The 115,343-nt window shown below is 42.5% G+C and carries 125 protein-coding genes, 5 tRNA genes and 2 pseudogenes (2 of these 132 running past the window's edge); 26 read left to right on the top strand and 106 right to left on the bottom strand.

Annotation, left to right across the window (positions count from 1 at the left end; translation table 11 throughout):
* Positions 1-296, bottom strand: partial view of a division plane positioning ATPase MipZ gene (locus KW060_RS03360; protein ID WP_249034958.1) — the beginning only. 553 nt of this gene lie to the left of the window's left edge; 296 of the gene's 849 nt are visible here — the first part of the coding sequence; it begins with the start codon at positions 294-296; the stop codon falls past the left edge of the window.
* Positions 297-397: 101 nt separating this feature from the next.
* On the opposite strand from KW060_RS03360, the gene KW060_RS03355 reads away from it, so the two are divergent.
* Positions 398-1,360: a glucosaminidase domain-containing protein gene (locus KW060_RS03355; protein WP_249034957.1), complete on the top strand. Its 963-nt coding sequence runs from the start codon at positions 398-400 to the stop codon at positions 1,358-1,360.
* On the opposite strand, the gene KW060_RS03350 is transcribed toward KW060_RS03355, so the two are convergent.
* Positions 1,338-1,757 carry a DUF1489 family protein gene (locus KW060_RS03350; RefSeq protein WP_249034956.1) on the bottom strand — a complete coding sequence of 140 codons (420 nt, stop codon included), beginning with the start codon at positions 1,755-1,757 and terminating at the stop codon, positions 1,338-1,340. The two genes, KW060_RS03355 and KW060_RS03350, sit on opposite strands and share 23 nt — an antisense overlap.
* A gap of 2 nt (positions 1,758-1,759) precedes the next feature.
* Positions 1,760-3,154 (bottom strand): magnesium transporter, encoded by a 1,395-nt coding sequence (mgtE, locus tag KW060_RS03345; RefSeq protein WP_249034955.1) that lies wholly within the window; start codon positions 3,152-3,154, stop codon positions 1,760-1,762.
* Positions 3,155-3,336: 182 nt separating this feature from the next.
* Between mgtE and KW060_RS03340 the strand changes: the two genes are divergently transcribed.
* Positions 3,337-4,419: a pyridoxal-phosphate-dependent aminotransferase family protein gene (locus KW060_RS03340; protein ID WP_276515123.1), complete on the top strand. Its 1,083-nt coding sequence runs from the start codon at positions 3,337-3,339 to the stop codon at positions 4,417-4,419.
* Here KW060_RS03340 and KW060_RS03335 read toward each other — a convergent pair whose 3' ends face one another.
* The 4 genes from KW060_RS03335 to KW060_RS03320 form a co-directional block, all read right to left on the bottom strand.
* Positions 4,420-4,971 (bottom strand): YajG family lipoprotein, encoded by a 552-nt coding sequence (locus tag KW060_RS03335; RefSeq protein WP_249034953.1) that lies wholly within the window; start codon positions 4,969-4,971, stop codon positions 4,420-4,422. It lies immediately after the preceding gene.
* On the bottom strand, positions 4,971-5,264 hold the full coding sequence (locus KW060_RS03330; RefSeq protein WP_249034952.1) for a DUF1330 domain-containing protein: 294 nt from the start codon (positions 5,262-5,264) through the stop codon (positions 4,971-4,973). Before KW060_RS03330 ends, KW060_RS03335 begins: the two co-directional genes overlap by 1 nt.
* A 16-nt stretch (positions 5,265-5,280) precedes the next feature.
* Positions 5,281-6,183 (bottom strand): M55 family metallopeptidase, encoded by a 903-nt coding sequence (locus KW060_RS03325; RefSeq protein WP_249034951.1) that lies wholly within the window; start codon positions 6,181-6,183, stop codon positions 5,281-5,283.
* Positions 6,184-6,266: 83 nt separating this feature from the next.
* Positions 6,267-7,529, bottom strand: coding sequence for a dipeptidase (locus tag KW060_RS03320; RefSeq protein ID WP_249034950.1), 1,263 nt, complete (start codon positions 7,527-7,529; stop codon positions 6,267-6,269).
* Positions 7,530-7,735: 206 nt separating this feature from the next.
* Here KW060_RS03320 and KW060_RS03315 point away from each other — a divergent pair, with 206 nt between their 5' ends.
* Positions 7,736-9,187: a S10 family peptidase gene (locus KW060_RS03315; protein ID WP_249034949.1), complete on the top strand. Its 1,452-nt coding sequence runs from the start codon at positions 7,736-7,738 to the stop codon at positions 9,185-9,187.
* A 29-nt stretch (positions 9,188-9,216) separates the two neighbouring features.
* Here KW060_RS03315 and KW060_RS03310 read toward each other — a convergent pair.
* Positions 9,217-9,304: transfer RNA gene (locus KW060_RS03310), tRNA-Leu, on the bottom strand.
* Positions 9,305-9,379: 75 nt separating this feature from the next.
* Entirely contained in the window at positions 9,380-9,640 is a 261-nt protein-coding gene (locus KW060_RS03305; RefSeq protein WP_249034948.1) for a FliM/FliN family flagellar motor switch protein, read from the bottom strand.
* A gap of 99 nt (positions 9,641-9,739) precedes the next feature.
* On the opposite strand from KW060_RS03305, the gene lipB reads away from it, so the two are divergent.
* Entirely contained in the window at positions 9,740-10,378 is a 639-nt protein-coding gene (gene lipB, locus KW060_RS03300) for a lipoyl(octanoyl) transferase LipB (protein ID WP_249034947.1), read from the top strand.
* Between the two features lie 72 nt (positions 10,379-10,450).
* A complete protein-coding gene (locus tag KW060_RS03295; protein WP_249034946.1) occupies positions 10,451-11,056 on the top strand; it encodes a class I SAM-dependent methyltransferase in 606 nt (201 codons plus the stop codon).
* Here the strand turns inward: KW060_RS03295 and KW060_RS03290 are convergent.
* The 7 genes from KW060_RS03290 to crcB form a co-directional block, all read right to left on the bottom strand.
* Positions 11,053-11,367 (bottom strand): acylphosphatase, encoded by a 315-nt coding sequence (locus KW060_RS03290; protein WP_249034945.1) that lies wholly within the window; start codon positions 11,365-11,367, stop codon positions 11,053-11,055. The two genes, KW060_RS03295 and KW060_RS03290, sit on opposite strands and share 4 nt — an antisense overlap.
* Before the next feature lie 5 nt (positions 11,368-11,372).
* Positions 11,373-13,358 (bottom strand): acetyl-CoA carboxylase biotin carboxylase subunit, encoded by a 1,986-nt coding sequence (locus tag KW060_RS03285; protein ID WP_420833170.1) that lies wholly within the window; start codon positions 13,356-13,358, stop codon positions 11,373-11,375.
* A gap of 12 nt (positions 13,359-13,370) precedes the next feature.
* Positions 13,371-14,903 carry an acyl-CoA carboxylase subunit beta gene (locus tag KW060_RS03280; protein WP_249034943.1) on the bottom strand — a complete coding sequence of 511 codons (1,533 nt, stop codon included), beginning with the start codon at positions 14,901-14,903 and terminating at the stop codon, positions 13,371-13,373.
* A 93-nt stretch (positions 14,904-14,996) separates the two neighbouring features.
* On the bottom strand, positions 14,997-15,689 hold the full coding sequence (locus KW060_RS03275; protein WP_249034942.1) for an ATP12 family chaperone protein: 693 nt from the start codon (positions 15,687-15,689) through the stop codon (positions 14,997-14,999).
* Positions 15,689-16,348 carry an HAD-IA family hydrolase gene (locus tag KW060_RS03270; RefSeq protein WP_249034941.1) on the bottom strand — a complete coding sequence of 220 codons (660 nt, stop codon included), beginning with the start codon at positions 16,346-16,348 and terminating at the stop codon, positions 15,689-15,691. The genes KW060_RS03275 and KW060_RS03270 overlap by 1 nt, the downstream gene beginning before the upstream one ends.
* Positions 16,341-17,330: an RluA family pseudouridine synthase gene (locus KW060_RS03265; RefSeq protein WP_249034940.1), complete on the bottom strand. Its 990-nt coding sequence runs from the start codon at positions 17,328-17,330 to the stop codon at positions 16,341-16,343. The genes KW060_RS03270 and KW060_RS03265 overlap by 8 nt, the downstream gene beginning before the upstream one ends.
* A 9-nt stretch (positions 17,331-17,339) precedes the next feature.
* Positions 17,340-17,717 carry a fluoride efflux transporter CrcB gene (gene crcB / locus KW060_RS03260; RefSeq protein WP_249034939.1) on the bottom strand — a complete coding sequence of 126 codons (378 nt, stop codon included), beginning with the start codon at positions 17,715-17,717 and terminating at the stop codon, positions 17,340-17,342.
* 102 nt (positions 17,718-17,819) lie between these two features.
* Here crcB and KW060_RS03255 point away from each other — a divergent pair, with 102 nt between their 5' ends.
* Entirely contained in the window at positions 17,820-19,007 is a 1,188-nt protein-coding gene (locus KW060_RS03255; RefSeq protein WP_249034938.1) for an SAM-dependent methyltransferase, read from the top strand.
* 1 nt (position 19,008) lies between these two features.
* Here KW060_RS03255 and KW060_RS03250 read toward each other — a convergent pair whose 3' ends face one another.
* The 46 genes from KW060_RS03250 to KW060_RS03025 all read right to left on the bottom strand — a co-directional run bounded on the left by KW060_RS03250 (position 19,009) and on the right by KW060_RS03025 (position 55,250).
* Positions 19,009-20,310 (bottom strand): replication-associated recombination protein A, encoded by a 1,302-nt coding sequence (locus KW060_RS03250; protein WP_249034937.1) that lies wholly within the window; start codon positions 20,308-20,310, stop codon positions 19,009-19,011.
* Positions 20,311-20,313: 3 nt separating this feature from the next.
* Positions 20,314-21,771, bottom strand: coding sequence for a Do family serine endopeptidase (locus KW060_RS03245; protein ID WP_249034936.1), 1,458 nt, complete (start codon positions 21,769-21,771; stop codon positions 20,314-20,316).
* Positions 21,772-21,898: 127 nt separating this feature from the next.
* Positions 21,899-22,966, bottom strand: a complete 1,068-nt coding sequence (gene fbaA, locus KW060_RS03240; RefSeq protein WP_249034935.1) for a class II fructose-bisphosphate aldolase — start codon at positions 22,964-22,966, stop codon at positions 21,899-21,901.
* A 151-nt stretch (positions 22,967-23,117) separates the two neighbouring features.
* Positions 23,118-23,546, bottom strand: a complete 429-nt coding sequence (gene rplQ, locus KW060_RS03235; RefSeq protein WP_249034934.1) for a 50S ribosomal protein L17 — start codon at positions 23,544-23,546, stop codon at positions 23,118-23,120.
* Positions 23,547-23,597: 51 nt separating this feature from the next.
* Positions 23,598-24,620 carry a DNA-directed RNA polymerase subunit alpha gene (locus tag KW060_RS03230; RefSeq protein ID WP_420833148.1) on the bottom strand — a complete coding sequence of 341 codons (1,023 nt, stop codon included), beginning with the start codon at positions 24,618-24,620 and terminating at the stop codon, positions 23,598-23,600.
* Between the two features lie 78 nt (positions 24,621-24,698).
* A complete protein-coding gene (rpsK, locus tag KW060_RS03225) occupies positions 24,699-25,085 on the bottom strand; it encodes a 30S ribosomal protein S11 (protein ID WP_249034933.1) in 387 nt (128 codons plus the stop codon).
* Between the two features lie 12 nt (positions 25,086-25,097).
* Positions 25,098-25,466 carry a 30S ribosomal protein S13 gene (rpsM, locus tag KW060_RS03220; RefSeq protein ID WP_249034932.1) on the bottom strand — a complete coding sequence of 123 codons (369 nt, stop codon included), beginning with the start codon at positions 25,464-25,466 and terminating at the stop codon, positions 25,098-25,100.
* Positions 25,467-25,625: 159 nt separating this feature from the next.
* Complete coding sequence (locus KW060_RS03215; RefSeq protein ID WP_249034931.1) at positions 25,626-26,279, bottom strand: adenylate kinase; 654 nt, start codon at positions 26,277-26,279, stop codon at positions 25,626-25,628.
* On the bottom strand, positions 26,276-27,613 hold the full coding sequence (gene secY, locus KW060_RS03210; protein ID WP_249034930.1) for a preprotein translocase subunit SecY: 1,338 nt from the start codon (positions 27,611-27,613) through the stop codon (positions 26,276-26,278). The genes KW060_RS03215 and secY overlap by 4 nt, the downstream gene beginning before the upstream one ends.
* Before the next feature lie 44 nt (positions 27,614-27,657).
* Complete coding sequence (gene rplO / locus KW060_RS03205) at positions 27,658-28,137, bottom strand: 50S ribosomal protein L15 (RefSeq protein ID WP_249034929.1); 480 nt, start codon at positions 28,135-28,137, stop codon at positions 27,658-27,660.
* An 8-nt stretch (positions 28,138-28,145) separates the two neighbouring features.
* Positions 28,146-28,331, bottom strand: a complete 186-nt coding sequence (gene rpmD, locus KW060_RS03200; RefSeq protein WP_249034928.1) for a 50S ribosomal protein L30 — start codon at positions 28,329-28,331, stop codon at positions 28,146-28,148.
* A gap of 6 nt (positions 28,332-28,337) precedes the next feature.
* A complete protein-coding gene (rpsE, locus tag KW060_RS03195; RefSeq protein WP_249034927.1) occupies positions 28,338-28,889 on the bottom strand; it encodes a 30S ribosomal protein S5 in 552 nt (183 codons plus the stop codon).
* Positions 28,890-28,899: 10 nt separating this feature from the next.
* Positions 28,900-29,259: a 50S ribosomal protein L18 gene (gene rplR, locus KW060_RS03190; RefSeq protein ID WP_249034926.1), complete on the bottom strand. Its 360-nt coding sequence runs from the start codon at positions 29,257-29,259 to the stop codon at positions 28,900-28,902.
* A gap of 10 nt (positions 29,260-29,269) precedes the next feature.
* Positions 29,270-29,803 (bottom strand): 50S ribosomal protein L6, encoded by a 534-nt coding sequence (gene rplF / locus KW060_RS03185; protein WP_249034925.1) that lies wholly within the window; start codon positions 29,801-29,803, stop codon positions 29,270-29,272.
* An 11-nt stretch (positions 29,804-29,814) separates the two neighbouring features.
* A complete protein-coding gene (gene rpsH / locus KW060_RS03180; RefSeq protein WP_249034924.1) occupies positions 29,815-30,213 on the bottom strand; it encodes a 30S ribosomal protein S8 in 399 nt (132 codons plus the stop codon).
* A 12-nt stretch (positions 30,214-30,225) separates the two neighbouring features.
* Positions 30,226-30,531, bottom strand: coding sequence for a 30S ribosomal protein S14 (gene rpsN / locus KW060_RS03175; RefSeq protein WP_249034923.1), 306 nt, complete (start codon positions 30,529-30,531; stop codon positions 30,226-30,228).
* Positions 30,531-31,094: a 50S ribosomal protein L5 gene (gene rplE, locus KW060_RS03170; RefSeq protein WP_249034922.1), complete on the bottom strand. Its 564-nt coding sequence runs from the start codon at positions 31,092-31,094 to the stop codon at positions 30,531-30,533. The genes rpsN and rplE overlap by 1 nt, the downstream gene beginning before the upstream one ends.
* Positions 31,094-31,414: a 50S ribosomal protein L24 gene (rplX, locus tag KW060_RS03165; RefSeq protein WP_249034921.1), complete on the bottom strand. Its 321-nt coding sequence runs from the start codon at positions 31,412-31,414 to the stop codon at positions 31,094-31,096. The genes rplE and rplX overlap by 1 nt, the downstream gene beginning before the upstream one ends.
* Complete coding sequence (gene rplN, locus KW060_RS03160) at positions 31,414-31,782, bottom strand: 50S ribosomal protein L14 (RefSeq protein ID WP_249034920.1); 369 nt, start codon at positions 31,780-31,782, stop codon at positions 31,414-31,416. The genes rplX and rplN overlap by 1 nt, the downstream gene beginning before the upstream one ends.
* 43 nt (positions 31,783-31,825) lie before the next feature.
* Positions 31,826-32,062: a 30S ribosomal protein S17 gene (gene rpsQ / locus KW060_RS03155; RefSeq protein WP_249034919.1), complete on the bottom strand. Its 237-nt coding sequence runs from the start codon at positions 32,060-32,062 to the stop codon at positions 31,826-31,828.
* A 13-nt stretch (positions 32,063-32,075) separates the two neighbouring features.
* On the bottom strand, positions 32,076-32,282 hold the full coding sequence (rpmC, locus tag KW060_RS03150; RefSeq protein WP_249034918.1) for a 50S ribosomal protein L29: 207 nt from the start codon (positions 32,280-32,282) through the stop codon (positions 32,076-32,078).
* Positions 32,283-32,293: 11 nt separating this feature from the next.
* Entirely contained in the window at positions 32,294-32,710 is a 417-nt protein-coding gene (gene rplP, locus KW060_RS03145; RefSeq protein ID WP_249034917.1) for a 50S ribosomal protein L16, read from the bottom strand.
* Positions 32,711-32,715: 5 nt separating this feature from the next.
* On the bottom strand, positions 32,716-33,444 hold the full coding sequence (gene rpsC, locus KW060_RS03140; RefSeq protein WP_249034916.1) for a 30S ribosomal protein S3: 729 nt from the start codon (positions 33,442-33,444) through the stop codon (positions 32,716-32,718).
* Complete coding sequence (gene rplV, locus KW060_RS03135) at positions 33,444-33,827, bottom strand: 50S ribosomal protein L22 (RefSeq protein ID WP_274757316.1); 384 nt, start codon at positions 33,825-33,827, stop codon at positions 33,444-33,446. The genes rpsC and rplV overlap by 1 nt, the downstream gene beginning before the upstream one ends.
* Complete coding sequence (gene rpsS / locus KW060_RS03130; RefSeq protein ID WP_249034915.1) at positions 33,827-34,105, bottom strand: 30S ribosomal protein S19; 279 nt, start codon at positions 34,103-34,105, stop codon at positions 33,827-33,829. The genes rplV and rpsS overlap by 1 nt, the downstream gene beginning before the upstream one ends.
* Before the next feature lie 12 nt (positions 34,106-34,117).
* Complete coding sequence (gene rplB / locus KW060_RS03125) at positions 34,118-34,951, bottom strand: 50S ribosomal protein L2 (RefSeq protein ID WP_249034914.1); 834 nt, start codon at positions 34,949-34,951, stop codon at positions 34,118-34,120.
* Positions 34,952-34,955: 4 nt separating this feature from the next.
* Positions 34,956-35,249, bottom strand: a complete 294-nt coding sequence (locus KW060_RS03120) for a 50S ribosomal protein L23 (protein WP_249034913.1) — start codon at positions 35,247-35,249, stop codon at positions 34,956-34,958.
* Positions 35,246-35,866 carry a 50S ribosomal protein L4 gene (gene rplD / locus KW060_RS03115; protein WP_249034912.1) on the bottom strand — a complete coding sequence of 207 codons (621 nt, stop codon included), beginning with the start codon at positions 35,864-35,866 and terminating at the stop codon, positions 35,246-35,248. The genes KW060_RS03120 and rplD overlap by 4 nt, the downstream gene beginning before the upstream one ends.
* Positions 35,867-35,870: 4 nt before the next feature.
* Positions 35,871-36,623, bottom strand: a complete 753-nt coding sequence (gene rplC / locus KW060_RS03110; protein WP_274757315.1) for a 50S ribosomal protein L3 — start codon at positions 36,621-36,623, stop codon at positions 35,871-35,873.
* Positions 36,624-36,628: 5 nt separating this feature from the next.
* Positions 36,629-36,946 (bottom strand): 30S ribosomal protein S10, encoded by a 318-nt coding sequence (gene rpsJ, locus KW060_RS03105; protein ID WP_420833147.1) that lies wholly within the window; start codon positions 36,944-36,946, stop codon positions 36,629-36,631.
* Positions 36,947-36,990: 44 nt separating this feature from the next.
* A complete protein-coding gene (tuf, locus tag KW060_RS03100) occupies positions 36,991-38,181 on the bottom strand; it encodes an elongation factor Tu (RefSeq protein ID WP_249037192.1) in 1,191 nt (396 codons plus the stop codon).
* Between the two features lie 85 nt (positions 38,182-38,266).
* The gene (fusA, locus tag KW060_RS03095; protein WP_249037150.1) at positions 38,267-40,342 is read right to left on the bottom strand and encodes an elongation factor G; all 2,076 of its coding nucleotides are present in this window, start codon (positions 40,340-40,342) and stop codon (positions 38,267-38,269) included.
* A gap of 21 nt (positions 40,343-40,363) precedes the next feature.
* Positions 40,364-40,834: a 30S ribosomal protein S7 gene (gene rpsG, locus KW060_RS03090; RefSeq protein ID WP_249037149.1), complete on the bottom strand. Its 471-nt coding sequence runs from the start codon at positions 40,832-40,834 to the stop codon at positions 40,364-40,366.
* A gap of 26 nt (positions 40,835-40,860) precedes the next feature.
* Positions 40,861-41,232, bottom strand: coding sequence for a 30S ribosomal protein S12 (gene rpsL / locus KW060_RS03085; RefSeq protein WP_249037148.1), 372 nt, complete (start codon positions 41,230-41,232; stop codon positions 40,861-40,863).
* A 341-nt stretch (positions 41,233-41,573) separates the two neighbouring features.
* Positions 41,574-45,794, bottom strand: coding sequence for a DNA-directed RNA polymerase subunit beta' (gene rpoC, locus KW060_RS03080; protein ID WP_249037147.1), 4,221 nt, complete (start codon positions 45,792-45,794; stop codon positions 41,574-41,576).
* Positions 45,795-45,822: 28 nt separating this feature from the next.
* Positions 45,823-49,923 (bottom strand): DNA-directed RNA polymerase subunit beta, encoded by a 4,101-nt coding sequence (gene rpoB / locus KW060_RS03075; RefSeq protein ID WP_249037146.1) that lies wholly within the window; start codon positions 49,921-49,923, stop codon positions 45,823-45,825.
* A 301-nt stretch (positions 49,924-50,224) separates the two neighbouring features.
* Positions 50,225-50,602, bottom strand: coding sequence for a 50S ribosomal protein L7/L12 (rplL, locus tag KW060_RS03070; RefSeq protein WP_249037145.1), 378 nt, complete (start codon positions 50,600-50,602; stop codon positions 50,225-50,227).
* 51 nt (positions 50,603-50,653) lie between these two features.
* On the bottom strand, positions 50,654-51,163 hold the full coding sequence (gene rplJ / locus KW060_RS03065) for a 50S ribosomal protein L10 (protein WP_249037144.1): 510 nt from the start codon (positions 51,161-51,163) through the stop codon (positions 50,654-50,656).
* Positions 51,164-51,456: 293 nt separating this feature from the next.
* A complete protein-coding gene (gene rplA, locus KW060_RS03060) occupies positions 51,457-52,155 on the bottom strand; it encodes a 50S ribosomal protein L1 (protein WP_249037143.1) in 699 nt (232 codons plus the stop codon).
* A gap of 4 nt (positions 52,156-52,159) precedes the next feature.
* On the bottom strand, positions 52,160-52,588 hold the full coding sequence (rplK, locus tag KW060_RS03055) for a 50S ribosomal protein L11 (protein ID WP_249037142.1): 429 nt from the start codon (positions 52,586-52,588) through the stop codon (positions 52,160-52,162).
* A gap of 201 nt (positions 52,589-52,789) precedes the next feature.
* Positions 52,790-53,326 (bottom strand): transcription termination/antitermination protein NusG, encoded by a 537-nt coding sequence (nusG, locus tag KW060_RS03050; RefSeq protein ID WP_249037141.1) that lies wholly within the window; start codon positions 53,324-53,326, stop codon positions 52,790-52,792.
* A gap of 3 nt (positions 53,327-53,329) precedes the next feature.
* Complete coding sequence (gene secE / locus KW060_RS03045) at positions 53,330-53,527, bottom strand: preprotein translocase subunit SecE (protein ID WP_249037140.1); 198 nt, start codon at positions 53,525-53,527, stop codon at positions 53,330-53,332.
* Between the two features lie 79 nt (positions 53,528-53,606).
* Positions 53,607-53,682, bottom strand: a tRNA-Trp gene (locus KW060_RS03040).
* A gap of 51 nt (positions 53,683-53,733) precedes the next feature.
* Complete coding sequence (gene tuf / locus KW060_RS03035) at positions 53,734-54,924, bottom strand: elongation factor Tu (protein WP_249037192.1); 1,191 nt, start codon at positions 54,922-54,924, stop codon at positions 53,734-53,736.
* A 97-nt stretch (positions 54,925-55,021) separates the two neighbouring features.
* Positions 55,022-55,095: transfer RNA gene (locus KW060_RS03030), tRNA-Gly, on the bottom strand.
* A 70-nt stretch (positions 55,096-55,165) separates the two neighbouring features.
* A tRNA-Tyr gene (locus tag KW060_RS03025) sits at positions 55,166-55,250 on the bottom strand.
* 187 nt (positions 55,251-55,437) lie between these two features.
* Between KW060_RS03025 and rlmB the strand changes: the two genes are divergently transcribed.
* Together rlmB and KW060_RS03015 are read left to right on the top strand one after the other, a co-directional pair.
* Entirely contained in the window at positions 55,438-56,304 is an 867-nt protein-coding gene (gene rlmB, locus KW060_RS03020) for a 23S rRNA (guanosine(2251)-2'-O)-methyltransferase RlmB (protein ID WP_249036853.1), read from the top strand.
* 106 nt (positions 56,305-56,410) lie between these two features.
* Positions 56,411-56,486, top strand: a tRNA-Thr gene (locus tag KW060_RS03015).
* A gap of 79 nt (positions 56,487-56,565) precedes the next feature.
* Here the strand turns inward: KW060_RS03015 and KW060_RS03010 are convergent.
* The 5 genes from KW060_RS03010 to rfbB are packed head-to-tail and all read right to left on the bottom strand — an operon-like array spanning position 56,566 to position 60,871.
* Entirely contained in the window at positions 56,566-57,480 is a 915-nt protein-coding gene (locus KW060_RS03010) for a DUF5672 family protein (protein WP_249036854.1), read from the bottom strand.
* 1 nt (position 57,481) lies between these two features.
* Complete coding sequence (rfbD, locus tag KW060_RS03005) at positions 57,482-58,390, bottom strand: dTDP-4-dehydrorhamnose reductase (protein WP_249036855.1); 909 nt, start codon at positions 58,388-58,390, stop codon at positions 57,482-57,484.
* Positions 58,387-58,923 carry a dTDP-4-dehydrorhamnose 3,5-epimerase gene (gene rfbC / locus KW060_RS03000; protein ID WP_249036856.1) on the bottom strand — a complete coding sequence of 179 codons (537 nt, stop codon included), beginning with the start codon at positions 58,921-58,923 and terminating at the stop codon, positions 58,387-58,389. The genes rfbD and rfbC overlap by 4 nt, the downstream gene beginning before the upstream one ends.
* A gap of 1 nt (position 58,924) precedes the next feature.
* Positions 58,925-59,806 (bottom strand): glucose-1-phosphate thymidylyltransferase RfbA, encoded by an 882-nt coding sequence (gene rfbA, locus KW060_RS02995; RefSeq protein WP_249036857.1) that lies wholly within the window; start codon positions 59,804-59,806, stop codon positions 58,925-58,927.
* A 9-nt stretch (positions 59,807-59,815) separates the two neighbouring features.
* Positions 59,816-60,871 (bottom strand): dTDP-glucose 4,6-dehydratase, encoded by a 1,056-nt coding sequence (rfbB, locus tag KW060_RS02990; RefSeq protein WP_249036858.1) that lies wholly within the window; start codon positions 60,869-60,871, stop codon positions 59,816-59,818.
* A 169-nt stretch (positions 60,872-61,040) separates the two neighbouring features.
* Between rfbB and KW060_RS02985 the strand changes: the two genes are divergently transcribed.
* Positions 61,041-62,573 carry a sodium:solute symporter gene (locus KW060_RS02985; RefSeq protein ID WP_249036859.1) on the top strand — a complete coding sequence of 511 codons (1,533 nt, stop codon included), beginning with the start codon at positions 61,041-61,043 and terminating at the stop codon, positions 62,571-62,573.
* Here the strand turns inward: KW060_RS02985 and KW060_RS02980 are convergent.
* Complete coding sequence (locus KW060_RS02980) at positions 62,560-64,566, bottom strand: spermidine synthase (protein ID WP_249036860.1); 2,007 nt, start codon at positions 64,564-64,566, stop codon at positions 62,560-62,562. The two genes, KW060_RS02985 and KW060_RS02980, sit on opposite strands and share 14 nt — an antisense overlap.
* A gap of 157 nt (positions 64,567-64,723) precedes the next feature.
* Between KW060_RS02980 and KW060_RS02975 the strand changes: the two genes are divergently transcribed.
* Entirely contained in the window at positions 64,724-66,436 is a 1,713-nt protein-coding gene (locus tag KW060_RS02975; protein WP_249036861.1) for an N-acyl-D-amino-acid deacylase family protein, read from the top strand.
* 94 nt (positions 66,437-66,530) lie between these two features.
* A complete protein-coding gene (locus KW060_RS02970) occupies positions 66,531-66,926 on the top strand; it encodes a hypothetical protein (protein ID WP_249036862.1) in 396 nt (131 codons plus the stop codon).
* A 1-nt stretch (position 66,927) separates the two neighbouring features.
* Here KW060_RS02970 and arsC read toward each other — a convergent pair whose 3' ends face one another.
* Positions 66,928-67,275 (bottom strand): arsenate reductase (glutaredoxin), encoded by a 348-nt coding sequence (arsC, locus tag KW060_RS02965; protein WP_249036863.1) that lies wholly within the window; start codon positions 67,273-67,275, stop codon positions 66,928-66,930.
* Positions 67,276-67,444: 169 nt separating this feature from the next.
* Here arsC and KW060_RS02960 point away from each other — a divergent pair, with 169 nt between their 5' ends.
* Positions 67,445-67,630, top strand: coding sequence for a (2Fe-2S)-binding protein (locus KW060_RS02960; protein ID WP_249036864.1), 186 nt, complete (start codon positions 67,445-67,447; stop codon positions 67,628-67,630).
* 121 nt (positions 67,631-67,751) lie between these two features.
* Complete coding sequence (bfr, locus tag KW060_RS02955) at positions 67,752-68,231, top strand: bacterioferritin (RefSeq protein WP_249036865.1); 480 nt, start codon at positions 67,752-67,754, stop codon at positions 68,229-68,231.
* A gap of 13 nt (positions 68,232-68,244) precedes the next feature.
* Here bfr and KW060_RS02950 read toward each other — a convergent pair whose 3' ends face one another.
* From KW060_RS02950 to tsaB, 12 genes are all read right to left on the bottom strand, one after another.
* Positions 68,245-69,300: a quinone-dependent dihydroorotate dehydrogenase gene (locus KW060_RS02950; RefSeq protein ID WP_249036866.1), complete on the bottom strand. Its 1,056-nt coding sequence runs from the start codon at positions 69,298-69,300 to the stop codon at positions 68,245-68,247.
* An 18-nt stretch (positions 69,301-69,318) separates the two neighbouring features.
* Complete coding sequence (locus tag KW060_RS02945) at positions 69,319-69,639, bottom strand: DUF952 domain-containing protein (protein ID WP_249036867.1); 321 nt, start codon at positions 69,637-69,639, stop codon at positions 69,319-69,321.
* 75 nt (positions 69,640-69,714) lie between these two features.
* Entirely contained in the window at positions 69,715-70,143 is a 429-nt protein-coding gene (locus KW060_RS02940; RefSeq protein WP_249036868.1) for a helix-turn-helix domain-containing protein, read from the bottom strand.
* 116 nt (positions 70,144-70,259) lie between these two features.
* On the bottom strand, positions 70,260-71,858 hold the full coding sequence (lnt, locus tag KW060_RS02935) for an apolipoprotein N-acyltransferase (RefSeq protein ID WP_249036869.1): 1,599 nt from the start codon (positions 71,856-71,858) through the stop codon (positions 70,260-70,262).
* The gene (locus KW060_RS02930; protein ID WP_249036870.1) at positions 71,859-72,545 is read right to left on the bottom strand and encodes a transporter associated domain-containing protein; all 687 of its coding nucleotides are present in this window, start codon (positions 72,543-72,545) and stop codon (positions 71,859-71,861) included.
* A 47-nt stretch (positions 72,546-72,592) separates the two neighbouring features.
* On the bottom strand, positions 72,593-73,126 hold the full coding sequence (gene ybeY, locus KW060_RS02925; RefSeq protein WP_249036871.1) for an rRNA maturation RNase YbeY: 534 nt from the start codon (positions 73,124-73,126) through the stop codon (positions 72,593-72,595).
* Positions 73,126-74,127 (bottom strand): PhoH family protein, encoded by a 1,002-nt coding sequence (locus tag KW060_RS02920; RefSeq protein ID WP_249036872.1) that lies wholly within the window; start codon positions 74,125-74,127, stop codon positions 73,126-73,128. Before KW060_RS02920 ends, ybeY begins: the two co-directional genes overlap by 1 nt.
* A gap of 23 nt (positions 74,128-74,150) precedes the next feature.
* Positions 74,151-75,509, bottom strand: coding sequence for a tRNA (N6-isopentenyl adenosine(37)-C2)-methylthiotransferase MiaB (miaB, locus tag KW060_RS02915; protein WP_249036873.1), 1,359 nt, complete (start codon positions 75,507-75,509; stop codon positions 74,151-74,153).
* Positions 75,510-75,518: 9 nt separating this feature from the next.
* Positions 75,519-76,265, bottom strand: coding sequence for a lysophospholipid acyltransferase family protein (locus KW060_RS02910; protein ID WP_249036874.1), 747 nt, complete (start codon positions 76,263-76,265; stop codon positions 75,519-75,521).
* Between the two features lie 151 nt (positions 76,266-76,416).
* A complete protein-coding gene (locus KW060_RS02905) occupies positions 76,417-76,827 on the bottom strand; it encodes a Fur family transcriptional regulator (protein WP_249036875.1) in 411 nt (136 codons plus the stop codon).
* A gap of 8 nt (positions 76,828-76,835) precedes the next feature.
* A complete protein-coding gene (rimI, locus tag KW060_RS02900) occupies positions 76,836-77,315 on the bottom strand; it encodes a ribosomal protein S18-alanine N-acetyltransferase (protein WP_249036876.1) in 480 nt (159 codons plus the stop codon).
* On the bottom strand, positions 77,312-78,001 hold the full coding sequence (gene tsaB, locus KW060_RS02895; RefSeq protein ID WP_249036877.1) for a tRNA (adenosine(37)-N6)-threonylcarbamoyltransferase complex dimerization subunit type 1 TsaB: 690 nt from the start codon (positions 77,999-78,001) through the stop codon (positions 77,312-77,314). Before tsaB ends, rimI begins: the two co-directional genes overlap by 4 nt.
* Before the next feature lie 103 nt (positions 78,002-78,104).
* Between tsaB and KW060_RS02890 the strand changes: the two genes are divergently transcribed.
* Complete coding sequence (locus tag KW060_RS02890; protein ID WP_249036878.1) at positions 78,105-79,130, top strand: polysaccharide deacetylase family protein; 1,026 nt, start codon at positions 78,105-78,107, stop codon at positions 79,128-79,130.
* A gap of 6 nt (positions 79,131-79,136) precedes the next feature.
* Here the strand turns inward: KW060_RS02890 and KW060_RS15840 are convergent, their stop codons facing one another.
* The 9 genes from KW060_RS15840 to KW060_RS02840 all read right to left on the bottom strand — a co-directional run bounded on the left by KW060_RS15840 (position 79,137) and on the right by KW060_RS02840 (position 91,095).
* Entirely contained in the window at positions 79,137-79,685 is a 549-nt protein-coding gene (locus tag KW060_RS15840) for a NifU family protein (protein WP_338050549.1), read from the bottom strand.
* A 79-nt stretch (positions 79,686-79,764) separates the two neighbouring features.
* The gene (locus KW060_RS02875; RefSeq protein ID WP_249036879.1) at positions 79,765-80,238 is read right to left on the bottom strand and encodes a universal stress protein; all 474 of its coding nucleotides are present in this window, start codon (positions 80,236-80,238) and stop codon (positions 79,765-79,767) included.
* 93 nt (positions 80,239-80,331) lie between these two features.
* Positions 80,332-81,288, bottom strand: a complete 957-nt coding sequence (locus KW060_RS02870; protein ID WP_249036880.1) for a DUF2333 family protein — start codon at positions 81,286-81,288, stop codon at positions 80,332-80,334.
* A gap of 73 nt (positions 81,289-81,361) precedes the next feature.
* Positions 81,362-82,033, bottom strand: coding sequence for a DUF4136 domain-containing protein (locus tag KW060_RS02865; RefSeq protein WP_249036881.1), 672 nt, complete (start codon positions 82,031-82,033; stop codon positions 81,362-81,364).
* A 77-nt stretch (positions 82,034-82,110) separates the two neighbouring features.
* Entirely contained in the window at positions 82,111-83,121 is a 1,011-nt protein-coding gene (trpS, locus tag KW060_RS02860) for a tryptophan--tRNA ligase (RefSeq protein ID WP_249036882.1), read from the bottom strand.
* An 85-nt stretch (positions 83,122-83,206) separates the two neighbouring features.
* Complete coding sequence (murJ, locus tag KW060_RS02855; RefSeq protein WP_249036883.1) at positions 83,207-84,751, bottom strand: murein biosynthesis integral membrane protein MurJ; 1,545 nt, start codon at positions 84,749-84,751, stop codon at positions 83,207-83,209.
* Positions 84,752-84,753: 2 nt separating this feature from the next.
* Positions 84,754-87,477 (bottom strand): [protein-PII] uridylyltransferase, encoded by a 2,724-nt coding sequence (locus KW060_RS02850; RefSeq protein ID WP_249036884.1) that lies wholly within the window; start codon positions 87,475-87,477, stop codon positions 84,754-84,756.
* Between the two features lie 3 nt (positions 87,478-87,480).
* A complete protein-coding gene (gene mutS, locus KW060_RS02845; protein ID WP_249036885.1) occupies positions 87,481-90,204 on the bottom strand; it encodes a DNA mismatch repair protein MutS in 2,724 nt (907 codons plus the stop codon).
* A gap of 60 nt (positions 90,205-90,264) precedes the next feature.
* Entirely contained in the window at positions 90,265-91,095 is an 831-nt protein-coding gene (locus KW060_RS02840; protein ID WP_249036886.1) for a GNAT family N-acetyltransferase, read from the bottom strand.
* A 135-nt stretch (positions 91,096-91,230) separates the two neighbouring features.
* On the opposite strand from KW060_RS02840, the gene KW060_RS02835 reads away from it, so the two are divergent.
* Entirely contained in the window at positions 91,231-91,611 is a 381-nt protein-coding gene (locus KW060_RS02835; RefSeq protein WP_249036887.1) for a hypothetical protein, read from the top strand.
* Positions 91,612-91,622: 11 nt separating this feature from the next.
* Here KW060_RS02835 and KW060_RS02830 read toward each other — a convergent pair whose 3' ends face one another.
* From KW060_RS02830 to rpmB, 4 genes are all read right to left on the bottom strand, one after another.
* Positions 91,623-91,940: a hypothetical protein gene (locus KW060_RS02830; protein ID WP_249036888.1), complete on the bottom strand. Its 318-nt coding sequence runs from the start codon at positions 91,938-91,940 to the stop codon at positions 91,623-91,625.
* A gap of 88 nt (positions 91,941-92,028) precedes the next feature.
* Entirely contained in the window at positions 92,029-93,402 is a 1,374-nt protein-coding gene (locus tag KW060_RS02825; RefSeq protein ID WP_249036889.1) for an AmpG family muropeptide MFS transporter, read from the bottom strand.
* A gap of 71 nt (positions 93,403-93,473) precedes the next feature.
* Positions 93,474-94,022, bottom strand: a complete 549-nt coding sequence (locus tag KW060_RS02820) for a TetR family transcriptional regulator (RefSeq protein ID WP_249036890.1) — start codon at positions 94,020-94,022, stop codon at positions 93,474-93,476.
* 198 nt (positions 94,023-94,220) lie between these two features.
* Entirely contained in the window at positions 94,221-94,508 is a 288-nt protein-coding gene (gene rpmB, locus KW060_RS02815) for a 50S ribosomal protein L28 (protein ID WP_249036891.1), read from the bottom strand.
* Positions 94,509-94,836: 328 nt separating this feature from the next.
* On the opposite strand from rpmB, the pseudogene panB reads away from it, so the two are divergent.
* Positions 94,837-95,619 (top strand): annotated as a pseudogene (gene panB / locus KW060_RS02810) (3-methyl-2-oxobutanoate hydroxymethyltransferase).
* Positions 95,620-95,628: 9 nt separating this feature from the next.
* Positions 95,629-96,408: a pantoate--beta-alanine ligase gene (gene panC / locus KW060_RS02805; RefSeq protein ID WP_249036893.1), complete on the top strand. Its 780-nt coding sequence runs from the start codon at positions 95,629-95,631 to the stop codon at positions 96,406-96,408.
* Here panC and KW060_RS02800 read toward each other — a convergent pair.
* From KW060_RS02800 to KW060_RS02790, 3 genes are all read right to left on the bottom strand, one after another.
* On the bottom strand, positions 96,405-96,863 hold the full coding sequence (locus KW060_RS02800) for a PAS domain-containing protein (protein WP_249036894.1): 459 nt from the start codon (positions 96,861-96,863) through the stop codon (positions 96,405-96,407). The two genes, panC and KW060_RS02800, sit on opposite strands and share 4 nt — an antisense overlap.
* Before the next feature lie 122 nt (positions 96,864-96,985).
* Positions 96,986-97,960 carry a methylmalonyl Co-A mutase-associated GTPase MeaB gene (gene meaB / locus KW060_RS02795; protein ID WP_249036895.1) on the bottom strand — a complete coding sequence of 325 codons (975 nt, stop codon included), beginning with the start codon at positions 97,958-97,960 and terminating at the stop codon, positions 96,986-96,988.
* Positions 97,961-98,566, bottom strand: coding sequence for a TetR/AcrR family transcriptional regulator (locus KW060_RS02790; RefSeq protein ID WP_249036896.1), 606 nt, complete (start codon positions 98,564-98,566; stop codon positions 97,961-97,963).
* 123 nt (positions 98,567-98,689) lie between these two features.
* Between KW060_RS02790 and KW060_RS02785 the strand changes: the two genes are divergently transcribed.
* Together KW060_RS02785 and KW060_RS02780 are read left to right on the top strand one after the other, a co-directional pair.
* Complete coding sequence (locus tag KW060_RS02785; RefSeq protein WP_249036897.1) at positions 98,690-99,874, top strand: acetyl-CoA C-acyltransferase; 1,185 nt, start codon at positions 98,690-98,692, stop codon at positions 99,872-99,874.
* 298 nt (positions 99,875-100,172) lie between these two features.
* Positions 100,173-101,672, top strand: a complete 1,500-nt coding sequence (locus KW060_RS02780) for a hypothetical protein (RefSeq protein ID WP_249036898.1) — start codon at positions 100,173-100,175, stop codon at positions 101,670-101,672.
* On the opposite strand, the gene KW060_RS02775 is transcribed toward KW060_RS02780, so the two are convergent.
* Positions 101,649-102,077 (bottom strand): hypothetical protein, encoded by a 429-nt coding sequence (locus KW060_RS02775; RefSeq protein WP_249036899.1) that lies wholly within the window; start codon positions 102,075-102,077, stop codon positions 101,649-101,651. The two genes, KW060_RS02780 and KW060_RS02775, sit on opposite strands and share 24 nt — an antisense overlap.
* Positions 102,078-102,196: 119 nt before the next feature.
* On the opposite strand from KW060_RS02775, the gene KW060_RS02770 reads away from it, so the two are divergent.
* The 4 genes from KW060_RS02770 to KW060_RS02755 all read left to right on the top strand — a co-directional run bounded on the left by KW060_RS02770 (position 102,197) and on the right by KW060_RS02755 (position 106,159).
* Positions 102,197-103,096: a CDP-alcohol phosphatidyltransferase family protein gene (locus KW060_RS02770; RefSeq protein WP_249036900.1), complete on the top strand. Its 900-nt coding sequence runs from the start codon at positions 102,197-102,199 to the stop codon at positions 103,094-103,096.
* A 30-nt stretch (positions 103,097-103,126) separates the two neighbouring features.
* Complete coding sequence (locus tag KW060_RS02765; protein ID WP_249036901.1) at positions 103,127-104,227, top strand: hypothetical protein; 1,101 nt, start codon at positions 103,127-103,129, stop codon at positions 104,225-104,227.
* A 17-nt stretch (positions 104,228-104,244) separates the two neighbouring features.
* On the top strand, positions 104,245-105,777 hold the full coding sequence (locus KW060_RS02760; protein WP_249036902.1) for an oligosaccharide flippase family protein: 1,533 nt from the start codon (positions 104,245-104,247) through the stop codon (positions 105,775-105,777).
* Between the two features lie 67 nt (positions 105,778-105,844).
* Positions 105,845-106,159 (top strand): chorismate mutase, encoded by a 315-nt coding sequence (locus KW060_RS02755; protein WP_249036903.1) that lies wholly within the window; start codon positions 105,845-105,847, stop codon positions 106,157-106,159.
* A gap of 3 nt (positions 106,160-106,162) precedes the next feature.
* On the opposite strand, the gene KW060_RS02750 is transcribed toward KW060_RS02755, so the two are convergent.
* Both KW060_RS02750 and KW060_RS02745 read right to left on the bottom strand, forming a co-directional pair.
* Positions 106,163-106,879 (bottom strand): phosphocholine cytidylyltransferase family protein, encoded by a 717-nt coding sequence (locus tag KW060_RS02750; protein ID WP_249036904.1) that lies wholly within the window; start codon positions 106,877-106,879, stop codon positions 106,163-106,165.
* Positions 106,879-108,006, bottom strand: coding sequence for an inositol-3-phosphate synthase (locus KW060_RS02745; RefSeq protein WP_249036905.1), 1,128 nt, complete (start codon positions 108,004-108,006; stop codon positions 106,879-106,881). The genes KW060_RS02750 and KW060_RS02745 overlap by 1 nt, the downstream gene beginning before the upstream one ends.
* Before the next feature lie 323 nt (positions 108,007-108,329).
* On the opposite strand from KW060_RS02745, the pseudogene KW060_RS02740 reads away from it, so the two are divergent.
* Together KW060_RS02740 and KW060_RS02735 are read left to right on the top strand one after the other, a co-directional pair.
* Positions 108,330-108,755 (top strand): annotated as a pseudogene (locus tag KW060_RS02740) (FKBP-type peptidyl-prolyl cis-trans isomerase); the annotation flags it as partial.
* Complete coding sequence (locus KW060_RS02735; RefSeq protein WP_249036907.1) at positions 108,755-109,123, top strand: DUF423 domain-containing protein; 369 nt, start codon at positions 108,755-108,757, stop codon at positions 109,121-109,123. The pseudogene KW060_RS02740 and the gene KW060_RS02735, both read left to right, overlap by 1 nt.
* A gap of 133 nt (positions 109,124-109,256) precedes the next feature.
* On the opposite strand, the gene KW060_RS02730 is transcribed toward KW060_RS02735, so the two are convergent.
* The 5 genes from KW060_RS02730 to KW060_RS02710 form a co-directional block, all read right to left on the bottom strand.
* Positions 109,257-109,739 (bottom strand): RT0821/Lpp0805 family surface protein, encoded by a 483-nt coding sequence (locus tag KW060_RS02730; protein ID WP_249036908.1) that lies wholly within the window; start codon positions 109,737-109,739, stop codon positions 109,257-109,259.
* Between the two features lie 102 nt (positions 109,740-109,841).
* On the bottom strand, positions 109,842-111,230 hold the full coding sequence (locus KW060_RS02725) for an ATP-binding protein (protein ID WP_249036909.1): 1,389 nt from the start codon (positions 111,228-111,230) through the stop codon (positions 109,842-109,844).
* Complete coding sequence (locus tag KW060_RS02720; RefSeq protein WP_249036910.1) at positions 111,217-111,876, bottom strand: response regulator transcription factor; 660 nt, start codon at positions 111,874-111,876, stop codon at positions 111,217-111,219. The genes KW060_RS02725 and KW060_RS02720 overlap by 14 nt, the downstream gene beginning before the upstream one ends.
* Before the next feature lie 8 nt (positions 111,877-111,884).
* On the bottom strand, positions 111,885-112,289 hold the full coding sequence (locus KW060_RS02715) for a PepSY domain-containing protein (RefSeq protein WP_249036911.1): 405 nt from the start codon (positions 112,287-112,289) through the stop codon (positions 111,885-111,887).
* Between the two features lie 103 nt (positions 112,290-112,392).
* Positions 112,393-113,421: an NAD(P)/FAD-dependent oxidoreductase gene (locus KW060_RS02710; protein WP_249036912.1), complete on the bottom strand. Its 1,029-nt coding sequence runs from the start codon at positions 113,419-113,421 to the stop codon at positions 112,393-112,395.
* A gap of 140 nt (positions 113,422-113,561) precedes the next feature.
* Here KW060_RS02710 and KW060_RS02705 point away from each other — a divergent pair, with 140 nt between their 5' ends.
* Entirely contained in the window at positions 113,562-114,713 is a 1,152-nt protein-coding gene (locus KW060_RS02705; protein WP_249036913.1) for a mechanosensitive ion channel family protein, read from the top strand.
* Here the strand turns inward: KW060_RS02705 and KW060_RS02700 are convergent.
* Positions 114,710-115,343: the 3' portion of an amidohydrolase family protein gene (locus tag KW060_RS02700; protein ID WP_249036914.1), read on the bottom strand. It continues 617 nt past the right edge of the window; the window shows 634 of its 1,251 coding nt (coding positions 618-1,251); its start codon lies beyond the right edge, outside the window — the gene reads right to left on this strand; it ends in the stop codon at positions 114,710-114,712. The two genes, KW060_RS02705 and KW060_RS02700, sit on opposite strands and share 4 nt — an antisense overlap.

Here is a 115,343-nt window from a genome sequence, read left to right as displayed (position 1 = left end):
TCCGAGAAGTTTTTTGTATCTTCATACATCATATTATCCACGTCACCATTTAATGAGCGTGACAAGACATAAACATCCGGAATAGCAAGATCTAGTTCATTTTTTTCTGAATATTTCAATCTGTTTTCAAGATATCTTGCAAGTGATTTCTGTCTCGAATCCAGATCAATCACAGAAATTTTAAATCCTTTTCTAAGCAGGCTCACAATAACATGCATCGCTGTTGTTGATTTGCCCGATCCCCCTTTTTCATTCCCCACTACTATAACATGTGCCTTGTTATTATCTTTAGGCATCACTTTCTCCAAACACCAGTTCCACAATAAATCTAGCAATTAGCTGCTCGTTATATTATTATCAATAATCATGTTCGTTAATCTATCCTGTTAGGATTTACATGGCTAGTAGCTTGGAAACAAAAAATTCATTTTTTGGCAAAAAAACTGTTTCTTTCATTTTATTGGCAACTTTATTCCTAATTTTGCCTTTGTCTGTATCCGTTTACCAAGTGATCGAAAGCAGAAAAGCAGTTTTAATTGAACCCCCTGTTGAAATCGTTGAAGAAACACCTAAGCCATCTGATATTCAATCAATATTGGCATCATATGGATATGATATTATCGCGGTAAGGCGCGGTCATATTGACGTTCCACCGATTTTTTTAAACAGCGTTCCTACAACACTTTCTGATCTGGATGTTACCGCCAGAAAGAATGTTTTTATATCCATCATTCTGCCGCTGATTTTGAAAGTAAACGATGATATTCAGGCGGACCGCGAGCTATTATCCGAGATCATGTTCACACGTGAATTTTCCGGTGAATTTAAAGATGCCGACCGCATTTGGCTTGAGCAAAAAATGAAACAATATCAAATCCAAGGGTTTGATATTCCAGAATTATATTCAAGAATGAACATCATTCCCCCTTCACTAGCCATCACGCAAGCGGCCATCGAAACGGGATGGGGAACATCTAGATTTGCGACAGAAGCAAACGCATTATATGGCCAATGGACATGGGATGACGAAGAAGGCATGGTCCCCTTAAGACGCGAAGCGGGCAAAACCCATACGATTAAAGTATTTGATGACCTTCTGGGCGCGGTTAAGGGATATGCCATGAATTTAAACACCCACCCTGCATACGAAGATTTCCGCATTGAACGCAGAAGATACGAAAAACCAGAAGATATTAAGGTAAGCGATTTACTTATTACTCTTATCTTTTATTCAGAATTGGGTTTTGAATATATCGACCGATTAAACAACGTGATCCGTGCAAACAGCCTGGAACAATTTGATCATGCATCACTCAGATACGCGGAATATCAAGAAATTAAATTAGACCTAGCTCCTTAAGGTCATTTCTAAGTTCAGTCGGCATATTTTGTTCGGGGCTATTTTCCGGCAGATCTTTTGGCGCTGATTGTTGATCCAGATACCGCCATCCTTGAAACGCCCTACGTGGCTGGCTTTCTGTAAGGTAAATTTTCTTATCCATTTTAATCATGCATTTTGTGCCGTTATCGGTTTTTACTTCTTCAAATCCGATAATGCGTTGTCTTGCCTGAATAAACCCTTTCATCACCCAGTAAAGCGAACCGCCATCCAATATTTCATCGGCGCGCTTCGGTTTAAAACGGGTCACATGGAAATTATAATCAAGCCCTTTGTTACGTGGGTCGTTTTTGCGTGCTTCGATCAAATGTTCCACACTTTCAATCCCCACACAAAGTTTGATGATATTTACGGCCATTGTTAAAGAAGCACCACCGCCGCAAGTCCAAGAAAGGCAAAAAAACCAATGACATCTGTCACTGTCGTCACAAAAATACTACTGGCGAGCGCAGGGTCCACATTCATTTTATCAAGCATGATCGGAATAAGAATTCCCGCAAGTCCTGCCATCAACATGTTCACAATCATCGCTGCGCCCATCACACCGCCAAGCGCAGCATTTTGAAACCAAAGCCAAGATAAACCACCAATAATAATGGCAATGATAACGCCATTTACAAGAGCAATGGAAAATTCCCTAAATACAATGCGTTTGGCGTTACTTGATGTCAAATCACGCGTGGCAATTGCCCTTACTGTCACGGTCATGGTCTGCGTACCTGCATTCCCGCCCATTGATGCAACAATCGGCATAAGTACCGCCAAAGCCACCATTTGCTCAATGGTCGCGTCAAACATTGCAATTACAAGCGATGCCAAAATTGCCGTCGCCAAATTAATAATCAGCCAAATCACACGGTTCTTTGATGCTTCAAGAACGCTCTCCGAAATATCCGTTTCCTTAATACCGGACATAAGCATCAAATCTTCTTCTGCTTCTTCGTCGATAACATCAACTACGTCATCCACAGTAATCATACCGATCAAACGGCCATTATCATCGACCACCGCCATGGAGGTCAGGTCATATTGACGGAAAAGATAGGCCACTTCTTCCTGATCCATATCAACAGGAACGACTTTTGGCTCTTCTTCCATTAATTCATGAATTAAAGTTTCACGGTCACTTCTGATGATTTTATTTAAGGCGACCGTTCCTATCGGGTGATGTAAATGATCCACGACAAAGATTTCATAAAATTCTTCCGGCAGTTCATCATCAGTTCTAAAATAATCAATTACTTTACCAACCGACCATTGCCCAGGAACAGATACCAAATTACGTTGTAGCAAGCGGCCCGCACTATCTTCCGGGTAAGAAAGACCTTCTTCTACGACTAGGCGGTCTTCATCCGGAAGCGCATCGATAATTTTCCGCTGATCTTCTTCGTCCAGATCCTCAAGAACGTGAACCGCGTCATCACTTTCCATTTGCGAAACGGCGCGGGCGATGTCCTCATCATCCATTTCCGTGATAACGTCATCAAGGGTACTATCATCAAGTTCAGAAAGAACTTCCGGTTCAAGGTCCGCCCCTACAAATCCAGTTAGAAGTTTACGATGGTGATCATTAATCTGTTCAAAAACGTCCGCGATATCAGCGTTATGGAGAGGCTCAAGAAGATAATCAATCTGGTCTTTATCCCCTTGCTCAAGGGCATAAATAATTTCATCCACCAGCTCAGGAGAAACCGGTAGCACATCATCCAGATGGCTTTCATTTTCAGAAAGATTATTTTCGACTTTCGCGTTCATTTTCTTCCCCTGAGTTCCGTACCCTTATCAACCGTATATCTTTTGAGGTCAAGAACTTAAATGAAATATACAGGAAACTCTTTTCATATTCATAATTATCAATTAAGTTTCGCATAAAAATTAAAACTAAAAATTGAAAGTGAAATAAAGTGCAATCATTTATTCCGCCAAAAAGAACCTTAATGGGCCCGGGCCCGTCTGACGTATCACCACGTGTACTCGAAGCCATGGGAAGACAAACTATCGGTCATCTTGACCCTGCATTTCAAACTTTAATGGATGAAATCAAAGAACTATTAAGATACGCATTCAAAACAGAAAATAAATTAACCTTCCCTGTATCCGCACCAGGTTCAGCCGGCATGGAAACATGTTTCGCCAACCTAATTGAAGAAGGCGACAAAGCAATCATTTGCGTCAATGGTGTTTTTGGCACACGAATGGTTGAAAATGTTGTTCGTTGCGGCGGTGAAGCCGTTGAGGTAAGCGATGAATGGGGCACACCCGTTTCACTAGAAAAGCTAGAAAGTGCATTACAAGCAAATCCGGATGCAAAAATCGTCGCCTTTGTTGCTGCGGAAACATCAACGGGTGTCGCCAGTGATGCCAAGGCAATTTGTAAACTGGCCCATGATCATGACTGTATCACCATTGTTGACGCCGTTACGTCACTGGGGGGTTCTGAACTTGATGTGGATGGTTGGGGCATCGATGCCATTTATTCCGGTTCACAAAAATGCTTAAGCTGCCCACCGGGTATTTCACCGGTTAGCTTTAATGACCGTGCCATCGAAAAAATTAAAAACCGCAAATCACCGGTTCAAAGTTGGTTCTTGGATCTTAACCTTGTGATGGGTTATTGGGACGGATCAGGTGGTCGCTCATATCACCATACAGCGCCAGTTAATGCGATGTATGCCCTTCATGAAAGTCTTTTAATTCTTAAGGAAGAAGGACTGGAAAACGCATGGAAACGTCATGCCGATATGTCCGCGAAACTGCGTAAAGGTTTTAATGATATGGGAATTGAATATCTTGTTGATGAAAATTGCGCATTACCGCAGCTAAACACCATCAAAATCCCGGAGCATATCACCGACGAAGCCGCGATTAGAACCAAATTACTAAATGATCATAATTTGGAAATCGGTGCTGGCCTTGGCGCACTTGCCGGAAAAGTATGGCGTGTCGGCCTTATGGGCCACAGTGCGTGCGAAGAAAATGTAAATAAATGCCTCGCAGCCTTTAAAGCGGTGATGAATTAATCACCGTGCTAATGCCGTAATCAATTCATTATCGCTTACGATACGCTGAACCGTTGCGTTTAGCGTATTGCTTAATTGTGAATTGTTGGTATCCGGATTTGAAGAAAACGGGATGGTGCGCTGTTCGGAATTGCTATATGTGCGGTTAAAGCCTCTTTCAACGGCTTCTACCTTCACACGGGTTTTGGTTTCAACATCCGTTGAAATGGTGCCGCCATCTGTTGTGTAGCTCATTTCTTCAAGGAATATATGCAAATGAATAGCACCCGGATCGTTGGAATCGGTTACACTAAAACCCATTTTCGAAAAACTATCCACTAAGGCAATGCCAATAGTTTGGGCCATATCCTGACTGGTTGAAATTTGCCCACCATCACCATATGTGCCAATCACACCGCTTGGGCGGTTATCTTCTACGGATATGGATAACGGTAATCCATGCCCCACATTTGATGGTGTTACTTTAGGATAAATGGCAATCACTGCATCCTGTGATACGGATGCGCATGCCGTTAATGCTGACACTATCAACAAAACTATAAATTTCTTCATTAAACCATTCCTCCCTCAACAATGACCGTATGGCCAGTACTGCATGACATTCTGATTGCCTTAATGGGCGCATATTCATCGCCATTATACATGGCTTTGGCTGTTTCCATATCTGGATATTCTATCACCACCAGCCTTGTTGGTGACCAATCGCCATCCATAATTTCAAATGGCCCGCCACGTACATGATACTTACCGCCATACTTTTCCACAAGTGGACGCGCGAGTTTCATATATTCAGCGTATTTTTCCTGATCATGAATTTCAACATCCAAAATTAAATATGCGCTCATTTTGATTTCCTACGGCTTAAGGCGCCAGATTAATATTATAACTGGTGATCACGGTCGAAATCGCCGACACTTCAGGCATGTTTGGCCCCACATAACGAATAGTATGACTGTCAATTCTTTCCATTTGCGGAAGCCAGTCTAACATTTCACTTACACGGTAATTTTTAAAACTGATATCCATCGTGATCGGCCCTTCGATCTTCATTGGTTCAAAATCATCAATGCGATTGATGGCCGCGATGGTTTTTTCTTTAATCAGTTTTTGTGCTGCCGTTGGATGCAGATTTTTTGCCGAATGGAAACTGTAATTCCATTTCACCACTGCCCCTTCAAGGCCATTTCCGATTGTTTCTTGCGCCTCTTTCACAGCGGCATCATCACCGGAAATCATAATAATCGGCACACCGTAATGCCCTGCGATCGCCGCATTGAAATAACTTTCGCCAGCGACCTTGCCATTTAACCAAAGCCCCGTCAGATCTGCACTGGATTTTGTATGGGCACGCACGCCGGACATATAATTGGTGCTTGAATGATAACCAATGAAAATCGCGCCATCAAAGCCGCCCTCTTCAATCCCCTGCATCATGCCGAGCTTTCTTGGCCATGAACGGATGACTTTTACATTTTCAGGGAATTTCTCAATTAACAAATTTTGACCATTGCCGTGACTATCACTGACCAACACCTCATCAGCACCTGCCTCAAACGCGCCCTCAACGGCGGCAAGCGCCTCTGCGGTGGCAAATTCACGAAAACGGTTATATTCGAACCCGCCCGGCCCTAATTGTTCCCCGGTAACAGCGCCAGCGATCCCCTCAAGATCAACAGAAATATATATTTTTAATTTATCATCATCCTGTGCCATTGCGGTTGATGCTGTTAACGCGCAAATAGCGGCGATTATTGTTTTTTTCATTTATTCCTCCCTAATAAAAATCCTCATACCAAATGAATGATATGAGGATTCTAAAGTTTTTAAAAATCATTTTTTTATTTGCATTAACGAAGCGTCTTGGCAACCTCGTCAACACGGCGCCAAAGATCAAGTGTATTGCCGCTCCAGATTTTTGCGATCTCTTCTTCGGTATAGCCACGCTTTACCATTTCCGCAGTTACATTCATGGTTTCAGCAGCGCTCATCCAACCTTTAACGCCGCCACCGCCATCAAAATCGGATACAAGACCAACATGATCAATACCGATCAGATTAACGGCATAATCAACATGATCAACATAATCACTCACCGTTGCTTCTGGGTATTTGACATCAATGGCTGCCATTCCGTCAATATATTGCTGCGCTGTTGCGTGTTTGGTGCTATCCCATTCTGTATCACCGGCCGCCGCGGCAACCGCTTGACGAAGGGCATCAACCTCTGGTCCTTTTTCAGGGTAATATTTAACAAAACTATTTAAGCCAACAAGCTGCACCACGCCACCAACGGCTGCCACAGCCTTTAGCTGTTCATCATTTAAGTTACGTCTATGTTTTGCAATTTCCCAAACGCCAGAATGCGATGCGATCACCGGTGCCTTGGAATATTCCGTTGCCTGCATCATACATTTGATAGATGTATGTGAAATATCCACCATCATACCAAGACGGTTCATTTCATCGATCACTTTATATCCAAATTCACTTACGCCACCGTGTTCTTCTTCTGCATCACCAAGACGTTCAAGCGGACCGGAACTATCGCAGATGTCATTATGTCCATTATGGGCAAGCGTCATATAACGGGCGCCAAGATTATAAAATTCTTCAATACGCTCTAGGTCTTTACCGATCACGAAACCATTTTCAATGCCGATTGTCGCGACTTTGCGGCCGCTCTCGGCGATTTCCATAAATTGATCCGGCGTATAGGCAAGACCAATACGGTCAGGATAAAATTCTGTCATGCGGTGAATAGCACTGAATTTACGGCGCGCTTTTTCTTCGGCCAGGGCATACCCTTCAGGTGTGCGTTCCATTTGACCGACATAAACGATGAAGAACCCACTATCCAGACCGCCGACTTCCATTTTACCCAGATCAACTTGCTGTGGTGTATCTGTGCCCGGATCATAAATCGGGTCGAATGTCATATCTTCATGAATGTCGATATGTGTATCAAGCGTAATTACACGTTCATGAATGGCCTCAACGCTCATGTCTTTATCAGCAGAAGCACTAGCATCACTTCCACCCTGCTCACCACATCCGGCGATTGCAAGTGCGGCCAATGAAACCATTCCGATTTTAAGCTTATTATTAATCATTTTCTCTCCCAACATTTTCGAACTTTTATTTAATTGTTACAATGTTCATGAAAGGATAATTTTCCCGTCAAAGCAACAACAAAATCACCGTTTTACTGATTAGAAGCCAGAAAAAATCATATAGTTCATATTATTGTTTGCCCTTACCCATTTAATCTGCTTAAACTACCAAAATTGTATATAATATATAATCTACAGGATGCGTCATGTTGCCAGCTTTAAGAACATTTTTTTACATTCAAATCTGTCTTTTCATTACCCTTGTGAACACAAATGCACAATCGATGGGTGCGGATAATAATTTTGTAGAAACAGATCATGTTATTGAAATTGGTGGCAACAAAATTCCGTATAAAGCCATCGCCGGCACCATGACAATTGATGATGAAAACGGCAACCCAGTCGCAAGCGTTTATTCAACCACCTATAAAAGAACCGATACGGATGATAACAGCACGCGCCCTATCACATTTGCATTTAATGGCGGCCCGGGTTCAGCATCCATTTGGCTTCATATGGGCGGCATTGGCCCAAAACGGGTTAAGTATGATGACGAAGGTTTCGCCCCGCAGCCACCCTATAGCGTGATTGAAAATGAATATTCAATTCTTGAAGATACGGATCTGGTGTTTATTGATCCAGTTTTTACCGGTTACAGCAGACCCGTGAATGATGGCGATGACGATCGTTTCCTTGGCGTCGTTAATGATGCAAAATATATTTCTGAATTTGTAAGAAAATACCTTGGAAAGCATAACCGATGGTCATCACCAAAATTCCTACTTGGTGAAAGTTATGGAACCGTGCGCGCGGGTGCGATGGCAAGAATTATGCAGCAAGATCAAGGGATATTCTTAAATGGCATTATCGTGGTATCCGGCGGTTCGATTGGCTTAAGACGTGTTGGAAGCATGGAATTTGCCCTGAATATCCCGCATTTCACCGCCACCGCATGGTATCATAATAAACTTCCTGCCGCCCTTCAAAACGGTACATTGGAAGAAGCCGTTAAAGCATCACAAGAGTTTGCAATGGGTGACTTTGCATCAGCGCTTATTAAAGGCAACAGCATTTCAGAAAGTGACAAAGAAGCTATCGCAGAAAGAACAGCCCATTTCACCGGTCTTAGTAAAGATTATATTCTTGGCGCAAATTTAAGACTCGACCGATATAAATTCAGGGCGGAACTACTTCGTGAAGAAGGAAAAATCATCGGCCGTTTAGATAGTCGCCATACAGGTATTAATAAAGACCAAACCGCCGAAAGACCTGAACTGGATCCAAGTGAAATGGCACTATTTGGTGCTTTCCCTGCGGCCTTTAATGATTACGTCAGAAATGATCTAAATTATGACAGTGATCTTGAATATGTGGTTTCTGCTGATGTTGGCTGGAACCGTTATGCGGTAGATACATGGGAAGATTACCGCACCGCCCTTACCCATAATGAACATTTGAAAGTGTTATTCACAGACGGTTATTACGATAAATTATATTATTGGGCAGAACATACCATCGGACAATTTGCCTTTCCTAGTTCCGTCGCTGATCGCATTAGCATTGAATATTATAAAGCTGGGCACATGATGTATGTGAAAAAAGAAGCACTGATTAAAATGAAAAATGATTTAGCCGAATTTATTAAATCAGCCAGCTGAAAATATTAAATCAATATCTTTTTAGAAAATGGTGCGGTCGAGAAGACTCGAACTTCCACGGGATCAACTCCCACAGCGACCTCAACGCTGCGCGTCTACCAATTCCGCCACGACCGCATTCGTGATTTGGTAAATAGATTGTGGTGAAGTATCAAAACTAAAAGATTTGCGCAATAAAAATCTGAAAAATGATTAGGTTTTTTTAACAAAACCCAATTCACGAAATCCTTTTACCCCTTCAAGCAGGGTAATACCGATATTTTCACCGGATACCATTATTTCGCCTTTGGCAATCAATTCACCATTTGCATAAATCTTTACGGGGCTATCCACATGTTCCTGTAATTCAATCACAGCACCACGTCCAAGTTTCAGCAACTGTTTAACCGGCATCAAATTTTGACCCAGTACAACAGTAAGCTCGATATCTACGTCTTCAACACCTTGTGGCATTATCACCCTTTATCTTGATTTTCAGCGTGTTATAAATATATACCACCAAACTGATGTATTATAGTTATTTTTTGGTTAATTTTGAAAAGATAAACATAAATGACAACAAAAAACGATATTGAATGGAAATTCAGCGAAGGCCTCACTTCATATGAAGAGGCACTGGAAACAATGGAAAATCGCGTTGCCGACATACATGCGGGCAATGCATCCGAACTTGTTTGGTTCGTGGAACATCCACCGCTTTATACGGCGGGCACATCCGCACAGGAAGCGGACTTGCTCGCCCCCAAAAGATTTCCCGTTCATTATGCGGGTCGTGGCGGTCAATATACCTATCATGGGCCGGGGCAACGTGTCGTTTATGTGATGCTTGATTTAAATAAACGTAGCCGCGATGTTAGAAAATATATCGCTGACCTGGAACGCTGGATTATTGAAACGCTCGCTGAATTTAACGTTCACGGTGAAATTCGCGAAGGGCGCGTCGGCGTATGGGTTGAACGAGAAGGTGGGCGCGAAGATAAAATCGCCGCCATCGGCGTTCGTGTTCGAAAATGGGTTACTTTCCACGGCATTTGTATCAATGTAGAGCCGGACTTAAGCCACTACACTGGCATCGTACCATGCGGTATTTCCGAACATGGTGTAACATCATTGGTTGATCTTGGTCTGCCGGTTACAATGGATGATCTGGATGCGTCACTACAGAAAAACTGGCAAAAAGTTTTTGGATAACAACCCTAGTATTCCTTAGTCGATAAAAAGCACTTAATTTTATAAAATACAAAATATTTAGGCCATTAATTAATGAATTTAAAAAACATCGATTTAAAACCTCCATACAAATTAAATGTAGGCTGCGGACGCAAGGCTATGTCGGATTGGGTCAATTTAGATTCTACTGACTTAGATGGTGTAGATATAATATGTGATTTGGAAAACCTGAAAGAAAACCCTATTGATTTACCTGATGGTTCAGTAAATGAATTTTTGCTTTCACATGTTATAGAACATATAAATAACAGCTTGGGTTTAATGGAGGAATTATGGAGATTAGCCACAGATGATGCTGTAGCACAAATTTATGTGCCTTATGGATCAAGTGATAATGCTTGGGAGGATCAAACGCACGTCAGACCATATTTTATGGGAAGTTTTTCGTATTTTTCTCAACCATATTACTGGCATGCTGATTATGGTTACGGAGGAGATTGGCAGCCCGTCAAAATACAACTTCGTGTTAACAAAAGACGGTGCCAAGGTTTAAGTATGGAAGAGATAAAAGAAAAAATCTCAATAGAAAGAAATATCGTAAGAGAAATGGTTTGTGAATTACGCGCGGTAAAACCCAAAAGAGAAGCCAAACGTGAGCTAATAAGACAACCCCAAGTTTTTATACAATTGGTTGATTAAAGCCCACGCCTTTCGTGAATATTCACGGTAGGCTTGCGTTCGAACCCCTTTTTAACGATGCCTCTTGCCGGTGAAATATCAATATTTTCCACTTTTGACATGCGCGGCCCAGTCCTGCATTCTTTGATCATTTTCTCAACAAGCTCTTCCTGACCAACAAGCATAGCTTCTACTGTTCCATCAGATCTGTTTCTGACCCACCCATCAAGACCCAGCCTGCTTGCCGTATCAACGGTCCAATCACGGAAGAACACACCTTGCACCCTTCCGTATATCACAAGCCTTGCTGCTTTTTGCCCCTCATCCAGCATATTAATTACTCAAATTCAATGATGATTTCGTCAACGGCCAAACTATCGCCAGCTGCGGCTGAAATCTTTTTAACCGTGCCTTGCTTTTCTGCGCGTAGAACATTTTCCATTTTCATAGCTTCCACGACACAAAGAACCTGACCCGGTTGAACATCATCCCCTTCGGCCACATCAATAGATACCACCAGACCCGGCATCGGGCATTGTAGGAACTTTGACATATCGGCTTCAACCTTTTCAGGCATGATAGTCGCCAGTTCCACTTCGCGGTTATTTCTCACATATACAATTTCGCTGGCACCATCGTATGTCAGCCTATAACCATCGGCGAGATATTCAATTTCCACATTTACCGGTTCATTGTTAATTGTACCCGTAAATATTGGATTACCCGGTGCCCATAATGTCACGACGTTATATACAAGGCCGCCCGTAATGATGTTGCACCCATCCTGCGTCATAAGGAAATTCGAGCTCTGAATTTCACCGTCAAGCTGTACTTGCCATGTTTCATTAAATGAACTGGCGTCCTCATTCATACGGCCGCTGATGGTTGATTGTCTGCCGACCTCGCATGAATGTACCGTGGTCGCAACACAGATAAAATGCGCCCATTTATCAAGGCTAATTTCACCACCATTAAAACCGTCTGGGTATTCTTCTTCGATATATTTTGTGGAAATATCACCGCTTTGAAAACGCGGTGCTTTAAGCACATCCGAAAGGAAGGAAATATTATGACCAACACCACCAATATAATATTGATCAAGCGCTATTCTTAATTTATCAACGGCTTCCGCACGATCTGCACCATATGAGATCACCTTGGAAATCATCGGGTCATAATAAATGCTGATCTCGCTTCCCTCATAAATACCGCTATCAATACGGATATTCTCGTCTTCTTCTGGCGGGATATAATCCGTAACACGGCCAACAGCCGGTAAGAACCCACGCAGTGGATCTTCCGCGTAAACGCGCGCTTCCATGGCCCAGCCGTTTACCATCACTTCTTCTTGTTTGATGTTCAGTGGTTCGCCCGCCGCACTTCTGATCATTTGTTCCACCAGATCAACATTTGTCACTAGTTCCGTAACCGGATGTTCCACCTGAAGGCGGGTATTCATTTCAAGGAAGTAAAAGTTTTGATCCTTATCAACGATAAATTCGACGGTTCCTGCCGAATTATAATCCACCGCATGGGAAAGGGCCACGGCCTGTGTTCCCATATTCACACGTGTTTCCATGGTTAGAAACGGACTTGGTGCTTCTTCGATAACTTTTTGATGGCGGCGCTGAATGGAACATTCACGTTCCGCCAGATAAATGACATTACCGTGATTATCACCAAGCACCTGAATTTCAATATGACGTGGGTTTTCAATGAATTTTTCTGCAAAAACACGGTCATCACCAAAGCTTGATTTCGCTTCATTCACCGCTGAATTAAAACCTTCGCGGGCTTCATCATCGTTATAAACAACGCGCATTCCTTTACCGCCACCGCCAGCGGATGCCTTAAGCATAACAGGATAACCGATCTCTTTTGCGATTTCGACCGCATGATCGGCATCCTTAATCACATCCATGAAACCCGGAATGGTATTAACACCGGAATCTTCCGCGAGTTTCTTTGATGAAATTTTATCACCCATCACACCAATGGCCTTTTGATTTGGCCCAATGAACGTAATTCCGGCTTTTTCAAGTTTTTCACAAAATTCCGCATTTTCGGAAAGGAACCCATAACCCGGATGGATGGCATCTGCACCTGTTTCTTTCGCCGCCGCAATGATCTTATCTATCACAAGATAACTTTCCGCCGCCGGTGCATTGCCGATATGCACTTTTTCCTGTGCCATACGCACATGTAGCGCATCTGCATCAACATCTGAATATACGGCAACTGTACCAATACCCAATTTATGGGCCGTTTTAATCACACGACAGGCAATCTCACCGCGGTTTGCAATCAATATCTTATTAAACATCATTTACTCCCCTTACAGCGGTATATTGTCGTGTTTTTTCCAAGGATTTTGAACATCCTTGTTTTTTAGCATTCTAAGGCCGCGGCTAATTCGTCTGCGTGTTGCATGGGGCATAATGACATCATCAATGTACCCTCGGCTTGCTGCCACAAACGGGTTAGCAAACTTATCAGAATATTCACCCGTTTTTTCAGCAAGCTTTTCTTCGTCTTTTGCTTCTTCACGGAAAATAATCTTAACCGCCCCTTCCGCGCCCATAACGGCAATTTCCGCCGTCGGCCATGCGAAGTTCAAATCACCTCGAAGATGCTTTGATGCCATCACATCATAGGCACCACCATATGCTTTACGGGTAATAACCGTAATTTTTGGTACTGTTGCCTCACCATATGCAAATAATAATTTGGCACCATGTTTAATAACGCCACCATATTCCTGCGCCGTTCCAGGTAGGAACCCCGGCACATCAACAAATGTAATGATCGGAATATTAAAACAATCACAAAACCTTACAAACCTTGCGGCCTTTCGCGATGCATCATTATCAAGACACCCTGCAAGTACCATTGGTTGGTTGGCAACAATTCCGACAGTTGAGCCTTCCATCCTGCCAAAACCGGTAATAATATTTTTGGCATAGGTAGGTTGAATTTCAAAGAAATCACCCTCATCAACCGTTTTTCGGATCAATTCATGCATACCATACGGTTTATTCGGATTATCAGGAATAAGTGTATCTAACGATAATTCTTCGCGGTTATGCTGGTCAAAAACTTGTCTTGAAGGTGGTTGTTCACGGTTGCTTAAAGGTAAGAAATCAATAAGACGCCTTGTTTGCTTGATCGCTTCCATATCATTTTCAAAAGCATTATCTGCAACACCAGATTTCACCGTGTGTGTTGTTGCACCGCCAAGCTCTTCTTGTGTGACTTTTTCATTGGTTACCGTTTCCACAACATCAGGGCCGGTTACGAACATATAAGAACTGTCCTTCACCATAAATATGAAATCGGTAATCGCCGGGGAATAAACGGCACCACCAGCGCATGGCCCCATAATGAGTGAAATTTGCGGTACGACGCCGGACGCCATGATATTACGCTGGAAAACCTCTGCATATCCGGCAAGGGCCGATACCCCTTCCTGAATACGCGCACCACCGGAATCGTTAATGCCGATTACGGGCGCGCCTGCCTTCATGGCCATTTCCATGATTTTACATATTTTTTCCGCGTGTGTTTCCGATAGAGAGCCACCAAACACAGTAAAATCCTGACTATAAATAAAAATCAGGCGACCGTTCACGGTCCCTGATCCTATTACAACGCCATCACCTGATATTTTCGTATTTTCCATACCGAAATCAACAGACCTGTGCTCTTTGAACATATCATATTCTTCGAAACTGCCCTCATCGACAAGAAGCTCAATACGTTCTCTTGCTGTTAATTTTCCCTTGGCATGTTGTGCTGCGATGCGCTTTTCACCGCCGCCCATACGGGCTGATTGGCGGCGTTCTTCAAGTTTATCTAGGATTTCCTGCATAATTGCTCCCTGGATTTATATTTGCTTACTCATGAGTAACATATTTTATCAGGCAGTATCAATATTAATCGAAAATTGTATAAAATTACAATATTATCGACAAAGTGATAGGAACCTTGCAGCGTTACCAAGTTCAGTTTTTAATTCTTTTCGGCGTTCTTCGGCCTCTTCATCGATGCCCCATTGTGATGCTTGGAAATTTTCGTCGACATGTCCTGCGTCCCATGCTTCATCAACAGTAAGATGCCCATCAAACAAATGAAGGCCAATTGTAACGGAACCCGTTACCGTGGTCATACCGTGGTAAGCCGTCAATTCAAAGCTTTCAATGCCGTCAATCAATGCTTTATAGGTATCAATTGCTTCATCATCCTGATTTTCAAAAATTATGCCCGATGCCAATTTAAAATTGATGCCGTATTTTTCTTTCATCCGTTCAAGAAGTGGATTCCAGATTTTATTTTGTTCCTCAACCAGTTCCGCAGGATGTTCAACACGGTAACAAAGTTGATCTGATCCCGCATATTTAACGAGTTCAGCAATAAGTTCATCGCGCCTTGCTTCAACACGGTCGATGGCAGTGTTCATCAGTTTGGTTATTGGCATAGAATGAGGGTCAACCTCCTCCCCCTGTTCGTTCCATTCTTCTGCGACAACCTCTGCCATTTTACGGGTTGGCATAAGGCATTTTTCTTTGGCGGGCGTTTTAATGCCTCTGCCATCAAGTTCTACGGTAAACATGCCGTCTTGTTCAGTGACGGTTGCTTGCTTATAAAAACGTTTCATTATTTCACCAATTCTACAAGTTCGGAAATATGATCAATGATATGATCCGCACCGGATGATTTTAATTCATGTTCGGGATGATATCCCCACGTCACCCCAACGGACTTTACACCCGCATTTTTCGCCATCACCATATCAAAGGTCGTATCACCGATCATAATCGCATTTTCACGGTCCACACCCGCATCCGATAATGCCACATTAATCATGGATGGATGCGGTTTACCCGGGCCATCATCCGCGGTGTTAAGCGTAATAAAATATTCGGTAAGGCCATGGTTCATTAAAGTATTCTTTAAGCCCCGTGTTGATTTACCTGTCGCAACGCCAAGCAATACGCCCATGTCATTTAAAGTTTCAATGGTTTCGCGAATTCCATCAAAAAGTGGCTCTTCATGATCATCCTGTGTTCTTAAATACTGAAAATGATCAATAAATTCTGTGCGCAATAATTGATGATCATTATCTGTATGTTGCGGGTAAACATGTGATATGGCCTCAAGTAATGAAAGCCCTACAATTCGTCTTACCTGTTCATCACCGGGATATGGAATTTTGCATCTGTCACTGGCATATTTCATGGCGGAAATGATCATATGCTGACCATCAACAAGCGTTCCATCACAGTCGAAAATGGCAAGCTTTAGCGGATCAGACATTGTCCATTTCCTCAAACGGGTTGCTTTCATCATCCGCATCAAACCCAAACATATCGAAACTCTCACTCATATGTTTCGGTAATGTTGCCTTTACAGATAATGTGCCACCATTTGGATGTTCAATTTCAAGATTTCGTGCATGTAGATGCAGTTTCTTGCTTACGGCACCTTCAACGAATGCGTCCTTGGCACCGTACTTACCATCTCCAACAATCGGGGTGTCAAGTACGGTTGCGTGAACACGAATTTGATGGGTGCGCCCCGTCACCGGACGAAACGCCATCCATGTCACTTCTCCGGCGGCACTATCCATTACTTTAAAATCGGTAATTGCGCGCTTGCCATCCTCGGAAACAGCCATACGCTCGCCTTTTGTTCCCGGCTCTTTATCAAGCGGCGCTTGGACGGCGCCTTCCTGCTGTGGTGGTTTTCCTTTTACCAGTGCCCAGTAAACTTTATTGGTTTGTCTGGTTTTAAAGCTTTCGGTCAGTTTCTTTGCTGCTGCACCTGTTCTTGCGATTACAAGGACACCGCTTGTATCTTTATCAAGTCTATGGACCAGTTTTGGTCGTTCGTCTTTGGTGCCTTGTAAAGCATCCAGTAAACCGTCAACATGCTTTTTGGTATTGGTTCCACCCTGCACAGCAAGGCCCGGCAATTTATTTAACACAATAACGCTATCATCCTGATAGATCACCATGGAACGCATCATATCCACATCTTCTTCAGAAAGATGTTTTTTATGTTTTTGTGGTTTCGGGGCAGCGCGTTCATCCTTTCCAAGCGGAGGCAAACGAATTTCCATCCCGCCTTCAAGCCGCAGGTTCGCCTTGGCGCGTTTGCCATTCACCCGAATATCACCCTTACGCAGCAATTTGGAAAGACGGCCGTAACTTAAACCCGGGAAATGAACCTTAAACCATTTATCCAGTCGCCATTCGGCTTCGTTATCTTTTACATATTCCCTTGAAACGCCAGACATTGATTACCCTTAAAAAAAAGTTCTTCCGATATAAAGACCGCTAAATAGCGCACCTAGCCCCAAAAGAACAGAACCAAATGCATAAATCGCGGCTGTACCCAGCTCCCCCCGTTCCATCATCAGTCCCACTTCCATTGAAAAGGCAGAAAAGGTCGTAAAACCACCAAGAATACCAATGACCAAAAAACCCTGCATGGTGTGACTTGCGTTAAATTTAAGCGCCAACGCCTCAATCAATAAACCGATCATAAACGACCCGATGATATTAACGGCCAACGTGCCATACGGAAAACCAGGCCCCATAAGGGTAAACATCATGCGACCAACCAGAAACCGTCCCGTCGCACCAATGGCACCACCAGCCGCCACTGCTAAAATCATGTTCATGGTGTTACTCCCGACCCTTAATAAATTACTTATTGTCATTTAACGTATAATTTGAAATAATTTCCACATAATAACAATATGGTAGTAATCCAAGGGGGTTATATGTTTCCGTTATCAATATTTTTAAATAAGCTTATTCAGCAGGGTACTTTAAATATTATTGACGCAAAAGGAAAGAAACATTGTTTTTCTGGATCGCCCGAACCCGAAGTCACCATTAAATTTAACGACAGTTCGCTTCTTTGGAAAATATTTTTAAAACCTGACCTTAAAGCCGGTGAAGCTTATATGGATGGAGCGCTCACCATAGAACCGCCCCATAATGTTTTTGATTTTTTAAACCTGATCACCAAAAATATGGAATGGCGGCCTGATAATCCCTTTCACCTGATGGGGGGTGATCCCTATAGCCGTTTTAAAGGATGGCTAGGGCAAATTAATTGGCCAGGAAAATCAAAAGATAACGTCGCCCATCATTATGACCTTTCCGATGGTTTATATGATTTATTCCTTGATCCAAGCAGGCAGTATTCATCCGCATATTTCATAAATAATGATGACAGTTTGGAACAGGCGCAGGAAAACAAAAAAGACCTGATTGCCAAGAAACTTTTCTTAAAAGACACCCATGAGGTTCTTGATATCGGTTGCGGCTGGGGCGGCCTTGCTTTGCATATCAATAAATATTCAGGCGCAAAGGTCACTGGCGTGACATTAAGCGAAGAACAGTTAAAAGTCGCCCAAGAAAACGCGAAAGACAATGATCGCGTGAATTACCGTCTTCAGGATTACCGACTTGTTCCGGAACAATATGACCGCGTGGTATCGGTTGGCATGTTTGAACATGTTGGTAGAAAACAATATCAAACATTTTTTAATAAGGTATATGAAGCCTTAAATGAGGACGGTATCGCATTGATCCACACCATTGGACGCGCCGACGGTCCGGGGGAAACAGATCCATGGACCAAGAAATATATTTTTCCAGGCGGTTATGCACCCGCCCTTTCCGAAATTGCACCTGCCATTGAAAAAAGCGGCCTGTATATTACCGATATGGAAGTGCTTCGCCTTCATTATGCAAAAACATTGGCCGAATGGCGCAAGCGCGTGGATGCGAATAAGGAAAAAATCATAGAACTATATGATGACCGATTTTTAAGAATGTGGGAATTTTACCTTGCTAGTGCAGAATGCGCCTTTAGAAACCTTGGCCATGTGGTTTTTCAATTCCAGCTTGCGAAAAAACAGGAAAACATTCCGTTACATAGGCGGTATCTTTGGGAATAGATTAATTCTTTTCTTCTCGCATCTTCGCCCAATATTCAAGGCGTTTTGAAACTTCGCGTTCGAAACCACGGTTTACCGGTTTATAAAATTGTTCACGGTTTATTTCTTCTGGAAAATAATTCTGCCCTGAAAAACCATCTTCCGCATCATGGTCATATTGATAGCCCTTACCATACCCCATTTCTTTCATCATTTTGGTTGGGGCATTTAAAATATGCATCGGCGGCATTAAGGAACCTGTTTCCTTGGCCCGTTTTAATGATTTTTTATGGGCCATATAAGAGGCATTTGATTTTGGTGCAGTCCCCAAATAAATCACAAGCTGTGCAATGGCCAAATCCCCTTCGGGTGAACCAAGAAATTCATAAAGCTGCTTTGCGGCATTCGCCTGAACAATCGCCTGCGGATCAGCAAGGCCGATATCCTCTACAGCAAATCTTACCAGCCTGCGCAGGATATAAAGCGGATCTTCACCACCCGCAAGCATTCGCGCCGACCAATAAAGCGCGGCATCCGTATCAGAACCCCTAAGCGATTTATGTAATGCCGAAATAAGGTTATAATGTCCTTCGCGGTCTTTGTCATAAACAGGCGCACGTTTTTGCAGAACGTTAAGCAATTCATTGCCATCTAAATCTTTATCGAAATTTAGACCCAGCAATATTTCCGCGAGGTTTAATAGATACCTACCATCACCATCCGCCATATTATACAACATGACACGGGCATCACTGGTTAGCGGTAACTTCTTATCCTCTAACGCTTCCGCCCGTCCGAGCAATTCTTCCATCGCATCCTGATCAAGACGGTTAAGCGTCAACACCTGCATTCGCGATAAAAGCGCGGCATTTAATTCAAAGGACGGATTTTCCGTTGTCGCCCCGACAAGGACAATTGTACCGTCCTCAACATATGGCAAAAATCCATCCTGTTGTGATCTGTTAAATCGGTGAATTTCATCAACGAAAAGAAGTGTACCTTTTCCTGTTCTGCGGCGTTCTTTTGCGGCTTCAAAACATTTTCTTAAATCGGCAACACCGGAAAAGACGGCTGATATTTGTTCGAAATATAAATCCACATGTTCCGCAAGTAATCTTGCTGTCGTGGTTTTACCGGTTCCCGGCGGCCCCCAAAGTATAAGTGATGATAAATGACCCGCATCCAGCATGCGGCCAAGGGTCCCTTCGGGATTGATCAAATGCCCCTGACCAACCACTTCGGATATAGATTTCGGGCGCAGTCGATCCGCTAATGGGCGTGGCGCCCCCTGCTCTAACCCTGCGCTTTCAAATAAATCCGTCATTGATTACCTGCAGCTATAACTGTTACGGCCTCGGGCCTGACATTCTATCAGTCTGCCATTACGGCGCACAGCGAATGAAATGTCTGATTCTGCATCATCAAGAGCATCTTCTAGTCCCTCAACCGTATCAATGTCTTCATTATCAATTCGGTCGAAAATATCACCTGGACGCAGTACATTTAAACGGCGTACTGGGCTTGATCTCGGGATATCCAGAATGATCACGCCTTTTTCAAAAAGATTAATACCAAGTTCCGATGAAAATGCCGGTGATAGGTTGCCTACCTCAACATTTTCAAAGATATGATCCCCATCGAGGGTCGTGATATTTCTTGGCGGGTCTTCCGGCGCGGCTTCCAGTTCAATAGTCAGAGTACGACTGTCGTCCCCTTTTAGAACCTCAAGAACAGTTTCGCCGCCAATACGGCCAAGACCAATAAAATATCTTAAACCTTGCGTGTCAAAAATTTCTTCGCCGTCGATTGATAAAATCACATCACCCGGTTCTAACCCACCACGATCAGCCGGGCTATCCGGATATACATTATCCACAAGAACGCCGCCCGGGCGATCAAACCCTAAACTTTCGGCAATTTCCGATGAAACCGCCTGCCCTGTCGCACCAAACCACGGGCGGATGATCTCACCATCATTTAAAGCGGCATTGAGCACAAAATCGACCATTTTAACCGGAATAGCAAAGCCAATCCCGTTTGAGCCACCAGAACGCGAATAAATGGACGTATTGATACCTACAAGCTTACCATCCATCCCCACAAGCGCACCGCCACTGTTTCCTGGATTAACCGCTGCATCAGTTTGAATGAAAAATTGATAGGCATCATCACCCACTTGTGTTCTTGCAAGTGCTGAAACAATTCCACTGGTCACTGATTGCCCAACACCGAACGGGTTACCGATCGCAAGCACAAGGTCACCGACTTCAACATCATCGCTATTACTAAATTCTAAAATGGTTAGCGGCTCACCCGATGGTTCAATGCGCAGAACCGCAAGGTCAGTACTTTCATCCATCAAAATGACTTCGGCTTCAAATTCGCGGCGATCGGATAGTGCCACGGTAATTTCATCAGCGCCATCGATCACATGGTGATTGGTAATTACAACGCCTTCTTCGCGGACGATCACACCGGAACCAAGTGATCTTTCAATACGTTCACGCGGGGCGGATGATCCACCGAAGAAACGGCTAAAAAATGGATCATTTAAAAATGGTGATGTACGGGTTCTAACCACTCGTTTAGTATAAATATTCACAACCGCTGGTGCGGCTTCACGCACAACGGGTGCATATGATAACTTCACTTCCGTATCCGATGTCGGCACACGTTTATTGGAAACTTGTGCATTTGATGATGACTGCATCGTGCCATTCATCATGAAAAGCGTTATCGCGATAAGCGAGAAAAGACCTAAACCAATTTTGATAATATATTTCATATTCGATCCATCCATTTATTTCTTTTATTACCAATATTCTTTTTACGTGGCGAAATTGTGAAACCTGCAAGAAAATAAAAAAAGGCAGCCCTGATTTGAGCCGCCTTTTTAATCTAATCACTTGAAATTATTTTGCAAGTGAGCGTCCAACTGAACCCAGATCTTCGAATGCTTCATCAAGACGAGCAACAAATGATTTCTCACCTTCACGAAGCCATTTACGTGGGTCATAGAATTTCTTCTGCGGTGTTCCTTCATCAGGACAAATCTGATGTTTAAAGGCAACCGGATGTTCATTCACATATCTGCCAACACCTTCAGAGAAAGCAAACTGTGTATCAGTATCAATGTTCATTTTGAAAACACCATATGAAATAGCGGCTTCAATCTTATCTTTTTCTGAACCTGAACCACCATGAAACACAAGGTTAAGCGGTTTCGCACCCGTGTTATGTGTTTGTTCAACCAGATCCTGACTGTGTTTAAGGATTTCAGGACGAAGTTGCACATTACCCGGTTTATAAACACCGTGAACGTTACCAAATGACGCCGCAACAGAGAAATGCCCGATCGGTGTCAGCAGATCATATGCTTTAAGAACGTCTTCCGGCTGTGTGTATAGATGTGAATTATCAGCGCTTTCATCAATATCATGGCCAACACCGTCCTCTTCTCCACCAGTGATACCCAGTTCGATTTCAAGGCTCATGTCGATTTTTGCCATGCGTTCGAGAACACGTGCACATTCATTCAGGTTCACATCAATATCTTCTTCAGAAAGATCAAGCATATGTGATGAATATAGCGGGCGTCCAGTTGCCGCGTGATGCGCTTCTGAATGTTTAATCAGTTCTTCCACCCATGGCACAAGCTTCATGTTTGCATGGTCAGTGTGAAGTACAGCACAGATACCATAATGTTCCGCAAGCAAATGCACGTGCTGCGCAGCTGATACGGCACCAAGTACCTTTGCTTGGAAGCTGTCTTCCATACCGGCACCAGCGTAAAATTGTGCGCCCCCATTTGAGAACTGGATAATGACGTCACTGTTGTTTTTTGCTGCTGCTTCCATCACTGCGTTTACTGAATCAGTTCCAACACAGTTTACGGCTGCAAGCGCATAGCCACCTTCCTTACATGCGTTAACAAGTTCAGCATATTCTGCGCCGCTTACGACGCCAGGTTTTAGTGCCATTTGATAAATCCTTTTTGAATGAAAATTATTTTCTTCTTTATATGATTATATGACCTTTGCCGCAACAGTAAGCGGTAAAGAAAAATCATTTTCCCATAAAAAAAGCGGCCCCAAAGGACCGCTTCTTAAATTCTTATCTACAACCGTAGACTTAAGCTACTGCTTCGTCTTCGATATCGTCAAAAACCGGACCACTGTCCTGACCTTTAGCGTCTTCGTTACGGTCAACCAGTTCGATCACTGCTACTGGTGCAGCATCACCGTGACGGAAACCAGCTTTAAGAACACGAGTGTAACCACCGTTACGCTCTTTATAACGTTCTGCTAGCTCGTCAAAAAGTTTTTGAACGATTGCTTTGTCTGACGCAGGCAGTTTAGAGATCGCTTGACGACGTGCGTGAAGTGAACCACGCTTACCAAGCGTGATTAGACGTTCAACAATCGGGCGAAGTTCTTTTGCCTTCGGCAGTGTTGTAATAATTTGCTCATGCTTTAGAAGCGCTGAAGCCATGTTCGCAAACATCGCTTTGCGATGTGAACTTGTTTTGTTAAGCTTACGCCCAGCTTTACGATGGCGCATATCCTTTACTCCTTGAGGGGGTATCCTTTTTCAGGACCCGGTCCCATTAAATTAAAATTCTTGTTCCAGTTTCTTCACAAGTTCTTCAATATTCTCTGGTGGCCATCCTGGATTTTCCATTCCAAGACGAAGACCCATTGAGGAAAGAACTTCTTTAATTTCATTCAGTGACTTACGACCGAAGTTTGGTGTACGAAGCATTTCTGCTTCTGTCTTGCGTACAAGATCACCAATGTAAACGATGTTATCATTCTTAAGGCAGTTGGCCGAACGAACAGATAGTTCAAGTTCGTCAACGCGACGAAGAAGATTACGGTTAAATTCAGGCTCGTCAGATTCTTTATCTGCTGAAGTATCTTCTGGCTCATCAAAGTTGATGAATGTTTGAAGCTGATCCTGAAGAATACGAGCAGCAAATGCAATCGCATCTTCCGGTGTCACTGTACCATTGGTTTCGATATCCATAGTCAGTTTATCATAGTCAAGGATCTGACCTTCACGTGTGTTATCAACTTTATAGCTGACACGTGTTACTGGTGAGAAGATACTATCAACCGGAATAAGACCAATCGGTGCATCATCAGCGCGGTTGTTAACAGCCGCAACGTAACCTTTACCAGTGCTTACTGTCAGTTCCATACGAAGATCAGCACCATCGTCAAGATGACAAATAACCAGTTCAGGGTTATGAATAGTAACGCCGTTAACTTCTTCGATATCAGCCGCAGTAACTTCACCAGGACCAGTTGCCTGTAATGTCAAGCGACGTGAACCTTCAAATTCTTCTTCAACGCTTACAGCAAGCTTTTTGATGTTCAGAATAATATCTGTCACATCTTCACGCACGCCAGCGATTGATGAAAATTCATGAAGTACATTGTCGATATGTACGGAAGTTACAGCCGCACCTTGTAAAGACGATAAAAGCACACGACGAAGCGCGTTACCAAGTGTCATACCAAAGCCACGCTCTAGTGGTTCTGCTACGATCTTTGCTTTTTTACGTCCTTCACCTTTTTGAGTAATCTCAAGGGTGGTCGGTTTAATTAGCTCTTGCCAGTTATTTTGGATCACAGTTAAATCCTTATCTATATCTATCAGGCCCGAATAAATAACGCTCTCTAACCATAATTGATAGAGAGACGCTACAATTTACACTCTACGACGCTTCGGCGCACGACATCCATTATGTGGAATAGGTGTCACGTCACGAATCGATGTAATAGTAATACCAAGTGCCATTAATGCACGTAAAGCTGATTCGCGACCAGAACCTGGTCCCTTAACTTCAACTTCAAGAGTTTTAATGCCATGTTCCATTGCTTTCTTACCAGCATCTTCAGATGCGATCTGAGCAGCATAAGGAGTTGACTTACGTGAACCCTTGAAGCCCATTGCACCAGCTGTTGACCAGGAAATAGTGTTACCCTGTACGTCAGCAATAGTAATGATAGTGTTGTTGAATGTACTATTTACATGTGCAACACCATTGGTAATGTTTTTACGTTCTCTACGTTTTACACGTTTATCAGTAGCCATTGTCCAGTATCCTTATTTCTTCTTACCGGCAATCGCAATGCGCTTACCTTTACGGGTACGGGCATTGGTGCTAGTGCGTTGACCACGAACAGGTAATCTCTTACGGTGACGTAGGCCACGGTATGTACCAAGGTCAAGTAAACGTTTAAGGTTCATGGCAACTTCACGACGACGGTCACCTTCTACAAGGTATTCTTCGTCGATTGTTTCACGAATCTTGATTACTTCAGCATCGCTAAGGTCGTTTACACGACGCTCAGGCGAAATGCCGTTTTTCTTACAAATTTCTTTCGCAGATGTTAACCCGATCCCATGGATGTAGGTTAATGCGATTTCCACTCTTTTGGCAGTGGGTATATTAACGCCAGAAATACGCGCCACGATCGTTTCTCCCGATCTAAAAAATTCAAACAAGTTCAGCAAATCCCGCCATGTTAAATAACATAACGTGAAGTTGCGCGATTATAGGTATTAAGTTCACTTAGTCAACCTTTGAAAAAAAGCTTTTTGAAAAAAACTTTAATCCATAGATACAAGGTTCTATGACAAGTTACCCAATACATCATTAATTTGGGCGGTAACATCATCGATGTCAGCCATCCCGTCTACCGATTTCAAGACACCCTTATCACCATAATATGGTAATAGTGGTGCTGTTTGAGCATGGTAGCTTTCCAAGCGAGATGTAACAGTTTCCTTATTATCATCCGCCCGGCGTTTGAAATTCGTAGAGCCACAGTTGTCGCAGACGCCATCAACTTTCGGCTTAAGGTTTTTATCGTGATAACCTTGGTTACATTCGCTACATGTGTAACGACCTGTAATACGGTCCACGAGTGCTCCATCATCAACCTGCATCTCGATGACAGCATCGAGCTTTAGATTTTTCTGATCAAGCATATTATCCAAGGCTTCCGCCTGTGCTACGGTCCGTGGGAAACCATCAAGCAAGAAACCATTCTTGCAATCTTCTTCCTCGATACGGTCCGCGATAATTCCTACAACGATTTCATCTGTTACAAGTTTCCCTGCTTCCATGAAATCTTTGGCTTTTTTACCAACTTCTGTCTCTGCGGCCACTGCTGCTCTAAGCATATCTCCTGTGGATAGCTGAACTAGACCTTGAGAGCTTTCAATTCTTTGTGCCTGTGTGCCTTTGCCGGCACCTGGTGGTCCAAGTAAAATAATGATCATCTGCGACGCCTCTTTCCACCACGAAGTTTTGATTTTTTCATCAGGCCTTCATATTGGTGTGCCATAAGATGACTGTGGATTTGGCCAACAGTATCCATTGTCACGTTCACAACGATAAGAAGTGATGTACCACCGAAGTAGAAAGGAATTGCATATTGCGCTCTTAAAATTTCCGGCAGCAAACAAATGATACAAAGATAAATCGCACCAACAACAGTCAAACGGGTTAATACATAATCAAGATATTTTGCTGTGTTTTTACCCGGACGAATACCCGGAATAAAACCACCATATTTTTTCAGATTGTCTGCTGTTTCTTCAGGGTTGAATACAAGCGCTGTATAGAAGAAACAGAAGAAAACGATACCAACAACATAAAACAGCATATATAGCGGCTGACCAGGGCCAAGCAGCGCAGTCGCTGTTGTCACCCAATCAGGGCTATCAGCAGATGCGAAACCAGCAAGCGACATTGGCATCATAAGAAGTGATGACGCAAAGATCGGTGGAATAACACCAGCAGTATTTAGCTTAAGCGGCATATGTGATTGCTCACCTTGTGTCATGCCGTTAGCTTGTTGTCTTTTCGGATATTGAATAAGTAGACGGCGTTGTGCACGCTCTACGAACACGATACCTGCGATTACAGCAACAACCATCACAAGAAGTGCTACGATCACAAGCGGCCCACCTAATGTGCCCTTGGCACTCATATCAAGTGTACTTACGATCGCTGATGGAAGCTGTGCAACAATACCCGCGAAAATAATTAGTGAGATACCATTACCAATACCACGTGCTGTAATTTGTTCACCAAGCCATACAAGGAACATTGTACCGCCAACAAGGGTAATAACAGTTGTCATACGGAAGAACATGCCAGGTTCAATCGCGATACCACTCTCAAGACCAGTAGCAATCGCATATGACTGAACAATACAAAGAAGCACTGTACCGTAACGCGTATATTGGTTTAGTGTGCGTCGTCCTGCCTCACCCATTTTCTTTAATTCTTTAAGCTTAGGGCTCATAGATTGGGCTAACTGCATGATAATAGACGCAGAGATATATGGCATAATGCCAAGTGCGATGACGCTCATCCGCTGGATAGCGCCACCGTTAAACAGATCTAGCATTCCAAGGATACCGCCCTGATTTTGCGTGAACATTTGTTCAAGCGCAACAGGGTCGATGCCAGGCAGCGGAAGATATGTCGCCAAGCGATATACCATAAGTGCAAGTAAGGCAAACCATATACGTTGTTTTAGTTCAGTTGCTTTTGAAAAAGAACTGAAACTAAGGTTGCCTGCTAACTGTTCCGCTGCTGATGCCATCTTTTCGTTATCCTATGCTCAAATACCAGTTACTTTATTTAAGGTTACTTTGCTTCAGTTTCAACCGCTGCTGGAACAGTTACTGAACCACCGGCTTTTTCCACTGCTGCAATCGCTGCTTTAGAAGCACCGTTCACCTCGATATTTACTTTGGCTTTTAGCTCGCCCTTAGCAAGAAGACGAACGCCATCTTTAACACGTGTTACAACGCCAGCAGCTTTAAGTTCAGCAACTGTGATTGTTTTCTTCGCGTCAAGTTTCTTGGCATCGATTGCTTCTTGTAGGCGACCAAGATTAACAGGAACAAATGTTTTGCTGTTAATGTTGTTAAAGCCGCGCTTAGGAAGACGCATATGAATTGGCATTTGTCCACCTTCGAAGCCTTTAATGGCTACACCAGAACGTGACTTTTGACCTTTTACACCGCGACCACCAGTTTTACCTGTGCCTGAACCAATACCACGACCAATGCGTTTTCTTGGTTTTGTTGAGCCTGGCTTATTTGCAATTTCATTAAGTTTCATAATATCACCTATTCGCCTTCAACTTTGACCATGTGGCGAACCTTACGGATCATTCCACGCACGGCTGGTGTATCTTCCAGCTCGCGAGTACGGTGCATTTTATTAAGACCAAGACCGATAAGTGTCGCTCTTTGATCTGCTTGACGACGGATCGGGCTACCGACCTGTGTCACTTTTAAAGTTTTCTTCGCCATCTAAACTTACTCCGTAGCTTCAGCGGCAGCTTTACGGTCACCACGACGGGCAACAATATCGCTTACTTTTTTACCACGACGTGACGCAACCATACGAGGTGACACCTGTTTGGATAGTGCATCAAATGTACCGCGGATCATGTTGTATGGGTTCGATGTACCAAGTGATTTTGTTACAACGTCCTGTACGCCAAGTGCTTCAAACACTGCACGCATCGGACCACCAGCAATAATACCTGTACCAGGTTGTGCTGAACGAATAACCACTTTACCTGCTCCGTGACGGCCTTCAATATCATGATGAAGTGTACGACCTTCACGTAGAGGAACACGAATCATATTCTTCTTCGCTGCTTCAGTTGCTTTTTGGATTGCTTCCGGAACTTCACGGGCTTTACCCTTACCGAAACCAACGCGACCTTTTTGGTCACCCACAACAACAAGTGCTGCGAAACCAAAACGACGGCCACCTTTTACCACTTTAGCAACACGGTTAATGTGAACGAGCTTTTCAGTTAGTTCACTTTCCTGACGAGGTTCTCTTTCTGCTCTTGCCATAATCTATTCCTTAGAAATTCAAACCAGCTTCACGTGCAGCGTCTGCAAGTGCTTTAACACGACCATGGTATAGGAAACCGCCACGATCAAAAACAACTTGTTCAACACCGGCACTTTTCGCACGGTCCGCTATTAATTTACCTACGGCTGCAGCAGCCTCTGAGTTGCTTCCTACTTTCAGCTTTTTTAGAGCTTCATCAAGTGTTGAAGCAGCAGCAACAGTCACACCATTCGCATCATCGATGATTTGAGCATACATATGCTGGTTCGTACGATGAATTGAAAGACGTGGGCGACCGTTCGCTACTTTGCGAAGGCTTGTACGCACGCGATTGCGGCGACGTTCAAATAATTTTTTACCTTTAAGCATAACGATCCACCTATTTCTTCTTGCCTTCTTTACGGAAGATATATTCGTCTTCGTATTTAACACCTTTGCCTTTGTAAGGCTCTGGCTTACGATATTCACGAATTTCTGCCGCAACTTGGCCAACTTTTTGTTTGTCAATGCCAGAGATCACGATCTCTGTTTGGCTTGGACATTTAACTTCAACACCGTCCATCACTTCATAAAGAATGTCGTGAGAGAAACCAAGTTGAAGGTTTACGTTTTTACCTTGCATTTGTGCACGGTAACCAACACCGTTTAGTTCAAGTTTTTTACTGAAACCTTCAGTAACACCTTCAACCAGATTGCTTACCATTGTACGCTGCATACCCCACATTGAACGAGCACGTTTGCCGTTTCCACGAGGATTTACTGACACTGCGCCATCTTCCAATTTAGCTTCAACTTCACTTACGAAAGTCATGTCAAGCGTACCTTTAGGACCTTTAATAGTCAGAACGTTATCGTTCAGGTTTGCTTCAACACCGCTTGGAATTTGTACAGCTTTTTTACCAATACGAGACATATTTATTCTCCTTAGAATACTGTACAGATGACTTCGCCACCAACGTTTTCAGCGCGAGCTTCAGCGTCGGAAAGTACACCTTTAGGGGTTGATACAATAGAGATACCAAGACCGTTACGCACACGTGGCAGATCGCCAACAGATGAGTAAACACGACGACCAGGCTTAGATACGCGTTTAATTTCGCGGATCACTGGATCACTTTCATGATATTTCAGTTCAATACTTAATTCAGGCTTGCCAGCATTTTCTTCGTTTCTGACATAACCACGAATGTAACCTTCACGCTCAAGTACGTCTAGCACGCGCTGACGCATCTTTGATGCAGGTGAAGAAACAGCTTTTTTGTTAGCACGTTGTCCGTTACGGATACGTGTAATCATATCTGCTAGAGGATCACTCATAGACATTAATCAGTCCTCCTACCAGCTCGACTTCACAACGCCAGGAAGATAGCCGTGTGAGGCTAAATGACGTAGTGATACACGAGACATTTTAAATTTACGGTGATAACCGCGTGGGCGACCATTAACCTGACAACGGTTACGAAGACGAACTTTCGCACCATTGCGAGGTAATGCAGCAAGCTTTAAACGAGCTTCGAACTGTTCATCAAATGAAAGGTTCGGATCTTTTGCTGCTGCTTTAAGTGCTTCACGTTTCGCTGCATATTTTGCAACAAGACGTTCACGCTTTAGGTTTTTATTAACTGCACTTACTTTAGCCATTATTTATCTCCCGCTTTTGACGCGAAAGGCATTTGGAAGCCAGTAAGCAGAGCATGAGCTTCTTTATCAGTTTTCGCTGTTGTACAAATAATGATGTCCATACCACGAATATCATCTACGTCATCATAGTTGATTTCTGTGAACACCAATTGTTCTTTAAGACCAAGAGCATAGTTACCACGGCCATCAAAGCTTTTGTCGTTAACGCCACGGAAGTCACGTACACGTGGAAGAGCAATCTGAATCAGACGGTCAAGAAATTCATACATTCTTGCGCCGCGCAGAGTTACTTTACAACCAAGTGGCATATTTTCACGAACTTTAAATCCAGCGATGGATTTTTTAGCACGTGTAGTTACAGGTGCCTGACCAGCGATAAGTGTCATTTCGGCTAGAGCCTTTTTCACTTTCTTTGTGTCATTCACTGCTTGTCCAACACCCATGTTAAGAACGATTTTCTCAAGCTTTGGGATTTCCATTACATTTGAATATGAAAATTCTTTTTGTAGGCTATCGCGTACTTCTTTTTCATAAACAGTTTTTAGACGAGGAACATAAGACATTAGATGGCCTCTCCTGATGCTTTAGCGATACGTGTTTTTGTACCGTCTTTTTCAATTTTATAACCAACTTTTGTGGCTTTTCCTGATTTAGGATCTTTAAGAGCCAAGTTAGAAATATGAATTGAAGCTTCTTTATTGATGATACCGGCTTCTTGCGTCTGTGTTTGACGTTGGTGACGTTTCACCATATTGATGCCTTGTACAATCGCGCGACCTTCAGAAGGCAGTACTTTGGTGACTTCACCAGATTTGCCTTTGTCCTTGCCGGTAAGAACGATGACTTCATCGCCTTTACGGATTTTACATTTTACGTTAGCCATTAGAGCACCTCCGGAGCCAGCGAAATAATTTTCATATGGTTAGCTGCACGTAGCTCGCGTACCACTGGACCAAAGATACGTGTACCAATTGGCTCGTTTTGTTTGTTGATCAAAACAGCTGCATTGGAATCGAAACGGATTGTTGTTCCGTCTACACGTTGAACATCTTTTTTAGTGCGTACGATAACGGCACGATGCACCTCTCCCTTTTTGACACGTCCGCGTGGAATTGCTTCCTTAACGCTTACGACTATAATGTCACCAACGCCGGCGGTCATTCTTTTTGAACCGCCAAGTACCTTGATGCATTGCACACGGCGCGCACCAGAGTTGTCGGCGACGTCAAGGTTGGTTTGCATTTGAATCATAAGTTTTTCCTACTTACTTAAATTAATATCTCAGACTCTTTTATTACTTAGAGTCTTCGATAACTTTCCATGATTTATTCTTTGAGATTGGACGGCATTCTTCGATGCGAACAACATCGCCAACCTTATATTGATTGTTTTCGTCATGTGCACGATATTTCTTCGAGCGACGAACCACTTTTTTCACCATCGGGTGCATAAAACGACGCTCAACAAGAACTGTTACTGTCTTGTCATTTGCATCACTTACAACTGCACCTTGTAAAATACGTTTAGGCATATCAGTTTATCCCTTATTTGGCCGCTGCTTCAGCGTTCTTTGCATTCATAACTGTCTGGATGCGGGCAATTGACCTGCGAACCTGACGCACACGAGCCGTATTTTCAAGCTGGTTTGTTGCTTGCTGAAAACGCAGACCGAACTGCTCTTTTTTCAGATCCGCAAGTTCACCTTGTAGCTCTTCAATAGACTTATTTTGAAGTTCAGATGCTTTGCTCATCACGAACTCTCCTAATTATCACCGAGACGCGTTACAAAACGTGTCGCAATTGGTAGTTTAGCTGCGGCGCGCTCAAATGCTTCACGAGCAATATCAAGCGGAACCCCATCCATTTCAAACATAATACGGCCAGGCTTAACTTTGGCTGCCCAATATTCAACAGAACCTTTACCTTTACCCATACGAACCTCTGCAGGTTTCTTGGATACAGGCACGTCTGGGAATACACGGATCCAGATTTTACCTTGACGTTTAATATGACGAGTCATTGCACGACGCGCAGCTTCGATCTGACGCGCTGTGATTCTTTCCGGCTCAAGCGCCTTAAGACCACATGACCCAAAAGTCAGTGTTGTACCGCCTTTAGCAGCACCCTTGATGCGGCCTTTATGCGCGCGGCGGAATTTTGTTCTTTTTGGTTGTAACATATTCCTTATCCTGCATTACGGTTTCTGGAACCGCGACCTTGGCCGCCACCAGAAGATTTCTGTTGTTCATTGATGCGATTATCACGAGCCATTGGATCGTGTTCCATGATCTCACCCTTATAGATCCAAACTTTAATACCGATCACGCCGTAAGCTGTGTGTGCTTTACTTTCTGCATAATCGATGTCTGAACGAAGTGTGTGTAGTGGAACGCGGCCTTCACGGTACCATTCAGTACGCGCGATTTCAGCGCCGCCAAGACGACCGGCTGAGTTAATACGAATACCACCTGCGCCAAGACGCAGAGCGTTTTGCATTACGCGTTTCATCGCACGACGGAAAGCAACACGACGCTCAAGTTGCTGTGCTACGTTATCCGCAACAAGCTGTGCATCGATTTCAGGCTTTCTGATCTCAACGATATTAAGGCTAACATCACCAGCAGAAGGAGCCATGTTGGCAACTTTCTGACGTAGTTTTTCGATGTCTGCACCTTTTTTACCGATGATCACACCAGGACGTGCTGAGTAAATAGTTACACGCATTTTCTTAGAAGGACGCTCAATCACGATGCGGCTTACAGCAGCAGCTTTAAGTGTCTTCATAAGTTCATCACGGATCTTAAGATCTTCGTGAAGCATTGTGCCATAGCTATCGCCTTCAGCGTACCAACGGCTATCCCATGTGCGGTTGATTCCTAGACGGAACCCGATTGGATTAACTTTTTGACCCATTATTCGTCTCCCTCTTCAACTTCACGAACCACAATGCGCATATTGCTAAATGGTTTTAGAATTTTTGCGCCGCGGCCACGTGCACGAGCACGGAAACGTTTCATGACCATAGCTTTACCAACGCTTGCTTCTGCAACAACAAGGTTGTCAACATCAAGACCGTGGTTATTTTCTGCGTTTGCAATTGCACTCTCCAGAAGTTTCTTAACATCTGTTGAAATGCGTTTTTTGGAGAAAGTAAGATTGGCTAGAGCCTTTTCTACTTTCAAGCCGCGAATTAGACCTGCCACCAAATTAAGTTTTTGGGGGCTGATACGAACCATGCGTAATTCCGCTTTTGCTTCGTTGTCGGCCAAGCGACGTGGTGCTGATTTCTTACCCACTATCTCTTCCTCGCTTTTTTATCGGCACCGTGACCGTAATAAGTACGTGTCGGCGCGAATTCACCAAGTTTATGGCCAACCATCTCGTCTGTTACATAAACAGGGATGAATTTGTGACCATTGTGTACATTGAAAGTCTGACCGACGAATTGTGGTAGGATCGTAGAACGACGCGACCATGTTTTAATCGGCTCTGACTTGCCTGATTCAGCCAATACTATCGATTTCTTTAGTAAGTGGCCGTCAACAAAAGGACCTTTCCATACAGAACGTGACATCTTTTATTGCTCCTACTTCTTGCGTTCATGACGTGATCGTAAGATATAACGATCAGTCGACTTATTGCTACGTGTGCGCTTACCTTTGGTAGGCTTACCCCAAGGTGTCACCGGATGACGACCACCTGAAGTACGGCCCTCACCACCACCATGTGGATGGTCTACCGGGTTCATAGCAACACCACGAACGGATGGACGTTTACCGAGCCAACGGCTACGACCAGCTTTAGCAAGTTTTTGGTTTTGGTTATCAGGGTTTGATACGGCACCAATTGTTGCCATACAATCTGAACGAACGTAACGTTGCTCACCTGATGCCAAGCGAAGAAGCACATAGCCACGGTCACGACCGGTAACCTGTACATATCCACCAGCAGCACGAGCGATCTGACCGCCCTTACCAGGTTTCATTTCAACGTTGTGAACAATCGAACCAACAGGAACACTGTAAAGTGGCATTGCGTTACCAGGCTTAACGTCAACCTTTTCGCCTGCGATTACTTTGTCGCCTTCTGAAACACGTTGTGGAGCAAGGATATATGCCTTTTCACCATCTGTGTATTCAATAAGCGCGATAAAAGCAGAACGGTTTGGATCATATTCCAAACGAAGGATTGTTGCTTCCATATCCCATTTACGACGTTTAAAGTCGATAATACGATACGCACGTTTATGACCACCACCACGACGACGCGCTGTGATACGGCCAGTGTTATTACGTCCACCTTTGCTGTGCTTACCTTCGGTCAGAGCCTTAACCGGCTTACCTTTCCAAAGTTCACTACGGTCAACCGTTACAAGTGAACGCAAGCTAGGTGTAGTTGGATTATAAGTTTTTAAAGCCATCTTTCTACACCCCTGTTGTTACGTCAATGGAGTGGCCCTCAGCGAGCTTAACCATTGCTTTTTTAGTGTCATTACGGCGACCAAGGTGGCCTCTAAAGCGTTTCACTTTACCGTCTTGACGAAGTGTGTTTACCTTTTCAACTTCAACACTGAAAATCGCTTCAACAGCGGCTTTGATTTCAGGTTTCGTAGCTGTCATAGGTACATTAAAAGTAACCACGTTATTTTCTGAAAGCATAGTAGACTTTTCAGTAATCACCGGGTTTTTAATGATGTCATAGTGTTTGATATCGGTCATTTTAATCTCTCCATCAAACCTTCAACAGCGGCTTTAGTCAGTACTAGTTTCTCACGACGCAGAATGTCATAAACATTCGCACCTTGAGTTGGAAGTACGTCAACATTTGGAATGTTGCTTACAGCCAGCTTAAAGTTTTCATTTACTTCTGCACCATCAACGAAAAGTGCATTTTTAAGACCAAGCTTGTCTAATTTAGCAAGAAGATCTTTTGTTTTACCTGCTTTAAGATCAGCATTATCAACAACGATCAGGTTACCACCCGCTGCTTTTGTTGAAAGAGCTGTCTTTAGTCCAAGTGTACGGATTTTCTTAGGTAGGCTTGTCGCATGAGAGCGAACAACCGGACCAAAGGCACGAGCACCACCACGGAACTGGCTAACTTTACCAGAACCATGACGCGCAGTACCGCCACCTTTTTGGCGACCGATACGCTTTGTTGTACCTGTTACTTCACCGCGTGATTGAACTTTATGTGTGCCAGCGCGACGTTTTGCAAGCTGCCATACGACAACACGTTGCAAGATATCACCACGCTCTGGAAGACCGAATACACCGTCATCAAGATCGATGTCGCCAGCCTTTTTGGCGTCAAGTGTTACGACTTGTGCTTTCATCAATCTATTCCTCATTCTCTGTCGCTGCAGTTTCTTCTGCTGGAGCTTCTTCAGCCGGAGCTGCATCAGCTTCAGGAGCAGGTGCCGCTTTTACTGCACCAGGATATGGTGCGTCAGCGTGACGTGCTTTTTTAACTGCATCATTAACTAGAACCCAACCGTTTTTCGCGCCTGGTACTGCACCTTTTACAAGGATTAGACCTTCGTCCGCATCAGTTGAGACGATCTCTAGGTTTTGTTCAGTAATACGGGCATCACCATAGTGACCAGCCATTTTCTTACCTTTGAAAACCTTACCAGGATCCTGACATTGACCTGTCGAACCATGAGATCTGTGAGAGATAGAAACACCGTGAGTAGCGCGAAGACCGCCGAAGTTCCAGCGTTTCATCGCACCTGCGAAACCTTTACCTTTCGATGTTGCAGTAACGTCAACTTTTTGACCAGCAACAAAATGTTCTGCTGAAAGCTCAGCACCAACATCGATAAAAGCATCATCCGCTACACGGAATTCAGCAAGTTTTGATTTAGGCTCTACCTGTGCTTTCGCAAAGTGACCACGCATTGGTTGCGAAGTACGCTTTACTTTTGCAGCACCGGCACCTAGTTGAAGGGCATTGTAACCGTCTTTTTCAGATGTTTTATGTGCAACAACTTGTGCACCATCAACATGAAGAACTGTTACAGGAACGTGTTTGCCGCCTTCAGCAAAAACACGTGTCATACCAACCTTCTTTGCAATAAGTCCTGAACGCATATCCATTACCCCTGCAGTTTGATTTCAACTTCAACACCAGCAGCAAGATCAAGCTTCATAAGAGCGTCTACTGTTTGTGGTGTTGGCTCAACAATGTCAAGAAGACGCTTGTGAGTACGTGTTTCGAATTGTTCACGAGATTTCTTGTTCACGTGCGGGCCTTTAAGGACCGTGAACTTCTCGATTCGCGTAGGCATAGGGATAGGGCCGCGAACGCTAGCGCCTGTTCTCTTTGCTGTATTTGCAATTTCACCAGCAGCTTGATCAAGGATGCGATGATCAAATGCCTTAAGGCGAATGCGAATGTTTTGTGATTCCAACATAAAAAATTACGCAGACCTTACGGTCTGCGCTCCTAAATGACTAATTATTCAATAATTTTGGCAACAACGCCGGCGCCCACTGTACGACCGCCTTCACGGATCGCAAAGCGTAGACCTTCGTCCATCGCAATCGGGTTGATTAGCTCAACGTTTACAGAAACGTTATCGCCAGGCATTACCATTTCAACACCGTCTTCAAGTGTAACAACACCAGTCACGTCAGTTGTACGGAAGTAGAACTGTGGACGGTAGTTTGTGAAGAATGGTGTGTGACGACCACCTTCATCCTTAGTAAGGATGTAAGCTTCGCCTTTGAATTTTGTGTGAGGTGTGATTGTACCAACGTGTGCAAGAACCTGACCACGCTCAACTTCTTCACGACCAACACCACGGATAAGCGCACCAATGTTATCACCAGCTTCACCTGTATCAAGAAGCTTACGGAACATTTCAACACCAGTAACCGTAGTTTTTTGTGTTTCTTTAATACCAACGATTTCAACTTCGTCACCAACTGTTACGATACCGCGCTCAACACGACCAGTAACAACTGTACCACGACCAGAAATTGAGAATACGTCTTCGATTGGCATTAGGAATGCGCCATCAATAGCACGCTCTGGCTGTGGGATATACTCATCAACAGCTTCCATCAGCTTAAGAATTGATTCTTTACCAATGTTGTCGTCACGGCTTTCCATAGCAGCAAGTGCAGAACCCGCAACGATTGGAATATCATCACCAGGGAATTCATACTCGCTTAGTAGCTCACGGATTTCCATTTCAACAAGCTCTAGAAGTTCTTCGTCATCAACTTGGTCAACTTTGTTTAGGTAAACAACAAGCGCCGGAACACCAACCTGACGTGCAAGCAGGATATGCTCACGTGTTTGTGGCATTGGTCCGTCCGCTGCGTTAACAACAAGGATAGCACCGTCCATCTGAGCAGCACCAGTGATCATGTTCTTAACATAGTCAGCGTGTCCTGGGCAGTCTACGTGTGCATAGTGACGGTTGTCTGTTTCGTACTCAACGTGTGCTGTGGAAATTGTAATACCACGCTCACGCTCTTCAGGAGCCTTATCGATGTTTGCAAAGTCAACTGCTTCACTGTCACCAACTTCTGATAGTACTTTTGTAATCGCCGCAGTAAGAGTTGTCTTACCGTGGTCAACGTGGCCGATTGTACCTACGTTACAATGCGGCTTATTGCGTTCAAATTTTTCTTTAGCCATTTTTCTCTACCTTAATTCACTTATATTCAAGCGCCCTGTATTTTCCTCACAGGAAGAGCTAGTTAATAATTAATTTACTTAAAGCTTAAGCAAACTTCTCTTTTACCTCTTCGGCTACTGCCTGAGGTACTTCTGCATAGTGATCGAACTGCATTGAGTATGTAGCACGACCCTTTGTAAATGAGCGCAGCTGGTTAACGTAACCAAACATGTTGGCTAGCGGCACCATTGCACTTACAACTGTATTTGGACCACGTGTTTCAGAACCTGAAACCTGTCCACGACGTGATGAAATATCACCAATTACGTCACCCATGTGCTCTTCTGGTGTCACAACCTCAACAGCCATCATTGGCTCAAGAAGCTTGATACCCGCTTGAGAAGCAGCCTCACGCATAGCGCCACGACCTGCGATCTCAAACGCAAGAACACTACTATCCACATCATGGTAAGCACCATCGACAAGCGTTACTGAGAAGTCAATGATTGGGAAACCAATCAGCGCACCACTCTCAGCGATATCGTTGATACCTTTTTCAACACCAGGGATATATTCTTTAGGAATGTTACCACCCTTAATTTCGTCGATAAACTGGATACCAGTTCCACGCTCACCAGGTGTAACAGTCATTTTAACGCGACCGAATTGACCAGAACCACCAGATTGCTTCTTATGTGTGTAGTCAACTTCAACAGCGCGAGCGATACTTTCACGGTATGCCACTTGTGGCGCACCAACGTTCGCTTCAACTTTAAATTCACGCTTCATACGATCAACAAGAATATCAAGGTGAAGTTCACCCATACCTGAAATAATTGTTTGACCACTTTCTTCGTCTGATTTCACGCGGAAAGACGGATCTTCCTGTGAAAGACGGTTAAGAGCGATACCCATTTTCTCTTGGTCAGCTTTTGTTTTTGGCTCAACCGCAACAGAGATAACAGGATCAGGGAATTCCATACGCTCTAGAATGATCTGATCATTATTGGCACATAGCGTGTCACCAGTCGTCGTCTCTTTAAGACCACAAAGAGCAATAATGTCACCTGCGCGTGCTTCTTTAATATCTTCACGATCGTTTGAGTGCATTTGAAGCATACGACCGATCTTCTCTTTTCTACCCTTAACTGAGTTGATCACAGTTGTACCTGCCTCAACAACACCAGAGTAAACACGAGCGAATGTTAGGGAACCAACGAACGGGTCGTTCATCACTTTAAACGCAAGCGCTGAGAAAGGCTCATCATCAGAAGCAGCACGTGACATAGGAGTATCACCACCAACCTCAACACCTTGAACATCTTCAATGTCAAGCGGTGACGGCATAAAGTCAACAACCGCATCAAGAAGTGTTTGAACACCTTTGTTCTTAAATGCTGTACCAGTTAGAACAGGAACGAAATCACCAGCGATTGTACCCTTACGGATAAGACGCTTGATTGTATCAACGTCAGGTTCGTTACCTTCTAGGTAAGCTTCCATTACGTCTTCGTCTTGCTCAACAACCATATCAAGAAGGTTTTCACGGTATTCAGCAACCTGATCAACCATATCAGCAGGAACATCGATTTCAGTATAGTTCGCGCCCATACCTTCATCTTCCCAGATGATACCAACGTTTTTCACAACGTCTACGTGACCTTTATATTCTGCTTCAGCACCGATTGGCATTTGAATCACAAGAGCGTTTGAACCCAAACGCTCTTTGATCATATCAACACAACGATAGAAGTTCGCACCCATACGGTCCATCTTGTTAACGAAACACATACGAGGAACGTCATACTTGTCAGCTTGGCGCCATACTGTTTCAGATTGCGGCTCAACACCAGCAACAGAATCAAAAACCGCCACAGCACCGTCAAGTACTCGTAGCGAACGCTCTACCTCAATCGTGAAATCCACGTGACCAGGTGTATCAATAATGTTAATGCGTTTTTCTTTCCAGAAACATGTTGTCGCAGCAGACGTAATTGTAATACCGCGCTCTTGCTCTTGCTCCATCCAGTCCATAGTGGCAGCACCGTCGTGCACTTCACCAATCTTATGGCTCATACCTGTATAGAAAAGAATACGTTCTGTTGTTGTTGTTTTACCAGCATCAATATGGGCCATAATCCCGATATTGCGGTAATCTTGAAGTGGAGTAGTACGTGCCATCTTATTAAACCTTTACCAGTTCTACCAACGATAATGCGAGAATGCTTTGTTAGCTTCCGCCATTTTATGAGTGTCTTCGCGCTTCTTAACCGCACCACCACGATTATTAACAGCATCAAGGAATTCACCTGCAAGACGTTCTGTCATTGTGTTTTCGTTACGACCACGTGAAACACCGATGAGCCAACGAATAGCAAGTGCCTGTGCGCGGCCCGCGCGAACCTCTACAGGAACCTGATACGTAGCACCACCAACACGGCGGGAACGAACCTCAACAGCAGGACGTACATTTTCAAGCGCATTATGGAATTGCTCCACAGGATCCTGACCTGTTTTTTCTTTAATAATGTCCAGAGCACCATAAACAATGCGCTCAGCGACAGATTTCTTACCATCAATCATTAGATTGTTGATGAATTTAGCAAGCACAACATCACCGAATTTTGGTTCTGGAAGCACTTTTCTTTTTTCAGCTGCGTGACGACGCGACATATCTTAAATCCTTAAAGCTGTGGTCCTTACTTAGGACGTTTAGCACCATATTTAGATCGACCTTGACGACGATCAGCGATTCCTTGTGTATCCAACACACCACGAAGAACGTGATAGCGAACACCCGGCAAGTCTTTCACACGACCACCACGGATAAGCACAACACTATGCTCCTGAAGGTTATGACCCTCACCCGGAATGTAGCTTGTTACTTCAAAGCCGTTCGTCAGGCGCACACGGGCCACTTTACGAAGAGCTGAGTTAGGTTTCTTAGGTGTCGTTGTATATACACGGGTACAAACACCACGCTTTTGCGGGCAGCCTTTAAGTGCAGGCACCTTATTAGAGGCAACTGGCTTCTTGCGCGGTTTACGTACCAACTGGTTGATCGTCGGCATTTTGATTCCTTAATCGTTTTTTCATTTCCATAGCAAAAAAGACAGCCTGTTTCCAAAAATAGAAAAAAGAGCGACTTACGTCACCCCGGCCACCTTAATTACTTAAGTTTTAATTTCCTGTTTCTTCAGAGTGCTGCGTTTAGATCGAACCTGAACTACCACCAGCACCTCTAAGAAGTGAGCGCAACCTACATTCACAGTCCCTTACAGTCAAGGAAAATTTGATTGGTAAGTTATTTTTATGAAAAAGGCCGAAGAATCTAGTGTTTTAGATGCTCCGGCCTTTAATTTATTTGGTTATTTCGACTATTTAAAGCCGAAATTTACGTAATCAGCTATTCTTATGCTTCCGATTCATTGGAATCAGCAGTTTCACCTAGCGATTCTGCAATCGGATCAACATTCTGTGCTTCCGCAGAGGCTTGTTGTTCAATTTCTGTCTGCGCGTCACGCTCTTGTGCAAGACGACGGTAAGATTTCATCATTGAACCAGTACCAGCTGGGATCAAGCGACCAACAATCACGTTTTCTTTAAGACCGATCAGTTTATCTGATTTACCAGACACCGCTGCTTCGGTTAGAACGCGTGTTGTTTCCTGGAAGGATGCCGCAGAAATAAATGAACGTGTTTGTAGCGACGCTTTGGTAATACCAAGAAGGATTGCTTCACCTTTTGCAGGTTCGCGACCTTCTGCGATTGCTTTTTCATTTATTTCGTCGAACTCTTCACGGTCAACTTGTTCACCGATTAGGAATGTTGTTTCACCGGACTTGGTGATTTCAACTTTCTTAAGCATTTGACGAACGATCACTTCGATGTGCTTATCGTTGATACCCACACCCTGCAGGCGATAAACATCCTGAACTTCGTTCACAAGATATTCGGCTAGTGCCTCAATACCCAGTGATTTCAGAATATCATGCGGCGCAGGGTTACCGTCGATCAGATACTCACCACGGCGGATGAAGTCACCTTCCTGAACGGAGATATGCTTACCTTTAGGGATCAGATATTCAACAACATCATCTGTATCGTTGCGTGGATTGATACTGATGCGGCGCTTATTTTTATAGTCACGACCAAATTCAACATAACCGTCAACTTCAGCGATAATCGCGTGATCTTTCGGACGACGTGCTTCGAATAGTTCAGCAACGCGTGGCAGACCACCGGTAATATCTTTCGTTTTTGACGCTTCACGTGGGATACGCGCGATCACATCACCCGCATGCACCTCGTCACCATCATTCACAGAAAGAATAGCACCTACTGACATAAAATATCTTGCTTCTGTACCATTAGCCAGTGCAACAACCTTGTCTTTGTCATCACGAAGTGTAATACGCGGACGAAGATCAGCACCTTTTGGATGCGAACGCCAGTCAACAACAACACGGCTTGAGATACCAGTTGCTTCGTCAACATTTTCACTAACAGCAACACCGTCAGCAAGGTCCACGAATTTAACTGTACCACCGGATTCTGTGATGATCGGAAGTGTGTATGGGTCCCATTCACAAAGCTTTTCGCCATGCTCGACCTTTTCACCTTCGTCTTTAAGAAGATGTGAACCGAACTGTACTTTATACGTTACGCGCTCACGGCCTTCTTCATCAACAAGAACGATTTCCATGTTACGAGAAAGAACAACCATGCGGCCTTTACTATCCTTAACAACTTTCTTGTTGTTAATTTTAACAATACCGTCATGTGATGCTTCAATCGCTGACTGCTGTGACACAGATGACGCCGTACCACCAATATGGAACGTACGCATTGTAAGCTGTGTACCCGGCTCACCAATTGATTGCGCCGCGATAACACCAACTGCTTCACCCATATTCACGACTGTACCGCGTGCAAGGTCACGACCGTAACATTTCACACAGCAACCGTTTTTGGTTTCACATGTTAGTGCTGAACGAACTTTCACCGTTGAAACAGCAGCTTTTTCAATTTCTTCCGCTTTTACTTCATCAAGGTAAGTACCAGCTTCATAAATTACATCACCTGAAACAGGATCATTCACATCAACTGCCAGACAGCGACCAACAATACGGTCACTTAGGTTAACGATCACGTCACCGCCATCAGAAACTTCTGCAATTTCAATACCCATTTCTGTACCGCAATCTTCTTCGGTTACAACACAATCCTGTGATACATCCACAAGACGACGTGTCAGATAACCAGAGTTCGCAGTTTTAAGCGCGGTATCCGCAAGACCCTTACGGGCACCGTGGGTAGAGTTAAAGTATTCAAGAACGCTTAGGCCTTCTTTAAAGTTTGAAATAATCGGTGTTTCAATAATTTCACCAGAAGGTTTCGCCATCAAACCACGCATACCAGCAAGCTGTTTCATCTGCGCAGCAGAACCACGAGCACCGGAATCCGCCATCATAAAGATGGAGTTTGTTGGAAGTGAACGACCATTTTCGTCAACTTCTTCTTTGGAAATTTCAGCCATCATTTCGTCGGCAACACGGTCAGTACATTGTGACCATGCGTCAACAACTTTGTTGTATTTCTCACCTTGCGTGATAAGACCTTGCTGATATTGCTCTTCAAATTCTTTAACGGAATTTGTTGTCTCATCAATAATCGGTGCCTTCGTATCAGGAATGATCATGTCATCCTTACCGAAAGAAATACCCGCTTTACACGCTTCACGGAAACCAAGACGCATAACACCGTCCGCAAATAGTACTGTACGCTTCTGACCCGCATGACGATAAACAACATCAATCACTTCGGAAATTTCACGTTTACCAATACGGCGATTAATCAGTTCCTCAAATGAAATCTGTGGGTGATGCGGCAAGTTTTTCGCGAGCATCGCACGACCAGGTGTTGTTTCAACAACTTTCTTGATCGGGTTGCCTTCATCATCAACACTGTCAATACGACATTTGATTGATGAATGTAGCGTAATAGCTTTCGCATTAAGTGCCAGATCAACTTCATCCAGATCACCAAAGACCATGCCTTCACCAGGCTCGCCTTGCTTCGCAGTCGTCATATAATAAAGACCAAGAATAATATCCTGTGACGGAACAATAATCGGCTTACCGTTTGACGGGCTAAGGATGTTGTTTGTTGACATCATCAGAACACGTGCTTCAAGCTGTGCTTCAAGGCTAAGCGGTACGTGAACCGCCATTTGGTCACCATCAAAGTCAGCGTTAAAGGCCGCACACACAAGTGGGTGAAGCTGAATTGCCTTACCTTCGATTAGTACCGGCTCAAACGCTTGGATGCCTAGTCTATGAAGTGTAGGGGCGCGGTTTAAGAAAACCGGATGTTCACGAATAACAACATCAAGTACGTCCCATACTTCGCGACGTTCTTTTTCAACAAGCTTTTTTGCCTGTTTAATTGTTGTTGCGATACCAAGCTTATCAAGGCGTGCATAAATGAAAGGTTTGAATAGCTCTAGCGCCATTTTCTTCGGCAGACCACACTGATGAAGCAGTAGATCAGGACCAACCACAATTACAGAACGGCCAGAATAGTCAACACGCTTACCAAGAAGGTTTTGACGGAAACGACCTTGCTTACCTTTTAGCATATCTGAAAGTGATTTAAGAGGACGCTTGTTCGCACCTGTAATCACACGACCACGACGACCGTTATCAAATAGCGCATCAACAGATTCTTGCAGCATGCGTTTTTCGTTACGAACGATAATGTCCGGTGCACGAAGTTCCATCAGACGCTTTAGACGGTTGTTACGGTTGATCACACGACGGTAAAGATCGTTAAGATCAGATGTTGCGAAACGACCACCATCAAGCGGAACAAGTGGACGAAGCTCTGGTGGAATTACCGGAAGAACTTCAAGAATCATCCACTCTGGACGGTTTTCAGATTCAATGAAACCTTCGATAATTTTCAGACGCTTAACAATCTTCTTCGGCTTAAGTTCAGATTTTGTTTCTGCTAGCTCACGAAGAAGGTCTTCTTTTTCCTGCTCAAGATCGATATTTTCTAGAAGGACTTTAATCGCTTCCGCACCAATCCCTGCTGAGAAACTATCTTCGCCGTATTCTTCCTGTGCACGAATATATTCGTCTTCAGTCAGAAGCTGTTTCATCTTAAGGTTCGTAAGACCTGGTTCTGTTACGATGTGCTGTTCGAAATAAAGCACACGCTCAAGATCCTTCAATGTCATATCAAGCATAAGACCAATACGACTTGGAAGTGATTTTAGGAACCAGATATGCGCCACAGGAGCAGCAAGCTCGATATGGCCCATACGGTCACGACGTACTTTGCTTAATGTAACCTCAACACCACATTTTTCACATGTGATGCCGCGGTATTTCATGCGCTTATATTTACCACAAAGACATTCGTAGTCTTTAGTCGGTCCAAAAATACGCGCACAGAAAAGCCCGTCTCTTTCCGGTTTGAAAGTACGATAGTTAATTGTTTCCGGTTTTTTGATCTCACCAAAAGACCATGAACGGATTTGCTCAGTGCTTGCAATCAGAATTTTGATATTATCAAATGTTTCTGGTTTTGCGTTTGCATTAAAGAAGTTTACGATTTCCTGGCCCATAGCCAATTCTCCTTATCCAGTAACGGTCCTATTGGTTGTGATTTGTTAGTTCAACATTCAAGCACAGAGATTTCATCTCTTTCACAAGAACGTTAAATGATTCCGGAACACCCGCATCGAAGCTGTCATCGCCACGAACGATACTTTCGTATACCTTCGTACGGCCATTCACATCATCCGATTTAACGGTTAGCATTTCCTGAAGTGTATAAGCAGCACCATATGCCTGAAGTGCCCATACCTCCATCTCACCGAAGCGCTGACCACCAAACTGGGCTTTACCGCCAAGTGGTTGCTGCGTAACAAGTGAGTATGGACCAATGGAACGAGCATGGATCTTATCATCAACAAGATGGTGAAGCTTAAGCATGTAAATGTAACCAACGGTTACTTTACGGTCAAACTTGTCACCTGTCAGACCATCATAAAGATCAACCTGACCTGATCCGTCAAGACCTGCTTCTTCAAGCATGCTAACAACGTCTGGCTCATGTGCACCATCAAAAACAGGTGTCGCCATTGGAATACCGTTACGTAGGTTGTCTGACATACCGATCACATCTTCATCATTTAGAGGTGCGATCTCAGCATCATACTGTGTTTCGTCATATACGTTTTTAAACTTGGCACGTAGCTCTTCAGCCTTTTCAACTTCGGCTTTATCATGCGCATCAAGCATTTCTGTGATTTGAACACCCAGACCACGTGACGCCCAACCAAGGTGAGTTTCAAGAATCTGTCCCACGTTCATACGTGATGGAACACCAAGTGGGTTCAAACAGATATCAACTGGCGTTCCGTCTTCAAGGTACGGCATATCTTCTTGTGGAAGAATGCGGGAAATAACCCCTTTGTTACCATGACGACCAGCCATCTTATCACCAGGCTGAAGTTTACGTTTAACAGCAACGAAAACCTTAACCATTTTAAGAACGCCTGGAAGAAGCTCATCACCACGTTGAAGTTTTTCAATTTTTTCTTCAAAGCGAGCAAGAAGTTGCGCACGTGCATCTTCAAATTGTTGATGAAGCGCATCAACCTGTTCCATGACTTTTTCATCATCAACAGCGATTTGCCACCATAGACCTTTTGAAAGTTCGCCAAGAAGCTCTTCAGTAACTTTGTCACCTTTTTTCACTTCTTTTGGACCACTTAGGATTTTTCCACCAAGCAGTAGCGGCTTCAAGCGAACATAGATACTGCGATCGATGATTGTTTGCTCATCTTCACGGTCTTTTGAAAGACGTTCGATTTCTTCACGCTCAATCGCGATCGCACGTTCGTCTTTATCAATACCGTGACGGTTAAACACACGAACCTCAACAACTGTACCGGCAACACCTGGCGGTAGACGCATTGATGTATCACGTACATCAGCAGCCTTCTCACCAAAGATCGCACGAAGAAGTTTTTCTTCTGGTGTCATTGGGCTTTCACCTTTTGGTGTAATCTTACCAACAAGAATATCACCAGGATGAACTTCAGCGCCAAGATATACGATACCAGCTTCGTCAAGGTTACGAAGACCTTCTTCACCCACGTTTGGAATATCGCGTGTGATATCTTCTGGGCCAAGCTTCGTATCACGTGCCATTACTTCGAACTCTTCGATATGGATCGATGTGAATACGTCGTCCTTCACGATACGTTCGGAAATAAGGATACTATCTTCAAAGTTATAACCATGCCATGGCATAAAGGCCACAAGCACATTACGACCAAGTGCCAGTTCACCAAGATCCGTTGATGGACCGTCAGCAATAACATCACCAGCCTTAACCACGTCACCCACTTTAACAATCGGGCGTTGGTTAATGCATGTGTTCTGGTTTGAACGTTGGAATTTTTGTAGCGTATAGATATCAACAGCTGAGCTATCATGATCGATTTCATCCGTTACACGGATCACAATACGGATCGCATCAACTTGGTCAATCACACCGCCACGTGTTGCAACAACCGCTGCACCACTATCACGCGCTACAACGCGTTCCATACCAGTACCAACGAATGGTGATTCCGCTTTTAGAAGAGGAACGGCCTGACGTTGCATGTTTGATCCCATAAGCGCGCGGTTCGCGTCATCGTTCTCAAGGAACGGAATAAGCGCCGCAGCAACAGAAACAACCTGCTTCGGTGAAACGTCCATAAGGTTAATATCTTCATGTTTCTTAAGTACATGATCACCTGCTTGACGACAGTCAACAACTTCATGTGCGAAGTCACCTTTATCATCAAGTGGCGTGTTCGCCTGCGCGATTGTGTATTTCTCTTCTTCCATCGCTGAAAGATAAACAACCTCATCAGTAATTTTGCCACCTTCAACTTTACGGTAAGGTGTCTCGATGAAACCGTACTTATTCACTTTCGCATATGTCGCGAGCGAGTTGATCAGACCAATATTTGGACCCTCAGGTGTTTCAATCGGACAAATACGACCATAGTGAGTTGTATGCACGTCACGCACCTCGAAACCAGCACGCTCACGCGTTAGACCACCTGGTCCAAGCGCAGATAAACGACGCTTATGCGTAATTTCTGAAAGCGGGTTTGTTTGGTCCATAAACTGACTTAACTGCGATGAACCGAAGAATTCACGAACAGCAGCAACAGCTGGCTTCGCATTCACAAGGTCATGCGGCATTACTGTATCAATATCAATACTGCTCATACGTTCACGGATCGCGCGTTCCATACGCAGAAGACCAATACGGTATTGGTTTTCCATCAACTCACCAACTGAACGAACACGGCGGTTACCAAGGTGGTCAATATCATCCACAACACCTTTACCGTCTTTAAGATCGATCATTGTTCTTAGAACTTCAAGAATATCTTCTTTACGAAGCACGCGGTGATCATCCGGACAATCAAGGTCTAGACGCATGTTCATTTTCACACGACCAACAGATGACAGGTCATAACGTTCCGCATCGAAGAATAGGCCTTCGAATAGCGCTTCCGCTGTTTCACGTGTTGGTGGCTCACCAGGGCGCATAACGCGGTAAATTTCAGATAGCGCCATATCGCGGTTCTGAACTTTATCAGCCATCAATGTATTACGCAGGAACGGACCAACACGCACGTGATCGATATCAAGCGTATCAATTTTCTTATAACCTGCTTTTGAAAGCACTTCTAGGTGCTCTGCAGTAATCTCTTCACCGGCTTCGATGTAAATCTCACCAGTTTTACCGTTGACCATATCTTCAGCAGCAAAACGGTTAATCAGATCATCATCAGGAAGAAGAAGGTTTTCAACACCAGCTTTTTCAAGCTTCTTCACAGCGCGCGGTGTGATCTTCTTACCTGCTTCGGCAATAACTTCGCCGTCTTTTGCATTAACAAGATCAAACGTCGGCTTTGAACCACGCCATCTTTCAGCATCAAACGGTACACTCCAGCCACCTTTGACTTTGCTGTAAGTCAGACGGCCATAATAATAATCAAGAATATCTTCCGCACTTAAACCAAGTGCATAAAGAAGCGTAGTAACAGGCATCTTACGACGACGGTCAAAACGAACATGGATAATGTCTTTCGCGTCAAATTCAAAATCAAGCCATGAACCACGGTATGGGATAACACGAGCAGAGAACAGGAATTTACCTGACGCCTGTGTTTTACCACCATCATGATCAAAGAACACACCTGGCGAACGGTGCATTTGAGATACGATTACACGCTCAGTACCGTTTACAATGAATGTACCACGGTCTGTCATAAGCGGCAGATCGCCCATGTATACGTCTTGCTCTTTAATATCTAGAACAGAACGCGCTTCTGTTTCTTCATCAACTTCAAAAACAATAAGACGCAACGTCACGCGTAGCGGCGCTGCATATGTAATATCACGTTGTTGACACTCATCAGTATCATACTTTGGCTTCTCTAGTTCGTATGACACGAACTCTAGTGATGCCGTTTCAGCAAAATCCGCAATAGGGAATACGCTTTTGAACACACCTTGCAAACCGTCATTCGTACGATCATCAAGTGCAATATCTGTTTGTAGAAACTGATCATAAGAGCTTTTTTGAACCTTAATAAGATTAGGCATTTCTGCCACTTCACGGATACGTCCAAAATTCTTACGAACTTTTTTACGACTGGAATAAGAAGTCGCCATGTTCAACCCTCGCCAATATATTCTCGATCAAGTTAAATTTACCAATAAATTACAACAACTTAAAAGCAAACCAACATTAAAAAAATAAACAAAAAATCAGATACGCCAAAAACCGCTTCAGAAAAGCTTCTGAAAACGGCTATTTTAAATTAGTCAAAATCTTACCAAAATCAATGGTAAATTATTGTTCTTCAACAAATTTTTATATATCCAAATCGTTGTTTAATACACTTCCCCTTAAAATAAGGGCAAAGGCGGTGCGGGACTTTTGTCCTGCACCACCTTCAAAATTTAGTTAGAACTACTTAAGTTCTACAGTAGCACCAGCAGCTTCTAGCTTAGCTTTAATTTCTTCAGCTTCAGCTTTAGCAGCGCCTTCTTTAACTACTTTAGGTGCGCCTTCTACCATTTCTTTAGACTCTTTTAGTCCAAGACCTGTGATACCGCGAACTTCTTTAATCACGTTGATTTTCTTGTCGCCTGCAGAAGCAAGAACAACATCAAATTCGTCTTTTTCAGCAGCAGCTTCGCCACCAGCAGCAGCACCAGGTGCAGCAGCTACAGCAACAGGAGCAGCAGCAGAAACGCCCCATTTTTCTTCAAGAAGTTTTGAAAGCTCAGCAGCTTCCATAACCGTTAGTGCAGATAGTTCTTCAGCAATCTTTTCAAGATCAGCCATTTTATTTTCCTTTAGTACAAATATTAATAATTAATCGAAACCTGGGTCGCTTTAACCTTGCGATCCATAAGCACCGAATACGCGAGCCAATTGACCGGCAGGAGCTTGCGTAACAGATGCAAGTTTTCCTGCTGGTGCTTGTAGAAGCCCAACGATTTTACCACGAAGTTCATCAAGTCCTGGAAGTGCAGCCAATGCTTTAACACCATTCTCATCAAGAATAGTATCTTCCATTGTACCACCAACGATTTCGATCTTGTCGTTATCTTTAGCATACTTCACTAGAACTTTTGCAGGCGCAATAACGTCTTCAGAATATCCAAGGACAGTTGTACCTGTTAATTGATCTCCGAGGCCTTCAATTTCAGTGCCATCAAGAGCAAGACGAGCAAGCCGGTTTTTGGCAACCTTTAGAGTGGCGCCACCCTCACGCATTTGTCTGCGTAAGTCTGACATTTCAGCCACATTCAAACCATTGTTGCGAATTACCACAACAGAAGCAGAAGTGTCGAAAACACCCTTAAGAAAGGATACCATTTCCTCTTTTTGAGTACGATCCATTCTCGTCTCCGATTTCAATTTGCAAAGATTAATAAATCAACCTTTACCGTTCAAATTTGATAAAGCGAAACCACTTTACCGCTCATGCCTGTCGCTTTCACCCTTTCGGGCTTCCACACGGAAACTGTGACATAAATCACAACCCCATCTATGCAGGCCTCTAGGCTTAAATCTTTCCCTCTTTCGAGGTTCCAACACCTGCAGTTTCGGACAAGCCGGGATTACGTCAATGAAGTCGTAACCCCAAGTTCCCGTCAGACACGTCTAACGGAATTCTTTTTCATCAGCTTGGCTTATTCGCCAAGCGCTGATGATGTATCAATTGAAAGACCAGGGCCCATTGTTGATGACATGGACATTGTCTTAAAGTACGTACCTTTAACGCCAGCAGGCTTTGCTTTAACAACAGCACCAACAAGTGCCTTTACGTTTTCTGCAAGCGCTTTTTCATCAAAGCTTACTTTACCAACACCACAATGGATAATACCGTTTTTCTCAACGCGGTATTCCACTTGACCGCCTTTAGCAGCTTTAACAGCAGCTTCAACGTCCTGTGTCACAGTACCAAGCTTTGGGTTTGGCATAAGGCCACGTGGACCAAGAACTTTACCAAGACGACCAACAACAGCCATCATGTCCGGAGTCGCAATACAGCGATCAAAGTCCATTTCGCCTTTTTGAATTGTTTCCATTAGGTCTTCTGCACCAACAAGTTCAGCACCAGCAGCTTTTGCTTTTTCAGCATTGTCACCACGTGCGAATACCGCAACACGCACATCTTTACCTGTGCCGTTTGGCAGACCAATAACACCACGAACCATTTGATCAGCATGACGAGGATCAACACCAAGTCCGATTGCCACCTCAATTGTTTCGTCGAATTTTACTTTTGAACGCTCTTTAAGAATCTTAACTGCATCTTCAACTGAGTATGAAGCATCAAGGTCAAGACCGTCGCGCATTGCTTTAACGCGTTTTGAAAGTTTAGCCATCATCTTATCCTTTTACTTCGATACCCATTGAACGGGCAGTACCAGCAATAATATCAAAAGCAGCCTCAGGCGTATTCGCGTTAAGGTCAGCTTTTTTCATTTCCACGATCTCACGAACTTGGTCCGCAGTAACAGAACCAGCCACTTCACGGCCAGGATTGTTTGCAGCAGATTTAAGTTTCGCAGCCTTTTTAATAAGGAACGATGCTGGTGGAGACTTAATTTCAAACGTAAAGCTACGATCCGCGTATACCGTAATAGTAGTCGGGATCGGCATATTCTTTTCCATGTCCTGTGTTTTTGCGTTAAACGCTTTACAGAATTCCATGATGTTAACACCGCGTTGACCAAGTGCTGGACCAATCGGTGGTGATGGGTTAGCTACGCCCGCAGGCACTTGTAGCTTAATGTATCCGTCAATTTTCTTCGCCATTGTATACCTTTTAATAATTATACACGGGATTACTCCCGAAAGTTTAAAGGGATGTGGTGCGGCTATGGCGGGCCTACCACACGCTCTGGGCTTACGCCCTACCCATTCCAGAAATTATTTCCAAAATGAGAAGCCGCCAAAAAACAAAAAATCTTTTAGCGACTCGTAAATGCGGCTTATAGCAGCCTATTTACAATATTACTAGTTTTTTTCAACCTGATTATATTCAAGTTCAACAGGAGTAGCGCGACCAAAGATCGAAACCGAAACTTTAAGGCGCATTTTTTCAACATCAACACCCTCAACAACACCGATGAATGAATTGAACGGTCCGTCGATAACGCGAACCTCTTCACCCACATCGTAAGATACAGATGGTGAAGTACGCTCTACACCCTCTTCAACTTGATGAAGGATCTGCGCAACTTCTTTTTCACTGATCGGAGAAGGTTTTCCGCTTGCACCCAAAAAGCCACTGACTTTTGGTGTATTCTTGATTAAGTGATAAGAAGCATCAGTCATAATCATTTTCGCAAGAACATATCCAGGGAAGAATTTATGCTCAGAAGTTACCTTCTTACCCTTCTTCACCTCAACAACTTCTTCAACAGGAACAAGCACTTCTTCGATAAGCGCGTCTAATCCGTGAAGCTCTGCTGAAGCCTTGATTGCTTCCGCGACTTTCTTTTCATAGCCTGAATAGGCTTGAACGATGTACCATTTTGCACCAGCTGCCATGATTTATGCTCCAAGCCCAAGTAAGAAACTAACGACAAAACTCCACAGTTGATCAACACCAAGGAAGAAAATCGACATTACAGATGCCATGATAAACACCATAATGGTGGTAATCATCGCTTCTTTACGTGTCGGCCATACGACCTTTGATACTTCTTGGCGAACTTGACGAACAAATTCTGCAGGACTTGTTTTTGCCATTGTCAAACTTCCATGTCACTTTGTGAATAAAAAATGATGAATACTCCAAATTTCATCATTAATCCACTTTTAAATTAAATGGCAGGAGTGGAGAGACTCGAACTCCCGACACCCGGTTTTGGAGACCGGTGCTCTACCAACTGAGCTACACTCCTACAAATAGGCGAAGCGCACTATATTTCAAGTGCGCTCCGTTCTGAATATTTCTATTCAATAATTTTGGCAACAACGCCGGCGCCCACTGTACGACCGCCTTCACGGATCGCAAAGCGTAGACCTTCGTCCATCGCAATTGGGTTGATTAGCTCAACGTTTACAGAAACGTTATCGCCAGGCATTACCATTTCAACACCGTCTTCAAGTGTAACAACACCAGTCACGTCAGTTGTACGGAAGTAGAACTGTGGACGGTAGTTTGTGAAGAATGGTGTGTGACGACCACCTTCATCCTTAGTAAGGATGTAAGCTTCGCCTTTGAATTTTGTGTGAGGTGTGATTGTACCAACGTGTGCAAGAACCTGACCACGCTCAACTTCTTCACGACCAACACCACGGATAAGCGCACCAATGTTATCACCAGCTTCACCTGTATCAAGAAGCTTACGGAACATTTCAACACCAGTAACCGTAGTTTTTTGTGTTTCTTTAATACCAACGATTTCAACTTCGTCACCAACTGTTACGATACCGCGCTCAACACGACCAGTAACAACTGTACCACGACCAGAAATTGAGAATACGTCTTCGATTGGCATTAGGAATGCGCCATCAATAGCACGCTCTGGCTGTGGGATATACTCATCAACAGCTTCCATCAGCTTAAGAATTGATTCTTTACCAATGTTGTCGTCACGGCTTTCCATAGCAGCAAGTGCAGAACCCGCAACGATTGGAATATCATCACCAGGGAATTCATACTCGCTTAGTAGCTCACGGATTTCCATTTCAACAAGCTCTAGAAGCTCTTCGTCATCAACTTGGTCAACTTTGTTTAGGTAAACAACAAGCGCCGGAACACCAACCTGACGTGCAAGCAGGATATGCTCACGTGTTTGTGGCATTGGTCCGTCCGCTGCGTTAACAACAAGGATAGCACCGTCCATCTGAGCAGCACCAGTGATCATGTTCTTAACATAGTCAGCGTGCCCTGGGCAGTCTACGTGTGCATAGTGACGGTTGTCTGTTTCGTACTCAACGTGTGCTGTGGAAATTGTAATACCACGCTCACGCTCTTCAGGAGCCTTATCGATGTTTGCAAAGTCAACTGCTTCACTGTCACCAACTTCTGATAGTACTTTTGTAATCGCCGCAGTAAGAGTTGTCTTACCGTGGTCAACGTGGCCGATTGTACCTACGTTACAATGCGGCTTATTGCGTTCAAATTTTTCTTTAGCCATTTTTCTCTACCTAAGTTTCAAAAGGGTTTTTCTTCTTTTCCCTTATTAAACACATCAGTGTATGGCGATATCGCACATCCACCGCATTAAATTCTTTTGGAGCGGGCGAAGGGAATCGAACCCTCGTATTCAGCTTGGAAGGCTGCTGCATTACCATTATGCTACGCCCGCACATAAGCTCCGCTCCGGCCCTGGTTATCTATTTTCCTAACTTTTGTTATAAGAACAAAAGTCTGGGAAATGGTGGAGGGGACAGGATTCGAACCTGTGTACGCTACGCGGCCAGATTTACAGTCTGGTGCCTTTAACCACTCGGCCACCCCTCCAAAAAACAGGAGTCAGTCACCAATAAATATTGGTAACTTGAAGCCGCAATATGGACATTTATTTCACGATGTCAATGTTATTTTTCACTATTTTTCAGAAACTACGAAGAAAGTTATAAAAAAAACATATTTTCGTAATGTTTCAAAGCTGTTGCCATTACCGCAATAGTAGCTTATAGCAAGGGCCATGAGCAGAAAAAAAAACAAATTATCGTCACCAAAAAATAAAAACCGCGCGCCGAAAAAAAATAATTCGCCCCGTGGTCAAACACATCATCAATCACGTGGTCAAAATTTTGATGCATCCAAATCACCAAAAGTCACGAATAACGGTTTATGGTTATATGGAAAACACGCGGTTCTTTCTGCGCTTGAAAACCCGTTAAGAAGAATCAAACGATTAATCGTTAGCAAAAGAAGCCATGACCAATATCAGGCTGATCTAAAAAAAATACATCTTGAACACCGGGCGTTAAATCCTGAAATCGCACCAATCGAAGTATTTGAAAAAAATCTACCCGCTGATTCTGTGCATCAGGGCATTGCCCTATTAACAGATCCGTTACCCGATACACATTTGGATGAAGCATGTGTGGCCCTACCCGATCAAAGAAATCTGGTGCTTATTCTCGATCAAGTCACTGACCCTCATAATGTTGGAGCGATCATCAGAAGCGCCGCTGCCTTTGGCGCAAAAGCGATTGTCACAACCGACAGACATGCACCACCAGAATCAGGTGTACTCGCAAAATCAGCATCCGGCGCATTAGAAGCCCTACCCTGGGTTCGTGTGACTAACCTGAGTCGTGCCTTGGACACCCTAGCCGAAATGGGGTATTGGCGTATCGGACTGGATGGGTATGCGGATCAGGATGTCCGTGATGCCGACTTTGGTGATAATATCGCTCTTGTATTAGGTGCAGAGGGAAAAGGCATCCGTAAAGGTACAGCAGACCATTGCGATGGCCTTGTAAAACTGCCAATTAGCCGTACCGTAGAAAGCCTAAATGTATCCAATGCAGCAGCCGTAGCGCTGTATGTTTTTTCGGCGTGATCAAAAAAAAATAATTTTGATAAAAATAACGCTTGATTTTAAAATAAAACATCACTAGGTTGCGCCTACTTTCACGAAACAACGTGAAACACACATCTTTTAGTGTGCCCCTATAGCTCAGTTGGTAGAGCAATTGATTTGTAATCAATAGGTCCGCGGTTCGAGTCCGTGTGGGGGCACCACCTTTTCTCTTAAAGTTATATTGCAAACCACTTCTAAGATTATATGACTTAGATGCTTACTTTCATTTGTATTAGAAATTTAAATCATAAACGCAGATTCAGGGCAATAATCCTTAAAAGCTTCTCTATCTGTTTTTTCAATTAAACATGAAAGCTGATGCGCCCCAAAACTGTTATATAAAAATTGATATTGCGTACTAAATTTTGCACATTCATCCTCTCGTCCAACCTTACCACCGATTAGATCAATATGAAAAGCAAAATATCCGTCTTCCCCTCCTCGCCAAAATTCAGCTGGAAAGCGTTCTATACATTCATATGTTTTTGACCAATCTCTTAAGCTAAGACCGCCATTACCACCGTCAATGATTAATCCTAATGTACGATTACGATTCCATTTTGATCCTATGTAATCATAACTCTGAAAATCATCTAAACTATATTCAGAATTGCTGCATATGATGGCATCCGTCTGAAATATTAATATTTTTTTTCGCCCACGCACATTGTGCCAAAATTCTTTTGAAAGGAACAAAGCATTATATTTTCGTGCACATAGCTCGTCAGTATTTAATAACGTCAGATGCACTTGACCACTTTTAATCCATTTGGATATTGGCGAATTCAGTATAAATTCAAGATTTTTTTCCCCATGAAATAATTGGACTGGAATGCCTGTGTTTTCAATCACATTTTCGATAACAAACGATAACTGCGGATGTTCCCTAGTTTCAACGATAACACCTAATACTGGGACATCTTCGCCTAACTCATGTTTGCGTTGATTGGGTAAAATACCGACAATAGATTGAAAGTCAGGGACTGATGATAACGTTCTTAATGAGTTATACATATGAGCAATATGAGAGCCAACAATATTTTCCCTGCACACACCTTGTTTTGTTAATATCTTATATATGATTTGAGCGCTTGAGTTCTTTAGTTTTCCATTCAAGTCTATGGGGGCATTTGCATTTGAAAATATTTTTTTCATTTCAACCCCCTATCGTTTTACTACTATATTGATACTTAATTTTAGACAAAACATTAATAAGCCCCTTATTCCACATCATTGTAGGAATTGTTTTGTAGGTATTTTCTATTCTCTCACAGCTCATTTTGACGCAAATCGGCCTACGCGCAACAGTTCTATAATCAGAAGTAAGAATGTGATTTACTTTTACTCGGTCAGGCAGAATTTTCTCTTTAAAGGCAATCTCGAAAACTTCCTCTGCAAAGTTAGCCCACGTCGTGTGTGGCATTCCGCTATAATGAAATATATTGAACATAGAATTTAATTCATCTTTTCTATGTTTAATAATTTCAATTATAGTCATGGCCAAATCGCCGGCATAGGTTGGGCCGCCAAATTGATCCGATACAATACCTATCTCTTCGCGCGTCTTTGCCAAATTGAGCATTGTTTTGACAAAATTATTTCCATATTCACTAAAAACCCAAGATGTCCGGATGATAATATAATTACAGCCGCTCTCAATAATGTATTTTTCACCAGCGGCTTTAGTCTTGCCATACACATTGATGGGATTAATGACATCGGTTTCTTTACATAAACCTGTCTTGCTTCCATCAAAAACATAATCCGTTGAAATATGCATCAGTAGAGCCCCATTCTGAGTGCAATATTCTGCAAGATATTTAGGACCAAGCGCATTCACCGCGAAAGCAACATCTTCTTCATCTTCTGCTTTATCAACAGCAGTATAGGCCGCAGTATTAATCACGATTTCCGGATTAAATCGGCCTAGAACTTCATTTATTTCTTTTGATGAAGTTATATCAAGAGTTGCTCTAGATGTTGCAAGGACATCCCATTCATCAGGCACCCTATCTAAAAGGCAAGAACCTAATTGTCCTTCACTGCCAGTGATTAATACCCTCATGAAAAAAGATCCATTAAACGTGCGCCAGCGGCATCTTTTTCAGAAAGCTGTGGCATATCAATGGGCCAATTTATACCAATGTCCGGATCATTCCATATTATGCATCCTTCATCAGTGGGATCATAATAATCGGTACATTTATATTCAAAATCTGCCGTTTCGGATAGCGTAAGAAAACCATGTGCCAATCCAGGTGGAATCCATAATTGTTTTTTATTTCCCTCTGATAGATGCGCCCCAACCCATTTACCAAATGTTGGAGAAGCTCTACGAATATCAACAGCGACATCAAAGACTTCTCCTCTTACCGCACGAACTAGCTTTCCTTGTGGATTATTTTTTTGGAAATGTAATCCTCTAAGAACGCCCTGACTTGACCTCGAATGGTTATCTTGAACAAAGTCACAATCAATCCCAGCTAGTTCCCGGTATCGTTCTTTCTGAAAAGTTTCCAGGAAAAACCCCCTATCATCACCAAACACTTTTGGTTCAATGATAACCACATCTGCAATATCTGTAGGAATCACTTTCATTTTAATAGCCCCTAGCTATTTGTATTAGATACTGGCCATAACTTGTATTATTCAATTTCTCGGCTCTTTGTAATAAATCACCCTTGTTCAACCAGCCTTTATTATAGGCAATTTCCTCAAGACAAGCTATTTTGAAACCCTGTCGCTTTTCAACCGTTTGAATGAAATGACTTGCTTCCATTAAGCTGTCGTGTGTTCCTGTATCTAACCATGCGAACCCACGCCCCAACAAATTAACGTTCAACATATTATTTTCTAGGTATGCTTTATTTACATCCGTAATTTCCAGTTCACCACGGGCAGATGGTTTAATATTTTTAGCAATATCAATTACATCATTATCGTAGAAATATAACCCCGTTACCGCATAATTTGATTTTGGTTTTTGCGGTTTTTCCTCAATTCCTGTTACTTTCCCATGTTCATCAAAATCGACAACGCCGAAGCGTTCTGGGTCACTAACATGATATCCAAATACGGTCGCACCGCTTTGGCAGTTAGTCGCGGCCGCAAGGAAGTCTGAAAAAGATTGTCCAAAGAAAATATTATCACCAAGCACAAGGGCCACATTATCATTACCAATAAAATCTTCGCCTAAAATAAAGGCCTGAGCTAGCCCGTCCGGCGAAGGCTGAATTTTATATGAGAAATGAACACCAAATTGTGAGCCATCCCCTAACAGGCGTTGATAGCTTGGCATATCTTCCGGGGTAGAAATAATCAATATATCATTTATACCCGCAAGCATGAGCACTGAAATTGGATAATAAACCATCGGTTTATCATAAATTGGTAACAATTGTTTTGAGACACCGATCGTAATTGGATGCAATCTGGAACCAGAACCACCTGCTAAAACAATACCTTTAAAATTCGTAGTCATTATTTCCCCCTACCCTAAACGTTCTAAGTTATAATCACCATTTAACACTCGCTGCCACCAGGATTTATTATCTAAATACCATTCGACTGTTTTTCTTAAGCCTGTTTCAAAGGTTTCATCAGGTTTCCAACCAAGGTATTTTTGTATTTTACTGGCGTCAATTGCATAACGTACATCATGTCCGGGGCGATCATTAACAAAAACAATTAGATCTTTATAATTTTCAACGCCTTCTGGTTTTTCTGGTGCCAACTCTTCTAATAATTCGCATAACTCGTGCACGACTTCAATGTTTGCTTTTTCATTATGCCCGCCAATATTATATGTTTCGCCGATGTTACCTTCTGTCGCTACTTTAAAGAGGGCTCGGGCATGATCATCTACATAAAGCCAATCCCTGATTTGTTGTCCATCACCATATATTGGAAGTGGTTTTCCTGCTAATGCATTTAAAATCATATGTGGGATCAATTTTTCCGGAAAATGAAATGGTCCATAATTATTTGAACAATTTGTCACAACAACAGGTAAACCGAATGTCCTGTTCCAGGCCCTAACCAAATGATCGGAACTGGCTTTGGATGCAGAGTAAGGAGAGCTAGGATCATAAGGTGTAGTTTCAAGAAACAGATTATCTGTTCCATCAAGATCTCCATACACTTCATCCGTGGAGACATGATGAAATCGAAAATTATTTTTCTCTTCATCATTAAGGCTCTGCCAATAGTGCCTGGAAACTTCTAATAATGTATATGTTCCAATAATATTAGTAGTCATGAATTCACCCGGACCATCAATTGAACGGTCAACATGGGATTCAGCGGCCAAATGCATTATTATATTGGGCTTAAAATCATCAACAAGCTCAATCATTTTATCTTTGTCGCAGATATCCGCTTGTTCAAACCGATAATGATCTGAGTGCTCTACAGAAGCCAGAGAGTCTAAATTGCCCGCATACGTAAGTTTATCGACGTTTAAAACATGATGGGAAGTGTTATTTATGATATGACGAATTACAGCACTGCCGATGAATCCAGCACCCCCAGTAAATATGATATTCATTAATTTCCCCTACATTAATTCAAACAACGCCATAAATTATAGCCAATTCTTTTATAACTCTTTATTTTTAAAAGGAAAGTCTTAGTAACATTTTCCTAAAATAATATAAAATTGCCCGAAAGTCATTTTCCCTTTATACATGGCCCTCTAACGCAAATTCGGGTAGTTCATGACAAGTGCATTTTCAATACTAGATTGGTTTATTGTAAGCGGGTATTTGCTTATCCTGTTTGTGATTGGCTGGTCGTTCAGTAAGAAATCCCGAAATATTGAAGATTATTTCCTCGGTTCCCATAATATGGCGCCATTTGTGGTGGCGATATCGGTTATTGCAACCACACAATCGGCGGCGACCTTTCTTGGTGGCCCGGATCAAGGATACCGCGGTAATTTCACATATCTTGCCGCCAATATTTCCGCATTAATTGGTGCACTGTTTGTCGCGCGCGTATTAATTCCCAAATATTATGAACAAAATGCCACCACCGTTTATGACATTCTTAACGATAGGTATGGTGAACTGGCCATGCGCGCGGCGGGGTTGATGTATATAGTGGGGCGTTTTTTCGCCAGTGGCGCAAGGTTATTTCTTGCGGCCATTGCCATATCAATGATTCTTTTTTCCAATATTGATGCACCGAACATTATTTTATCATCACTTATACTTGTTGCACTTGGCTTTTCTGTCACATTCCTTGGGGGGATCAGATCAGTAATATGGACGGATTTGTTGCAATTTGTGATGTATGTCTTTTCAGCAATTGCGGTTCTTTATTTCCTGCTTGGTGAAATTCCGTTAAGCAGATTTGATATTATTGATACTCTTGCACAAGAAAATAAACTGACTCTTTTTGATGCAAGTCTTGATTTTTCTGCGCCCTATGCGCTGATATCCATTTTTTCCGGAATGATCCTGCTTTATATCGCGAGCCTGGGATTAGATCAGGATATTACCCAGCGGCTTTTAACCTGTAAGAAATCCAGCGAAGGCGGAAATGCATTAATATTATCAACCATCGCCGGTATTCCAATTATTGCATTATTCATGGCAATCGGGTCACTGCTTTACATATTTTACGACCATCCCGAACTGGTGAATGGGATCGATGTTGCGTCACAATCATTCAATGGCGAACGGGTCACCATTTTTATGTTTTATATTTTAAATGAACTGCCTGCAGGCTTAAAAGGATTGGTTACAGTTGGTGTTATCGCCGCTGCAGTATCGACGATCAACTCCGGCCTTAATTCCATGTCATCGGTTCTGATACAAGATTTTTACCGTCCGCTGTTTGATAAGGAAAACAAAAAAACAGAAAAGCATTTCGTACGCGCAGGACAAATCGGCATGGCACTAGTAGGTATCGTTCTATTTGCTATGTCGATCATTTGTTATTATTGGCAAAGATACTCCGAACTTCCGCTGATTGATTTTGCGTTATCATTAATGGTGTTTGCCTATTCCGGATTGCTTGGTGTTTATTTCACGGTTTTATTCACCAATCGTGGATCAAATAATTCCGTAATTGCGGCACTTATTACCGGTTTCATGGTAACACTTTTTCAGCAAAAATATTTTGTTTCGCTTTTTGATTTTCCAGAATTCATGCAACATATTGCTTTTAGTTGGCAGCTATTAATCGGCACAACTGTTTCGTTTTTGGTATGCTGTGCTGGAAACTCAAAATCTATTTCAAGATAGAAAAAATATTGCTGCTGGTATCAGTCCAATATATTGGCTGCAAATCCTGCGGTTTTTCCACAATGCTGGAAAACAACCTCAATTCTTCGAATGTCATTTCATCGCGGGTTAATAAAAACCATTGGGACTGTTTTGTATGGGAACTAATGTTACCCCGATCAAGGATTTCCACAACGAACATATCCGCCTTATCCGCAAGTCCATATAAAACAGGCCTTAAATCCAGATAATTATTAGATGTATGAAACGCAAGTATCCCGTCTTGTGATAAATGTTTTTTATAGATGTCCATTGCATCATTCGTCAGCAAATGTACGGGAATTGAATCACCGCTAAACGCATCAACGGCGAGAATATCGAAATTCTTATTTTCATCTGCGTTTAACAGCAACCTGCCATCCCCATGTTTCACATTTACTGTACCACGTGTATTTTTTAAGTAATTGAAATAGCTATTAGCAAATTCTGTCACTTGCGGATTTATTTCATAAACCTCAAGATGATCACTTGGTTTTAAATATGTTGCAACGGTACCAATGCCGAGGCCCACCATCCCCATATTTAATGGCTTATCATCAAAAAGCTGAATGGCTTGTCCAACACCGCTAAAAATGCCGTAATATGCCGTGGCCTTCAGATTATCCGGGTCATCCCCGACAATTTCAATGCCGTGGCCGGTGGTGCCGTGGGCAAGCGACCTTATTTGATCTGATCCGGCCTGTTCATCCAATACACGGACACTGCCATAAAAATTTCTGGAGATATCGACGGCAGCACTGGTGTAATTATTATAATATGATCCAATTAACACAAAATATAACAACACACATGCCCCCATAACCCGTACGGAGAAAATACGGTTTATCGCTTCCGGTTTTTTAAGGGTCATCACCGTCAGTAAAACAACCAAAAACAAATATCCAATATGGATATCAATCGGCACTTGAAACAACACCGGCGCGACGAGGCCGATAAACACACCGCCCGACACGCCACCGATTGATACAAAAAGATAGAACTTTGTTAAATGATCAACATCTGGCTTCAACTTTATAAGTTCACCATGACAAAGCATACAGGCAAGGAATAAAGTTAAATTATAAAGAACAATCTGAAGCACATACGTCAATTCAACCAGTTTGGTTTGTTCAAAAATTGCAACTGCAATAAGCAGGAAAAATAATGGTAAGAAAACCGCTCTTTTATACCATCTTTGGCTTTCAAAACATAAAATGAAGGTGAGTAGATATAACGATAACGGCACCACCCAAAGAAGCGGCACGGACGCAACATCACGGCTTAAATAATCAGATGTCGCAAGTAACAGAACAGATGCAACGGATGACCAACAAAACCACATAAATGGAGAGCTATGTTTGGTACTTTCTTTTGTTTCATCCGTTTTTAAATTTTCTCTACCGCATTTAATATAAAAATACAGACAATTACAGATCATCAATACAATCAAAACCATCATTGTAACCGACCAGTAATATGTCTGATCCTGAAGAGCTAACCTAATTTCAAAAAAGAACGGGTAACTTAATAATGCCGCGAGTGATCCAAAATTGGATAGCGCATAAAGTGGATACGGAGACCTATCCGGATTTAATTTTCCGTACCATGACTGTATCAAGCTGCTTGTTGTCGTAAGTAGAAAATATGGATATCCAATCGCCAGAGATAACAGGATCAAAATATTCAGTATCGGATTATTGCTTGAACCTTCGCTTAAATATTGATCCGGTGACATGGGCAAAAATGCAAATGCTATAATTAAAACAATACCATGAAGGACCGGTTGATGTTTCAGTTTCAAAAATCTTACGACAAAGTGGGAATACCCATAACCTAAAAGCAACACCGCTTGGAAAAACAACATTGATATTGTCCAAACCGTTGATGCTCCGCCGAACCAAGGCAGAATATATTTCGCGATCATTGGCTGAATTTGAAACAGCAAAAATGCGCTGATCAATATGGCCAAAGCCATCAGATATCTTGAAAAGAAATTCTGTACTAAAATGATATTCCCCTTTTTAGTATTTATTTTTCCATTTTAATCAGCTTTTCTCAATATAGCATTAAAAGCTTTTACAATTTTATTCATCATTATAGAGTGTATCAAAATAATTTACGAGGGCCACACCATGAAACTCAAACACTTCGCATTACTCGCTATTACCTCCATCCTTACAGCATGTGCTAATCAGGAAGAAAGTGTACAAAAACAGTATGATACAGTCATCCGTGGCGGATTAATTCATGACGGCTTGGGCAGTGAAGGTAAAATTGGCGATGTGGCTATTCAAGGTGACCGTATTGTCGCCATTGGTGATTTGGGTGATGTTTCGGGTAAACATGAAATTGATGCAAATGGCCTGATTGTCGCACCGGGTTTTATTAATGTACTTAGCTGGGCGGCAGAACCGCTTACCTATGATGGTCGTGGTATGAGCGATCTTAAACAAGGGGTCACCCTCGAAATTTTTGGTGAAGGATCATCGCCTGGACCATTAAATGATGAAATGAAGAAAAGCCAGCTTGAAGCTCAAGGGGAAATGAAATTCGATATTCCATGGAACTCATTGGGTGAGTTCTTGCAACATTTGGAAGATAAAGGAACGTCTTTAAATGTCGCTTCTTTTGTCGGGGCAACGACCGTCCGTATAAACGAGCTTGGTTATGAAAACCGATTACCGACAGACGAAGAAATGACACGCATGCAACAGCATGTGATTTATGCCATGAACGAAGGGGCGCTTGGACTTGGTACATCGCTTATATACGCCCCCGCGTCTTATTCAGATACCAATGAACTAATAAGCTTAAGTAAGGCGGCCAGTGTCTGTGGCGGATCTTATATTTCCCATATGCGCAGCGAAGGGAACAAATTTGAAGAAGCGGTTGAAGAGCTGATCACTATTTCGAAAGAAGCCAACATCCCTGCAGAAGTCTATCATTTAAAAGCAGCGGGCAAGGAAAATTATGCGAAAATGGATAAGGTCATTGCTCGCATTGAAGAAGAACGTGCCGCGGGTTATGACATCCGTGCCAACATGTATAATTATACAGCAGGTTCAACGGGCCTTGATGCCATGATCCCACCATGGATACAGGAAGGCGGCATTGATAACTGGATTAAAAATATGCAGGATCCAGAATTGCGCGCAAGAGCACTTTCAGAAATGAAAGACCCAAACCGTGCATGGGAAAGTCTTGGGGCAGCATCCGGTTATGAGAATGTTGTCCTGGCCGGGTTCACAAACCCTGACCTTCGGCATTATACAGGTAAACGCCTTACAGAAATTGCAGAAGAACGCGGCGCATCACCTGAAGAAACCGCAATGGATTTGGTTGCTGAAAATGGCGCAGATGTCAGTACCATTTATTTCATGATGTCTGAAGAAAACATAAGAAAGAAACTCGCATTGCCATGGGTTGGCTTCGGTTCAGATGCTCGCGCCATTCCAAATGAAGGCTTATTTTTAAATTCAAGCACTCATCCACGTACCTATGGCAATTTTGCAAGGTTGCTTGGAAAATATGTTCGCGATGAAAAAGCACTCACCATGTCTGATGCCATCAGACGGATGACTTCCATGCCGGCAATCAATTTAAAATTAAAAGACCGCGGCGCTATTAAAGAAGGCTATTTTGCTGACCTCGCCATTTTTGATCCTGCCAAAATTTCAGATACCGCAACCTTTGAAGAACCTCATCAATATGCCGAAGGTATGGTGCATGTTTTCGTTAATGGTGGACACGCTCTTAAAGATGGTGAACATAATAATGTTTTCAGCGGTCGGTTCGTTAAGCGAAATGGATGGCAAGATCAATGCAACATTAATGATATGTTGTAACATTCGTTATAATATAACAAAATTTGACATTAAGTGTGTTCACTGCTAACTTCCCTCCCATCCTTGGGGATAAATATAGGGAGAGGAAAACTTAATGATTAGATTGTTTGATCTAGATTGGTATCTTGAAAATATTAGAATTCTAGGTGTCATTGCCATTTTAATCGGCATTGGTACATGGGCGATGGATTTTACAGGCGCAGTATATGTATGCCCGTTCTGTCGCGCACAAAGAACTGTAATTCTATTACTTGGTATCTTTATGACATTACCGGGGGCAAGTCATTTTATACTAAAATATGTAACAAGCATCCTTGGTGTTTATGGCCTAATCGTAGCCAGCAACCAACATTTCAGAGGATGGGTACGCATTCAACAAGGTGAGTTCACATGGGGCGAACAATGGTACCTTAATTCCTGGATGCTTTCATTCTTTGCGATCTGTATTATTACAGCGCAAGTCTGGTTACTATTTCTTAAAAAGAAATAATTTATAAAATTTCAAGAACACTTTCAGGAGGGCGACCAATTCTGGCTTCGCCCTCTTTTATTACAATCGGGCGTTCAATCAGTTTTGGATTAGCAACCATTCCTGCGATCAGTTGATCTCTGGACAAACTATCATCATCAAGACCGGCTTCTTTATATTCCGCTTCTTTTTTACGCATAAAATCACGTGGCTCAAGCCCAAGCATGTTTAGAATATCATTTAGTTCTTCTGCTGTTGGCACATCTTTTAAATATTCACGAACAACTGGTGAAATACCCTTTTCTTCTAATAATGCCATTGTTTGGCGAGATTTGCTGCAACGTGGATTATGGTAAATTGTGACGGTCATTTTATTTCCTGAATTTTTAATCGTTATACTGTTTTATAGGCAATATTACCGGACAAAAACAACCCAAATTTTCTTAAAATATAAAAGATAATGAGAATGATTATTAAGATTGTTGACAATCATTCTTAATATCATATAATGAGAATCAGTTAATTTGGAGACGCAAAAAATGTATGTATGTGTATGCAATGCATTGAATGAAAACACAGTTCGCGAAGCCGCCCGCAAAAGCAAAGGCAGCCAAAGTGCAGTGAAAGTTTATCAATCACTTGGTGTTAAGCCACAGTGTGGTATGTGCCTTTGTGATGCGCAGAACATCTGCAACAGTGAAAAGAGCATCCAACGTGCCTCGTAGATCATTTCTTAAGAATGATTTTCACTATTAAAATCAATAACTTAATTCCCGTTTCAATTGACTTAGCCCCTTATTGATAATATGATGACTGTAATTTCCTTACAGTAATCAGGAGCATATTATGAAGGGTGATAAAAAGGTCATTGAGCATCTCAATCAAGTCCTAAAAAACGAACTTACTGCAATTAATCAATATTTTTTGCATAGCCGCATGATGGGCGACTGGGGTCTGGAGGCTCTGGAAAAGCACGAATATAAAGAATCAATCGAAGAAATGGTGCATGCTGATGACGTTATCAAGCGCATCCTTTTCCTCGAAGGACTTCCTAACCTGCAAAATTTAGGGCGTCTTCGCATCGGTGAAAATGTAACCGAAATATTCAAAAGCGATCTGGCTCTTGAACATGATGCACATAAAGATCTTAAAGACGCGATTGCATACTGCGAAGAAATCCGTGATTACATATCTCGTGATCTTTTTGATAAAATCTTAAAAGACGAAGAAGAACATATCGACTGGCTTGAAACCAATCTTGCTCTTATTGAACAGGTCGGTGAACAAAACTACCTTCAGTCACAAATGGAAAAAGCTGACGATTAATTAATCGCTGCAATTACTTATGATCTATACCGGTGGCTTCAGTAATATTGCTGAAGCCATCTTTTCTTAGAAGCTCATTAAGTTCAAGATTGATTTTTTCAGCAAGTGACGGCCCATGATAAACAAGCGCAGAATATAACTGTACAAGAGACGCACCAGCGCGAATTTTTGCATACGCTTCTTCACCATTACTAACACCACCAACACCGATGAGTGGAATTTTTCCTTCTGTGAGCTTATACATTTTCGATAAAACCTGTGTTGAAAATTCAAATAACGGCTTACCGCTCATACCACCGGCTTCATCTTTTTGATCTGATGTTAAGCCATCACGTGAAAGCGTTGTGTTACTCACGATCAAGCCATCCATTTCATGCTTTAAAATAATGTCCGCAATATCTTCGCATTCCTGATCGTCCAGATCCGGTGCAATTTTCAATATAAGCGGCGGTTCTTTTTCAAGTTTTGCATTCTCACGCACAGCTTTAAGCTTACTCAATAATTCATCAAGCGCTTCCCTACCCTGTAGTTTTCTTAAGCCCGGTGTATTCGGTGATGAAATATTGATGGTAAAATAATCTGCTAAGCCGAGTACACGTTCTAACCCAATAACATAATCATTAATCGGGTCTTCACTTAATTTATTCGCGCCAATATTCGCACCCACAATACCATCATTTGGATCGCGTTTTTGAAGCTGTGAAATATAATAATCAAGCCCCTTATTATTAAACCCCATACGGTTAATCACCGCCTGATCTTCCGTCAGTCTAAAAATACGCGGTTGTTCATTACCTGGTTGCGCCAGTGGCGTTACCGTACCGGTTTCAACAAAACCAAATCCCTGTCCAAGCATCGGTTTATAAACTTCCGCGTTTTTATCAAACCCTGCTGCAAGACCAACCGGATTTTTAAAATTAAGCCCCCATAATGTTTGGCTTAAACGCGAATTTTGCGGAAGGTTGCTTCCCGGAATTAAACCATATTTTAATGCCGTAATCGCCAATGTATGGGCCTGTTCCGGTAAGAACATAAAAAAGAAAGGCTTTGCAAAAGTATATAGGTTCATTTCTAGTCCTGATATTGATTAACGATCATCGGGTATATTTTCTATGTTTATAACAGCATCCAAATTCAGATCATCATATAAATGTGGAAATTTCTGATTATTTCTTGAAACTTCCCATTTCAATTTCCCACTTGGTAATAAGTCAGCATCAATTGAAAGCAACAACAAATTTTTGATATCTATAAAATGTTTTGCTAGCGTGCCGGCGACTTGTTCCTTTGATGAAAAATGAATAAACCCATCTCGAATATCGTCCGCTGATCCGGTATATGCGCCTTTTTCATTGGCAATATCCCATTCTTCCTTTGAACAAATTTTATAAATAATATTTTCAGACATTCAAACCTCATAAAAAAACATGCCCTGTGATGTTCAGGGCATGTTCAAAATTAATTTATTATGTTCAATGTGATGTTAATCAACATCTGAACCGATTGCTGAGTTTCCTACAGCCTTCACCATTTCAAAAATTTTCTTTCGAACTGATGGATCAGAAATTTTGTAATATGCGCGAACAAGTTCCAGTGTTTCACGACGAGATAGCTTGTCTACTTCAAATACCTGTTTGTTGCCTTCGGCCATGCCATCGGCTTTTTTAGTTGTATCGGTAGTCATTTCATCAAAAAAGAATGATACCGGAACGTCAAGAATTCTTGAAAGTTGGAATAGACGGCTTGAACCAATTCTATTTGCACCACGTTCATATTTCTGGACTTGTTGAAATGTTAACCCAAGTGCTTTCCCCAATTTTTCCTGACTCATCCCGAGAAGCGTTCTTCTTAAACGCACTCTTGCTCCTACGTGGATATCTACTGGATCAGGTGATGACTTAATCATGCTCATATTAAATGTACCTTGTTCAAAATTGAATCTACATGCTACCTCAGCCCTACTAAATAAAGGCCGCCCCACCCATAAGTATGTCTCTATTTAGTGATCATGCGAATTAACGTCAAGCTTTATCTGTTAACCCTTGCGTTTCTTGCAACAAGCACAATGTTTACGATAAATAGTATAACACTTATACAAGTAAAAGTCCATTGTTTCAGGATTGAGTAGAGTGTCTCATTTGAAATTTTCTGAGGCAGAGCGCGGTTTATAACGCCTCTCTTATTTAATTCGACCTGATCCACTATTCTACCATATGGATCAATAACTGCGGATACACCTGTGCTCGCTGATCTAACGAGCGGAAGTCCTTCTTCAATCGCCCGGACGCGTGTTTGCAAAAGATGTTGATAAGGGCCCGTACTTTCCCCGTACCATGCATCATTGGTGATATTTAAAAGCCAGTCTGGACGGTTGCCATTTTCCGTAACCTGCCCCGGGAAAATAACCTCATAACAGATTAAAATTCCAACGGGAGGTAACCCGTCCAAATTTAACGTCTTAATGCCTTCACCAGATGAAAATCCCTGCCCCCCTGTGAACAACTGATTTAGCCCAAGCGGGATCATAATGGCTTCAATGAAACTTGGTATATATTCGCCAAAGGGCACCAAATGGCTTTTGTCATAAATGCCACCGATATCCCCTGCCTTATCAATGGCCATCAGTGAATTATAAATCCTTGTTTGATCCGGATCACGTTGACGGCGCGGAAAACCAGTTAAGACCATATCACCTTCATCAAGCACACTTGAAATAAGGTCACGCCTCATCGGCTCTTCGGAAAGTGAATAAATAACTGCTGTTTCCGGCCAGATTATAATATCTTTACCTGATGTTTTGCGTTCTTCCCCTTCGCTTAAATCCATATGGGTAATAAGATTTTTGGCCCAATTTTCATATGGCCATTTATCCTGCTGTTTTATATTTGCCTGAACAACTCTTAAATTCACATCATCCACATATTCGATCTGTTCTGGTAATCTTGCATTTCCGTAATAGAAAAGACCAAACACCATAACCAGAGCGCCAGCCAGCGCCCACCATCTGTTCTGCCTTGTCATCATTAAAAAGGGCACGAAGCAGAAAATGATGGTGAATAACCCTAATCCATATATTCCCCATATGGACACATTTTGCAGCATAGTGTCAGAAAAACCCCAAAGGTAACCGGTAAGATTCCAAGGAAATCCGGTAAACAAAACACCACGCAACCATTCTGAAACGGCCCAAAGAACTGAAAAATTCAATACATCGTGAAAGATATTACCCCGATTACCAAACTTATCGTGCAGATATCTTGTAACAAGCCCCACAAGCGCAGGAAATATGGACAAATAAACCGCGAGCAACGCAACCATAATCGGACCGCCCCAATCGGGAACATCGGCCTCAACCGCGAAACTATTACCAATCCAATAAAGCCCCGCAAAAAAATGACCAAAGCCAAAAAGATATCCAGCCATGAAAGTCTGTTTAAATCCACGTGTAGCCATAATGGTCATAAGAAACAGTGGCATTGCGATCATGTAAGCCGGCATAAAATAAATCGGCGCGAATGCAGCTGCAGAAAACAATCCCATAAACAACATTAATAAAGATCGCTTATTCTTGCTTAGGCCCGCTATTGCCTTTTCGATTTTTACTATGTCGATATTCTTCAATGTCATCTATAGGCTTCTATGTAACAAAATTGATTTAATGCGGCGACTGTCCCCTTCGACGATTTCAAAACTGACACCGTTTTCATGGGCGATGATATCCCCTTTTTGCGGAATATGGCCAGCCAGTGTGAATACCAGCCCACCAATGGTATCAACATCATCGTCCTGCGCATCGCTCAAGAAATCAATGCCAAGCAAATCTTCCAGTTCATTAATCGGTAATCTTGCATCAACTTGTAACTTACCATCAGAAAGTTCACGCATTAAAACGCCTTCGGTAATGTCATGCTCATCTTCGATATCGCCAACGATCTGTTCGACCAGGTCTTCAATAGTAAGTAGCCCGTCCGTTCCCCCATATTCATCCACAACCAGTGCCATATGGATGCGTGTGCGCTGCATTTTAGTGAGCAAATCAATCAATTTCATTGAAGGCGGTACGAAAGCCACAATATCGGCGCGTGGCACCATCACGTCATCTACACGCAGATCACCAAAAGAAAGCGTATTCATAATGATTGAACGCTCTTCTTCCCCAAGGGTTCCGTCGTCGGCCTCTATTTCCTCGATGACCTCTTCCAGGCTTTCTTTAAGCTCGCTGTTGATTTTCGAGCGACTAAAGACTTTCTTTAATCCCCCGAACAAGCGCCCTTCGGATCGCGACTGATCGTCACTCTGTGATGATGATGTCATAATTGACTTTTGAAACCTTTCTTCCCATTTTGGTTTTGGGTACTATTTCATGTGGTATAAGGATCGTCAATACCAAGTTTTTTCAGGAGCTTCACTTCTATTGCTTCCATGATTTCTGCTTCATTATCCTTGATATGATCATAGCCCAGCAAATGCAGTAAGCCATGTATAACCATATGGGTAAAATGGGCTTTTAATTGAATACCTGCTTCATCTGCTTCGCGTTTAACGGTTTCATATGCGATATAAATCTCGCCCAACGAATAAGGATGTTGTGCCGACGGCTCTCCCTCTTTTAAAAGCGTTGAAATCTCATCTTCATCCAGACCATTAAACGAAAGCACATTGGTCGCTTTATCTTTATTACGATAATCACGATTAAGTTCATGAATAAGATTGTCATCACACAAAACAACGCCCACCTCAATCAACATAAATTGTTCTAGGCGCCCCCCTTCAGTAACTTCCGATTTGATAAGTTCGATGGATTGTTCGATGATTTCATGAAAATTCGGTAAGGCCGTTTCCCATTCCGCATAATCAACGGCGATATCCCATTCAAGACCTTGATTTTGGGTCATCAGCTTTGCGTACCCTGCTTTTCATCATACGCTTTTACAATCTTACCAACCAGCTTATGACGAACAACATCCGATGAATCAAAATTGATAAAGGCAATATCTCTAATCTTACCCAGTGTTTCCATTGCATCTCTAAGGCCTGATTTGGTTCCATCCGGCAGGTCAACTTGCGACGGGTCACCACATACAACCATATGGCAGTTTTGACCAAAGCGTGTCAGAAACATTTTCATCTGCATTGGTGTTGTGTTTTGCGCTTCATCAAGAATAACAAACGCGTCAGAAAGTGTTCTACCACGCATAAACGCAAGTGGGGCGACTTCGATCTCGCCACGTTCAAGTCTTTTTTCCGTTTGTTCCATGGAAATCATTTGACCAAGCGCGTCATATAGCGGCCTTAGATATGGATCGACTTTTTCCTTCATATCCCCAGGAAGAAAACCAAGTTTTTCCCCTGCTTCTACGGCTGGTCGGGATAGGATGATACGTTCTACTTTACCCTCTAACAAATGGGAAACAGCCATGGCCACCGCAAGAAACGTTTTACCTGTTCCCGCTGGACCTAATCCAAATGTCATGTCTTTGGCTTTTAAGGCTTTGATGTATTTCGCCTGATTTTTTGATCTTGGTCTGATGACGGCTTTACGCGTGCGAATAACCGCATCTTCATCGGCCACTTCATCACGTTCAACAACCATTTCTGGAGCGGGGCTATCAAGCATGGCCACCATGCGGATGGCGCCCTCGACGTCCTCGATTGTGACCTCGTTTCCTTCTTCAAGGCGCTCGTATAAACTTAACAGTACATCACGGGTTAAAAGACAGGCTTCTTCCGGCCCCTCAACAGATAACAAGTTGCCTTTACCAGAAAGTTCACAGCCAAATTCATTTTCAATGCGTGCAAGGAAGGAATTATGTTCACCGTATAGAGCAGGCAGTAATAAGTTATCTTCAAACTCTAAAACGCCAGAGGTATAATTTTCGATCTTTTTTTGCTTCATCTTAAAAATTTTACCCAAAAATTCTATACAAGTACACCTTGAATGTTAAATGCATTGGCATCCTCGATTTTTACCTCAACGATCTTCCCAAGAAGCTCTTCAATCTTATCTGCACCAACCTTAACTTGCACAGCCTGCATATAAGGACTTCTGCCAAAAACGGTATCTTCTGTTTTACCCTTTGCTTCTATCAAAACAGGGAAAGTTTTACCAATGACACTATTATTAAATTCAGTTTGCTGCTCTTTCAGTAGCGCTTGTAATCTTGCAAGTCTTGCTGACTTCACATCTTCATCAACCTGATCTTCCATTTCGGCGGCTGGTGTTCCTGGACGCGGACTATATTTAAAACTATAGGCTTGCGCATATTTGACTTCACGCACCAAATCCATGGTCGCTTCAAAGTCTTCTTCTGTCTCACCAGGGAAGCCAACAATAAAATCACCGGACAGGGCAATATCTGGACGTTGTTTACGCAGATCAGCGATAATTTTCTTATAAGACGCACTATCATGGGTTCTGTTCATGGCTTTAAGGATACGGTCCGATCCCGCCTGTACCGGTAAATGCAGATACGGCATACATTCTTCCAGATCACCATGCACCTCTAATAATTCATCCGTCATATCATGTGGATGTGATGTGGTATATCTGATGCGTTCAAAACCATCAATTTTTGCAAGTTCACGAATTAATTGAGGAAGACCCCATTCACTGCCGTCATCAGCGGTTCCATGGAAAGCATTCACATTTTGTCCAAGCAATGTGACCTCAACCACGCCCGCGTCCGCAAGCTTTTTGGCATCGGTCATAATATCGTCGATTGAACGGGAAAATTCAGAACCGCGTGTATAAGGCACAACACAGAAAGTGCAAAATTTATCGCACCCTTCCTGAATAGTCAGGAAAGCGGTCGGCTTTTGCTTAACTTCTTTTTTGGAAAGCTGGTCAAATTTTTCATCAACCGCAAGATCCGTATCGAGGATGCGCGATTTTTGGCCTTCGCTTTTTAGCTCAAGCGACTTATTCACCATATCCGGCAGGTTATGATATGTCTGCGGGCCAAAAACCATATCAACGATTGGGGCGCGTTTCATAATTTCGGCACCTTCAGCCTGTGCAACGCATCCGCCAACGGCCAGAACCATTTCATCGCCTTTTTCTTTTTTGGCATCTTTCATTTTACGAATGCGGCCAATATCGGAATAAACCTTTTCCGCGGCCTTTTCACGAATATGACAAGTATTCAGAACAACCAGATCTGCATCATCAGGCGTTTCTGTTTCTTCGTACCCTTCCGGTGCCATTACATCGACCATACGTTCCGTGTCATAGACATTCATCTGACAGCCATATGTTTTGATGTATAATTTCTTTTTCATGATTAATCCTTAATCATCAACACGTCTTAAACGTTCTTCCAAATGTTTTTCAATTGTCCGGTGGCAATAAGAAGAAAGCTCTTTTCTGTTCTTAAACAGGTTCCTTGAAACCGGCTCCAAGAAATGAACTTCTACCTCGACACTTTGTGATTTTAGAAAATCATCAAAATGCGGGCCGATTTCCATATCGCCGTACCACGCAACACGGGGTCTGTTCATACGGTTTGTGGGCATATTGTCAATTCTTTTATACACAAGCGTGACCGGTTGAACCATTAATTCAAGTGGTCTTCCCTCTTCATCGGCCTTTGGATGGATATAATTTTCTGTCACACCGAATAATGAACTCTTAAACGGAAGCACCGTACCACCATTTGATGTGGTTCCTTCAGGGAACAAAATAAGGCTATCGCCCCTCTTCATTCTATCCTGCATTTCTTCGCGTTGGCGTTTTACTTCGTTACGTTTTTCCCGGTCAACAAAGATCGTTCGCTGTAATGTGGATAAATATCCAAGAACCGGCCAATCGATCATATCTCTTTTGGCGACAAAACATGCCTTAATCACATGACCCAGAATAATAATATCCAAATAAGAAACATGATTAGAAACAAAAAGGGTCGGTGAGCCTTCCAAGGCATGACCAAAGGTTTTCACACGAACATCAAGTGCCTTACACATGGAACGATGCACAAGGTGTGGCCAGGCCTTATAGCCCGGAAATTTTAATTTCTTCAGCAATATTGTCGGCGGCAACAAAATCCCCAGATATATTGCTATTCGAAATATTTTAAAATATTTACCCATGCACCCTTCACCAATAAACAAACACTGCGCAAGATAACCTTACGCAGTGCCGCATCCTATAGCATTGATCGTCTAAAATAGCCATAAATACTATTTCAGCCTAATCTTTAATTTTTACGCCATAAAGTTCCATTCTATGGTCAATGAGCTTGTAACCCAGTTTTTTGGCAATTAAAGCCTGCAATTTTTCAATTTCATCATCAACAAATTCTATGACTTCGCCGCTTTCAACGTCAATCATGTGATCGTGATGAGTTTCCGTCACAAGTTCATAGCGTGATCTGCCATCACGGAAATCATGACGCTCTAGAATATCGGCTTCTTCAAAAAGACGAACTGTGCGGTATACGGTCGCAATACTGATCTGATCATCAATTTCTGTAGAGCGTTTATATACTTCTTCCACATCAGGATGGTCTGTCGCATCCGAGAGAACACGTGCGATAACGCGTCTCTGATCTGTCATACGCATATTTTTTTCGATACAAAGTTTTTCAATTGCTGAAGCCATTTTATTTCCTATTCATTATTCACCAGACAGCGTTGCATGACTATCGCATCAATTTTTTCGCCTTGGTGATTATGATAATACCCTTTTCTGCGACCTATTATATCAAACAAGCATTTTTTATAAAGCTTTATAGCCGCAATATTATTTTCTCTTACTTCTAGAAATAATCTATTTAAGGCTCTCTTTTGCAGCTCTTTTACGATCCATTCTAAAAGTAGCGTAGCATAACCATTCTTTGTGTGGTTTGGCAATATGCAAAATGTTATAATTTCTGCCTCGTCCGCCACTGATCTGACAAGCGAAAAACCAAGCGGTTTATCGTTATTTTTAATGATAAAACATTCCGTTCCGGAAATAGCAAACATGCTTTCAAATTCACTTTTCGTCCAGCTTTGTTCTGGCGCACCCAGAAAAACCTCTTCATGAATTTGACTGATCAAGTCAGCCGAACTTACGCCCATGCTTATAACACCAATATCATGGGTCATGATTTGATTTCTGGCACCAATGATGCGGATGGCGGTTTTGCATCTGGCGCTCTTAAATATAAGGGTTTAATGGTATCGGCATTCGTTACCTTATCTATAATTTGATACGCATAAAGCGCAATATTTTCAGCATGCGGGCTATCATACTGTTCATGATTTTCATCTTGATCAATTTCAATAATCTTTGCGATCATTTTCCCTCCACTTCCCACGAATGGAGCATTTGGATATTGACGATTTTCTATATCAGCAAGCGGTACGGCCTCTGCTTCATTAAGCCGCGTCATATCGCTTTGAAATGATTGCATGTAAAATTCACCGCGTCTTGCATCAATGCAAATGTTCACATTTTCTAACACGTCATTATCACGGAAAGCGGCAAATGCTATTGCCTCTAATGAAGTTACAGGAATAACTGGAACATCTAACGCGAGAGCCATTCCCTTTGCCGCGGATAATCCAATCCGTACACCGGCAAAAGTACCAGGCCCGATTGTCACTGCGATTAAATCAACCGTTTCCAACTTTATTCCAGCATCATTTATGACTTCATCCACCATCGGCAGCAGGCGTTCCACATGACCACGGGCACGCACCTCTTTTTTGGATGATAATATATTTCCATCCTGTAAAAGGGCCACAGAACACGCGCCAAGTGTAGTATCAAATGCAAGAATATATGTCATAATTTTCGAATATCTTTTTTACTTAAAAAACTAATCTTTTTTCTGTTATAGTCCCAGCGGGGCAAAACGTGTAGTATTTTTATGTATTTTATAGAAGGTGGAATTGAAAAAAGCATACTTATTATTTTGTCTGATTATGTCTTCGTTGACAGTAACATCTTATGCGCAAGAAGAAGATAGCGCTATCATTATCATGTACCACCGTTTTGGTGAAAGCAAATATCCTTCTACCAATATTACACTTGACCAAATTGACCAACACATCGCCGAGCTTAGCAAGGAGCAATATAATATTGTTCCCTTAAAAGAGGTTGTAGATGCCATTAAAAGCGGCAAAAAACTACCGCCCCGTACAATCGCAATTACAATTGATGATGGTTTCTTATCCGTTTACGAAGAAGCATGGCCACGTTTTAAAAAAGCAGGTTTCCCGGTAACCGTCTTTGTTTCAACTGAACCTGTTAGTGCAGAATTCGATACGATGATGTCATGGGATCATGTTCGTGAAATGGCACAAGATCCGCTGATCGATATTGGCCATCATGCTCACGCCCATGGTCATATGTCATCTATGTCGATTGAAGCTGCCGTTGACGATCTTGATACTGCTGACCGCATTTTTATGAAAGAACTGGGCTATATCCCCGATCTGTTCGCCTATCCATTCGGTGAGTATTCACCTGAACTGGTAAAGGCGATAGAAGACAGAAACTATAAAGCCATCTTTGGTCAACATTCTGGTGCAATCTCAAGCACCCACAATATAAATGCACTACCGAGATTTGCTTTTAATGAAAATTATTCCGACATGGGAAGAGTGAGACTTATTTTTAATGCTCGGGCTTTACCAGTCAAAGATGTATTGCCGCGTGACCCTAATATCGGTACCGACAATCCACCAGCGATTGGCTTTACAGTTAATCCTGAAATTACCGGCTTAACAAGCCTAGGATGCTTCCCGTCACATACTGGTGAGGCCGCCGAATTAACATTACTCGGCGACAACAGGGTTGAATTAAGGTTTGATCAGCCCTTTCCAAATGGACGCAGCAGAATTAACTGCACCATGCCAGGTCCTGATGGACGCTGGTATTGGTTAGGATTACCGTTTTTTAATCTGAATAATTAAACTGGCTTATTCGACCGGCTCAACACTTTCCACTTCTGGAATATAGTGTTTAAGCAGATTTTGAATGCCGTGCTTCAACGTCGCGGTTGAACTTGGACAGCCGGAACATGCCCCTTGCATACGCAGGTAAACAACTCCGTCTTTAAAACCATGATACGTGATATCACCACCGTCGCGTGCCACCGCCGGGCGCACACGCGTATCAAGCAGTTCCATAATTTGCGCAACAATTTCCGGATCCGCATCATCGTCAGAAACTTGCTGTTCCTGATCACCGGTTACAATCGGTAGCCCGGCTGTGTAATGCTCCATGATCGTGCCAAGGATCGCAGGTTTTAAATCATTCCAATCCTGCTCTTTATTTTCAACTGTAATAAAATCGCTACCCAGGAATACCGCAGACACGCCATCGATTTTAAAAAGCGCAAGCGCAAGCGGCGACCCACTCGCATCTTCTTCGCTTTCAAAAAACATTGTGCCTTGTTCAAGAACCATTTCACCCGGAATAAATTTTAAGGTGGATGGGTTGGGGGTTTGTTCAGTTTGAATAAACATGCATTTTTCCTGTAGCTTTAAATATCCACTTTTAAATAATTATAAAAAGCGAATTAATCAAGGTTTCATATGTTAAATATTATGCAAATTTATCGATTTCTTCATCGGTCATGTTGCCTGGAACAACCAGAACAGGCATATGAAGCTCGTTTAGAAGGACTTCACGGAAACTACGGATAAGTGGACCTGGGTCACCATCCACGTTGGCACCAAGCACAAGTAAATGAATATCACGGTCTTCTGCGATAATGTTAGAAATGACCTCTTCCGGTTTACCTTCACGAATTGCAGTTTCCGCTTCCAGGCCGGAAATGCGTTTAATTTCACCGGCATAATAGGCAAGAGTTTCTTTGGCTTCTTCGCGTGCTTCTTCTTCCATGATGTCACGCACAGACATCCAATGCTGAAAATCACCCGGCGGGATAATTTTAAGCATTAAAATACTTCCCCCGACTTTTTCTGCTCTTTTACTGGCCAGCCTTAATACTTTTACAAATTCAGGCGTATCATCAGCAATGATCAGAAATTTCCATTTGTTGTCCCCTTCGGACATACCAAAGCCCCTTTACTATTCCCCGTGAAATAACTTTTTTGTTTAGTTGCGGGCTATAGTGCCATTCATGATGTCAATTTGGCAAGATTATATTTATTTAAGTAGAATATTTGTAATTTCTTTGAGTTGCGTTCTCGCCCGCAGTAGGTAAAAACCCTCTGCTGCAAGATGGTTTTGGAACAAAAATCCATCTACTTCACAGTTGGAAACAATCAATGGGTCCATTGAAATGATCGAATCAAATGATGTTTCCATCTCATCCCAGCTGGATGCAATATCGCGGGTTTCAATAATTTCTGAAAAATCTTTTCTCAATGCCTTCAAGATCAAACGATAAGCATAGGCCTGCCCCTTCACATTAAAGAAAAGATCATCCGCGCCGAAATCCATTACACATCCAAAACCACCCTTCACATATGTATCGATGCTTGCAGATGATGCCCCAAGATCAAGTGAAATACGATCAAGTGTCGCAAGTAAGTTATCAGATCTTTTTTCAAAGACCGCCGCTCCACGGGCCAATCGTTCGTTGTAAACAATCATCTGTTCCATGGCTTTTGTATATTGCTGTTCTGATGTAGCAACCGGCAATAAGGATGTTGAAGGATTCCACCACCATATGTCGCCCGCATATTGAAGTAATCCTGATACTTCCTGTAAATCCGGGTCAACCGCACTGGAACCACGTGTTCGCCCAAGCTGATCAACAAGTTCATAACTAAACCTTGCTATAGCGGAAATTATGCCCTGCTGAAAGTTTGGCATATTATCCAGCATTGCGCCCGGTTTGAATATTGGGTCATTGGCAACCCAGCCATGCTGGTTCACTTCGCGGTCAATCAGCGCAATACTGACCGCAACGGCATTACTGCCACGTGATGAATTTTGAAGTCCGAAATCCGGGTTTGCATCCACCTTATGGATCAAAAACATGCCAACCGGATAATAAAGAAGCATAATAATAATCAGGCTAATTATTATCTTTTTTAATACTTGGGCACTAATTGTTTCCCGAAGCCAATAGCCGATATCTTTTATAGTTTCCCACATGGTCACATCCGAATTATTGCTTTATTTATAGATGGAGACGGCAATCCAAACGTCAAGCCCCCATAAGCTAATGTTATGAATTTTCAGGGATTTCGACGGAAACTCGTTCCGAAGAGCCACTTACACCCGGGAAGTTAGTAAAGAATGCCTGAACCATATATGGCATCACTTCGTGCAGATTATTATTTCTGCCTTTGCTTTTCACTTCCCCTTCGTAAAGGTTTTGTGCGCCATTACGATTAGGCTTGATTACCATTTTAAGGTGTCTGTTATAATTCACATATGTACGTGTGCGGCTCTGCATTCCAAGCGGGTAATACCCGAACGGATCATAAAATCCGCCGTAATACATCGGACGATAAAACGGATATCTATACATGTACCATGGGTGATAAAAACGACCGTAATAACCACCAAAATACATTGCCCCCATCATTGATCCTGTATGACGAACGACTTGTTGACCTTCATCAACGCCGTAATCCAGTTCGACGATTAAATCAGGTTCCGCACCATCAGCAGGAACATATCCATAACGGCCAAGCTCATTACCAACCAAGGTCGCATAATTCGCAAATTCAAGACTTCCAGTATTGTTCGGGTTCATGGGTACAATCATAATCTTTTCACCATTTGGCTGTGGAAGCTGGTGAAAACGCATTACATCGCTTTTAATAGTTTGCTGACAAGCGGCCAAAAAACCAACGAATAACACTGTAATAGCTATTTTTAAGAATCTGTCCATATCCATACCTTACAAAGGAGATCAAATATTTTCAATTAATAAATACTTGATCATTATGGCAAAAATTGGCCCAATTATTATGGGCGTAAGAATCCAACGATATCCTGAACATCTGTTAAAATCGGTTTTGCGATCTTGTCAGCATTTTCCGCACCTTCGCGTAAAATGCCGTCCAGATATGTTTTTTCGTCCATCAAACGAGCCATTTCTTCAGTAATCGGCCCAAGCGTTTCAACACTTAAATCGGCAAGATCACGTTTAAAATCAGCAAAACCTTGTCCTTCGTACTCTGCACAAATATCACTAGCTTTACGGTTACTAAGCGCTGCGAAAATATTAATCAGGTTCTTTGCTTCCGGGCGGTCATCAAGATCATCCATTGATGCCGGTAATGGTTCGCTATCCGTGCGCGCCTTTCTGATTTTCTTGGCAATTAGGTCACGATCATCCGTCAAATTAATTCGGCTATTTTCAGATGGATCGGATTTTGACATTTTTGATGAACCATCACGAAGCGACATCACACGTGTTGCTTCACCGAAAATTAACGGCTCAACTTCTGGGAAAAATTCAACACCGTAATCATTATTAAACTTTTGCGCGATGTCACGTGTCAGTTCCAAATGCTGTTTTTGGTCCGCGCCAACTGGAACATGGGTTGCTTTATATGCCAGAATATCAGCAGCCATCAGATCGGGATACACATATAAACCAACGCTCGCACGCTCTTTATGTTTACCTGCTTTTTCCTTGAACTGTGTCATGCGGTTAAGCCACCCCATACGGGCCACACAGTTGAAAATCCAGGCCAGTTCAGCGTGGGCTGGAACCTGACTTTGGTTAAAAATGATGCTTTTCTTTGGATCAACGCCACTCGCAATCATGCCTGCTGCGACTTCGCGTGTTGCGTTACGTAATACTTCCGGGTCTTGCCAGACCGTAATCGCATGAAGATCAACGACGCAAAAAATTGTTTCATGGCTATCCTGTAAGCCAACCCAATTTTTAATTGCGCCAAGATAATTACCGAGAGTAAGATTGCCTGATGGTTGAACACCAGAAAACACACGTTGTTTGAAATCTGTCATCATTTTTCCTTATGGATATTTTGGACATATCCTTTATCAATTTCCAATAAGCACCCTATATGACGTCATAAAAGGCGCAGGTCAACTATCTCTTTGAAAATACGGCTTTGAGTTCTTCTTTTTTCACCGTTCCGGTCAAAAAGGTCGCAATAAGGTATGTACCAATTCCGCTGACGACTAATATGGAAAGACCAAGCAATTGTTCAGACATATTCCCCCAGATCAGCGGCTTGACCATCCCTTGAAGATACCAAACGACGCCCCCCATAATAACGCTGCACATTACATATTTCAGCAGCCTCATAATCACTGCCCCTTCAATATGATAATGACCGCGGTAAATCAAACCACCCGCAAGCATAAAGACATTGATCCATGCTGAAATGGCCGTCGCCATGGCAAGTCCTACATGTAAAAAATATTGCATTAATATTAGGTTCAAACTGACATTAATCACAAGTGCTACAATCGCATATATTAATGGTGTCTTTGTATCACTTCTTGCGAAATAGCCGGGCACGAATACTTTCGCGAGTACATATGCCGGAAGCCCCGCCGCATAGGCAGCAAGCGTTAATGATGTTTCTGTTGTTGCAAGTGCTGTAAAATTGCTTCTTTCCAGTAAAACATGAATAAGTTCTGCTGGAACAATAATAAACGCCACCGCCGCCGGAATGGTAAAAAATAGTCCCATTTCAATCGCTTGATTTTGGCTTTTCATCACTTGCGTCTCATTCCCCGCTGCGATACTCCGTGAAAGAAATGGCAGTAACACAGTTCCAAGCGCCACACCAATCACCCCAACGGGCAATTGGTTTAACCGATCCGCATAATAAAGATAAGACATCGACGCATCAGGAAGATGCGATGCAATGATCATATCAAGTAACAAATTAAGCTGCACGACCCCGGCACCGAGTGCCGCCGGCCCCATTACGATAAGGAGTTTTTTTACCTTAGGTGTAATTTTCGGGGCGCGAATTCTAAATTTATATCCCGCTTTTCTGGTTGCCCTATAAAGAAAAACCACCTGTAGAAAACCTGCAATACTTACCCCAATCGCTAAGGTATGCGCTGGAGTTTCCATCATATTAGATGCAAACATTAGAGCACTAATCATACAAATATTTAAAATGATCGGCACTGCCGCCGTTTCCGCGAAACGCCCTAACGAATTAAGGATGCCGGCAAGCAATGATCCAAGCGAAACAAATAATATAAACGGAAATGTAAAACGCGTTAGCACAACGGCTAATGAAAATTTCGCCTCATCCCCCGTAAAGCCATTTGCGATAGCGTAGATAAGTGCAGGCGTAAATATTTCAACAATCCCGACAAACAACAATAACGTCATGAATAGGCAGGCAAATGCCTCTTCTGCGAATTTAAGTGCTTCTTCCTTGCCGTCTTTTTCCAAGGTTGCTGAGAATATCGGCACAAATGATGCACTGAATGCCCCCTCTGCGAATAATCGTCTGAAGAAATTCGGTAATTTAAAAGCAACCACAAAACAGTCCGTGATCATTCCGGCACCAAGCACAGCCGCCATAAGGATATCCCTGACGAAACCGAGTATACGGCTTATCATGGTAAATGCCCCGAATATGGCAGTGGATTTAATCACTGACATTATTATTTCGCCTCCAGAACGTTCATTAATTTTTCTTTTATCTGTTCTAGTTTTTTCTCATTTGTCACTTTATGACCGAATATATCACGTACAAAAAACACCGTAATCGCCCGTTCACCATATGTGGCGATATGGGCCGAATTAATGGATATTTTTAAATCCACAAGTACCGATGATAATTCAAACAAATAACCAATCCGGTCACGGCCGTTAAGCTCGATCACTGTACGGCTGTTACTGGCTTTATTATCAATAAGCACCCTTGGCGCTACTTTAAAGACATCCGTGCGTTTTTTCCTAATCCGGCGTTTATCAAACACATCTCGTGGTATGAGTTCACCCGAAAGAGTATCATTGATATTCTTTTCTAATTTTTTAAGTTTTTCTTTATCCTTAAAAACATTCCCATCCGCATCCTGAATTCGGAAAGCATCAAGTGCCATGCCGTCTTTGGTCGTGAAAATGCGGGCGTCCTGAATGGATGCCCCGCTTAAGGCAATCGCACCCGTAAGCCTTGAAAACAGCCCCGGGTTATCTTCTGCGTAAATGGTTAGCTCAGAAATATTTTGAAAATCATCAATATGAATATTCACTGTGGATTTATCGTTGAATTTATCCGACATATCCATCATCAATGCGTTTCTTACCAAATGGTCGGTTGAAACCGCTAACCAGTAAGTACTGAAAAAACGGTTTGTATATTCATCAAATTTTTCATCATCCCATTCAGGAAGTTCTTTTCTTAAGTTTTCAATGATATGACCAACCTGATGAACATTGTCATATTTGATCTGACCACCGAGCAGATACTCTTCCGAACGGCTATAAAGTTCACGTAAAAGCTGCCCTTTCCATCCATTCCATACTTTTGGCCCAACGGCGCGAATATCAACAACCGTCAACACCAGCAATAGCCTTAACCGTTCCGGACTTTGTACCTGATCGGCAAAATCAGAAATGGTTTTTGGATCACTTAAATCGCGCTTAAACGCCGACAACGTCATAAGCAAATGCCACCTGACGAGCCATGCGACCGTTTCTGTTTCTTCGGGAGTAAATCCAAATCTAGGACATAATTTATGGGCGACCTGTTCGCCAAGTATTGAATGATCGCCTTTTCTTCCCTTTGCAATATCATGCAGGAAAACGGCAACATAAAGCACTTTTCTGGATAACACCTTATGAATAATTTCATTAGCGAGCGGATGTTCTTCAGCCAGAATGCCGCGTTCAACCTCGGATGTCAGTTCAATGGCGCGGATCGTATGTTCATCCACCGTATAAACATGATACATGTCATATTGCATCTGCGCGACAACACGCCCAAAATCAGGCACGAAGCGACCAAGCACTCCGACCTCGTTCATCAACCTTAACGCAAATCCCGGCCCTTTTTCATGGGTCATGATTTCTATAAACAATTCATTTGCGCGCGGATCATTACGTGTACGGCCACGAATAAATTTAAGGTTCTGCCTGATCATCCTTAAAGCGCGCGGATGGATATCCAATTCATATTTTTGCGCCACATGGAAAATTTCGATCATTTTGACCGGGTCATCTTCCAATTCTTTTGCGTTCTTAACACTGATCCTGCTGCCCACAAGTGGGAAGCCATCGGCATATTTTGATCTAAATGAAAAATTCGAAAATTTAAGTGGTCTTCTTTTGTGTTTTTCTTCCAGATACGCACAGAAAATCCGCGTCAGATCACCCACATTTTTCACCGTAAGGAAATAATGCTTCATAAAGCGTTCAACGCCCGACATGCTGGCCCGGTCCGCATAGCCAAGCTTTTCAGATAAATCCTTCTGAACATCAAACGTAATACGTTCATTGGGCCTTCCCGCCATATAATGAAGCTGGAACCTTACGGCCCAAAGGAAATCTTCCGCTTTGCTAAATTCTTTATATTCTTCGTCTGAAAAAACGCCTTTTTTCTTAATTTCAGACATCCAATGAACTTTATAAATAAACTTGGCAATCCAATGAAGCGTATGAAGGTCGCGTAACCCGCCCTTACCCTCTTTTAAATTTGGTTCCACCACATATCGGGTATCACCAAGTTTTTTGTGGCGGTTATCTCGTTCTTCTAACTTTTGTTCTGTAAATTCAGGTGCATTGCCCCTAATGATTTTTCTGTCGTATTTAGATAACAAACTTTTAAACAGACTTTCATCACCCCAGATATACCGCATTTCAAGAAGCGCGGTTTTAATGGTTAGGTCTTCTTCACATAATCTTATGGCTTCTTCGATAGTGCGCACCGCATGACCAACATCGAAACCCATATCCCATAAGAAATAAAGAATGTATTCAACGACCTTCTCACACCATGCGTTTTTCTTGTATGGCAGGATAAATTGGATATCGATATCCGAATATGGGGCCATTTCCTGTCTGCCGTATCCGCCGAATGCAGCGACACATAATGTTTCCGCCTTACTCGGGTTCGCGTTATGAAAAATATAATTGACCACCACATCCGATAGCATAACAATGATCTGATCAGTCAGATAACTTTGTGCATTAGCAAGATTGGTTCCGGTTTCCCCCTTATCAGCGCGCTTTTTTATCACTTCGAACCCGTGTGAATAGGTTTCTTTAAAATGCTTCAAAAGCGGCGTTCTAATCTGATCAGGACGAAATTCTTGCTTCAAAGCATCAAGCTTTTTTGCCTGATCTTTGGTATTAAAAATTTCGCGGTGTTTTTTGATCCTGATCATTCGTTACCGTAATAATCCCTTTAATTGATAAATGATATCGAGTGCCTCTCTCGGGCTAAGCTCATCCGGATTGACTTTATCCATTTCCAGTTCAAGCTTTGATGGTTCGGATGGTCGCGCACTTACTTTTTCCTGCACCGCGGAAAAAAGCGGCAATTCATCACTTAAGGCTTCCATTTTTTGGCCTTGGGCAACGCCTTGTCCCTCTTGCCCGCCTTGCTCAAGACTATGAAGAACCTGTGTCGCGCGTTCAACCACCACCGCCGGAAGACCAGCAAGTTTCGCCACCTGAATACCATATGATCTGTCGGCTGACCCTGCGGCCACCTCATGCATGAATATCACTTCACCGTCCCATTCTTTAACCTTCATATAATGAAGGGCGAGCTTTGATAATTTTGCAGATAGCGCTGTCATCTCATGATAATGTGTCGCAAATAAGCCGCGCGCTTTATTTACTTCGTGAAGATGCTCAACGGCCGCCCATGCAATGGATAACCCGTCATAGGTGGCCGTACCACGACCAATTTCATCAAGAATCACAAGCGATTTTTTCGATGATTGATTAAGGATCGCCGCCGTTTCAACCATTTCCACCATAAATGTGGAACGCCCGCGCGCCAAATCATCGGACGCGCCAACGCGGCTGAATAACCGGTCAACAATACCGATGTGCGCGCTTGATGCCGGCACAAAACTGCCCATTTGCGCGAGGATCGCGATAAGCGCATTTTGACGTAAGAACGTGCTTTTACCCGCCATGTTTGGACCAGTGATCAACCACAAACGATTATCAACACCAAGATCACAATCATTGGCGACGAACTTGCCTTCAAGATTTTGTTTGATGGATGCCTCAACCACCGGGTGACGTCCTGCCTCGACCTCAAAGGCAAGGCTTTCGTCAACATTTGGACGACAATAATTATTTTCGACGGCAAGTTCCGCAAGCGATGAACCAACATCCAATTTCGCCAGTGCCGTCGAGGCAACAATAATACTGTCCCACTGCATCAGAACCATCTGAACCAATTTTTCAAACAGTTCATGTTCAAGTGCAAGCGCGCGGTCAGCCGCCTGCCCGATCTTGCTTGCTAGTTCCGCCAGTTCCTGTGAATTAAAGCGAACGTTATTGGCAAGCGTTTGACGGTGAATAAATTCTTCGTTTAGCGGCGCGGTCATTAATTTATCCGCGTGCATTGCTGTGACCTCGATAAAATAACCAAGCACGTTATTATATTTGATCTTTAGGCCATTGATGCCCGTCTTTTCACGGTATCGTCCTTCGAGTGCGGCGATCAATCGCTTGCTTTCCGATTTTAATGTCTGAAATTCATCAAGCGGTGCATTGTACCCACGCGCGATAAAATTACCGTCACGGATAATAAGCGGCGGATCAGGAAGCAGCGCACGGCGCAGTTCATCCACCAGATCGCTATGATGACCAAATTTTCCGATGATTTCTTTTAAATCATCAATTTTACCGGATAGATCATCACGGGTATTTTCAATATTACGTTCAATAATTTCACGTATTTGAAAGGCCTGATCAAGCCCCTGCCCAACGGCCGCCAAGTCACGTGGCCCGCCGCGCCCCACTGAAAGACGCGACATCGCCCGTTCAATATCGGGACAGCTTTTTAAAAGCCCGCGCAATTGAATACGTAGCGCTTCCGCATTTAAAAAGTAAGTCACCAGATCAAGACGTTTATTAATCCGCACTGGGTCCGTCAGTGGCGCACTTAGGTAACTGCCTAAAAGCCGCGCACCCGCACCCGTAATGGTCTTATCAATGGTGAAAAGCAGGCTTCCTTTTTTCTCACCCGATAATGTTCTGTTTAATTCAAGGTTCCGACGTGTGGCACTATCGATCATCATGACCGCATCTTCGCCAACCATCATCGGTTTTTTAAGTTTTGGAATTTTGCCCTTTTGGGTTTCTTCGAGGTATTCAATTAATGCTCCACAGGCCGCCAGTTCCGCGCGATCAAATGATCCGATGCCATCAAGGACACTGACGCCGTAAACCTCTTTTAATTTTTCTTCTGCCTTGGCGCTGTCGAACAGCTTATTTTCAACGGGGCTGATGATATGTTGCCAATCATCGAGCACATCCACAAGTTCACCCTTATCAAGCACACCGAATGACGCGATTAGTTCACCCGCTTGTAACCTGGCGAGTTCCGCATCCAGATTGGCGGCTTCCATTTTGCAAACGTAAAAATCACCGGTGGTGATATCAAGCCATGATAATGCGTAATTTCCTTTCGCAAGCGATAAGGCGGCAAGGTAATTATGCGCCCGCGCGTCCAGCAGATTTTCTTCGGTAATCGTGCCCGGCGTCACAAGACGGACAACATCACGGCGCACGACGGATTTACTGCCGCGTTTTTTAGCCTCTGCGGGGTCTTCCATCTGTTCGCAGACGGCGACCTTAAAACCCTTTCCAATCAGGCGGGAAAGATAATTTTCCGCCGCATGAACGGGAACGCCACACATTGGGATATCTTCATCATTATGCTTGCCACGTTTGGTCAGCGTGATATCCAACGCCGCCGCAGCCGTCACCGCGTCCTGGAAGAAAAGCTCGTAAAAATCCCCCATGCGGTAAAACAGCAAATATTCCTGATGCTTTTCCTTTATTTCAAGGAATTGTGCCATCATGGGTGTTGTTTTTGCGGGCTTGCTTTTTGTATTTGGTTTTTCTTTTGTTTTTTGTTCGGTCATTACCATTTTCGCTGGTGCGTTATTTATTACTTGAAAATATGATCGATTCTTCGGTTTCGATCAATCTTCAAATAAAGAAAGATAACGTTTTTCCAAGCGATCAACCGGAAGCAGGATAAACACATCCGTCGTGCCGAACTGTTCATCAATCACCGCGCCGTCACCGATATAACAACCAAGGTTAAGATACCCCTTAACAAGTGGGGCTAATCCTCGTCTTGCGTCGCGTTTTTCAAAATCTTGCTTATCAAAATAATTCATTTTCTGACGCTGATCAGCAAGTGCTGGAATATTATAAGCATCCGGTGTTTTATGATAATGATAAAGATAGGATAATTGTGCCTCTAACGGTTTTTGATCGACGCCCGGCAGGCTTGCGCAACCAAACAGATAGGCAATTTTATGTTTATCGATATATCTTGCGATAAATTTCCACATCAAATGCATGACGGCATTTGTTCTATAATCTTCCTTTACGCAGCTGCGGCCCAGTTCAAGTAACTGACGGTCGCCCATCAGATCACGAAAATGATCACTATAAAGATTATCCAGATCAAATTCGCAGGTGGAATAAAAATCATCTTTCTTGTCGATTTTTTCTTCACGAAGCAATCTATATGTGGCGACAACACGGTCATCACCGGATTTCGAATTATCAATCGCCAGCAAATGATCGCAAATATCATCAAAGGCATCAAAATCACGGGCTTGTTCGGCGACCTCTTTTGATGGCCTTGCGCCCATTTCTTCAAAGAAAACTTTATATCGCAATTTTTGACCTGCGATTATTTCTTCATGTGACTGTGCCAGTCGTACTTCAATATCACCACTGGCAACCAGAATGGGATTATCATCGGTTGCAATGACATATTTGCTTAACGAATTCGTCATAAAATAACTCTTTACCCTCTTGAGCTTCGCTTTCCCGGCGAAACTTTGGGATGATATAGTTATTTTAAGCACGAACCAAATGGTTTTTTATTTTCTTCTGTTTACCCACAGTTTTTATGGGGGTACAAAGACCCCATGAATAATTTATCACCCGATACACATTGCCAGGTTTGCGGCGCGGTTGCAGAAATAAACGCGGATAAAATCATTTGCCCCTTTTGCAAATTTGAAAAGAGCCTTAACCAAAGCCCCGACCTTTCAAATAAAGACCTAATTCGCGCAGAAAATATAAATGGTTATTTCAAAAACAAATATAAAACCATGGAACACGGTGAAACTTTCCAATTATCCATCCCCGTCACCCGCGTTTATAAAACACCAGAACCACAGGACGGACAGGTTAATTTTTTTAGGTCTAAAAACATAATGTTCCTACTGGAACAACACGGTTTCCAAATGGTTAGTCGTGTTTCGAGGTATTCTACGGAATTAAGACTGGTTGTTCGGAAGGTTTGATTTTGATTAAATTATTCAAATTCCTTTAAATTTACTTCAAGCTTATCTAACCATTTTTCCCTTACGATCGTTTTCAATCCTTTCTCATTATATACTTCTTGAAATTTCTCAATGTACAGATCACCATACAATCGTATTAAATTTTCATGCTTCTGAATATTTCTCAAGTATGTAAAAATGAATGAAATCAAAACCCCTAAAATAGGAATTGCAATTATCATAATTGAAATATTTTTAAATGATTGTGTCGCTACAATTGAAAATAACATTCCTAAAAATGAGTAAATAATGCCTTCTTTTAACGAAAATATTAATAGCTCTCTTTTCAATTTCTTATTTCCCCTGAGACAATACTCAATTCTAGTTGAATAGAATAGAATAAATTATCTCAATAAATCAATCCGTCGTAATTAACGACTATTCTTCTTTCATTTCCGAATACTTCTCATCCGGATGTTCTAACCTTTTAATCCAGAACAATAAGAGTATCCCCGGCACTGCAACAACAGCGGTAATGATGAAGAACCAGAACCAGCCGACGCCTTCGACGATAAAGCCGCTTGGTGCGGACAGCAGTTTTACGGTGAACTGATTAAGCGCGCTGAGGAGTGCATATTGAGTGACCGTGAATGAACGGTTACAAAGAAGCGATTGGAATGCGACCAGAACTGTCGCGCCCATGCCGGTGGCGAATTGTTCAAATCCCATGGTAAAGGCAAGGAAATATGCATTGGGGCCAATAAGATAAAGCGCCGAGAATGAAAAATTGGACGCAAGCTGCAATATGGCGCAGATCAATAAGCCTTTCCAAAGGCCCACTTTGCTCATGAGCCAGCCACCAACGGCGAAACCGATGAACAATGCCCAGAAACCAACCAGCTTTCCGGAATTGGCGATTACCAGATCGTCAAACCCGAGTGACAAGAAATATCGCGTTTGTAGTGACACGGCCATGCTGTCGCCGATTTTGTAAAAAATCGCAAAAAGAATAAAAACAAACCATCCCCGCCGCATCATAAATTCCCGAAACGGCGCCACAACCGTCATATAAATCCAGGCGAAATATTCCTTGCTTTGTTTTCCGGCTTCCTCGCGTTCGGCAAGGAATGCATCGATTTCTTCTTTTATTTTTTGTTTTTCTTCTGTGGCTTTATGTTCCGGTTCACGGATAAATAAAACCGCAATCATACCCACCAGCATGGTCGAGCTGCCCATAATGAACAGTAACGACCAATCAATTTCAAACAGCGAATAAATGTAAATCACACCGATAGAGAATATAATCCCCGCGATACGGTAGCCGTAAATATAAAGCGCGGCCCCCGCCGCCTGTTCATCATCTTTTAAAATTTCAATTCGGAAACCATCAATAACGATATCCTGCGTCGCACCGAATAACGCGATTAAAAACGCAACCATATAGGTTTCCGTGTAATCCTCAAGCGGATTGGTAAATCCAAGCCAAATGATACTACCCGCGAGCAATGCTTGCGATAAAATAAGCCAGCTTCTTCGTTGACCGAGCAGCTTATTCAATATGGGTAATTTGACCTGATCAATGAACGGCGACCATAAAAATTTGATGGTATACGGAAAACCCGCGGCGAGTAGAAGGCTAATTTCACTGGGACTAAGTTCAATTTTTGATACCCAGTAACTAAGGGCACCCGAAAGCACACCATAAGGAACACCAGATGAAAAACCCAAAAACAAAATGGCAAAAACTGTTGGCTTGAAATATACTTTTATGGCTTCAAGTGTTGATTTTTCTTGAACTGTGGTATCTGACAAATGACTGACCTTATGTAATGATTTTCCACACAGTGGCCCATCATTATGGCAAGGTCAAGACCGATTTCCGCTTACATGGACCTTATCCACGATTTTAGTTGAATGAGCTGTGATTTAAACATGCTTGCGTCATCCTGAAGGCGCGCCAAAAAGAATAGCCCGTGAAGCGCCGCCATCAATCTATTGCCCTGATCAGCCACATTTTCTGTTTTTAATATGATAACAAATTGATCATCAATCCATTTATGCTGAAGCTTTAAAATTTTCTCAGCCTCATGAAATAATTCTTCGTCCTGTCCGCGTAGGTCCCAATATAAATTGAAAATCGGGTTTCCTTCTTTCGCGATGGTTTCTGCATCCTGAAAATATTCATCCAAATACAGGCTTAATCGCTGGCGGGCGTTGATGTTTTCTTCATAACTTTCCAGCTTTCGTTTTACTGAATTATAGTATGATTTTAACACGTTAAGACAGGTTTCTTTTTTGGTGAAATCCGCATCATCATTGGCCGCATTAACGGCGCGTACGATGTCATCCATCGCCGCCTTACGGTAACCATGTTTTTGAAATTCTTTTTTTGCCGCCTTTATAATCGCCGCTGTAATTGCACGACTGCTCATTTACACCTCTTGATGATAGAAATGATAAAAATAACCAAACAAATGTACTATGAAAAAACTGACAGATTAGTTTTATAGACACAGGAAATGAAATATTCCTTACATTTCATCTAAAATGCTATCTATTTAAGGGGATTATAACATAAAAAAAGCCGCTGAAAAATCAGCGGCCTTCTTTAAAAATATTATCAAATGAAATTAAGCAGCAGCCAATTTCTTTTTGATGTTTTTCTTTAGGCGTCTCGCTTTCAGTGAAAGAACAGCATCGTTTGCTTTCACAAGGAAGTTATCCAAACCACCATTGTGTTCAACGCTACGAAGAGCGTGCGCAGAGATTTTCATCTTCACTGATTGACCAAGTGCATCGCTCATCAATGTCACTTTAGTAAGATTCGGACGGAACTTGCGGCGTGTTCTGTTAAGCGCGTGGCTTACGTTGTTACCGCTCATTACAGCTTTGCCTGTTAATTCACATACACGTGACATCGTCTTTTCCTTAACTTATATTCTTAATCTAAAAGGCTTTTTGGGTTTCCTATTACAAGAATCAACCATAGCCCCTATAAAACTTGAAAGCGGTATATAGGGGATCAAGTGAAATACGTCAAGAAATATAACCTAAAAACTCTTAAAAATCCGATATTTTTTTATCAATTCAATTATATACCAAAAAGTCCGGCTAAAGACATGCTATAATAATCCTGACTTAAAGCGATTGATATCCTTGCGTTTGGCAGAAATCCAATATATTTAACTGCGCTGGAAATATTTACGCCCTGACTCAGCTTGGAACCTCTTTTACCGGTTTAAACCCATGAAAATAAGCACCCTCAAAAAATCTGATACGCCACTCGTCTGTTTAACGGCCTATACGGCACCGATTGCAAAAATACTTGATAAGCACTGTGATATCCTGTTGGTCGGCGATTCAGTCGGCATGGTTTTATACGGTATGGAAAATACGCTTGGTGTCTCAATAGACATGATGATTAATCATGGGAAGGCCGTCGTTAAATCGTCATCAAATTCAATCGTGGTGGTCGATATGCCGTATGATACATATGAAAATGATATTGAGACCGCCTTTAAAAACGCTTCACGCATAATAAAAGAAACAAATTGCGACGCCGTTAAGTTAGAAGGCGGCATGGAAATGGCCGAAACCATTTCGTATCTGACAAATAACGGTATCCCCGTGATGGCGCATATTGGATTACTGCCGCAATCGGTCGTTAAAGAGGGCGGCTATAAAATTAAAGGACGCACAGAAGGCGGGCTTTCAAAATTAATCGATGACGCAAAAGAGGTCGAAAAGGCAGGCGCATTTTCCGTTGTTATCGAAGGCACTGTGGAAAATAGTGCTGCACAAATTACCAAAGAAATCGAAATCCCAACCATTGGCATTGGCGCATCGTCCGAATGCGACGGACAAATCCTTGTCACAGAAGACATGTTGGGTTTAAACAGCGACTATATACCGCAATTTGTGAAGCAATATGAAAACCTCTAAGACAGAATTGATACTGCCGCATCAAATTATGCGGCGGACGTCAGATCCCGAAAATTCCCAAATCAAGAATATGTTTATTCAGAATAAGGCCTCAACATGATTACCGTTAAAAACATTGCTGAATTAAATGAAATTCTTGACGAGCAACGATCAAATAATAAATCCATTGGTTTTGTGCCCACAATGGGTGCCTTGCATCAAGGGCATCTGTCCTTAATTGATATTGCCAATCAAAAAAGCGATTTTGTTGTCGCCAGTATTTTTGTTAACCCAACGCAATTCGCCCCGAACGAAGATTTTGACCAATATCCACGCACGGAAGAACAAGACGCAATGCTTCTTGAAAAAGTGGGTGCTGATCTTTTGTTTTTACCGACCGTGAATGAAATTTATGCAGGTGGTCTACATTCCGACATTAAAACCGGGGACGCGGCCATGGGATTAGAAACAGATTTCCGTCCTGACTTTTTTAAAGGGGTTGTGAATGTGGTTGACCGCCTGTTTAGCGCCGTTAATCCGGACGTAGCCGTTTTTGGCAATAAAGATTATCAACAGCTTCAGGTTATCAAGCAAATGGTTGATGAAACAGGGCGTACGACAAAAATCATTGGCGCCCCAATCATAAGAGACGAACATGGATTGGCATTATCATCACGAAATGCATATTTATCCCAAGATGAAATTAAAATCGCTCAATCATTAAATGCCATATTAAAAGAAGCGGCACTGACAGATAATTTTGATCAAGCGCGTGATGCATTACGATCAAAAGGTTTTGATAAAATCGATTATATCGAAAAACGCTGGGATAGAGTTTTAGCCGCCGCATGGTTAGGCAAGACGCGCTTGATTGATAATGTGCCTGCAAAAAATTAATTCAGATGAACAACCAACACAAGATTGGTTACATCCTTATTATTATCAGAAAGCGGATAAACAACTGACGAATAATTGCTGTAATCTTTAAAGGCCAGCTCGATATTGTGCTTTGAATAATATGGTTCTTTATTTTCAATACACCATTTGAAGCTATCAAAAAGGTTTAAGCGGGAACTGCCCTCTTTTAAATCTTGCTCGGAAAGTTCTTCGAGGATTTCTCTTAAATCCTGATCCATAAGACGGAAACTAAATTCATCGTCCTTTTCATGATAATCAATCAAGATAATCTGGCTGATATAATCTGCCATATATTCAGGATCCAGATCGTTGCTCGCAGGCAATATTCTTTCCCCTTTTACCCCTAACCAATGTTGATAAAAATCTTTTTGTGGACCAGCTTCAAAGTTTCTGACTTTTACATCAGATTTAACACCAGAGTTTAAGCTATACATTACATGCCTTTACTAAAAATAAACTACCTGTAACTTTTAAATTATTCTAATTAACCCTGTATCTAATTAGTATATTGTATAAAAAGTTAACAAATATATAATATATATCTTTTAAGTTTAGATCAATGTTTTTTTACTGGTTTAATCAAACTTTCATAAAGCGTTTTCGCGGCTTCCAGTGGGGTTATCGATTTATCTTTGACGGCTTTTTCCAGTGTTTTAATTTCTGATTTCTGCCTAGTTTTAACCTCACTGGTTAGAAATTCATTTAATTCTTTCCAGATATTATCAATTTCCTGTTCGGCTCTTTTGGCATCAAATTCGCCGCTTGTTTGCATGGCTTCTTTATAATCACATACGGCTTGCCATACTTCATCAATCCCTTGATTATTAATAGCGCTGGTTTTTAAGGTTTTAACGACCCAATTTTCTGATTTTTGCCGCATTAAATGAAGTGCATTTTTTACATCACCCGCCGCAAGCCCGGCTGCATTTTCAAAATCACCATCAGCCTTATTAATAATAACAATATCTGCCAATTCCATAATACCACGCTTGATGCCCTGTAATTCATCACCACCGCCCGGCGACAGCAATAACAAAAACATATCCACCATATCATGCACAGCGACTTCTGATTGGCCGACACCAACAGTTTCAATGATGATGACATCGTAACCTGCGGCTTCTAATATCATCATGGCTTCACGTGTATATCTTGCGATGCCGCCAAGCGTCCCTTTCGATGGTGTTGGCCTGATAAAGGCATTTGGATCACGGGCAAGTTCTTCCATTCTTGTCTTATCACCCAGAATAGAACCGCCGGTTATTTTAGATGATGGATCAACAGCAAGGACCGCGACTTTTAACCCCTGCCCTGTTAAAAGTTTTCCGAAACTTTCAATGAATGTGGATTTACCAACACCCGGAATACCTGTTAACCCAAGCCGCAAGCCTTTGCCAGTATGCGGCAATAACTTGTTAAGTAATTTTTGCGCCTTTTCCTGATGATCGGTGCGTGATGATTCAATCAGTGTGATTGCTTTGGCAACAGCGCGGCGATTGCCAGTGATGATTTTATCAGCAAGCTCGCTCATTTAATCACCAATTACGCCATGAGTGACCAAAGCCAGCACTTCTTCGGTAAGCTCATCTTCTTTCACCGGGCCATCTGATTTATACCAAGCCGTAATACCGTTAAGGCTATCGAATAATAAAATCGCCAAAATGGTTGAATTACAATCACGAATGGTACCGTCAGTTATGCCAATTCTGATGATCTCACGAACCCTGCTTTCGATATCCTTATGATTTTGAATACTGGCGGCGCGTAGAGTTTCATCTTCCATCTGGCCACGGTGACGCACATGGCAGCGGATAATATCATCGGTAATAATACCGATATACCCTTGCACAAAGCGGTAAAGCATTTGAAAGCCATTACCGCCACCAGCAAAAATATCATCAAGCAAGCCATTAATTCTGCGGCATGCTTCCTCTTCGCATTTTACAAGAATGTCTTCTTTATTTTTGATATAATAATAAAGGGTCGGTTTGGTTACATTTTGCATTTTGGCAATATCATCAAGTGAAGTTTTATAGTAACCCTTTTCCATAAACGCTTTTGATGCATTTCTTAAAATGACATCAAGTTTCTGTTTTCTTTTTTCTTCACGTGTTATATTAGTTTCTGTAGCTTGCATTAATCACAGATCCCACTTTAAAATGCTTAAACCTTGCTATTATCAGTGATAGCCCCTATATATGTTACCGAATAGTAACATATATATTTAAAAAAGACACTATAAATTCAAGGAGATGCCATCATGGCCGATGAATCAATTGTAATTGTTGGAATGTCACGCACCCCTATGGGTGGCCTTCAAGGCGATTTCGCCACTGTTAGCGCACCTGCGCTTGGTGCTGTTGCGATCGAAGGTGCGTTAAAAGAAACAGGCATCAAACCGGAAGAAATTGATGAAGTTTATATGGGCTGTGTATTACCAGCCGGCATCGGACAAGCACCAGCAAGGCAAGCGGCAATTGGCGCAGGACTTCCTAAAAGCACTGCATGTACCACAGTGAATAAAATGTGCGGCAGTGGTATGGAAACTGTTCGTCTGGCGCATAACGCACTCATGGCTGGTTCAGCAAACATCATTATTGCAGGCGGCATGGAAAGCATGAGCAATTCTCCTTACATCCTGCCCAAAATGCGTTCTGGTGCACGCATTGGTCATACAGATGTAAAAGATCACATGTTCCTTGATGGGTTAGAAGATGCATATGAAAAAGGCACTCTTATGGGCGTATATGCAGAACGTACCGCAGAAAAATATGGCTTCAGCCGTGAAGCACAAGATGAGTTTGCAATTTCATCATTATCACGCGCTAATGAAGCCATTGAAAAAGGATATTTTAAAGACGAAATTTCACCTGTTACTGTAAAAAGCCGCAAGGGTGAAACCGTTGTTGATACTGATGAACAACCTGGTAAAGCACGTCCGGAAAAAATCCCGTCCCTTCGTCCTGCATTTGCAAAAGACGGTACTGTAACCGCCGCAAACGCCAGTTCAATTTCCGATGGAGCCTCTGCGATTATTATGATGCACGAAGCAGAAGCCGTGAAACGCGGCTTAAAACCAATTGCCCGCATTGTTGGCCATAGTGTCCATGCACAGGAACCAAACTGGTTCACAACCGCACCCGTTGGTGCGATGAAAAAACTTTATGAAAAAACGGGTTGGACGGATGCCGACGTTGATCTTTATGAAATTAACGAAGCATTCGCCGTTGTAACAATGGCGGCGATGCATGATCTTAATCTTGATCATGCCAAGGTTAACGTACACGGCGGCGCATGTGCCCTTGGACATCCAGTTGGTTCATCGGGATCACGCATTATGATTACATTGCTTTCTGCGTTAAAAACACATGGCGGCAAACGCGGTATCGCAAGCCTGTGTATTGGTGGCGGTGAAGCAACTGCGGTCGCGTTAGAATTAATGTAAAAAAATCGCAAGGTTTGAATTCGTAACCCGTATTATAGATGTCAGCGGTGCTTGTTTGTGATCGTCATTCCCGACCAGTCACTGTTCCCCCTTCACACGCATCGCTGATAACTTTTTATTTTCATTCAAAAAAATCTTCTCATTTTCGACACAATTAGTATGTTATATGCATTATCAACTTTATTGATGGGGCATTATAATTTCCATTTCATCCGAAAATATTTCTGAACAATTAAACAGAATCGTTAACAGTCCGCTTTTTGAAAATAAAAACAGGCTGCAACGTTTTCTTTCCTATGTGGTAACCGAAACATTAAATGGAAACGCCGACCTGATTAAAGGATACACACTGGGCCTTGAAGTTTTTGATAAGGATGAAAGTTTTGATCCGGGAACAGATGCTATTGTTCGTGTTGAAGCGGGACGACTAAGGCGCCTGCTTGAACATTATTATATGGATGATGGCAAAGATGATCCGATTCTAATAACACTCCCTAAGGGAAAATATACTCCTGTCTTTTCGAAAATTGAAAATAATGAAAAATCCAGCAATCAGGATCCTGTCATCAATGCCGCAGCAGCCCCACCAACTGGCCCGGCGATTGCCGTTCTTCCTTTCGAAGTAATTGGCGACAATGGAAATACTGAAATTTTTGCGGATGGCATCACAGAAGAAATTATCAATCAATTAAGCTTAAGCCCGAGCCTTTATGTCATCAGCCGTAAGGCCACATCCTTTTATAAAGGTAAAAATATCAATCTTCGGGAACTCGTAAGTGAACTTGAAACCCATTATATTTTAGAAGGCAGCATTAGACAGGCCGGTGATATGGTTCGTGTCAGTGCAAAACTTTTAAACGGTACAAATGGTGCGATTATCTGGACAGAAAAATTTGATTATAAACTTACACCGGAAAATATTATTAATGTTCAAGATGAAATTGCGGGCAAAGTTAGTGCGACAATCGGTGATGCATATGGCACCATCATGCGCACTAGCGCCATAGATATGAAACGCAGCAGCACGGAATTCATGGAAGCCTATGAAGCGATGCTGCTGTTTCATGATTATCTGTTTGAGCTATCGCAAAGTTCCCATTTAAAGGCGCGCGAAAGCCTTGAAAAAGCGGTGCAAATCGACCCGCATTATGCAGATGCATGGGCCGGTCTTTCATTTCTTGCACTTGATGAATATCGCTTTAGTTTTAATATTCAGGATTTAAAAGAACCTGCTCTTGACCGTGCGCAAAAACTTGCGGAAAAAGCCATTTCAATGAGTTCGCAATTTTCAATTGCATGGTATGCCCTGACCATCATTCATTTCCATAAAGGTGATCTGGACAAATTCCAACAAAATATCAAAATGGGACTAAGCATTGCACCAAATAGCCCAGCCGTGCTTGCTGATAGTGGCGTTTATCTATGTTTGATGGGTGAACTGGAACAAGGTACGTCGCTTGTAAACAAAGCGATATCATTAAACCCGCAGCATCCGAACTGGTGTCAGTTTGCCTTATTCCATCAACATTTCTTAAAAGGTAGCTATAAAATTGCCGCCGATTATGTCAGTACCGTTGAAACACCCGATTGGTTCTGGCCATATGCATTACAAGCAATTAATTATTCTGAACTTGGTGAATATGAACTTGCGAAAACAGCATATGATAACTTAATCAGGCTTTATCCGGATTTTCCAGACAATGTTGAAACCGAATGCGCCAAATGGTTTAAACGCAAGCAAGATATGGAAATTTATTTAAGCAGTTTTCAGGAATTATTCGATAATACCGCAGGCTGAGAAAATCCAGCTGGCTTTTAATGCCGTTTTGGCATCCCTTGCCATGGTTCTTTTGATTAGTTCGGAATATTCCAAACAATCGGCAACCGCGAATTCGCCCCCATTGATAACATCTTTATATTTTTCAGCGATGTCCGTTTCACCGTTATCATAATTAATCTGCGATATTGTTTGAATAAGACCTAATTGGGCAATGGATCTGATTTTATTGCGACGATCTTCGATAGAAAGCGGTGAAAATTCTGCGTTAACGCTCTGTTCATTTCCAATGAGTAAAACTAATCTAGGAGCTGATAAAAGCATGTCGTTTTTATCGCGGGTATAAAAAAAGCTTGCTGTGTATGTGATGATCACAAACAGCACAAAGCCGATAACGAATATCTTGGAATTATTATTTTCTTTCATATTCAACTTATATACCGAAACTAAATTTATCGTCCAGTTTTTTGGTCGTAATAAATAAAAAACATTGATAATATAAACACATATTTATTGATAATTATTTAGAATATAAGGCCAAAATTATGGAAAATAGTCAGGACGATGTAAAACGTACCCTTGATATCGAGGAATTCTCGAACGTACATATCATCCACCCGATCAGCAGCTGGCTCGTCCCGAAATTCATTGACTTAAAAATCACCCCGAACATGGTGTCATCCATGGGTATGGCTTGTGGTTTGCTGGCTGGCGTTTGTTACTATAATTATCAAAACCCGCTACTCGCTGCGCTTGGTTTTTTACTGATGTTTATGTGGCATGTGTTTGATGGTGCGGATGGTCAGCTTGCCCGTGCAACGCAAAATTTTTCTGAAATTGGTAAAGTCATCGATGGCGTATGCGATTACGTGACATTCATTAGTGTTTATGTTGGTTTGTCACTTGCACTTGCACCGACATTCGGCAATGAAATCTGGTTCTTGTCAATTTTTGCGGGCGTTTGTCATGCAATCCAATCGGGCGCATATGAACTTCAACGTAGCGAATATGATTTTTGGGGTAAGGGCAAGGAAAATGCCGATCTGCCAAGTATCAATGACATGATAGAAGAAGGCCGCACAAAGTCAGGAATGGGCCAGATCGCCAATCAATTACATATTGGTTATATCCGCATGCAATATGCATTTAGCGGTGTTGACCGTAATTTCCGCCATTCGTTAAAAGAGGTTCTTTCACTCGCCCCCGAAAAAGAAAGTGATATCAGATCGCTTTACCGTGAATTATATGCGCCCGCCGTGAATAACTGGTCAATTCTTTGTGCCAATTACCGTACTTTTGCCATATTTATCGCGTCAATTAGCGGTGAACCTGAATATTATTTCTGGTTTGAAATTGTCGCCTTGAATATTGCATTGATGTTCCTGGTGCAGAAACAGAAAATATTAAATGATTTATTCACAATGAAACTGAAAGAAATTCTTTAGTTTAATTGTGCGGTATTAGGAAAGCCTTTGATGAGCTTTAAAAAGATTATTGTTAGTTTGGCCCTTGTTATGAGTTTCCCATTTCATATGGTGCAAGCTCATGAAATCAATGACAAACGCCCAATGATGTTAGAAGACAAAAATTACACGGAATATTGGGAACAGTATTTCTATCTTTCCGATGGATCACTGGTAACCAGTCAGTTTCTTGTGGCCAATTTCCCGTGGCCCGTTGGCAAAGACCACGGCATTATGCTTGGCACTCTCGTGACACCAGAAGGTGAATTATATGTCATAAAAAATGGCCGTAATTTTGGTGATTGGGGATATAAGGAAGACGTGCTTGATATTTTTATCCATACCCACCGATTAAGCGGTAGTGGTGATGATGTAAATGTGCACCTTGAAAACACAATGGCAATTGTTGATATCAATTCAAAATCACCAATTCCCGCATTCTCACATGACAGTTATTCCAGTGATGAAGGTTATATTGAAACGAGTTATTACGCCCCGTCCTTAAAAGGATACGGTAATTGGCAGCTTGGCGAAGAAGCAGGCTTTAAACCAAATGGTCCCGTACATAATGCAGACATCACCGAAGGATTTGGTGTCCATGTTCTGATGACCGATAAGGTCGATCAACTTATTAAAAACTGGACCCGTGTAACTACGGTCGGTGATGCAAATCACAAAATTTTCCTATCCGCTATCAACAGACCGGATGATAATGAGGATACTATTTTCAAATTATTCGTCGCTGATAAAACGCTTGATACTTTTTCCGATGTTGACATTAAATATGAAAATATGACCAAGGAAAAAGATGCAAGTTATCCACGCAAATTAAAAATCAAGGCAAAAGGCGAAAAAGGCGATATCGAAGGCGAAGTCATCTTTACCAAGAAAATGGATCACTTCAATTTGAATGATCATCTGAACTTTTTTGAACGTTCATTTGCCAAATCAAATCCAGTGATTACAAATTTTCGCTATATTGCCGACTATAATCTGGTATATAAAACGTCTGAAGGCGAACAGCAATTGACCGGTAAGGCACTAAGTGAATATGTCGATATTCAGCCTGTGAAGAAAGCCGCATCAAAAGACCGTCGCCGCAGAAGACGTTAATAACCAGATTGTAGCGTATGTCGCCAGAACAGGAAAAGGCCGCCACCACGGCAAAGGATAATAAAGATATTGCCAAGGGGGCGGGTGCCAACTTCTTTGGTTTTATTATCCGGCTTGGTTCACGTCTTCCTTTTTTAATATTAGCTGTTGCGCTTTTCGGTAACGAACTTTATGGCCGTTATAATTATACGATCACAACCATTGAAATATGCGCTGCGTTCGCCACATTTGGCTTTAAACGGTCACTTTTTAAATTTATTAACGATGATGAATATTCGGGTCGTTATTCCATAGAACAGGTGATGGTCTCCGCGCTTCTGAGTTCCGTGATTGTCAGCCTGATATTCACTGGCCTTATTATTCTGGGTGCGGAATTCCTTGCCTACATTTTTGATTATCCGGAAATGGTACCGGGGCTTAAATCTCTTGCGCCGATGGTGATCATCATCACAGCACTTGATGTCATTCTCGCGGGCACACGCGCCACCCGTAAAATGCGATATGAGGTCATATCCCGTAGTCTTGTTGAACCCTATATGTTGCTTGGATCTATGCTTCTGTTCTTTTATATGGGCTTTACCACATTTGGATTATTGATGGCTTATGCAGTAGCCCTGATTGCCGCGCTTATTTATGCCATATGGGGTTTTTGTCATTTATATTCATTTGAAAAAACCATCAAGGCTCGCCCTGATTTTAAATTAATGAAACGTTTGATGCGTTTTTCAGGACCAACGGCATTTCATGATTTGGCACTTCTTGTCTTCATGCGTATGGATATTTTTACTGTTAAGTTTTTCTTCTCTGAAGCGGTGCTTGGTGTTTATACCATTGCCCAGCAATTCGCCACATCCGTCGAGAAAATATACCAAAGTTTCTACCCTATTCTTTCACCGGTAATGGCGAAAAATCTGGTCGAAAAAGATTTTGTTACGGTTGAGAAACAAATGATCATGGTATCGCGATGGATATTGATGATTCAAAGTGTGCTTGTCATTCTTTGTGTATTTTATGGCGAAACCATATTTAACGCCATCCTGCCCGCTGGCACTGAACCGAACATGGCCATAATCGGTGGTATTGTTCTGTTTTATTTGATGGTGGGCGAAACCATCAATGGCGGCTTTGGCATGGCGGATCTTCCGGTGATTTACCGCACGCCGCTCTTTAACCCGATCATATCACTGACGATGATTCCTGTTTATGTTTTGCTTGCCTATCTACTCACCCAATATTCTGATTTTGGCCCGATTGGTGTTGCCATGGCATTATGCAGTACATATTTCCTGATGAACTTGGTGCGTGTCATTACCATCATCAAGCTTTACAGCATCAATATGATTACTTTTGATATTTTCCGGGTCATTCTTGCGGCCGCCGTGGCAGCAGGATTGTTCCATCTGATAACAATCATTTCCCCGTTCGATCTTATTAACGGATGGGGTTTTGCAGTGGGTTTACCTGTATTATTCCTTATATACGGGTTATCAATGTTGTTTATCGCCATGAAAAAATCGGACGTAAAAAAATTAAAAGCAAAATTCCTATAAAAACACTTTTTCTTTACGCGTAAGATTTGCTAAGTTCTGGAACGATTAAAACGAAGAGGCTTTAAAAGTGAGCGAACATATTCCGACCGAAGAAGAAAAAAAATCAAAACTGATCGAATATAGAAACAGTATCGATAACATCGATGCCGCCGTGATTAATATGCTTGCTGAACGATTTAAGATCACTCAGAAAGTCGGGCATTATAAAGCCAAATACGGCCTGCCTGCATCTGACAAAGCACGTGAAGCAACACAAATTGAGCGCCTTCGTAAACTTTCGGAAGAAGCGCAACTCGACCCTGATTTCTCAGTAAAATTTCTGGATTTTATTATTGAGGAAGTAATTCAGCACCACAAAAAAATCAGTGGTGCTGATAAATAATTTTTAAAGCTTACCTTGGTCAACGTAAACAATGGCTTTACCAAAAGCCATCGGATCATCAACATCAAGCCATAGACGATTTTTAATATCGAATGTGCGGGCCTTACCAGCCGCGCCAAGAACATTCATGGCGCCCGAAATACTTTCGTCACCTTCTTTCGCGCTCCTATCAAGTGCATCAAACATAGCAGTTGTACAATAGAAAATACCCGTATCAAAAGCATTATAATCACGGATCACTTTTCCGATATTGCTGATCTCATTCTTTGTGCAGTTCACACGCGTCACATCTTCAAGATCAACCACTGGGTTTTCAATGTTGTAATCAACACATAATGTCACTGTGTCATCTTCATGATCATGCGACAGTAGATCTTTAATGATTTCCGGATCGAACAAATGGTCACACATTGTAAGCACAAACGGCCCATCAATAACATCTTTGGCACACGCAACAGACAGTCCATTCGGGCGTTGCCATTCATCGTTAATGATATGCGTAATACTTAGTTTCTCGCGTTCCGCCAACTCATCCAGAAATGTACGAACCTTTGTACCGCGATACCCGGTCACAACATAAAAATCATCAATGCCGCCGGCACGTGCATTTTTAATTACGCGTTCGATGATAGGCTCGCCGCCGAGTTCAATCAGCGGCTTGCTTTCACCTTTTTCACGTAATCTTGTGCCTTGTCCAGCGGCTACGATTAGAAGCTTCATTATTCTGCTGCACTCGCTGCTTTAACACGTGACGCGATAAACTCTTCTGTCATTTCGTATGCTTGATCATCAGTATATTGTACTGGTGGATGCTTACAGAAATATGCAGATGCAGCCGTTAGAATGCCGCCTTCACCGTTCATAAGCGCTAGCTTACAACAACGGATCATGTCAATCGCAACACCAGCTGAGTTCGGGCTGTCTTCCACAGAAAGACGAAGTTCAATATTCATTGGAACACCACCGAACAGGTCGCCTTCCATGCGTAGGAAACAAACTTTGTTGTCATTCTGCCATGGAATATAATCACTTGGGCCAACGTGGATGTTTTCATCATCAAGACGTGCACCAGCAACCGCTTGTACAGCTTCTGTTTTTGATTCTTTCTTAGACGCAAGACGGTCCTGGTTTTTCATGTTCAAGAAGTCTGTGTTACCACCAGTGTTAAGCTGGTATGTACGGTCAAGAACAACACCGCGTTTCGCAAACAGGTCAGTAAGCGTTCTGTGTGTGATTGTCGCACCTAGCTGCGCTTTAATATCGTCACCAACGATTGGAATGTTTTTCTCTTCAAATCTTTTCGCCCACTCTGGGTTACTTGCGATGAACACTGGCATGTTGTTGATGAAAGCAACGCCCGCTTCAAGCGCACATTCAGCATAGAATTTCGCCGCTTCTTCAGAACCAACCGGCATATAGTTACAAAGAATTTCTGTACCGCTATCTTTTAGTTCCTGAACGATTTCTTCTTTTGTTGCTGATGGTGTGCCGTCTAGTACGAAAGTACGGTTATCATCATAATCAGCCATATGCTCGGAAACACCGTCAAGAATGTTACCCATTTTTACAATTGTACCGCTTTTCGGTAGATCAGAATGGAAAACTGTTGTGCAGTTTGGCTTTTCAAAGATCGCATCATTTACGTCTTTGCCAACTTTACGCGCATCAACATCAAATGCAGCAACAACATCGATATCACATGGACGGTAACCAGCCACATCCCAATGCATAAGACCAGGTACAACATGATCAGAACCAACACGTTCTGGTGTATAATAGTAAATACCCTGAATAAGTGAACTTGCGCAGTTACCAATACCTGCAATCGCGATTTTAATTTTCGACATTTTAATTTACCTTTTGACTGTCTGAATAATTCATTGAGCAATATAAAATTACCCACAATTTAAACAGCGCTTATACTATAGATTACAATCATGTGACAAGCATTTAACCGTTACATGAAAATGTAACATTTTGGGCTGGTTAAATTCCGCCTTGGAACTGCCCCAAAATTGCTATATACGTTTTGCATCACAATTTTTATTTTGAAAAGAAAATGGAGTTTTTAATGCCATTCAAAATTAATACGTTCTTTAAGGGTTTAGTACTTTCTGCGTCAGCTTTTGTTCTTATGTCCTGTTCGGAACAATCAACAGAAACAGATGCAGCAGCAGAAGCCGCTGATACAGCAGAAAACATGGAGCTAGAAATGAGCGCGACATCAAGTTTTTTAGAAGAAAACAAATCAAAACCGGGTATCGAAGTAACCGAAAGCGGTCTTCAGTATAAAGTTTTACTTGAAGGTTCAGGAAAACGCCCAATGGCAACTGATATGGTAACCGTTCATTATGAAGGCACATTGATTGACGGCACAAAATTCGACAGCAGCTATGACCGTGGTCAACCGGCTGAATTCCCGCTAAACCGTGTTATTCGTGGCTGGACAGAAGGTGTTCAATTAATGCAGGAAGGTGCAAAATATAAATTCTTCATTCCTTCTGATCTTGGTTATGGCCCATCTGGTACACCAGGTGGCCCAATTCCACCAAATGCAGATCTTATTTTCACAGTTGAATTAATCAGAGTGAACTAATGAATTTTTGGATCAGGCTAGGAGCAATATCAGGTTTCCTTGCCGTTCTAATCGGCGCCATGGGCGCCCATGCTTTGGAGCCTCTCATGGATAATGAGGGGCTCTCTCAGTTTAAAACCGCAAGCCTTTATCATCTTACCCATAGTTTTGCGTTAATTGCTATCGGTCTTCTTTGGCCGCACATAGAAAATCATAAGAAATTAAAACTTTCCGGTTACTCATTTTTAGTGGGCATTCTGCTATTCAGTGGCAATCTTTATATCCTAGCGATATTGGGAACTAACCCGCTTCATTTGCTCATTCCATTAGGGGGATTATGTTTATTGCTCGGATGGTTATCACTGGCATTTGCGTCATTTAAAAAATAAAAGGAGGCCAAATGACCTCCTTTTTTAGTTTAAGTGCCCCCGATATTGCACAAATTGTGAGGGGGAAGGGTTATACAGAATTACCGGGGACACTCATACGCATGAACTTGTTTAATAATACTCTCTTCTCAACTTAAACGCTGTCATTTACAATTTTCCAGCTACCATCCGGTTGGCGGCAAGCCTTGCCGTATGCTTCCTGAAGCTCACCACCGATGGTCACGGTTTGCTGATATTCACGGCAATACTGACCGCGGTCATTTTGATATGCTGGACGAGGGGTATATGTTCCGTGATTACCGCTATCCGGATTATACCAGTTTGATGATTGACCAGATGGGTAACTTTCGAAAGCGACTTGTTGCGCCTGATACATTTTAATGCGGTCAGCCTCATCAAGTTTTTTACCGATACTATTACCAATCGCTGCACCCGCAATCGCACCGGTCATTACAGCGAATGCTTTACCATCATGGCTCGCGCCATCGCCGGCAATCGCGGAACCAATAACCGCACCACCAACCATTCCCAGGAATGTACCGAAACCTTCGTTGTTACCTTCCTGACAGGCAGTAAGACTGAATGCGCATAAAACAATTGCTGTAACTTTTTTCATATTCTTCGTCCTCAAAACTTGATCATGAAAAAAGAATATCAAAGTGAAACTGAACGAATTCTGAATATGGAATTCAGCTAAAGTCAGAATAGGTTCAGAAAACTAAACCGATGGTAGTATTAATGTAACACAAAGACCCGTTTTTGCATATGTATCATCGTGATCGGATAATTCAACTTGCCCGCCGTACAGGTCCGATAGATCTTTTACAATGGAAAGACCAAGTCCTGTACCCGGCTTTTGTTCATCAAGCCTTTTGCCACGACCGAATACGGCTTCGCGTTCCTCTTCTTTAATGCCGGGGCCATCATCACAAATTTTGATTTTCAACTGATTATCTATTTTTTCGCAAGAAATCTGAACTTTTTCTGTCGCCCACTTGGCGGCATTTTCCATCAAATTGCCGACCATATCTTCGAAATCATTCACTTCGCCTTTAAACAAAAGACCGTCTTCATCTGTCATTGGAATAATTTCAATGGATTTATCATCGTGAATTTTACCAAGCGCCCGTGCGATGTTATTTATGGATGGCATTATTTGCGAATGGCTGCTGATGGTTTTAATGTTTGCCGCTACGCGGGCGCGTTTTAAATAATGTTCAACATGCTTATGCATATTTTCAGTTTGTTTACTAACCGTCCCTGCCATTGCATTGTCTTCGTTCATGCGCGCTTCGTTCCGCAAAACAGCAATCGGTGTTTTTAAAGCATGCGCCAAGTTACCAACTTGCGTTCTGGACCGTTCAACAATTTCATTATTATGATCAATAAGCGCATTTAACTCATCTGCAAGCGGCTGAATTTCGCGGGGAAAATCACTTGGCAAATATTCCTTTTCGCCGCTTCTGACCTCGCTAAGTGTTTCTTTAATATGCGCTAGCGGCTTTAGACCAAGAAACACCTGCAAAATTGACGCAGCAAGCAAACCAAGTCCCAGTGCTGAAAGCCCAAATACCAGAATTCGATCAAACCTTATGGCCTGATTTTCAATTTCAATGGTATCAATTGCCACCGCAAAACGGTATACCACATCACTGTCCGGCAATGTTACGTCCCGTTCAATCACCCTTAAAACCTGATCTTCTGGCCCAGTAGCTTCCCTAAATCTGGTGCCGTCAAGCGTTTCACTAAAATCAACATCGAGATTCACATCCCAAAGCGATCTTGATCTAAGCGGATTAAACCCTTCTGGTGAAATTTGCCAATACCATCCGGAATAAGGTTGTTCAAATCGTTGGTCAGCCATATTTCTTGTGAAATTAAGCACAGTAGAAGTATCATCAACACTGATCCCAACCAGATTTTCTAATAAACCATTTAAACGATCATCAAAATTTTGTTCTAACGTATCGCGGAAAACCACGGATAATAAATATCCAGCAAGCACAAGTGCAAGCACCATCCATACGGCTGATATCGTTACCAGCCTGACCCATAAAGGCTTACGTCTGACACCATCGTCGATATGCACTTCTTTATTCAGAGACAAGCTGGTACCCCAGTCCTCTTATGGTTTTAATGATATCAATACCGATTTTTTTGCGAACACGTGTGACAAACACTTCAATTGTGTTTGAATCGCGGTCAAAATCCTGATCATAAATATGTTCTGTTAGTTCCGTTCTGGAAATCACCTTGTTCGGGTGATGCATCATATATGATAAAAGCTTATATTCCTGCGCCGTTAGCTTAATCGGCATCCCGTCTACTGTAACCTTTGACGTGGCACTATTTAATGTAAGACCCTGAATTGAAATTTCCGATGACGCTTGCCCTGCCGCACGGCGTATTAGGGCTCTAATACGCGCAAGAACCTCTTCGATTTGAAATGGTTTTGGAACGTAATCATCGGCACCTGCATCAAGGCCGGCGACTTTTTCCGACCAACTGTCACGTGCCGTCAAAATTAAAACAGGGGTATCAATACCAGCGTCACGCCATTTCTTTAATATGCTGATCCCGTCCATCACGGGCAGGCCAAGATCAAGAATAATCGCATCATAACTTTCCGTTTCCCCGAGGAAATGTGCGTCTTCGCCGTCCAGTGACGCATCAACCGCATAACCGGAATCTTCAAGAAAACTTTTTAACTGACGTGATAAATCCGGATCATCTTCCGCAAGCAATAGTCTCATTTTTATTATTATCCTTTAACATCGAGAATTTTTGCATTTTGTGCATCAACCGTTACGGAAAGCAATTTCCCCCCTCTGGTTAGCACCCTTACATCGTAAAGATAGCTCATCCCTTGTCTTTTCGGGACAAGCAACCTTACATCAACAATTTTACCTGGATACTGTGAGCTGACAGCGCGCCTGATCGCAGAAAGCGATAAAATATTACCGGAACGAACCGCATCACGCGCCTGATCATGTCTGAAAAACTGGTCTGGAACGCGTAATCTTTGACCCGGTCCCGGCAGTGCCCCATTGGGCCTAATGTTTTGGCGTGCGGTTGGTGCTTCCCTTATTTCCTGGGCAAGCGAAATCATTGGCCCCACTACAAAGCCAACCAACAAAACCATTATGAACGCACTGATTCTCATCATGCCTGAATATTACTCTCGCACTGCTTAATACAGGATGAATAAGATATACCCCCATTTTCTTTCTTCCACACCCGTTCCGACCGGGATATTAGACCCTTTCTAACTATACGCCAAGCCTTTCCTGAATTGCTGTATTTGTTGTGGTATAACCCGTCGCCATTTTCCGATCCGGAAAGGCATATTTAAAGGATGAATGACACATTACAGCTGCCTCATAAAATCCGGTCAGGATTAATTTAATCTTACCGGGATATGAACAAACATCCCCTATTGCGTATATTCCATCCACATCAGTGGCAAACGTTTCATGATCAACCATGATGTGTTTCTTGTTTAGATTTAAACCCCAATGGGCAATGGGTCCCAAACTGATTTTTAGACCGACAAATGGCATTAAATAATCGCAGTTTACATGAATGCGGCCACCATCAATTGGATCAATACCAACAGAATTTAACACCCCATCTTCACCAATTAATTCTTTGACATTTCCAATAACAAAATCAATTTTATCATCCGCGACCATTTGCTTCACTTGCGACACACTATCTGGTGCGGCGCGGAACCCTTCTCGGCGATGAACAAGGGTTATTTTCTTGGCAATCGGCTGTAATGCCATCACCCAATCAAGTGCGCTATCCCCACCACCAACAATAATCAATTCTTTATCACGGTACTTTTCCATTTTATGAACCGCATAATCGATTGAATTTTCTTCATATAAATCGATATCTTTATAGGGTGGTTTTTTTGGCACAAAGCTACCGGCACCTGCCGCAACAACAATGATAGGCGCCTGCAGCTCTACACCCGCTGTTGTTTCCATAATCCAATCACCGCAATCTAGTTGCGTCAAACTTTCCGCCTGCTGGCTTAAGTGAAATTGTGCATCAAACGGGCTTATCTGTTCCATCAAATCATCAACAAGTTGCTGTCCGGTGACCTTTGGCCGTGCTGGAATATCATAAATGGGTTTTTCAGGGTAAAGTTCAGTGCACTGACCGCCCGGGCGATCCAGATTATCAATCAGATGACATTTCAAACCCAATAATCCCGCTTCAAATACCGCGAACAGGCCCACTGGCCCTGCCCCAACAATTATCATATCGGTTTTAATTGGTTCATCTGACATCGGAACATTCCCCTTTTGATTGTGTTTCATTGTGGGTTATTAAAACCATAGTATCATATTTTTTGCCGTAATTGATTTACTTTTTTTGAAACAATGGATTATATACCCATATGACAATAACCTGACGGGAAAATGACAATATGGATATGACATCATTACAGGAATTCTGGAATCTGGTCCTTGATGTTTGGAATAATGGCCTTTACGGCGTTGATGTTGGAAAAATGCTGGCCGCAGCGCTTATTTTTTTCCTATTCATGCTTTTCCGTCATGTCTTCAGCCGTATCATCATCGGTAGATTAAAAGCGATCACCGCCAAAACAGAAACTGAAATGGATGATGAGGTTATAGAAGTGTTGGAAGGGCCATTAAGTTTCCTTCCTATCGTGCTTGGTGTTTTCTTCGCCACTGAAATCATTACCCTTGATGGAAATCTGGCAGAAGGCGCAGAAAACCTGAACCGTTCATTGATTACTTTTAATATTTTCTGGGCATTTTATAACATCATCGGCCCACTTAGTCTGACGTTCGGAAAATTAAAGAAAATATTCTCAAGCAGCATGATCAATTGGTTGATTAAAGCCATGCATGGCTTGTTTATTTTTCTTGGTGCGGCGTCAATCCTCGAAATATGGGGTATTCAGGTGGCACCGCTTATTGCCGGTCTTGGTCTTTTTGGTGTGGCTGTTGCGCTGGGTGCACAGGACCTGTTTAAAAATCTGATCTCCGGCATTTTCATAATCGGTGAACGCCGTTTCCATCCGGGTGATTGGGTCAAAATTGACGGCGTCGTCGAAGGCACTGTGGAAGAAATCGGCTTCAGAACAACAACAGTAATCCGTTTTGATAAAGCCCCGGTTTATGTGCCTAATGCCAAACTATCTGATAATGCTGTTACAAACTTTTCCCGCATGAGCCACCGACGCATATACTGGAAAATAGGGCTTCTGTATGACACAAGCCGTGAACAATTAAATAAAATCCGTGCAGAAATCGAAGATTACATCATGACCAATGATGACTTCGCCAAGCCACCGGAAGTATCCACCTTCATCCGTATCGACAGCTTTAATGATAGCTCAATTGACATCATGCTTTATTGCTTCACCAAAACAACCGTTTGGGGCGAATGGCTTGAAATTAAAGAAGAGCTTGCCTTGGCGATCAAAGAAATCGTTGAAAATAACGGCAGCGGTTTTGCGTACCCGAGCCAATCAATTTATATCGAAAACTTACCGGAACAAGTCACACAGGGAAAACCTGAAATGTTCCCTGTGGATGAAAAGGTTTAAAGTTTTTCATATTCTTGAAATGTGTCAGTGAACTTTAAGGTTTCACCTTTGGTGCTGCCTGTAAGTTCGCCATTCCACAGGGCGAGTTCACCGCGGATCATAGTGCCGGTTACAGCACCGTGGAATTCACAGCCAGCATAATGGTCCCATCCACACCCGCTTTCCACATCATCATCGTCAAGCATCCACTTTTTATTCAAATCAATAATGGTGAAATCAGCATCATAACCAACCGCCACACGCCCCTTTTTCACAATATTAAAAGCACGTGCCGGACCAGTGCTGGTAAGATCAATAACAGTTTGTAATGAAAGCCTATCGTTATTCACGAGATCCAAAAGTAACGGCAACATGGTTTGAACGGATGGTGCCCCGCTTTTACAATTTGGATAATTCGGTTCTTTATCATTGATACCAATCGGTTGATGATACGAACAGACCATATCAACAATCCCACCCATTAATCCTTTCCATAAACCTTCTCTGATTTCATCGCTACCAACGGGCGGGTCAATCAATGCATATTCTTGAAAATGATTATAAGCATGTGGCGTAGATAAAAACATATGATGTGGTGAAAGTGAACATGTAGCAAGTTCCTTATAAGCCGCAATCATTCCAAGCGCCTTA

The organism is Pseudemcibacter aquimaris (genome assembly GCF_028869115.1).
Taxonomy (GTDB): domain Bacteria; phylum Pseudomonadota; class Alphaproteobacteria; order Sphingomonadales; family Emcibacteraceae; genus Pseudemcibacter; species Pseudemcibacter aquimaris.
Note: the sequence above shows the minus strand (reverse complement) of the source record. Positions and strands in the feature narration are given on the sequence as shown.

What these genes read in the sequence shown, in the direction of transcription:
- KW060_RS02745 (WP_249036905.1), bottom strand. Translation starts at nt 108,006, where the DNA reads ATGTCGAAAATTAAAATCGCGATTGCAGGTATTGGTAACTGCGCAAGT.
- KW060_RS02905 (WP_249036875.1), bottom strand. Translation starts at nt 76,827, where the DNA reads ATGGCTTCAGCAATTGAAAAACTTTGTATCGAAAAAAATATGCGTATG.
- panC (WP_249036893.1), top strand. Translation starts at nt 95,629, where the DNA reads ATGATTACCGTTAAAAACATTGCTGAATTAAATGAAATTCTTGACGAG.
- trpS (WP_249036882.1), bottom strand. Translation starts at nt 83,121, where the DNA reads ATGACAGATTTCAAACAACGTGTGTTTTCTGGTGTTCAACCATCAGGC.
- KW060_RS02775 (WP_249036899.1), bottom strand. Translation starts at nt 102,077, where the DNA reads ATGAAAGAAAATAATAATTCCAAGATATTCGTTATCGGCTTTGTGCTG.
- KW060_RS03245 (WP_249034936.1), bottom strand. Translation starts at nt 21,771, where the DNA reads ATGAAATATATTATCAAAATTGGTTTAGGTCTTTTCTCGCTTATCGCG.
- rplE (WP_249034922.1), bottom strand. Translation starts at nt 31,094, where the DNA reads ATGTCTTATGTTCCTCGTCTAAAAACTGTTTATGAAAAAGAAGTACGC.
- rpsJ (WP_420833147.1), bottom strand. Translation starts at nt 36,946, where the DNA reads ATGTTGGAATCACAAAACATTCGCATTCGCCTTAAGGCATTTGATCAT.
- rplK (WP_249037142.1), bottom strand. Translation starts at nt 52,588, where the DNA reads ATGGCGAAGAAAATTGACGGATACATTAAGCTACAAGTGCCTGCGGGC.
- rplJ (WP_249037144.1), bottom strand. Translation starts at nt 51,163, where the DNA reads ATGGATCGTACTCAAAAAGAGGAAATGGTATCCTTTCTTAAGGGTGTT.
- KW060_RS03275 (WP_249034942.1), bottom strand. Translation starts at nt 15,689, where the DNA reads ATGAAACGTTTTTATAAGCAAGCAACCGTCACTGAACAAGACGGCATG.
- mgtE (WP_249034955.1), bottom strand. Translation starts at nt 3,154, where the DNA reads ATGAACGCGAAAGTCGAAAATAATCTTTCTGAAAATGAAAGCCATCTG.
- KW060_RS02850 (WP_249036884.1), bottom strand. Translation starts at nt 87,477, where the DNA reads ATGATCAGGATCAAAAAACACCGCGAAATTTTTAATACCAAAGATCAG.
- KW060_RS02800 (WP_249036894.1), bottom strand. Translation starts at nt 96,863, where the DNA reads ATGTATAGCTTAAACTCTGGTGTTAAATCTGATGTAAAAGTCAGAAAC.
- mutS (WP_249036885.1), bottom strand. Translation starts at nt 90,204, where the DNA reads ATGACCGAACAAAAAACAAAAGAAAAACCAAATACAAAAAGCAAGCCC.
- lipB (WP_249034947.1), top strand. Translation starts at nt 9,740, where the DNA reads ATGACAACAAAAAACGATATTGAATGGAAATTCAGCGAAGGCCTCACT.
- KW060_RS03340 (WP_276515123.1), top strand. Translation starts at nt 3,337, where the DNA reads ATGGGCCCGGGCCCGTCTGACGTATCACCACGTGTACTCGAAGCCATG.
- rpoB (WP_249037146.1), bottom strand. Translation starts at nt 49,923, where the DNA reads ATGGCGACTTCTTATTCCAGTCGTAAAAAAGTTCGTAAGAATTTTGGA.
- lnt (WP_249036869.1), bottom strand. Translation starts at nt 71,858, where the DNA reads ATGACATTGAAGAATATCGACATAGTAAAAATCGAAAAGGCAATAGCG.
- rpsN (WP_249034923.1), bottom strand. Translation starts at nt 30,531, where the DNA reads ATGGCTAAAGTAAGTGCAGTTAATAAAAACCTAAAGCGTGAACGTCTT.
- rpsH (WP_249034924.1), bottom strand. Translation starts at nt 30,213, where the DNA reads ATGTCTATGAGTGATCCTCTAGCAGATATGATTACACGTATCCGTAAC.
- KW060_RS02960 (WP_249036864.1), top strand. Translation starts at nt 67,445, where the DNA reads ATGTATGTATGTGTATGCAATGCATTGAATGAAAACACAGTTCGCGAA.
- rpsE (WP_249034927.1), bottom strand. Translation starts at nt 28,889, where the DNA reads ATGGCAAGAGCAGAAAGAGAACCTCGTCAGGAAAGTGAACTAACTGAA.
- KW060_RS03335 (WP_249034953.1), bottom strand. Translation starts at nt 4,971, where the DNA reads ATGAAGAAATTTATAGTTTTGTTGATAGTGTCAGCATTAACGGCATGC.
- rplO (WP_249034929.1), bottom strand. Translation starts at nt 28,137, where the DNA reads ATGAAACTTAATGAAATTGCAAATAAGCCAGGCTCAACAAAACCAAGA.
- nusG (WP_249037141.1), bottom strand. Translation starts at nt 53,326, where the DNA reads ATGGCAGCTGGTGCAAAATGGTACATCGTTCAAGCCTATTCAGGCTAT.
- rpsL (WP_249037148.1), bottom strand. Translation starts at nt 41,232, where the DNA reads ATGCCGACGATCAACCAGTTGGTACGTAAACCGCGCAAGAAGCCAGTT.
- KW060_RS02730 (WP_249036908.1), bottom strand. Translation starts at nt 109,739, where the DNA reads ATGAAAAAAGTTACAGCAATTGTTTTATGCGCATTCAGTCTTACTGCC.
- KW060_RS02945 (WP_249036867.1), bottom strand. Translation starts at nt 69,639, where the DNA reads ATGTCTGAAAATATTATTTATAAAATTTGTTCAAAGGAAGAATGGGAT.
- KW060_RS03250 (WP_249034937.1), bottom strand. Translation starts at nt 20,310, where the DNA reads ATGACGGATTTATTTGAAAGCGCAGGGTTAGAGCAGGGGGCGCCACGC.
- rpsC (WP_249034916.1), bottom strand. Translation starts at nt 33,444, where the DNA reads ATGGGTCAAAAAGTTAATCCAATCGGGTTCCGTCTAGGAATCAACCGC.
- arsC (WP_249036863.1), bottom strand. Translation starts at nt 67,275, where the DNA reads ATGACCGTCACAATTTACCATAATCCACGTTGCAGCAAATCTCGCCAA.
- rpsS (WP_249034915.1), bottom strand. Translation starts at nt 34,105, where the DNA reads ATGTCACGTTCTGTATGGAAAGGTCCTTTTGTTGACGGCCACTTACTA.
- rfbD (WP_249036855.1), bottom strand. Translation starts at nt 58,390, where the DNA reads ATGAGGGTATTAATCACTGGCAGTGAAGGACAATTAGGTTCTTGCCTT.
- KW060_RS03290 (WP_249034945.1), bottom strand. Translation starts at nt 11,367, where the DNA reads ATGCTGGATGAGGGGCAAAAAGCAGCAAGGCTTGTGATATACGGAAGG.
- KW060_RS03120 (WP_249034913.1), bottom strand. Translation starts at nt 35,249, where the DNA reads ATGACCGATATCAAACACTATGACATCATTAAAAACCCGGTGATTACT.
- KW060_RS02940 (WP_249036868.1), bottom strand. Translation starts at nt 70,143, where the DNA reads ATGAGCATGATTAAGTCATCACCTGATCCAGTAGATATCCACGTAGGA.
- rlmB (WP_249036853.1), top strand. Translation starts at nt 55,438, where the DNA reads ATGAGCAGAAAAAAAAACAAATTATCGTCACCAAAAAATAAAAACCGC.
- KW060_RS03215 (WP_249034931.1), bottom strand. Translation starts at nt 26,279, where the DNA reads ATGATCATTATTTTACTTGGACCACCAGGTGCCGGCAAAGGCACACAG.
- KW060_RS02865 (WP_249036881.1), bottom strand. Translation starts at nt 82,033, where the DNA reads ATGGACAGATTCTTAAAAATAGCTATTACAGTGTTATTCGTTGGTTTT.
- KW060_RS02820 (WP_249036890.1), bottom strand. Translation starts at nt 94,022, where the DNA reads ATGAGCAGTCGTGCAATTACAGCGGCGATTATAAAGGCGGCAAAAAAA.
- rplC (WP_274757315.1), bottom strand. Translation starts at nt 36,623, where the DNA reads ATGCGTTCAGGACTTATTGCAAAGAAGGTTGGTATGACACGTGTTTTT.
- KW060_RS02710 (WP_249036912.1), bottom strand. Translation starts at nt 113,421, where the DNA reads ATGTCAGATGAACCAATTAAAACCGATATGATAATTGTTGGGGCAGGG.
- KW060_RS03295 (WP_249034946.1), top strand. Translation starts at nt 10,451, where the DNA reads ATGAATTTAAAAAACATCGATTTAAAACCTCCATACAAATTAAATGTA.
- rplX (WP_249034921.1), bottom strand. Translation starts at nt 31,414, where the DNA reads ATGGCTAACGTAAAATGTAAAATCCGTAAAGGCGATGAAGTCATCGTT.
- tuf (WP_249037192.1), bottom strand. Translation starts at nt 54,924, where the DNA reads ATGGCTAAAGAAAAATTTGAACGCAATAAGCCGCATTGTAACGTAGGT.
- KW060_RS02720 (WP_249036910.1), bottom strand. Translation starts at nt 111,876, where the DNA reads ATGAGACTATTGCTTGCGGAAGATGATCCGGATTTATCACGTCAGTTA.
- rplP (WP_249034917.1), bottom strand. Translation starts at nt 32,710, where the DNA reads ATGTTACAACCAAAAAGAACAAAATTCCGCCGCGCGCATAAAGGCCGC.
- KW060_RS02985 (WP_249036859.1), top strand. Translation starts at nt 61,041, where the DNA reads ATGACAAGTGCATTTTCAATACTAGATTGGTTTATTGTAAGCGGGTAT.
- rpmC (WP_249034918.1), bottom strand. Translation starts at nt 32,282, where the DNA reads ATGAGCAAAGCATCTGAACTTCAAAATAAGTCTATTGAAGAGCTACAA.
- KW060_RS02980 (WP_249036860.1), bottom strand. Translation starts at nt 64,566, where the DNA reads ATGGCTTTGGCCATATTGATCAGCGCATTTTTGCTGTTTCAAATTCAG.
- rplR (WP_249034926.1), bottom strand. Translation starts at nt 29,259, where the DNA reads ATGCTTAAAGGTAAAAAATTATTTGAACGTCGCCGCAATCGCGTGCGT.
- KW060_RS03355 (WP_249034957.1), top strand. Translation starts at nt 398, where the DNA reads ATGGCTAGTAGCTTGGAAACAAAAAATTCATTTTTTGGCAAAAAAACT.
- rfbC (WP_249036856.1), bottom strand. Translation starts at nt 58,923, where the DNA reads ATGAAAGTGATTCCTACAGATATTGCAGATGTGGTTATCATTGAACCA.
- KW060_RS03270 (WP_249034941.1), bottom strand. Translation starts at nt 16,348, where the DNA reads ATGTCTGATCCGCTAAAGCTTGCCATTTTCGACTGTGATGGAACGCTT.
- KW060_RS02920 (WP_249036872.1), bottom strand. Translation starts at nt 74,127, where the DNA reads ATGAAGCAAAAAAAGATCGAAAATTATACCTCTGGCGTTTTAGAGTTT.
- KW060_RS03350 (WP_249034956.1), bottom strand. Translation starts at nt 1,757, where the DNA reads ATGGCCGTAAATATCATCAAACTTTGTGTGGGGATTGAAAGTGTGGAA.
- KW060_RS03325 (WP_249034951.1), bottom strand. Translation starts at nt 6,183, where the DNA reads ATGAAAAAAACAATAATCGCCGCTATTTGCGCGTTAACAGCATCAACC.
- ybeY (WP_249036871.1), bottom strand. Translation starts at nt 73,126, where the DNA reads ATGACCCAAAATCAAGGTCTTGAATGGGATATCGCCGTTGATTATGCG.
- KW060_RS02930 (WP_249036870.1), bottom strand. Translation starts at nt 72,545, where the DNA reads ATGACATCATCATCACAGAGTGACGATCAGTCGCGATCCGAAGGGCGC.
- KW060_RS03320 (WP_249034950.1), bottom strand. Translation starts at nt 7,529, where the DNA reads ATGATTAATAATAAGCTTAAAATCGGAATGGTTTCATTGGCCGCACTT.
- KW060_RS02715 (WP_249036911.1), bottom strand. Translation starts at nt 112,289, where the DNA reads ATGATGAGAATCAGTGCGTTCATAATGGTTTTGTTGGTTGGCTTTGTA.
- KW060_RS02760 (WP_249036902.1), top strand. Translation starts at nt 104,245, where the DNA reads ATGTCGCCAGAACAGGAAAAGGCCGCCACCACGGCAAAGGATAATAAA.
- tuf (WP_249037192.1), bottom strand. Translation starts at nt 38,181, where the DNA reads ATGGCTAAAGAAAAATTTGAACGCAATAAGCCGCATTGTAACGTAGGT.
- KW060_RS02790 (WP_249036896.1), bottom strand. Translation starts at nt 98,566, where the DNA reads ATGCAAGCTACAGAAACTAATATAACACGTGAAGAAAAAAGAAAACAG.
- KW060_RS03315 (WP_249034949.1), top strand. Translation starts at nt 7,736, where the DNA reads ATGTTGCCAGCTTTAAGAACATTTTTTTACATTCAAATCTGTCTTTTC.
- KW060_RS15840 (WP_338050549.1), bottom strand. Translation starts at nt 79,685, where the DNA reads ATGTTTATTCAAACTGAACAAACCCCCAACCCATCCACCTTAAAATTT.
- rplN (WP_249034920.1), bottom strand. Translation starts at nt 31,782, where the DNA reads ATGATTCAAATGCAAACCAACCTTGACGTCGCCGACAACTCTGGTGCG.
- murJ (WP_249036883.1), bottom strand. Translation starts at nt 84,751, where the DNA reads ATGTCAGTGATTAAATCCACTGCCATATTCGGGGCATTTACCATGATA.
- KW060_RS02870 (WP_249036880.1), bottom strand. Translation starts at nt 81,288, where the DNA reads ATGTGGGAAACTATAAAAGATATCGGCTATTGGCTTCGGGAAACAATT.
- rplF (WP_249034925.1), bottom strand. Translation starts at nt 29,803, where the DNA reads ATGTCTCGTATTGGTAAAAAAGCTGTACAAATTCCAAGCGGTGTTGAA.
- rpoC (WP_249037147.1), bottom strand. Translation starts at nt 45,794, where the DNA reads ATGGGCCAGGAAATCGTAAACTTCTTTAATGCAAACGCAAAACCAGAA.
- KW060_RS02765 (WP_249036901.1), top strand. Translation starts at nt 103,127, where the DNA reads ATGAGCTTTAAAAAGATTATTGTTAGTTTGGCCCTTGTTATGAGTTTC.
- rpsQ (WP_249034919.1), bottom strand. Translation starts at nt 32,062, where the DNA reads ATGCCTAAACGTATTTTACAAGGTGCAGTTGTAAGTGATGCAAATGAC.
- rpmB (WP_249036891.1), bottom strand. Translation starts at nt 94,508, where the DNA reads ATGTCACGTGTATGTGAATTAACAGGCAAAGCTGTAATGAGCGGTAAC.
- rfbA (WP_249036857.1), bottom strand. Translation starts at nt 59,806, where the DNA reads ATGACTACGAATTTTAAAGGTATTGTTTTAGCAGGTGGTTCTGGTTCC.
- rfbB (WP_249036858.1), bottom strand. Translation starts at nt 60,871, where the DNA reads ATGAATATCATATTTACTGGGGGTGCTGGATTCATCGGCAGTGCTGTA.
- KW060_RS02950 (WP_249036866.1), bottom strand. Translation starts at nt 69,300, where the DNA reads ATGAACCTATATACTTTTGCAAAGCCTTTCTTTTTTATGTTCTTACCG.
- KW060_RS03330 (WP_249034952.1), bottom strand. Translation starts at nt 5,264, where the DNA reads ATGAGCGCATATTTAATTTTGGATGTTGAAATTCATGATCAGGAAAAA.
- meaB (WP_249036895.1), bottom strand. Translation starts at nt 97,960, where the DNA reads ATGAGCGAGCTTGCTGATAAAATCATCACTGGCAATCGCCGCGCTGTT.
- rpmD (WP_249034928.1), bottom strand. Translation starts at nt 28,331, where the DNA reads ATGGCGAAGAAAACTTTAAAAGTGACACAGGTCGGTAGCCCGATCCGT.
- KW060_RS02735 (WP_249036907.1), top strand. Translation starts at nt 108,755, where the DNA reads ATGAATTTTTGGATCAGGCTAGGAGCAATATCAGGTTTCCTTGCCGTT.
- rpsK (WP_249034933.1), bottom strand. Translation starts at nt 25,085, where the DNA reads ATGGCTACTGATAAACGTGTAAAACGTAGAGAACGTAAAAACATTACC.
- rplD (WP_249034912.1), bottom strand. Translation starts at nt 35,866, where the DNA reads ATGAAAGCACAAGTCGTAACACTTGACGCCAAAAAGGCTGGCGACATC.
- rimI (WP_249036876.1), bottom strand. Translation starts at nt 77,315, where the DNA reads ATGACCCATGATATTGGTGTTATAAGCATGGGCGTAAGTTCGGCTGAC.
- KW060_RS02970 (WP_249036862.1), top strand. Translation starts at nt 66,531, where the DNA reads ATGATTAGATTGTTTGATCTAGATTGGTATCTTGAAAATATTAGAATT.
- KW060_RS02785 (WP_249036897.1), top strand. Translation starts at nt 98,690, where the DNA reads ATGGCCGATGAATCAATTGTAATTGTTGGAATGTCACGCACCCCTATG.
- secE (WP_249037140.1), bottom strand. Translation starts at nt 53,527, where the DNA reads ATGGCAAAAACAAGTCCTGCAGAATTTGTTCGTCAAGTTCGCCAAGAA.
- secY (WP_249034930.1), bottom strand. Translation starts at nt 27,613, where the DNA reads ATGGCATCAGCAGCGGAACAGTTAGCAGGCAACCTTAGTTTCAGTTCT.
- tsaB (WP_249036877.1), bottom strand. Translation starts at nt 78,001, where the DNA reads ATGACATATATTCTTGCATTTGATACTACACTTGGCGCGTGTTCTGTG.
- KW060_RS03280 (WP_249034943.1), bottom strand. Translation starts at nt 14,903, where the DNA reads ATGCAGGAAATCCTAGATAAACTTGAAGAACGCCGCCAATCAGCCCGT.
- rplB (WP_249034914.1), bottom strand. Translation starts at nt 34,951, where the DNA reads ATGGCTTTAAAAACTTATAATCCAACTACACCTAGCTTGCGTTCACTT.
- KW060_RS02875 (WP_249036879.1), bottom strand. Translation starts at nt 80,238, where the DNA reads ATGTCCGAAGGGGACAACAAATGGAAATTTCTGATCATTGCTGATGAT.
- KW060_RS02705 (WP_249036913.1), top strand. Translation starts at nt 113,562, where the DNA reads ATGGATATGACATCATTACAGGAATTCTGGAATCTGGTCCTTGATGTT.
- KW060_RS02835 (WP_249036887.1), top strand. Translation starts at nt 91,231, where the DNA reads ATGAATAATTTATCACCCGATACACATTGCCAGGTTTGCGGCGCGGTT.
- KW060_RS02750 (WP_249036904.1), bottom strand. Translation starts at nt 106,879, where the DNA reads ATGAAGCTTCTAATCGTAGCCGCTGGACAAGGCACAAGATTACGTGAA.
- crcB (WP_249034939.1), bottom strand. Translation starts at nt 17,717, where the DNA reads ATGAACATGATTTTAGCAGTGGCGGCTGGTGGTGCCATTGGTGCGACG.
- KW060_RS03265 (WP_249034940.1), bottom strand. Translation starts at nt 17,330, where the DNA reads ATGTCTGGCGTTTCAAGGGAATATGTAAAAGATAACGAAGCCGAATGG.
- bfr (WP_249036865.1), top strand. Translation starts at nt 67,752, where the DNA reads ATGAAGGGTGATAAAAAGGTCATTGAGCATCTCAATCAAGTCCTAAAA.
- KW060_RS03305 (WP_249034948.1), bottom strand. Translation starts at nt 9,640, where the DNA reads ATGCCACAAGGTGTTGAAGACGTAGATATCGAGCTTACTGTTGTACTG.
- KW060_RS03285 (WP_420833170.1), bottom strand. Translation starts at nt 13,358, where the DNA reads ATGTTTAATAAGATATTGATTGCAAACCGCGGTGAGATTGCCTGTCGT.
- KW060_RS02770 (WP_249036900.1), top strand. Translation starts at nt 102,197, where the DNA reads ATGGAAAATAGTCAGGACGATGTAAAACGTACCCTTGATATCGAGGAA.
- rplQ (WP_249034934.1), bottom strand. Translation starts at nt 23,546, where the DNA reads ATGCGCCATCGTAAAGCTGGGCGTAAGCTTAACAAAACAAGTTCACAT.
- rpsG (WP_249037149.1), bottom strand. Translation starts at nt 40,834, where the DNA reads ATGTCGCGTCGTCACGCAGCTGAAAAAAGAAAAGTGCTTCCAGAACCA.
- KW060_RS02975 (WP_249036861.1), top strand. Translation starts at nt 64,724, where the DNA reads ATGAAACTCAAACACTTCGCATTACTCGCTATTACCTCCATCCTTACA.
- KW060_RS03010 (WP_249036854.1), bottom strand. Translation starts at nt 57,480, where the DNA reads ATGAAAAAAATATTTTCAAATGCAAATGCCCCCATAGACTTGAATGGA.
- fusA (WP_249037150.1), bottom strand. Translation starts at nt 40,342, where the DNA reads ATGGCACGTACTACTCCACTTCAAGATTACCGCAATATCGGGATTATG.
- miaB (WP_249036873.1), bottom strand. Translation starts at nt 75,509, where the DNA reads ATGAAAAAGAAATTATACATCAAAACATATGGCTGTCAGATGAATGTC.
- fbaA (WP_249034935.1), bottom strand. Translation starts at nt 22,966, where the DNA reads ATGGCACTAAAACCTGGCGTCGTAAGCGGCGCAGAATATGCTGAACTT.
- KW060_RS03255 (WP_249034938.1), top strand. Translation starts at nt 17,820, where the DNA reads ATGTTTCCGTTATCAATATTTTTAAATAAGCTTATTCAGCAGGGTACT.
- KW060_RS02840 (WP_249036886.1), bottom strand. Translation starts at nt 91,095, where the DNA reads ATGACGAATTCGTTAAGCAAATATGTCATTGCAACCGATGATAATCCC.
- rplL (WP_249037145.1), bottom strand. Translation starts at nt 50,602, where the DNA reads ATGGCTGATCTTGAAAAGATTGCTGAAGAACTATCTGCACTAACGGTT.
- rplA (WP_249037143.1), bottom strand. Translation starts at nt 52,155, where the DNA reads ATGGCTAAACTTTCAAAACGCGTTAAAGCAATGCGCGACGGTCTTGAC.